Annotated in this window: 102 protein-coding genes and 4 pseudogenes (1 of these 106 cut by a window edge); 43 read left to right on the top strand and 63 right to left on the bottom strand. The window is 49.3% G+C overall.

Annotation, left to right across the window (positions count from 1 at the left end; all coding sequences use genetic code 11):
- Positions 1-7: 7 nt before the first annotated feature.
- Positions 8-292: a type II toxin-antitoxin system TacA family antitoxin gene (locus OIK42_RS11475; RefSeq protein ID WP_273640642.1), complete on the top strand. Its 285-nt coding sequence runs from the start codon at positions 8-10 to the stop codon at positions 290-292.
- Positions 289-570, top strand: a complete 282-nt coding sequence (locus OIK42_RS11480; RefSeq protein WP_273640643.1) for a type II toxin-antitoxin system RelE/ParE family toxin — start codon at positions 289-291, stop codon at positions 568-570. The genes OIK42_RS11475 and OIK42_RS11480 overlap by 4 nt, the downstream gene beginning before the upstream one ends.
- Positions 571-681: 111 nt before the next feature.
- On the opposite strand, the gene OIK42_RS11485 is transcribed toward OIK42_RS11480, so the two are convergent.
- The gene (locus OIK42_RS11485; RefSeq protein WP_273640645.1) at positions 682-963 is read right to left on the bottom strand and encodes a hypothetical protein; all 282 of its coding nucleotides are present in this window, start codon (positions 961-963) and stop codon (positions 682-684) included.
- A 69-nt stretch (positions 964-1,032) separates the two neighbouring features.
- Between OIK42_RS11485 and OIK42_RS11490 the strand changes: the two are divergent.
- A pseudogene (locus OIK42_RS11490) lies at positions 1,033-1,926 on the top strand (IS4 family transposase); the annotation flags it as partial.
- A 225-nt stretch (positions 1,927-2,151) separates the two neighbouring features.
- Here the strand turns inward: OIK42_RS11490 and OIK42_RS11495 are convergent.
- Positions 2,152-2,886 carry an SDR family oxidoreductase gene (locus tag OIK42_RS11495; RefSeq protein WP_273640646.1) on the bottom strand — a complete coding sequence of 245 codons (735 nt, stop codon included), beginning with the start codon at positions 2,884-2,886 and terminating at the stop codon, positions 2,152-2,154.
- Positions 2,887-3,085: 199 nt separating this feature from the next.
- Between OIK42_RS11495 and OIK42_RS11500 the strand changes: the two genes are divergently transcribed.
- Positions 3,086-3,994, top strand: a complete 909-nt coding sequence (locus tag OIK42_RS11500; RefSeq protein WP_273640647.1) for an AraC family transcriptional regulator — start codon at positions 3,086-3,088, stop codon at positions 3,992-3,994.
- 31 nt (positions 3,995-4,025) lie between these two features.
- On the opposite strand, the pseudogene OIK42_RS11505 reads toward OIK42_RS11500, so the two are convergent.
- The 18 genes and pseudogenes from OIK42_RS11505 to OIK42_RS11590 all read right to left on the bottom strand — a co-directional run bounded on the left by OIK42_RS11505 (position 4,026) and on the right by OIK42_RS11590 (position 15,245).
- A pseudogene (locus tag OIK42_RS11505) lies at positions 4,026-5,178 on the bottom strand (IS3 family transposase).
- Between the two features lie 65 nt (positions 5,179-5,243).
- Positions 5,244-5,639, bottom strand: coding sequence for a hypothetical protein (locus OIK42_RS11510; RefSeq protein ID WP_273640648.1), 396 nt, complete (start codon positions 5,637-5,639; stop codon positions 5,244-5,246).
- A 136-nt stretch (positions 5,640-5,775) separates the two neighbouring features.
- On the bottom strand, positions 5,776-6,231 hold the full coding sequence (locus OIK42_RS11515; RefSeq protein ID WP_273640649.1) for a hypothetical protein: 456 nt from the start codon (positions 6,229-6,231) through the stop codon (positions 5,776-5,778).
- Between the two features lie 489 nt (positions 6,232-6,720).
- Complete coding sequence (locus tag OIK42_RS11520) at positions 6,721-7,326, bottom strand: TrmH family RNA methyltransferase (protein ID WP_273640651.1); 606 nt, start codon at positions 7,324-7,326, stop codon at positions 6,721-6,723.
- A 134-nt stretch (positions 7,327-7,460) separates the two neighbouring features.
- Positions 7,461-7,778 (bottom strand): ribonuclease E inhibitor RraB, encoded by a 318-nt coding sequence (locus OIK42_RS11525; protein ID WP_273640652.1) that lies wholly within the window; start codon positions 7,776-7,778, stop codon positions 7,461-7,463.
- 524 nt (positions 7,779-8,302) lie between these two features.
- Complete coding sequence (locus OIK42_RS11530; RefSeq protein WP_273640653.1) at positions 8,303-8,542, bottom strand: hypothetical protein; 240 nt, start codon at positions 8,540-8,542, stop codon at positions 8,303-8,305.
- Positions 8,543-8,710: 168 nt separating this feature from the next.
- Complete coding sequence (locus OIK42_RS11535; protein WP_273640654.1) at positions 8,711-8,953, bottom strand: hypothetical protein; 243 nt, start codon at positions 8,951-8,953, stop codon at positions 8,711-8,713.
- A 122-nt stretch (positions 8,954-9,075) separates the two neighbouring features.
- Positions 9,076-9,519: a hypothetical protein gene (locus OIK42_RS11540; protein WP_273640656.1), complete on the bottom strand. Its 444-nt coding sequence runs from the start codon at positions 9,517-9,519 to the stop codon at positions 9,076-9,078.
- A gap of 13 nt (positions 9,520-9,532) precedes the next feature.
- Positions 9,533-10,177 carry a hypothetical protein gene (locus tag OIK42_RS11545; RefSeq protein WP_273640657.1) on the bottom strand — a complete coding sequence of 215 codons (645 nt, stop codon included), beginning with the start codon at positions 10,175-10,177 and terminating at the stop codon, positions 9,533-9,535.
- Positions 10,178-10,305: 128 nt separating this feature from the next.
- On the bottom strand, positions 10,306-10,509 hold the full coding sequence (locus tag OIK42_RS11550; RefSeq protein ID WP_273640659.1) for a hypothetical protein: 204 nt from the start codon (positions 10,507-10,509) through the stop codon (positions 10,306-10,308).
- A 139-nt stretch (positions 10,510-10,648) separates the two neighbouring features.
- Complete coding sequence (locus OIK42_RS11555) at positions 10,649-10,933, bottom strand: hypothetical protein (protein ID WP_273640661.1); 285 nt, start codon at positions 10,931-10,933, stop codon at positions 10,649-10,651.
- A 146-nt stretch (positions 10,934-11,079) separates the two neighbouring features.
- Positions 11,080-11,364: a hypothetical protein gene (locus OIK42_RS11560; protein WP_273640663.1), complete on the bottom strand. Its 285-nt coding sequence runs from the start codon at positions 11,362-11,364 to the stop codon at positions 11,080-11,082.
- A 131-nt stretch (positions 11,365-11,495) separates the two neighbouring features.
- Positions 11,496-11,930 (bottom strand): hypothetical protein, encoded by a 435-nt coding sequence (locus OIK42_RS11565; RefSeq protein WP_273640664.1) that lies wholly within the window; start codon positions 11,928-11,930, stop codon positions 11,496-11,498.
- A 581-nt stretch (positions 11,931-12,511) separates the two neighbouring features.
- Positions 12,512-12,808 carry a hypothetical protein gene (locus OIK42_RS11570; RefSeq protein ID WP_273640666.1) on the bottom strand — a complete coding sequence of 99 codons (297 nt, stop codon included), beginning with the start codon at positions 12,806-12,808 and terminating at the stop codon, positions 12,512-12,514.
- Positions 12,809-12,921: 113 nt separating this feature from the next.
- Positions 12,922-13,323: a hypothetical protein gene (locus OIK42_RS11575; protein ID WP_273640668.1), complete on the bottom strand. Its 402-nt coding sequence runs from the start codon at positions 13,321-13,323 to the stop codon at positions 12,922-12,924.
- A 129-nt stretch (positions 13,324-13,452) separates the two neighbouring features.
- Positions 13,453-14,118 carry a hypothetical protein gene (locus OIK42_RS11580; protein WP_273640670.1) on the bottom strand — a complete coding sequence of 222 codons (666 nt, stop codon included), beginning with the start codon at positions 14,116-14,118 and terminating at the stop codon, positions 13,453-13,455.
- A 123-nt stretch (positions 14,119-14,241) separates the two neighbouring features.
- Complete coding sequence (locus OIK42_RS11585) at positions 14,242-14,814, bottom strand: DUF4145 domain-containing protein (protein WP_273640672.1); 573 nt, start codon at positions 14,812-14,814, stop codon at positions 14,242-14,244.
- A 137-nt stretch (positions 14,815-14,951) separates the two neighbouring features.
- Complete coding sequence (locus OIK42_RS11590; RefSeq protein ID WP_273640673.1) at positions 14,952-15,245, bottom strand: DUF7684 family protein; 294 nt, start codon at positions 15,243-15,245, stop codon at positions 14,952-14,954.
- Between the two features lie 303 nt (positions 15,246-15,548).
- On the opposite strand from OIK42_RS11590, the gene OIK42_RS11595 reads away from it, so the two are divergent.
- Complete coding sequence (locus OIK42_RS11595; RefSeq protein WP_273640675.1) at positions 15,549-16,514, top strand: integron integrase; 966 nt, start codon at positions 15,549-15,551, stop codon at positions 16,512-16,514.
- Positions 16,515-16,532: 18 nt separating this feature from the next.
- Here the strand turns inward: OIK42_RS11595 and OIK42_RS11600 are convergent, their stop codons facing one another.
- Positions 16,533-17,099, bottom strand: a complete 567-nt coding sequence (locus tag OIK42_RS11600) for a phosphoribosyltransferase (RefSeq protein ID WP_273640677.1) — start codon at positions 17,097-17,099, stop codon at positions 16,533-16,535.
- A gap of 156 nt (positions 17,100-17,255) precedes the next feature.
- Positions 17,256-18,461: a lipoprotein-releasing ABC transporter permease subunit gene (locus tag OIK42_RS11605; RefSeq protein ID WP_273640679.1), complete on the bottom strand. Its 1,206-nt coding sequence runs from the start codon at positions 18,459-18,461 to the stop codon at positions 17,256-17,258.
- A gap of 170 nt (positions 18,462-18,631) precedes the next feature.
- On the opposite strand from OIK42_RS11605, the gene OIK42_RS11610 reads away from it, so the two are divergent.
- The 4 genes from OIK42_RS11610 (at position 18,632) to OIK42_RS11625 (ending at position 24,915) form a co-directional block, all read left to right on the top strand.
- The gene (locus OIK42_RS11610; RefSeq protein WP_273640680.1) at positions 18,632-19,225 is read left to right on the top strand and encodes a PilZ domain-containing protein; all 594 of its coding nucleotides are present in this window, start codon (positions 18,632-18,634) and stop codon (positions 19,223-19,225) included.
- Between the two features lie 63 nt (positions 19,226-19,288).
- Entirely contained in the window at positions 19,289-22,789 is a 3,501-nt protein-coding gene (gene mfd, locus OIK42_RS11615; protein WP_273640681.1) for a transcription-repair coupling factor, read from the top strand.
- The gene (locus OIK42_RS11620) at positions 22,786-24,372 is read left to right on the top strand and encodes a CsiV family protein (RefSeq protein ID WP_273640683.1); all 1,587 of its coding nucleotides are present in this window, start codon (positions 22,786-22,788) and stop codon (positions 24,370-24,372) included. Before mfd ends, OIK42_RS11620 begins: the two co-directional genes overlap by 4 nt.
- Positions 24,373-24,375: 3 nt before the next feature.
- On the top strand, positions 24,376-24,915 hold the full coding sequence (locus OIK42_RS11625; protein WP_273640684.1) for a cob(I)yrinic acid a,c-diamide adenosyltransferase: 540 nt from the start codon (positions 24,376-24,378) through the stop codon (positions 24,913-24,915).
- A gap of 47 nt (positions 24,916-24,962) precedes the next feature.
- On the opposite strand, the gene OIK42_RS11630 is transcribed toward OIK42_RS11625, so the two are convergent.
- A complete protein-coding gene (locus OIK42_RS11630) occupies positions 24,963-26,333 on the bottom strand; it encodes an SLC13 family permease (protein ID WP_273640686.1) in 1,371 nt (456 codons plus the stop codon).
- The gene (gene nagZ / locus OIK42_RS11635) at positions 26,317-27,318 is read right to left on the bottom strand and encodes a beta-N-acetylhexosaminidase (protein WP_273640689.1); all 1,002 of its coding nucleotides are present in this window, start codon (positions 27,316-27,318) and stop codon (positions 26,317-26,319) included. Before nagZ ends, OIK42_RS11630 begins: the two co-directional genes overlap by 17 nt.
- Positions 27,319-27,487: 169 nt before the next feature.
- Here nagZ and OIK42_RS11640 point away from each other — a divergent pair, with 169 nt between their 5' ends.
- A complete protein-coding gene (locus OIK42_RS11640; protein ID WP_273640691.1) occupies positions 27,488-29,800 on the top strand; it encodes a penicillin acylase family protein in 2,313 nt (770 codons plus the stop codon).
- A 19-nt stretch (positions 29,801-29,819) separates the two neighbouring features.
- Positions 29,820-30,287: a Cys-tRNA(Pro) deacylase gene (gene ybaK, locus OIK42_RS11645; protein ID WP_273640693.1), complete on the top strand. Its 468-nt coding sequence runs from the start codon at positions 29,820-29,822 to the stop codon at positions 30,285-30,287.
- Between the two features lie 2 nt (positions 30,288-30,289).
- On the opposite strand, the gene OIK42_RS11650 is transcribed toward ybaK, so the two are convergent.
- The 8 genes from OIK42_RS11650 to OIK42_RS11685 form a co-directional block, all read right to left on the bottom strand.
- Entirely contained in the window at positions 30,290-30,901 is a 612-nt protein-coding gene (locus tag OIK42_RS11650) for a hypothetical protein (RefSeq protein WP_273640694.1), read from the bottom strand.
- A gap of 183 nt (positions 30,902-31,084) precedes the next feature.
- Positions 31,085-31,384 (bottom strand): integration host factor subunit alpha, encoded by a 300-nt coding sequence (gene ihfA, locus OIK42_RS11655; protein ID WP_073324884.1) that lies wholly within the window; start codon positions 31,382-31,384, stop codon positions 31,085-31,087.
- 4 nt (positions 31,385-31,388) lie between these two features.
- The gene (pheT, locus tag OIK42_RS11660) at positions 31,389-33,776 is read right to left on the bottom strand and encodes a phenylalanine--tRNA ligase subunit beta (RefSeq protein ID WP_273640708.1); all 2,388 of its coding nucleotides are present in this window, start codon (positions 33,774-33,776) and stop codon (positions 31,389-31,391) included.
- A gap of 12 nt (positions 33,777-33,788) precedes the next feature.
- Complete coding sequence (pheS, locus tag OIK42_RS11665; protein ID WP_273640710.1) at positions 33,789-34,769, bottom strand: phenylalanine--tRNA ligase subunit alpha; 981 nt, start codon at positions 34,767-34,769, stop codon at positions 33,789-33,791.
- A 219-nt stretch (positions 34,770-34,988) separates the two neighbouring features.
- Positions 34,989-35,528 carry an isochorismatase family protein gene (locus tag OIK42_RS11670; protein WP_273640712.1) on the bottom strand — a complete coding sequence of 180 codons (540 nt, stop codon included), beginning with the start codon at positions 35,526-35,528 and terminating at the stop codon, positions 34,989-34,991.
- 249 nt (positions 35,529-35,777) lie between these two features.
- Complete coding sequence (locus OIK42_RS11675; protein WP_273640713.1) at positions 35,778-35,969, bottom strand: CsbD family protein; 192 nt, start codon at positions 35,967-35,969, stop codon at positions 35,778-35,780.
- 216 nt (positions 35,970-36,185) lie between these two features.
- Positions 36,186-39,269: an efflux RND transporter permease subunit gene (locus OIK42_RS11680; protein WP_273640716.1), complete on the bottom strand. Its 3,084-nt coding sequence runs from the start codon at positions 39,267-39,269 to the stop codon at positions 36,186-36,188.
- A 2-nt stretch (positions 39,270-39,271) separates the two neighbouring features.
- The gene (locus tag OIK42_RS11685; RefSeq protein ID WP_273640718.1) at positions 39,272-40,363 is read right to left on the bottom strand and encodes an efflux RND transporter periplasmic adaptor subunit; all 1,092 of its coding nucleotides are present in this window, start codon (positions 40,361-40,363) and stop codon (positions 39,272-39,274) included.
- A gap of 91 nt (positions 40,364-40,454) precedes the next feature.
- Here OIK42_RS11685 and OIK42_RS11690 point away from each other — a divergent pair, with 91 nt between their 5' ends.
- Positions 40,455-41,363, top strand: a complete 909-nt coding sequence (locus OIK42_RS11690; RefSeq protein ID WP_273640720.1) for a LysR family transcriptional regulator — start codon at positions 40,455-40,457, stop codon at positions 41,361-41,363.
- Positions 41,364-41,432: 69 nt separating this feature from the next.
- On the opposite strand, the gene OIK42_RS11695 is transcribed toward OIK42_RS11690, so the two are convergent.
- Both OIK42_RS11695 and OIK42_RS11700 read right to left on the bottom strand, forming a co-directional pair.
- Entirely contained in the window at positions 41,433-43,139 is a 1,707-nt protein-coding gene (locus OIK42_RS11695) for an Aq_1262 family (lipo)protein (RefSeq protein WP_273640722.1), read from the bottom strand.
- A 61-nt stretch (positions 43,140-43,200) separates the two neighbouring features.
- The gene (locus OIK42_RS11700) at positions 43,201-45,057 is read right to left on the bottom strand and encodes an alkaline phosphatase PhoX (RefSeq protein WP_273640723.1); all 1,857 of its coding nucleotides are present in this window, start codon (positions 45,055-45,057) and stop codon (positions 43,201-43,203) included.
- 222 nt (positions 45,058-45,279) lie between these two features.
- On the opposite strand from OIK42_RS11700, the gene OIK42_RS11705 reads away from it, so the two are divergent.
- Complete coding sequence (locus tag OIK42_RS11705; protein ID WP_273640725.1) at positions 45,280-45,804, top strand: hypothetical protein; 525 nt, start codon at positions 45,280-45,282, stop codon at positions 45,802-45,804.
- Between the two features lie 86 nt (positions 45,805-45,890).
- Here the strand turns inward: OIK42_RS11705 and rplT are convergent, their stop codons facing one another.
- The 5 genes from rplT to rluF form a co-directional block, all read right to left on the bottom strand.
- On the bottom strand, positions 45,891-46,247 hold the full coding sequence (gene rplT / locus OIK42_RS11710; RefSeq protein WP_070174515.1) for a 50S ribosomal protein L20: 357 nt from the start codon (positions 46,245-46,247) through the stop codon (positions 45,891-45,893).
- Positions 46,248-46,264: 17 nt separating this feature from the next.
- The gene (rpmI, locus tag OIK42_RS11715) at positions 46,265-46,462 is read right to left on the bottom strand and encodes a 50S ribosomal protein L35 (RefSeq protein ID WP_273640728.1); all 198 of its coding nucleotides are present in this window, start codon (positions 46,460-46,462) and stop codon (positions 46,265-46,267) included.
- A gap of 122 nt (positions 46,463-46,584) precedes the next feature.
- Entirely contained in the window at positions 46,585-47,124 is a 540-nt protein-coding gene (gene infC, locus OIK42_RS11720; RefSeq protein WP_273641515.1) for a translation initiation factor IF-3, read from the bottom strand.
- Positions 47,125-47,256: 132 nt separating this feature from the next.
- On the bottom strand, positions 47,257-49,173 hold the full coding sequence (gene thrS, locus OIK42_RS11725; protein WP_273640730.1) for a threonine--tRNA ligase: 1,917 nt from the start codon (positions 49,171-49,173) through the stop codon (positions 47,257-47,259).
- Positions 49,174-49,389: 216 nt separating this feature from the next.
- A complete protein-coding gene (gene rluF / locus OIK42_RS11730) occupies positions 49,390-50,130 on the bottom strand; it encodes a 23S rRNA pseudouridine(2604) synthase RluF (protein ID WP_273640732.1) in 741 nt (246 codons plus the stop codon).
- A 252-nt stretch (positions 50,131-50,382) separates the two neighbouring features.
- On the opposite strand from rluF, the gene OIK42_RS11735 reads away from it, so the two are divergent.
- Positions 50,383-52,356 (top strand): metallophosphoesterase family protein, encoded by a 1,974-nt coding sequence (locus tag OIK42_RS11735; RefSeq protein WP_273640734.1) that lies wholly within the window; start codon positions 50,383-50,385, stop codon positions 52,354-52,356.
- Between the two features lie 71 nt (positions 52,357-52,427).
- On the opposite strand, the gene OIK42_RS11740 is transcribed toward OIK42_RS11735, so the two are convergent.
- Positions 52,428-53,900, bottom strand: coding sequence for an SLC13 family permease (locus OIK42_RS11740; RefSeq protein ID WP_273640736.1), 1,473 nt, complete (start codon positions 53,898-53,900; stop codon positions 52,428-52,430).
- A 200-nt stretch (positions 53,901-54,100) separates the two neighbouring features.
- Here OIK42_RS11740 and OIK42_RS11745 point away from each other — a divergent pair, with 200 nt between their 5' ends.
- Positions 54,101-55,006, top strand: a complete 906-nt coding sequence (locus OIK42_RS11745; RefSeq protein ID WP_273640738.1) for a fructosamine kinase family protein — start codon at positions 54,101-54,103, stop codon at positions 55,004-55,006.
- Between the two features lie 13 nt (positions 55,007-55,019).
- Positions 55,020-56,090: a DUF3080 family protein gene (locus OIK42_RS11750; RefSeq protein WP_273640740.1), complete on the top strand. Its 1,071-nt coding sequence runs from the start codon at positions 55,020-55,022 to the stop codon at positions 56,088-56,090.
- Between the two features lie 5 nt (positions 56,091-56,095).
- Here the strand turns inward: OIK42_RS11750 and OIK42_RS11755 are convergent, their stop codons facing one another.
- The gene (locus OIK42_RS11755; protein WP_273640741.1) at positions 56,096-56,731 is read right to left on the bottom strand and encodes a CPBP family intramembrane glutamic endopeptidase; all 636 of its coding nucleotides are present in this window, start codon (positions 56,729-56,731) and stop codon (positions 56,096-56,098) included.
- Between the two features lie 184 nt (positions 56,732-56,915).
- Positions 56,916-57,863 (bottom strand): hydrogen peroxide-inducible genes activator, encoded by a 948-nt coding sequence (locus OIK42_RS11760; RefSeq protein WP_273640742.1) that lies wholly within the window; start codon positions 57,861-57,863, stop codon positions 56,916-56,918.
- 133 nt (positions 57,864-57,996) lie between these two features.
- On the opposite strand from OIK42_RS11760, the gene OIK42_RS11765 reads away from it, so the two are divergent.
- From OIK42_RS11765 to OIK42_RS11785, 5 genes are all read left to right on the top strand, one after another.
- Positions 57,997-58,656 carry a carbonic anhydrase gene (locus OIK42_RS11765; protein WP_273640743.1) on the top strand — a complete coding sequence of 220 codons (660 nt, stop codon included), beginning with the start codon at positions 57,997-57,999 and terminating at the stop codon, positions 58,654-58,656.
- Positions 58,657-58,670: 14 nt separating this feature from the next.
- Positions 58,671-60,203, top strand: a complete 1,533-nt coding sequence (locus OIK42_RS11770; RefSeq protein ID WP_273640745.1) for a SulP family inorganic anion transporter — start codon at positions 58,671-58,673, stop codon at positions 60,201-60,203.
- 231 nt (positions 60,204-60,434) lie between these two features.
- Complete coding sequence (locus OIK42_RS11775; protein ID WP_273640747.1) at positions 60,435-61,091, top strand: carbonic anhydrase; 657 nt, start codon at positions 60,435-60,437, stop codon at positions 61,089-61,091.
- Positions 61,092-61,116: 25 nt separating this feature from the next.
- Positions 61,117-62,763, top strand: a complete 1,647-nt coding sequence (locus OIK42_RS11780; RefSeq protein WP_273640748.1) for a SulP family inorganic anion transporter — start codon at positions 61,117-61,119, stop codon at positions 62,761-62,763.
- Positions 62,764-62,944: 181 nt separating this feature from the next.
- On the top strand, positions 62,945-63,766 hold the full coding sequence (locus tag OIK42_RS11785) for a MurR/RpiR family transcriptional regulator (protein ID WP_273640750.1): 822 nt from the start codon (positions 62,945-62,947) through the stop codon (positions 63,764-63,766).
- Positions 63,767-63,821: 55 nt separating this feature from the next.
- Here the strand turns inward: OIK42_RS11785 and OIK42_RS11790 are convergent, their stop codons facing one another.
- Positions 63,822-65,123, bottom strand: coding sequence for an MFS transporter (locus OIK42_RS11790; RefSeq protein WP_273640752.1), 1,302 nt, complete (start codon positions 65,121-65,123; stop codon positions 63,822-63,824).
- Positions 65,124-65,360: 237 nt separating this feature from the next.
- Here OIK42_RS11790 and OIK42_RS11795 point away from each other — a divergent pair, with 237 nt between their 5' ends.
- The 10 genes from OIK42_RS11795 to OIK42_RS11840 all read left to right on the top strand — a co-directional run bounded on the left by OIK42_RS11795 (position 65,361) and on the right by OIK42_RS11840 (position 78,845).
- Positions 65,361-66,575: an amidase gene (locus OIK42_RS11795; protein WP_273640753.1), complete on the top strand. Its 1,215-nt coding sequence runs from the start codon at positions 65,361-65,363 to the stop codon at positions 66,573-66,575.
- Complete coding sequence (locus tag OIK42_RS11800; RefSeq protein WP_273640754.1) at positions 66,572-68,200, top strand: gamma-glutamyltransferase family protein; 1,629 nt, start codon at positions 66,572-66,574, stop codon at positions 68,198-68,200. Before OIK42_RS11795 ends, OIK42_RS11800 begins: the two co-directional genes overlap by 4 nt.
- Positions 68,200-69,018, top strand: a complete 819-nt coding sequence (locus OIK42_RS11805) for a sulfite exporter TauE/SafE family protein (RefSeq protein ID WP_273640755.1) — start codon at positions 68,200-68,202, stop codon at positions 69,016-69,018. The genes OIK42_RS11800 and OIK42_RS11805 overlap by 1 nt, the downstream gene beginning before the upstream one ends.
- Positions 69,019-69,026: 8 nt before the next feature.
- The gene (gene pucG, locus OIK42_RS11810) at positions 69,027-70,250 is read left to right on the top strand and encodes a (S)-ureidoglycine--glyoxylate transaminase (protein WP_273640757.1); all 1,224 of its coding nucleotides are present in this window, start codon (positions 69,027-69,029) and stop codon (positions 70,248-70,250) included.
- Positions 70,247-71,482 (top strand): allantoate amidohydrolase, encoded by a 1,236-nt coding sequence (locus OIK42_RS11815; RefSeq protein WP_273640759.1) that lies wholly within the window; start codon positions 70,247-70,249, stop codon positions 71,480-71,482. The genes pucG and OIK42_RS11815 overlap by 4 nt, the downstream gene beginning before the upstream one ends.
- Positions 71,483-71,512: 30 nt before the next feature.
- The gene (locus OIK42_RS11820) at positions 71,513-71,878 is read left to right on the top strand and encodes an AraC family ligand binding domain-containing protein (RefSeq protein ID WP_273640761.1); all 366 of its coding nucleotides are present in this window, start codon (positions 71,513-71,515) and stop codon (positions 71,876-71,878) included.
- A gap of 303 nt (positions 71,879-72,181) precedes the next feature.
- Complete coding sequence (locus OIK42_RS11825; protein ID WP_273640763.1) at positions 72,182-73,582, top strand: amidohydrolase family protein; 1,401 nt, start codon at positions 72,182-72,184, stop codon at positions 73,580-73,582.
- Positions 73,583-73,585: 3 nt separating this feature from the next.
- Entirely contained in the window at positions 73,586-74,956 is a 1,371-nt protein-coding gene (locus tag OIK42_RS11830; protein WP_273640764.1) for a uracil-xanthine permease family protein, read from the top strand.
- Between the two features lie 283 nt (positions 74,957-75,239).
- Positions 75,240-77,681: a TonB-dependent siderophore receptor gene (locus OIK42_RS11835; protein ID WP_273640765.1), complete on the top strand. Its 2,442-nt coding sequence runs from the start codon at positions 75,240-75,242 to the stop codon at positions 77,679-77,681.
- 63 nt (positions 77,682-77,744) lie between these two features.
- Positions 77,745-78,845, top strand: a complete 1,101-nt coding sequence (locus tag OIK42_RS11840) for a purine nucleoside permease (protein WP_273640766.1) — start codon at positions 77,745-77,747, stop codon at positions 78,843-78,845.
- Positions 78,846-78,948: 103 nt separating this feature from the next.
- On the opposite strand, the gene OIK42_RS11845 is transcribed toward OIK42_RS11840, so the two are convergent.
- The gene (locus OIK42_RS11845) at positions 78,949-79,962 is read right to left on the bottom strand and encodes an adenosine deaminase (RefSeq protein WP_273640768.1); all 1,014 of its coding nucleotides are present in this window, start codon (positions 79,960-79,962) and stop codon (positions 78,949-78,951) included.
- 289 nt (positions 79,963-80,251) lie between these two features.
- Here OIK42_RS11845 and OIK42_RS11850 point away from each other — a divergent pair, with 289 nt between their 5' ends.
- Positions 80,252-81,580, top strand: a complete 1,329-nt coding sequence (locus OIK42_RS11850) for an NCS2 family permease (RefSeq protein ID WP_273640769.1) — start codon at positions 80,252-80,254, stop codon at positions 81,578-81,580.
- 180 nt (positions 81,581-81,760) lie between these two features.
- Here the strand turns inward: OIK42_RS11850 and puuE are convergent, their stop codons facing one another.
- Together puuE and OIK42_RS11860 are read right to left on the bottom strand one after the other, a co-directional pair.
- Complete coding sequence (gene puuE, locus OIK42_RS11855) at positions 81,761-82,666, bottom strand: allantoinase PuuE (RefSeq protein WP_273640771.1); 906 nt, start codon at positions 82,664-82,666, stop codon at positions 81,761-81,763.
- A 6-nt stretch (positions 82,667-82,672) separates the two neighbouring features.
- On the bottom strand, positions 82,673-83,317 hold the full coding sequence (locus OIK42_RS11860; RefSeq protein WP_273640772.1) for a TetR family transcriptional regulator C-terminal domain-containing protein: 645 nt from the start codon (positions 83,315-83,317) through the stop codon (positions 82,673-82,675).
- Positions 83,318-83,636: 319 nt separating this feature from the next.
- On the opposite strand from OIK42_RS11860, the gene xdhA reads away from it, so the two are divergent.
- Genes xdhA through OIK42_RS11895 form a run of 7 tightly spaced genes read left to right on the top strand, consistent with a single transcriptional unit; the run spans position 83,637 to position 91,658 of the window.
- Entirely contained in the window at positions 83,637-85,094 is a 1,458-nt protein-coding gene (gene xdhA / locus OIK42_RS11865; RefSeq protein ID WP_273640774.1) for a xanthine dehydrogenase small subunit, read from the top strand.
- The gene (xdhB, locus tag OIK42_RS11870; protein WP_273640775.1) at positions 85,087-87,426 is read left to right on the top strand and encodes a xanthine dehydrogenase molybdopterin binding subunit; all 2,340 of its coding nucleotides are present in this window, start codon (positions 85,087-85,089) and stop codon (positions 87,424-87,426) included. Before xdhA ends, xdhB begins: the two co-directional genes overlap by 8 nt.
- The gene (xdhC, locus tag OIK42_RS11875; RefSeq protein WP_273640777.1) at positions 87,416-88,273 is read left to right on the top strand and encodes a xanthine dehydrogenase accessory protein XdhC; all 858 of its coding nucleotides are present in this window, start codon (positions 87,416-87,418) and stop codon (positions 88,271-88,273) included. Before xdhB ends, xdhC begins: the two co-directional genes overlap by 11 nt.
- The gene (uraD, locus tag OIK42_RS11880; RefSeq protein WP_273640778.1) at positions 88,270-88,803 is read left to right on the top strand and encodes a 2-oxo-4-hydroxy-4-carboxy-5-ureidoimidazoline decarboxylase; all 534 of its coding nucleotides are present in this window, start codon (positions 88,270-88,272) and stop codon (positions 88,801-88,803) included. Before xdhC ends, uraD begins: the two co-directional genes overlap by 4 nt.
- Complete coding sequence (gene uraH, locus OIK42_RS11885; RefSeq protein WP_273640779.1) at positions 88,800-89,123, top strand: hydroxyisourate hydrolase; 324 nt, start codon at positions 88,800-88,802, stop codon at positions 89,121-89,123. The genes uraD and uraH overlap by 4 nt, the downstream gene beginning before the upstream one ends.
- A gap of 2 nt (positions 89,124-89,125) precedes the next feature.
- Complete coding sequence (gene guaD, locus OIK42_RS11890; RefSeq protein ID WP_273640781.1) at positions 89,126-90,439, top strand: guanine deaminase; 1,314 nt, start codon at positions 89,126-89,128, stop codon at positions 90,437-90,439.
- Positions 90,426-91,658, top strand: coding sequence for a urate hydroxylase PuuD (locus OIK42_RS11895; RefSeq protein WP_273640783.1), 1,233 nt, complete (start codon positions 90,426-90,428; stop codon positions 91,656-91,658). The genes guaD and OIK42_RS11895 overlap by 14 nt, the downstream gene beginning before the upstream one ends.
- Before the next feature lie 6 nt (positions 91,659-91,664).
- Here OIK42_RS11895 and OIK42_RS11900 read toward each other — a convergent pair whose 3' ends face one another.
- The 15 genes and pseudogenes from OIK42_RS11900 to OIK42_RS11960 all read right to left on the bottom strand — a co-directional run bounded on the left by OIK42_RS11900 (position 91,665) and on the right by OIK42_RS11960 (position 109,093).
- Positions 91,665-92,942, bottom strand: coding sequence for a diguanylate cyclase (locus OIK42_RS11900; protein ID WP_273640785.1), 1,278 nt, complete (start codon positions 92,940-92,942; stop codon positions 91,665-91,667).
- A gap of 224 nt (positions 92,943-93,166) precedes the next feature.
- Entirely contained in the window at positions 93,167-93,772 is a 606-nt protein-coding gene (gene mobA, locus OIK42_RS11905) for a molybdenum cofactor guanylyltransferase (protein ID WP_273640787.1), read from the bottom strand.
- 15 nt (positions 93,773-93,787) lie between these two features.
- Positions 93,788-95,002 (bottom strand): alginate export family protein, encoded by a 1,215-nt coding sequence (locus OIK42_RS11910; RefSeq protein WP_273640789.1) that lies wholly within the window; start codon positions 95,000-95,002, stop codon positions 93,788-93,790.
- Between the two features lie 80 nt (positions 95,003-95,082).
- The gene (locus tag OIK42_RS11915; protein ID WP_273640791.1) at positions 95,083-95,931 is read right to left on the bottom strand and encodes an ABC transporter ATP-binding protein; all 849 of its coding nucleotides are present in this window, start codon (positions 95,929-95,931) and stop codon (positions 95,083-95,085) included.
- Positions 95,932-95,958: 27 nt separating this feature from the next.
- On the bottom strand, positions 95,959-96,897 hold the full coding sequence (locus OIK42_RS11920) for an ABC transporter permease (RefSeq protein ID WP_273641517.1): 939 nt from the start codon (positions 96,895-96,897) through the stop codon (positions 95,959-95,961).
- 85 nt (positions 96,898-96,982) lie between these two features.
- On the bottom strand, positions 96,983-98,290 hold the full coding sequence (locus OIK42_RS11925) for a CmpA/NrtA family ABC transporter substrate-binding protein (protein ID WP_273641518.1): 1,308 nt from the start codon (positions 98,288-98,290) through the stop codon (positions 96,983-96,985).
- Between the two features lie 340 nt (positions 98,291-98,630).
- Positions 98,631-99,653: a glycosyl transferase family protein gene (locus OIK42_RS11930; RefSeq protein WP_273640793.1), complete on the bottom strand. Its 1,023-nt coding sequence runs from the start codon at positions 99,651-99,653 to the stop codon at positions 98,631-98,633.
- On the bottom strand, positions 99,634-100,542 hold the full coding sequence (cobA, locus tag OIK42_RS11935) for a uroporphyrinogen-III C-methyltransferase (protein WP_273640795.1): 909 nt from the start codon (positions 100,540-100,542) through the stop codon (positions 99,634-99,636). Before cobA ends, OIK42_RS11930 begins: the two co-directional genes overlap by 20 nt.
- A 2-nt stretch (positions 100,543-100,544) precedes the next feature.
- Complete coding sequence (locus tag OIK42_RS20405) at positions 100,545-101,024, bottom strand: (2Fe-2S)-binding protein (RefSeq protein ID WP_374211868.1); 480 nt, start codon at positions 101,022-101,024, stop codon at positions 100,545-100,547.
- Between the two features lie 168 nt (positions 101,025-101,192).
- Positions 101,193-101,861, bottom strand: a pseudogene (locus OIK42_RS20410) (molybdopterin oxidoreductase family protein); the annotation flags it as partial.
- A pseudogene (locus OIK42_RS20415) lies at positions 101,835-103,316 on the bottom strand (molybdopterin-dependent oxidoreductase); the annotation flags it as partial. The pseudogenes OIK42_RS20410 and OIK42_RS20415, both read right to left, overlap by 27 nt.
- A 15-nt stretch (positions 103,317-103,331) precedes the next feature.
- Positions 103,332-103,697, bottom strand: coding sequence for a nitrite reductase small subunit NirD (gene nirD, locus OIK42_RS11945; RefSeq protein WP_273640799.1), 366 nt, complete (start codon positions 103,695-103,697; stop codon positions 103,332-103,334).
- Positions 103,698-103,707: 10 nt separating this feature from the next.
- Positions 103,708-106,254, bottom strand: a complete 2,547-nt coding sequence (gene nirB, locus OIK42_RS11950; protein WP_273640800.1) for a nitrite reductase large subunit NirB — start codon at positions 106,252-106,254, stop codon at positions 103,708-103,710.
- A 262-nt stretch (positions 106,255-106,516) separates the two neighbouring features.
- Positions 106,517-108,226: a bifunctional protein-serine/threonine kinase/phosphatase gene (locus tag OIK42_RS11955; RefSeq protein ID WP_273640801.1), complete on the bottom strand. Its 1,710-nt coding sequence runs from the start codon at positions 108,224-108,226 to the stop codon at positions 106,517-106,519.
- Positions 108,227-108,229: 3 nt separating this feature from the next.
- Positions 108,230-109,093, bottom strand: a complete 864-nt coding sequence (locus OIK42_RS11960) for a formate/nitrite transporter family protein (RefSeq protein ID WP_273640803.1) — start codon at positions 109,091-109,093, stop codon at positions 108,230-108,232.
- 492 nt (positions 109,094-109,585) lie between these two features.
- On the opposite strand from OIK42_RS11960, the gene OIK42_RS11965 reads away from it, so the two are divergent.
- From OIK42_RS11965 to OIK42_RS11980, 4 genes are all read left to right on the top strand, one after another.
- Positions 109,586-110,869: a nitrate regulatory protein gene (locus tag OIK42_RS11965; protein WP_273640804.1), complete on the top strand. Its 1,284-nt coding sequence runs from the start codon at positions 109,586-109,588 to the stop codon at positions 110,867-110,869.
- A 248-nt stretch (positions 110,870-111,117) separates the two neighbouring features.
- A complete protein-coding gene (locus OIK42_RS11970) occupies positions 111,118-111,435 on the top strand; it encodes an ArsR/SmtB family transcription factor (protein ID WP_273640806.1) in 318 nt (105 codons plus the stop codon).
- Entirely contained in the window at positions 111,419-111,838 is a 420-nt protein-coding gene (locus OIK42_RS11975) for an SRPBCC domain-containing protein (protein ID WP_273640807.1), read from the top strand. Before OIK42_RS11970 ends, OIK42_RS11975 begins: the two co-directional genes overlap by 17 nt.
- 238 nt (positions 111,839-112,076) lie before the next feature.
- A complete protein-coding gene (locus tag OIK42_RS11980; RefSeq protein WP_273640809.1) occupies positions 112,077-112,994 on the top strand; it encodes a substrate-binding periplasmic protein in 918 nt (305 codons plus the stop codon).
- A gap of 87 nt (positions 112,995-113,081) precedes the next feature.
- On the opposite strand, the gene OIK42_RS11985 is transcribed toward OIK42_RS11980, so the two are convergent.
- Positions 113,082-114,191 carry a lipocalin-like domain-containing protein gene (locus OIK42_RS11985; RefSeq protein WP_273640811.1) on the bottom strand — a complete coding sequence of 370 codons (1,110 nt, stop codon included), beginning with the start codon at positions 114,189-114,191 and terminating at the stop codon, positions 113,082-113,084.
- A protein-coding gene (locus tag OIK42_RS11990; protein WP_273640813.1) for an ABC transporter permease crosses the window boundary here: on the bottom strand, positions 114,191-115,343 show its final stretch. The gene runs 1,172 nt beyond the window's last position; 1,153 of the gene's 2,325 nt are visible here — the last part of the coding sequence; the start codon falls outside the window, past its right edge — the gene reads right to left on this strand; its stop codon occupies positions 114,191-114,193. The genes OIK42_RS11985 and OIK42_RS11990 overlap by 1 nt, the downstream gene beginning before the upstream one ends.

A 115,343-nucleotide genomic window follows, 5' to 3' on the forward strand; every position in this document is an offset into this window, starting at 1 on the left:
GTTTACCATGGATACCCGTATTCAGTTTAGAGTAGATGAAGAAACTAAACGGCTAGCTCAGATAATGGCCGAAAGCCAAGGACGCACTTTAAGTGACGCTTGTAGAGAGCTTACGGAAGAACTCGCTGAACAGCAACGAAAAATAATTACTCATGATCAGTGGCTTACTGAAGAGATTAATGCTGCGTTCAGCAAATTAGAAAGTGGGCAAAGCAAGTTCGTCAGTCATGAAGAAGCGAACTTGGACATGGAAGCTCGAAAAATGAAAATTAGGAATAAAGCCAAAAAATGATCTTATGGGAAAAAAGCTCGTTGGACGATCGTGAGGCTATTTTCGAGTTTTTATACGAATTTAACCCATTAGCAGCAGAAAAAACGGATGCAATAATTGAGAAAAAAATTGAAAACTTGAACCAGCAACCTCTTATGGGAGTGGAGAGAGAGGGTATACCGGGAAGATTGTTAATAATTCCAGAGGTTTCAATGATTGTTTCATATTTCATAAAAGACGACATTATTCACATTCTTCGAGTTTTACACCAAAAGCAAAAATTTCCTGTAGGCAACTAACGCCCCAAGAAGGGGCAATAATACGTGGGCTAAAATACGGAACGAAGTGACGGGAGCCCACGTGTTATTGTCCCGCTTACTTGGTTTGTTAGGTGAAAAAGCTAACACAACCTAGGCTTGGTTTAGCAATGAATTTCTGCATTTTCTACAACGAAGCTCTACGTGCATAAAAAGCTTGGTGTAAACCCCAAAGACAGAAGCGACAATACCTGCAACAAACACATACAAGAATGAAGGCGCAAAAAGCACGAAGGCCAAAAAGGTAATGGCATAAAGCATTAGTGCAAGCGAAAGAAGCGAGTTCCGAATACTTTTTGAAAAGACATACTCCGCCTCGTTGTAACAAAGCAAACAGCAAGCGATATCTTTTTTCTTCAATCCAAAGGTAAACATTCCAGTGTCACCTAACCTTTAAGCTTTGGGGCGCAGGCACGGGGCCATAATCGCGAAGCGGCCCCGTGAATGCGTCATCAAACCTTGCGTGCATCTGTCAGTTTTGAAGGCCGTTCTGTCATTCTCTATGAGCGGGTATTTCCATTTTCTCAATACAATTCCCCGGTCAGTCACAACCCTTTTTTACGAGAATTAGCAGGCATTCTGCCTCAGCGTTGTTGCCCCCTTATCGTCACCGATGCTAGCTACCGCAACACATGGTTCCGTGAAGTGGAAAGGCTTGGTTGGTTCTGGCTTGGCCGTATACGTGGTGAAGTTGGCTTTCGTGAGCAGGGCCAATCAAAATGGCGCAGCAACAAGTCTTTTTATCCTTCAGCCAACGCCAGGGCGCGTTACCTGGGGGTTGGTTAGTTTGGGCGAAAAAGCCCGATTAATGCTTGTTTGCATTTGTTTAAAGCCAAATCCAAAGGCCGCAAAGACCAACGTTCTTCGAAAGCGGGACGTCATCACAATGCACAACAAAATTATCGGGATAGCAGTAAAGAGCCCTGGCTACTGGCAACGAATATCCCCGCAAAATCAATGCCCTCAAAGAAACTCGTCAACCTCTATGCCAAGCGAATGCAGATAGAAGAAAGCTTCCGGGACATAAAAAGCCCTCAGTACGGACTGGGGCTTCGCCACAGCAGAACACGCTGCCCTAAACGATTCGATGTGCTGTTGCTCATTGCGATGCTTGCCGAATGGCTGCTCAGGCTGATTGGGATCATAGCGTACAAGCACAATTGGCAACGTGCTTTCCAGGCTAATACCATCCGAAATCGTCCGGTACTCTCACTAATCAGGCTCGGACGGGAAGTTCAAAAACGCCGGCGGGATTACCCCGTTTCAATCTCTGAAATTAGGTGGGCTATCACTCAGTACATCCGGAAAGTTCACGTTACCGGAATACCTGAATTATGAGGGGATCCCCCAGCGCTCCAATATGGGGCGCACAAATGCATGGCTATAATTAGCGACGAAGGAGCGCAAGACATGCGTTTTGCGTCCTTGCCATAATTGGCTTGTTAGAGATACCTAGAACGGAAAAAAACTCAAACTAGTCGGCCTAATTTGAGATTTTAGGGTCAGATGAAAATTCACCCTATTTTTCATCTGACCCTAATTACTTAAAACGTAGGTTACCTGTTATTCTTCGAAACTTCCCCCATATTCTTTCGGAACAAGATCTACCTCTTCATCGCCCGTTTTTATTAGGTTGACGATCATTTGCGCGGCTAATGATGGTTGATGTGCGATTGACATAGCGCCGGCTTCTTGTTCTTTAGAAGTGTTTAAGCCGGATTTCACCGAGCCATAGAACTCGGTCGCTGTCATGAAGGGGTGTAGCAAAGAGACAGTGATACCTGCATCCGCTAGTTCAAGCCGTGCCACTTTTGAGATCATGTTCAGTGCTGACTTTGAGCTCGTATAAGCCGCTGAACCTGGGTAAGTTGCTAAGGTCGCGCCCGAGCTAACATTGATGATGCACCCGGCTTGTTGTTTGCGCATCAAGGGAATGACCGCTTGCATCATATTCAGTGGCGCAACGGTATTGAGATTTAATAGCTCCCGAAAGTCTTCAATGCTAATGTCTTCAATCGTGGCATAGAGTCCCTGTCCCGCGTTGTTGATCAATACATCGATTCGGCCGTATTTTTCTTGCGCGATCTGGACGGCTTTTTGAACCTCGATGGGGTTGGTTACGTCGCAGGGTAAGGCCAGAACATCGTTTCCCAGCGTTTTTGCTAGATCATCAAGTCGATCTTGCCGTCTTGCTAATAACACGGCTTGAGCACCTGCTTGAACGACCGCACGTGCTGTCGCTTCACCAATACCAGATGATGCGCCTGTAATGAGGACGACTGAATTTTTAATTTCCATGGCATATTTCCTATTCGAAAGACGTGGAGTGGTTAAAATAAACAAACATGTACTTCAGAGAGCCCATTAGGTATCTCTATTACACTGTTAATATTTATAACAAACCCACTAAACGCTGGCGTGTTAGTTTCTATCTATAAAATGCCTATTCCTGCTTAATTTATTGAGGCTTGATGAAAGCTATGCTAGAAAGAGTGATATGAATCATCCGCTTGAAAAACTAAGGTATCTTGTAGAAAAACGGGCTAAATCCGTACTTACCCAAACCAAAATTCCTCGTTTGGATATTCTTAGAGTTGGTCAGCCGACTGAGCTTTTTCCTGAGATCTATCAACCCCTGATTAGCCTAATCCTGCAAGGGAGTAAAAGGATTGTCATCGGGGATCAAGTCGTCGACTATCGTGCGGGACAAAGCTTTATTACATCCGTCGAGGTGCCTGTAATTGCCGAAGTGGTTGAATCGACTCCGACTTCCCCCTATCTGGCTTTGCGGCTTTCTCTCGACCGAGCGTTAGTGACAGAGATTTTATGTGAGATGGATAGCCCCTTGAGCTTGTCTGAGACGAGAGGTTTTTGCATTGATCAAGTGAGTGATGATCTTGCTGATGCATGGTATAGGATGATCCGTCTTAGCGATCATCCGGATGATATCGACTTAATCGCGCCTCTTATTGAACGCGAGATCCTGTATCGAATGCTGCGCGGCCCACAAGGTGCGGTGTTAAGACAAATAGCCGGTATTGATGATCGTTTTTTCCAAATCAGAAATGCCATTACATGGATTCGCAAACACTACGCCACGGCATTTCGGGTGGAAGAACTTGCCGCTACCGTGAACATGAGCCCGTCGGCTTTTCATCGACGTTTCAAGGCAACGGTTGGATTGTCGCCTCTTCAGTATCAAAAACAGATCAGATTATATGAAGCGCGCAGGCTACTCTTTACTGAGCTTGGCGGCGTCGCTGCCGTCGCTTTATCAGTGGGGTATGAGAGTCTGTCACAATTTAGCCGAGAATATTCTCGGCTGTTTGGCGCGCCCCCCGCACGTGACATCAGAACGCTTCGCCAAACAGCGAAAGGAGGTCTGCCATCAGAATTTTATGATTAAATGATAAAACCAGACACCCATGAATAGGGTTCTACCCCGTTTTTACGGACGGTTTAATAAAGACGTAAACTTGTTGTCTTGATTAGCAAGTCTACGTCGCATTCTCGGATTATGGAACCGCTCAACATAATCAAATATATCTGCTCTGGCTTCATCTCTTGTTCGGTACTGTCGATAGTTGATGCGTTCACGTTTCAACACGCCGAAGAACCCTTCACAGGCCGCGTTATCTGCACAATGCCCAACGGCGCTCATGCTGCTGGTTAAATTTTTCTGCTTCAGCAGCCGCTGATAATCGCCACTGGTAAATTGTGTACCGCGATCAGAGTGCAGGATCAAGTGATGTTGTTCCTGGCGTTGCCATACGGCCATCTCAACAGCCCGCATTACCATATGACGGTCCTGACGATGATGCATCGACCAGCCAACAATGAGTTTGCTGAACAGATCCAGCACGACACACAGATAGAGCTTTCCTTCCAGCGTGCCGACCTCAGTGATATCGGTCACCCATTTTGTTTCTGGTTCAAAGGCGTAAAAGTCACGTTTTAAATGGTTGGATAGTCCAGCTGGTCGCACTGATTTGCGCTTTGCACCTCAGCCCTTCTTACGCGGCCAACCATAAAGTCCATTCACAGCCATCAACCTGGCGACACGATTTAAGCTTGCCTTTATCCCTTCAGCCAGGAGGTCTTCGTGCATACGAGGCGCACCAATAATGCCGCCACTGTCGTCATGGATTTCGCGCATTCGCTTTAGCAGTTGTGCGTTTGCTCGTTCTCGCGCACTTGGCTGACGCTCCACCCAAGCGTAATAACCGCTAGGAGAGACGTTCAGACAACGGCACATGAGACGAACAGAGAAGGCATCGCGGCAACGCGATATCGCCAAATACCTTACGGTAACTCTTTGGCGAAGAACGTTGCCGCTTCGCGCAAAAAATCCCTTTCCTTTTTAACTTTGGCAAGTTCGCGTTTCAATCTTGTCATTTCCTCATCACGCGGGGAACCGCTGCCTTTAAATGCTTTATCTTTAGACTGCTCAGCTTCACTCTTCCAGCGACTCAGGAGGTTGGGATTGATACCGATATCCAATGCAATTTGACGACAACTGGCATCAGGCTGCTGTGCTAGCAACACCGCTTCGTGTTTGAACTCTGGGGAATACTTTCTTCGTTTGGTCATAGACACTCCTTTCAGGCATAGTATGCCTCTTTATGAATGTGTCCGTAAAATCTGGGTAGAACCCGTTAGGCATTGAGCTTATTAGCCCAACGATTTGTAACTAACAAGTACAAGCAGAAAAGCAGTAAGAATACATTTACTGCGACCAATAAGTAGTAAGTCTCTGGACTTTGTTGAACATAGTAGTCTGTTTTGCCTTTCCAGGATATATAACCGTCTTTAAATGCAATAAAAAGTTTATGTGTTAAGAATATGCTCAAAAGCGAAAGTATTACTTTTACAAATGCTAGTTTAGCGAAGTTATTTCTACTGTTAAGTCTTTGTGTTTCTTTGGGTTGAATAACTTTAGCGTCGATTTCTTGGCTGATTTTAAAATACCGGTGAATGTGAGTATTACGATCAATTGATTCTCGGGCTTCTAGAAGCTCCTTGAGATCATAGTTTGAGTAGTCCGGTTCCATCTGAATATACTCCTTAAATGCCTAACACCCCGCTTAGGGGCAATAACATGTGGGCTATAATATCGAGCGAAGCGAGGACAGCCCACGTGTTTTTGTCCCAGCAAGCTCCGCTTGCGTCTACAGCGGTTTGTTATACCTACTTTTTAACATGATTGACGTTGTAGGCAGTTACATTCACTTTAACTTTTTCGCATGGGTTTTCTGAGTCTTTACCAATGCAGTATCCAGTAAACCAAATATCTCCCAGACCTAAATGCATGCCATAAGAACTAGCAAATAGATCTGCGAATGTCTGCTGTTTGACCCTTTCAAGCATTTCACTTGTTACGATATCAGCATAATTCTTAACGAATTCATCTTTACTAAAATATTTTGAACCGCTATCAAAGTTGACTCTAATGGGATAGTCGTTAAGGCTGGCAACCTTTTCGATATCTTTCGCAATAAGGGCATCCTTCAACTCATAGAAAAAGTGTTCATATATCTCACTTTCTCCATATAAAGATTTAATCCTATCTCTTGATTCTTCATCTGTTGCGGCAAAAGTATTACAAGATACGATCGTGATTAATAAAACTAAAATGTTTCGCATATTCACCAGTAGGTATAACACCTAAATATGGGGCACAAACAGGCAGGCTATAATGGCGAAGCCGCCTGCATGTTTGTGTCCCAGCCCGCCCGCGGGCGACATAATTTTTTTGTTAGGTGACATTGCTTAAACATCCCCTTTGGGTAAGACAACAAGTAAAAATGTAGCCACAGGCCCTAAAAAAAGAGAGATTAGAAACCAAATTAGGCCCCTACGGCATTTGGACTGTGCTAGACCTGCATTGATCAGAGCCAGTGTTCCCCACCCGACAAAATACTGACTGCTATTTGCAATTCCTTCTGACATTACCATTTCCTTGTGAATTGAGACTGTTTGAAATTATAAAATATATAGTTAAAACTACATGACACTATGTTGAAAATCAGTGGCACATAACGCCCCACTTAGGGGCACAAATACGCAGGCTATAATCCAGAGCGAAGCGAAGGGAGCCTGCGTATTTGTGTCCCAACGAGCGCCAGCGAGTGACTAAAGTGGCTTGTTATGCCCGCCCCGATTAGCCCTTTTATATTTTTCCTGATATGCACGACGCTGTTTTGTGATTTCATACAAAACGATACCGGAGGTAGTACCAAGGTTTAAGCTTTCGATCATTCCAAACATTGGTATAGAAACACAGAAATCACTTCTTTCTACCGCTAGATCACTTATGCCACGAGACTCATTTCCGAACCACACTGCAAGTCTGGGTTGTGTGTAATCGGCTTCGTGAAGGATAAAATTATCTTTCCCTTTAACATGAGGAGAAGTGACTATTGATGTGTAACGGTTTGACTCTAAATGATCAAAGCATTCTTCGGTGCTGTTGAACCGTTTAACAAAACTCCACTTGATGGCTGAGACCGATGGCTTTGAAAGCGACTTCCTTTCTCGCATGTCTTGCCAATCATCTGGAAGCGTCCCTTTCGGATCTACAATATATGTTTTCTCGACACCTAGAGCATTAACGTTACGAATTACTGTACCGATATTTTTAATATCAGTGGGATACTCCATAACTGCTATTAGATTTTTACAACGATATGGTTTTATCGCGTCAGCTCTTTGCCTGATTTCAGATTTCATTTCATCCATAGATACTTAAATATTCCTTTGAGGGCATAACTTTTAAATATGGGGCACAAACAGGCAGGCTACAATGGCGAAGCCGCCTGCCTGTTTGTGTCCCAGCCCGCCTGCGGGCGATATAATTTTTTTGTTATGTGCCACTAGTGCAAAACACCCCAAGATTCGCAAACACCGCCATAGTCAGCCATGAGAGTGGTAAACTTTTCTTGAGTCTCTTTTACCAGCTCATAAGAGAGAACTTGATGAATATTGAATAAGATGTAACCGTTATATTCCCCGTCAGGTTCGTAAATCTGAATTGAACCAGCGAATTCTCTTAGCTTTGCAATTGCATCCGGATGAGGAGGCCAAGAGTCAAAGTCAACATTGAAATCTATCGTAGTTGGTTTAGAAAAATCGAATCCAGATTCGTCGAGTCTTTTTAACACGTCACCATCTGCATCATCAGGAAATTTCAATTTCGCCTCCTTGGCACATAACGCCTAAATATGGGGCACAAACAGGCAGGCGATAATGGCGAAGCCGCCTGCCTGTTTGTGTCCCAGCCCGCCTCGGCGGGCGACATAATTTTTTTGTTATGTGCCCTTGCTGCTAATGCGTTAAGTATATTTAAGAACATAAAATACCCTCAAACTTTGCTTTCCTTGTTTTTTGATAACCAACTTGGCTCATTTCCAGTGATACTCGCCACACTGAAAGCGTAAATGCCAACAGGCCCAGTAAATACTTGAAAATACTTCCACCACACCAAGCTACCAACATGAAGCCAACAGTACGCATTCCAAAAGGTTACCATTGTTCCTAGAATGGCTAGAAGCATAAGTAAGGCTCTAAACGGGAGACTAAACTTTCTATTACTCATGGCACATAACATTAAGCTAAGCGGCGCAGTTGCGTGGGGCATAATGGCGGAGCCGCCCCGCGTAAATGCGTCCGAGCGACCGAAGGGAGTGACTTGGGCGTTTTGTTAGGTACGTGCATATTACTTCATCGCCTTTTCTCGCGCTTTGATTCTTTGAGCCAAATGCGGTGGCAAAGAAGAGGTTACTTCTTTTTTATCATTGCTATTTTTAATACATAAAACAATGCCGGCAATGGGAGGTAAAAAGAATCCAAAGAAGAACCAAAGCCAAGTATTCCTGCCGGTCTCTTGAGCCCAGTATGCGCAAAAAATGCCAAATAAGAAACTGACCATGCCCTGAGTTGCAAAATTATGTTCCATTTAAATAGGCTTCCTTTCTTAAATAACGAAAATGATTATTTGGGTTAACCAAGAAGTACCTAACACCCCAAGAAGGGGCAATTACACGCAGGCTATAATACGGAACGAAGTGACGGGAGCCTGCGTGTTATTGTCCCGCTTACTTGGCTTGTTATGTGACATTGCCATTTACTTCCGTTTTACTTTAAGCGTATATATTGTTTTGGTAAGCATATCCCAAAGACAAATAACAATCAGCGCTAAGCCTGCTAAAAAACCAAAGCCATCTGAACGACGACCATCAAACCACGACCCAATATTTTCAAATCTAGTTACCATCCAGTAACACAGCAAAGCGCCAACAATCACTCCGCTTAAGTCCATAAGAAAATTCTTTTTCGAATACAGTTTTTTTGGGTTCTCTGAATGCATCAGTTGATCCAGTCGCTTTGGCACATAACGCCCCAAGCAGGGGCAATAACACGTAGGCTACGATACGGAACGAAGTGACGGGAGCCTACGTGTTAGTGTCCCGCTGACTTGGTTTGTTATGCCTATCCACCGTAGCGTGATACTTCAACCGATAAAAATGGTTGTGGGATATCATTGCCATATTGGTAGCTTACAGACACCTCTATATCCTGACTTAGGCCACTAATTTCTGTTACCGAATATGTTGCACTTATTTTTGAATATGAAAAAGCGTTTTGAATTAAGTTACCGTTGGATAGGCACTGTTCCAGGTTGGTAACATTTAGCCGCATGAACTCTTTTGAGCTATTTACTACTAGCCAGGAGCAAAAGCTTTTTTCAGATTCCTTTTGATTGTGAGTACATTTAATACTCATATTACTCCAGTCACTTTCTAATTTAAAACCAACAGAACTATCCACTGTCGCCGTTTCAGCGAATGTTTTGAAGCGTGCACACAGAGTTCCATCGGCAAAACTATTGCCGGTAAAACATAAAAGAACCAATAAAAGTGATTTTGTGTTCATAAGGCATAACGCCTCAATCAGCCGACGCGTCAGCGGTCGGCTGCATTGATTTGTTAGTTTCGGTTGAGTTGAATATCAAGGTTGATATAAACACCAATGAAATAATCATAATTATTGGCATTAACCAGTTTTTAGTTACTCTAAATGCTCTTTCACCGCGTTTTACTCTCTCCCACTCACTCTTCAGAATAGTTTGTGAGTATGAAGATGCACGCTCGATAGCCTCAATTGCTTTGCTATAATCTTGGCCCTTTTCGATGTTTATTTGGTTTTGGATAGTTGTAGCAGAATCCAGCAAACGATTGAGCTCCATATGCGCAGGTTCATTTTGATTTAATCTAAGCTTTATACGATACAGTGATTCGGCTCCATCAAATCGCATCTTGCCTACTTGCTCTTTACTGAACCTAAAGCCCCTTACATCTTCATCTGAGGCATGTGGGCTTCGGGCCTCTTGCATTGTTCGGCAAAGGGCACGTGCAGATGAAAAAAATGCAGCAAGATCGTTCCTTAACCCATCTATCCAAGCTTGCCTAAACTCAGAAGTCTTTTGCTCTTTACTCAAAGTGAGATTTATATATGCAATAAGCGCTGTAATTAATGCTGCGACAACGGTCGCAATAGGAGTAAGTGGTATAGTTGAAACGTCGATGTCCATTCCTCCTTAGAAACTAACGCCCGCTTAACAGGCGCACAAAAGCTTGGCTACAATTAGGAACGAAGTGACGCAAGCCAAGCTTTTTGCGTCCTTTGTTGAAGCGTTTGTTATATCTAAAGCTAGTTGACTTACCATAGACCAAGGAACTCAGCTGTATAAACGATACCTATACCAAACATGGGCAAACTGCTAAATTTCAACATACGCTTTTTACGATTTAATTCGCCTACATCCATTTTTTCCGAGTTTTTGATACTTACATAACCTAGCCCTTGGCTGAGATTATAAATACCTACCCCAAACCCGAGAGCCATCATTACCAATTGAAACAATTAGAATCTCCATTTACACATTAGATATAACGCTTACAATAACGGGAAAAACCGAGTGCTTTGGCACGAAGTGCCAGCGAGGCTTTTTCCCAATGAGCGAAGCGAATGTTGTTGATTGTTTTGTTATACGCAATTTGAATTAAACCTTAAACCACCGAAATAGTTTTTTTGCCGCAAATAGAACAATTAGTAGGGCAACAAGCATAAAAGAAGCTAATAACCCAAAAAAAGTAAGTATTTGAGTAGCAGAAAAACCTGCACTCCTAATTGGAACGTTTATATCTAGATCTAAAAGAGCTCCAAGTACATGCGAAAACGAAACTGTTAAAGCAGTGAAAATTAAAATTAGTACAAAATAAATAGATGTTCTAACTCGCTGATGTTTCTTATTGGCAGTGGCATCTATTCTGTAGTTAAAAGCCATATTCTAAGGGAAACCTTTTTGCGTATAACACCCACATAAGGGGCAGTAACACGTGGGCTAAAATCCGAGCGAAGCGACAAAGCCCACGTGTTACTGTCCCAGCGAGCCTGCGAGCGGCTTAATGTGATTGTTATACGCAATTTGAATTAAACCTTGAAACGCTGAAATAGCTTTTTTGCCACAAATAGAACAATTAGCAAAACAACAAGCATAAAAGAAGCTAACAGCCCAAAAAAAGTAAGCATCTGAGTAACAGAAAAGCCTGCGCTCCTGATTGGAACGGTTGTATCTAGTCCTAATAAGGCTCCAAGTACATGCGAAAACGAAACGGTTAAAGCAGTAAAAATTAAAATTAATACAAAATAAATAAATGTTCTTACACGTTGATGTTTCTTATTTTCAGTGGCATCTATTCTGTAATTAAAAGCCATATTCTAAGGTAACCCTTTTGCGTATAACTTCCCACTAAGGGGCGATAACGCATGGGCTAAAATTAGGAACGAAGTGACGCAGCCCATGTGTTAGCGTCCCAGCGAGCGAAGCGAGAGCCTTGAGTGGTTTGTTATATTGCATTTTTTAATACAGCCTCAGTTTTGCCAAGTGGTTCTTTTGCTATGCGCTGGAGTTGCTTACCAAAGCTGTTAATTGCTTGGGGCTCGACTTTTAAGTCGAAATTAACTTTATAATTTTCGTTTCTTACATTTGTGAAAGACTCAATGTGAGCAATAGTAATAGCAAGTAACGTGTGCCCAGAATTGTCTGTGCAGAAACCGGAAACTGAAAAGTATGAAATATCCGCTTTAGAGCGTGTCGTAAACTCAAAGGAATCAATTACTGATTTAGGAAATACCTCTAGCATTTTTCCCAATTCTTCAACTTCATTTCTATTGGTATAGCAGTCAGCTCGCCCAGCAAAAGCGCCATTGGTTCCGCTTATCCTAATCTCGAATAAACATTCATCTTCCCATATGGATGAAATTGCTAAATGACTCTCCATGTTACTCCTGCAATATAACACCCCGCTTAGGGGCAATAACACGTGGGCTAAAATTTGGAGCGAAGCGACTGAGCCCACGTGTTATTGTCCCAGGGAGCTTGCGACCGACTACAGCGGTTTGTTAGTACCCGTGAACTAAAACAACCTTGTACCTGCTTTAGTTAACGGCTTGTATTACGACTTTTGATTATTTCTTTGTAACTGATGTATGTAAAGAATGGAACCATAATATAAATAACCAAAATGACATCGAGTGCCACCAAGGCATAAACCATTTCTGCTTGCCCGATTGAGCCACAGAATTCCCAGTGAAAAACTTGAATGCATTCATATACTGATGTAGACCACACATACCCAGTACCGCCAATAACAATGCACAGCAGTACGATACTTCGTACCATTTTAAGGTATAACGTTTTAGATGGTTTTACCTTCAATTTTTCCATTCCTTTGGGTACTAACGCTTAACATATGGGGCGCAGACTTGCTGGCTAAAATTGCGAGGTACGAGCCAAGCCAGCGAGTATGCGTCCCAATGAGCGGAGCGAATGAACATAATGTGTTTGTTAGAAGTACCATGTTTACCACCCCTCCAAATGTGTACCAACCTCTTTGCCTTTTTCTAAATCATCTTTTGCTAAATAGCCAAAGCGGTTATGTTCATTTCGCATGCTCAATCTATGGAATGTGATACAACAAAGTAAATAGACTAACCAGAAAAAAAGCAATAACCCTGCAAATAACAGTGACTTTTCAGAGAAATCAAGCCCATCTCTGAAGAAGACTATCGGGATACCAATAAGCGCGACTAGCCATGAAATATGCAGAAATGACACTTTTGCAGCGGTCTTTAATATTGAGGGATTGTAGTAAGACATTTGCAGATCCTTCTGGTACTTCTAACCCCCCAAGAAGGGGCAATAACACGTGGGCTATAATACGGAACGAAGTGACGGGAGCCCACGTGTTATTGTCCCGCTTACTTGGTTTGTTATACCTGTGTTTGTACAACCTTGGAACCGCTTTTTATAAATGAGCTTAAAGTACGGTCAATACAAGAATTTGAAAAAACGTTGAAATCATATGGTGCTCTAGAAACCTCGTAGTAAGATTGTACCGATTCATTTTCAACGAATACCAATAAGGTTACTCCGTCATTTACCCACACTGACGTTAGTGATTCTAATGGCCATTCAAAGCCGAGCAAGTCAGTTGCAGCTTCATTATTGGAGTAAGGGCCGAGAAAACAAACTTTTTCCCAGTTGCCGTCAACGTACTCGACTAATTTTATAGGTTCTTCAGCGTAATCAAATTCTAAGCGCGGTGCCTCTGACTCACTGATGGAGCAACCATTCAAAACCAGAATTAAAACCGCCAAATATAAATGTTTCATAAGAAGGTATAACGCTTCACATATTGGGCGCGGGCTTGCTGGCTATAATTGCGCGAAGCGCCAGCCAGCGAGTTTGCGTCCCAATGAGCGGAGCGAATGAACATAATGTGTTTGTTAGCTCTTGTTTTTTCAACGAAAAAAATTGTTAATGGATTCAGCTTCTTTGTATAAACTCTCATAGTCAGCAAACTCTCCTCCTTCATCTTTATAAATTAACAAGCATTTCTTTCGAGCTTCAATAAAAATTCCATCTTTACTTTCAAGATACTGAATGAGTCTCTCGGGAAAAGTCTTTTTCAACGAATTTGGTTCAGAACTTCTTAGGACATACTTCTTTGAGAAGTCTGGGTATTTTTCAAAATCAATATCACTAGATCCAAAGACCTGTTTAATTTTTTCAATGATATTTTCTGGAAGTAGTTCAAAGTTAGGTAATTCTCGATCTTCAAACTTAATCAATACAGCTCTTATCGTTGCAAGCTTAGATGCTGTGCTTTTATCTGAGTTCTTAGGTGTGTATCTAAAATCGAAGATGAAAAACTCATCAGTGCCTTTTAATTTACTTAATACATTAGTGGCTTCATAGTCGCCATAATTACCACTAGCTTTATCAATTAGAGAGAAACCGTGATTACTGATCTCCGAGTAAACATAGCCATCTTCAATAAAGGAGTGTTTAGCAATAAATTGATCTCTAGTAGCAGCAAACTTTTTTTCACGCTTGGTTGCAATTCGGGTTGTTACTATCAGTGCAATTAATAGTAATCCCCAAAAAATAACATCGAATGTACTCATATTCTCCTAGAGAGCTAACACCCCGCTTAGGGGCAAAAATACGTGGGCTATAATAACGAGCGAAGCGAGGACGGCCCACGTGTTTTTGTCCCAGCAAGCTCCGCTTGCGTCTACAGCGGTTTGTTATGCGCTTGGTAGCGCGGGCACTGAAGCTGGAAACTCGAAGATAAACTTTAAAAGCATTTCAGAAAATGTAACCAATTCAGTTGCATCATCTCTATCCATAAGGCTTATTTCATGGGTTGCTTCATTTCCCTTTTTACGAATGTGGTCAACCCACCCTCTACCATTTGGCGGAACAAAACCGTTTTCAGCTAAGAAATCAACATACTCAATAAATCTTAAATTTTCCTTAGCCCCTTGAGAAACGGCGATATTCATAAGCAGCTTTCGGCTTATTAAAACAGACGCAGTGTATGCTGATATAGAAATACAGTTTCGCGCTTCCTGATACAGTGCATGAACTTCTTCCGGAACACTTTTAACATCGTTTCCAGGCGAAATATCTGGCAATTTTTTTGAGCCAAGAAAGAATGTTGGCTTACTACAATGCGGGCAAATTCTAATTCTGGCTCTCAACCCGTCTATATTGTTATTATTAAAAAAGCCTATATCAGACGCTACCTTGTTGTTGCAAAAACCGCATTCGAATGAAAGTGACTCAATTTTCGCAGTATGATTCCAACCGTTTGACATTATTTATCCTTTTTCTAGATAGCGCATAACGCTTTGCTCACGCGCACGTTTTGCGGAGCGGTTTTTGGTGTAAAATGGGAGCTTGCGACCTTACACCAAAAAGTGCGCAGCAAAACGTGTCGCTGTGGAGCAACTTGTTAGAGCTTAATTGTTTCAACTTCGTTGTTTCCGTTTTCAGTAAACCACAACTCAGCCATATTCATTACATCATCAAACGATTCATCGTTATGGGACGTAGTTGTAATGTGATGACTTTCATCATACCTCTCAGGATCAGTTACATAGAGATCCATAGCTGTTTCCCATTGACCACAGTGCTTTCCCCACGTACAAAACAATTCAATCTTCCGAAAAAATAGCTTTTCAAGAATATATTCGTAATCTTCTGAATATTCTTTATCTGTAGCAATTATAACCTTGCTCGGTTTCATATCTCAGTGAGCTCTAACAATTTATTATCTTTCAAAATGGTGTAAAACAATACACCATCTTGGTGTATATAATTCAAGCTAAACATACCGTTTTACTTTTTAAAATCATACAATTATTAAGCACCGTTTTGGTTCGTTTAATAATTTCGGTATTAAAAACACCAATTTGACCAACTATTTTTGGTTATGCAAACTGGCTGCTAATCGGCGCATTGAATTACCTTTATTAACGCAAATCACAACATATGGCCAGTTATTTTGCCGCGCTGGCCTTGTTACGTTATATGTTTTGCAGGTAATAGCATGAAATCGGCTTTTTTAAACAGCGTACGTGACTTTATGATGGTTAAACGCTATGCCAAGCGCACCATTAAGTCTTACTTACTTTGGATTGCCGACTATATTCGTTTTCACAATTACACACATCCTATAAAAATGGCCGACGCAGAAGTGCAACAGTATTTAACCCATATAGCGGTTAAGCGTAACTACTCTGCCAGCACCCAAGCCAGTGCGTTAAATGCTTTGGTATTTTTGTATAGCAAATACTTGTCTGTACCACTAAGTAATGAGTTAGAGTTTGTAAATAGTGGCCGGCAACGCAAGTTGCCGGTAGTACTTACCGTATCTGAAGTTCAGCTGTTACTGGCGAATATTCCTGAAGCTCAATCGCTGCCGGCTTCACTGTTGTATGGCAGTGGCCTCAGGCTTATGGAGTGTGTAAGGCTGCGTGTAAAAGACATCGACTTCGATTATCGCTGTAAACGGATCTGGAATAGCAAAGGCGGCAAGCATCGTGTTGTTACCCTGTCCAACACATTAGTGGCACCACTCAAAACCCAGAGTGAAAAAGTACAACATATCCTGGCAAGAGATCTGCAAAATCCCGACTACGCCGGTGTCTGGATGCCCAATCAACTTGCCAAAAAGTATAAATCTGCGGGTAAATCTATTGAGTGGCAGTATTTATTTCCGGCCAATAAATTGAGCACCGATCCTGAAAGCCAGTTAACCCGGCGCCACCATATTGACGAAAAGCAAATTCAAAGAGCAGTGCGGCACACAGCGCAACAGCTTGGATTAAAAAAGTCAGTAACCCCGCACACCTTACGACATTCGTTTGCCACGCACCTGTTATTACAGGGCGCCGACATCCGCACAGTTCAGGATCAGCTGGGTCATAGCGATGTCAGAACAACACAAATCTACACACATATTCTGCAGCGCGGCGGCAATGCGGTAGTGAGCCCATTGGAGTTATTAAAATAATCTGCCGGGCCCACGCTTTTATTCTTTGTCGTAAAGAATATCCATAACGTCGGCAAGCTCGGTTTTACCGGCGCGCACTTCTTCTTCGCTTAAGTCCGCAATTTCATGAGGAAATACCAACCACTCATTGCTTTCGTTCACGTAGTAGTCGGGCACAATCTCGGTTTTGTTATTCGCAGGTTTGTAGTATGGGCAAGCAATACGAATATCTTTAGGCATATTCAGGCGCATCAGCTTTTTAATTTGCTTTATCAGTGCGTCTACGCTGCGACCAGAGTCAAATACATCATCAACAATCAGCAAGGCATCATCGGCGTTGGCATTTTCAATAAGATAATGCAGGCCGTGCACGCGAATTTCTTTGCTTTGCTTATTAATGCCATAGTAAGAGGAAGTTCTTACCGCAATGTGGTCGGTAGGAAACTGCTTAAACTCAAAAAATTCCTGTACGGCAATACCAATGGGGGCACCGCCGCGCCATATGCCAATAATAAACTGCGGCCGAAAGCCATCTTTATATACTTGCGCCGCAAGTCGAAACGAATCTTTGAGCAGATCCTGCGAGGTAATAAATACTTTGTTCATAAAGTCGAAACCGAGCGTAAATAAAGTACGCGATTATAAGAAAATTTAGTTTACTTTGCACGGTAAAACCCAAAAACCTGACCATTCAATCAAGTTACAGGTCTGTACTCATCGCCGCCCGGCATATTGCAGTGCGCCACCGTATAGGCCTACAGGCTAAGACTCTTGTTGTAATACCGTGGCCGGTTGTACTTTCATGGCGCGCTGGGCCGGATACCAACTGGCCAGCAAGCACAGCAATAACGAAAATGCCGTTACCCAAATTACCTGTTGCCACTGCATGTCAATCGGCAGGCCATTACCATCGGCAGACAGCCCCAGGTGTATACCCAACAACTCGAGTATATCGTTAATGTACAGCACCGCTACAATGCCCAGTACCGCGCCAATAACGGCGCCTTTTAAGCCATTAAATATGCCGTTGAGCATAAAAATACTGCGCACCGACGCTACTGTCATGCCTTGTGAACGCAAAATCGCAATATCACCACTTTTTTCCGACACCACCATCACCAACGCCGACACAATATTAAATGCCGCTACCGCTATAATCAGCAGCAACATTAAAAACATCATGTTTTTTTCCATTTTTACTGCGTCAAACAGGGGCCCCTGTCGCGAACGCCAGTCACTGGTGCTATAGCCCTTGCTATCCAATGTATCCACCACGCCCTGGTAGTTAAAGGCGTTGTGCAAAAACAGCCGTACGTCGGCGGCGCTGTCAGCAGGCTTGCGTAATAATCGGGTAAGGTCGTCAAGGCGCAGGTAAATCACTTTATCGTCGAGTTGCGAGCCTAAGTTAAACAGCCCGGCAACTGTTACCAGGCGCTGGCTTGGCATTCGGCCAAACGGGGTATACACACTGGCGCCGGCCACCATTACGCGTATTTTATCGCCTACCCGCACTTCTAAATCCATGGCCAGAGAACGGCTGATAATGGCCCCGAACTTAATGTTGTTAAGCTGGTTAAAATCACCATCGAGCATGTAATTGCTCACAATGCTGTGCTCGGTCATTGCCTGTGGCTCAACGCCCTGCAATTGCACTCCGCGCAATGCCAGGCGCGACTGTACCAGCCCCTCGGCCTCCCGAAAACGGCTCACGGCACGCACTTCGTTAAGGTTCAGATCGGCTACCTGCGCAGGGTTAGCATCATGCACTACTACCTGCGGTACAATCCCCAGAATACGGTTGCGTAACTGGGCTTCAAACCCATTCATTACCGACAACACAACTATCAGCGCCATGAGTCCCAGCGCAATACCCGCTACCGAAAAGCGGTTAATAAACGCCACAAAGCTATTGTGTTTGCCCGCCGTCGAATAACGCAGGGCAATAAATGCAGACAGCGGATACGTCATAACTATTTACCTGTACTTTGTAACTCATCGCAGTGCCAATACCACTTGGTATTCCACTTCCACTGCACTACGCTTATCATCATGGTAGGTTTTAATAATAAACAAAGACTTAAGCTCGCTGCATAATACGTGTAAGCTACTCAGCGCACAAGTCGGCTTGGAGAGGTAGTGTGGAATCGTTAACCCTGGCAGAAAAACAAGCTCAGTTTAATGAGTTTTTCCTTATAAGTCATAGCATCAAGGTCAATGTTAAACCCCTTGAGGCAGGCTTTGTGTTGCCCAACGCCGAAGAGCTCGACGAACACATGCCCTATGCGTTTCGCATTGCCAGTGAAATGGCCAGTATCGAAACCCAGGCCCTGCGTCCACTGCGTAACCTCAGCGAACATGCCTCTGATCTGGTCAATTACTTAACCCATCAGTCGCGTAAAATCGATCTGATGATGTCGTATATTTTGCATCAGCAGGACGATCCGGATCATCGCTTCGAAAGTATTAAATTCGGCGGTGGCGGTGTCATTATTCTCCACCCTGCCCCCATTGATATTGGCAGGGAGGCCGAACTAAAACTGTTTGTTTCTGAGGAGGCAGCAGCCATTTTTTGTTATGGTGAAGTTATTACTTGCCAGCAGGAATCGGATGGCTACCATATATCATTTATTTTTACCCGGATCCGCGAGCAGGATCAGGAGTTGTTAGTCAGGGCCAGTTTGCATTTGCAAACGCTGCAATTACGCAAGCGCAATCAAACCAAAAAAACCTAGCACTTGGAACAATAGCAAGGCGCTGCGAATCAACCGTCACCATAGCGAGCTTTATCAGTAATCATGACAACCACGCTTTACTCTTTGCCTCTGCCCAAACCCAAATCATCATCCAATGTGCAAGACCAACAGCAATGGGGGCTGTTACACGGCAGTAGCCGGGCACTGGCTGTTGCACAGGCCAGCCAGCAAGCTGATCGGCCAGTGGTCCTGGTCACAGCCGATACACCGTCAGCGCTCAAGCTCGAAAAAGAAATTCGCTATTTTCAGGGTTCCCAGCACAGCGTGCCGGTTACATTGTTTCCCGATTGGGAAACCCTGCCCTACGACACCTTTTCGCCGCACCAGGACATTATCTCCCAGCGCATGGAAACGCTGTTCAGGCTAACACAGGAGCCGTCGGGTATTTTTATTGTGCCCATTAACACGTTAATGCAACGTTTGGCACCGGTCGACTATATTGGCCAGCATTTGTTATTGCTTAAGCGTGGCCAAACCCTCGACCGCGATCAGTTTCGTCGCCAGTTAGAACAAGCCGGTTACCTGCACGTTAGCCAGGTCATGAGTCACAGTGAATTTTCGGTCCGCGGCAGTATTATCGACCTCTATCCCATGGGCTCTAAAGATCCCTACCGTATCGATTTGTTCGACGACGAGGTCGACACCATTCGCCTGTTCGATCCCGACTCACAGCGCTCCAGCGACGCCGTAAACGAGATTCGCATGTTACCGGCGCGTGAATTCCCCACCGACAAAGACGCGCTGAATTTATTTCGCCAGCAGTTTTTAGAGCGCTTCGACGCCAGTAACAGCGAAGAGTCGGTGTTTAAGCAAATTACCCGTGGCACTATGCCAAGCGGGGTTGAGTATTACCTGCCGCTGTTTTTTGCCCAAACCGCAACGTTATTCGATTACTTTCACCCCGACACGCTGGTGATGTTGCATGGCGATATCAGCGATGCCAGTGAGTTTTTCTGGGCCGATCTTAATGAGCGCTACGAGCAATACCGCTACAACAAGCAGCGCCCGCTGCTGTCGCCGGCAGAACTGTATTTACCGGTCAACGAACTGTTTGCGGCGCTTAAACACTGGCCGCGGATCACCCTGGCCACCGAAGCCCTTGGCGAGGCGGCCGGCAAACATAACCTGCACTGCGAAAAGCTCGACGGTATCGGGTTAAATCCGCAAAAGAAAACGCCAGCGCAGGATCTTCTCAACACCTTAAAAGAGGCCCAGGGCCGCGGGGCTAAAGTCCTCTTTTGTGCCGAATCCCAGGGCCGGCGCGAAAACCTGCTGGGTATACTCAGCAAATACAGCATTAAGCCGGTCGAATATAAGTACTTCGACGAGTTCCTCGGTAGTCACGATAACATCGGCATTTCCATCGGTATGGTGGAGCACAGCTTTCGCTGGAACACTCCCGATGGCGAACTGTTATTCATTACCGAAACCCAGTTACTGGGCCATAAAATTAGTCAACGCCGCTTACGTAAAGCACAAAAAGCCACCGACGAAAACGCCATTATCCGCAATTTGGCCGAGCTGTCTGTGGGCCAGCCGGTGGTGCATCTGGATCACGGCGTAGGCCGCTACATTGGCCTGCAAACTCTCGATGCAGGCGGCGTTACTACCGAATACCTGGCTATCGAATATGCCAAACAGGCCAAACTCTATGTACCGGTGTCGTCACTGCATTTAATATCGCGTTACAGCGGCGGCGAGCAAGACTCTGCACCGCTGCACAGCCTCGGCTCCGACGCCTGGGAAAAAGCCCGCAAAAAAGCCGCTGAGCGGGTTCGCGATGTGGCTGCCGAATTGCTCGACGTGTATGCCAAACGTGCGGCTAAACCCGGCTTTGCGTACCCGATAAACTGGGAAGAATACCAAAGCTTTGCCGACAGCTTCCCGTTTGAAGAAACCGCCGATCAGCTCCAGGCTATTAATGCCGTTATTCAGGATATGGGCAGCCCCAATGCTATGGATCGGCTGGTGTGCGGCGATGTGGGCTTTGGTAAAACCGAAGTGGCCATGCGCGCAGCCTTTTTAGCGGCTAATCAGGGTAAACAGGTGGCCATTTTGGTCCCCACCACTCTGCTGGCCCAGCAACACTTTGAGAACTTTAAGGATCGCTTTGCCAACTGGCCGTTTCGTATTGAGGTGGTCTCGCGTTTTGTTAGTGGCAAAGCCACCAAATCGGTCATGGACGGTATCGAAAATGGTACCGTCGACATTGTGGTCGGCACCCACAAATTACTGGGCGATTCAATTAAGTTTAACGACTTAGGCCTGGTAATTATCGACGAAGAGCACCGCTTTGGCGTGCGCCAAAAAGAAAAGTTCAAGGCCCTGCGCGCCGATGTGGATATTTTAACGCTTACCGCAACGCCTATTCCGCGTACGCTCAATATGGCGATGTCGGGCATGCGCGACTTATCCATTATTGCTACCGCACCGGCTAAACGACTGGCCATTAAAACCTTTGTGCAGCAACGCGACAAAGCGGTTATTCGCGAGGCCATCATGCGCGAAATTCTGCGCGGGGGTCAGGTTTATCTGCTTCACAACGAGGTAGAAACCATTGCCCGCACCGCCGAGGAAATCGCCGAGATCGTTCCTGAAGCCCGCATTGCCGTGGGGCATGGCCAAATGCGCGAGCGCGAGCTGGAACAGGTCATGACCGACTTTTACCACCAGCGCTACAACGTACTGGTGTGTACTACCATTATCGAGACCGGTATCGACGTACCTACTGCTAACACCATTATTATGGATCGCGCCGATCACCTGGGTTTAGCACAGTTGCACCAGTTACGGGGCCGTGTTGGCCGTTCACACCACCAGGCCTATGCGTACTTATTAACGCCCCATCCTAAACGCATGACCCGCGACGCCGCCAAGCGTCTCGAAGCCATTGCCAGTCTCGAAGACTTAGGCGCCGGTTTTGCGCTGGCCACCCACGATTTGGAAATCCGCGGCGCCGGTGAACTGCTCGGCGAAGATCAGTCCGGGCAAATTGCCAGTGTTGGCTTTACGCTGTATATGGATATGCTTGAACAGGCGGTTGAGGCCTTAAAAGCCGGTAAAGAGCCGTCGCTCGAGGAAGCCAACCGCCAGCATACCGAAATTGAGCTGCGTATTCCGGCACTGCTGCCCGAAGACTACATTGCCGATGTTAACACCCGCTTGTCGCTCTACAAACAACTCGCCAGTTGCAAACACAGCGACGATATCGAAGCGTTCCAGATTGAATGTATCGACCGCTTTGGTTTACTGCCCGATGCTGCTAAAAACCTGGTGGCAGTGGCCGAACTCAAACTCAAAGCCAAAAAGCTCGGTATCGCCAAACTCGATATGAGCGCCACGGGCGGCACCATCGAATTTAACCAAGATACCCCGGTCGACACCGGTTTTATTATTCAACTGGTGCAAACGCGCAATAAAATGTTTAAATTCGAAGGCAGTCAAAAGTTAAGAATTATAAAGAAAACCGAGACAGCGCGGGAGCGATTAGCTATGGTGGACGCGCTTATAGAAGAATTTGCCAGGGAGATACACCAGGCATGAGGCGTATAATTAGTAGTCTGCTGACACTCAGCGTTATTACCGCCACACCGGTATTAGCCCAGGACGACACAGACAAATGGTGGTTTGATATAGAGGTAGTGCTGTTTGCCCGCGACACCTCTGTCAGCGACGTGGCGGAGTTGTTTGAGCAGCAGTCTCAGCTTACCGCCCCCGATACCGACTGGGATTTGCTCAGCGATTATTATCAGCCGGATATCACCATGGTTTATAATTCATTGCCGGTGTGTAATGCGCCGGCATCGCCACTGTGGGCCGATAAACCCACACTGGATGAAATTATTACCCGGTATACCCTCCCCGATGAGCCTGGCAGTGAGGAGCCCGTCAGTGAGGAGCTTTCAGCGACGCTAGCTGATACCACCGACGAAACCGCGACTGCAGACAGCCTCGAGGCCGGTCAAACCAGCAACAGCGCAGCTGTGGCAGCCCTGCCAGGTGACACAGCTGTTAATACAAACGCTTATTCAACTGCTTATATACCTGCGCAGACCGAATACACAGTAACAACCGATGTAACCGTGCCCGGTACCAACACCACATTGCTGACTGCGTCAGACGAAACCACACCTGTGACGCCCGCCCCAGAAGCAGAGCCGTTACCAGCACCGCCACCGTCTCCCGCAAAAATTGCCGGTTACTGGTTGTCGTATGTATTAAACGATGCGCAGTTAACGCCGTTTGCTGTGCCGGACCGGCAGCTCGACTGTGTTGAAAGCCGCCAACCGGTCTTGGTCACCAACCTTAATACCACCAGCGACTGGCACTGGCAGCAGGCAGACTTACGCATACCGGTACGTCAGCAAACGCCACTCACTATCGAAGGGGCCGACTGGCAACGCGCCAACGGGCCCCATTTGTTACCCGGCAGCGCACTCACCCAGGACGAGTTGTTTACCAGTATCCGTTGGCGCAAGGGCTTACAGCGACTGGCCCATTTCAGCTGGCGTCAGCAGGTTAAATTTGGTCAGGACAAGGCCGAAACACTGCGTGTTTTTGCCGGTCAGAACTATGCCAATCAATTTAACCAAAGCGGCGAACAGCTTGCCGCGGATACGCCTTCGGCTAGTGCGCCTGAGGTCGCGAGCGCTGCGCCAGACGCACAAGACACCCCACCGCCGGTGCCGACAGATACCTTTTTTAGTGAGCTGAACAAGCGACTGGCTAATCCCCAGCCCATCAGTTTTGCCAGCATGATGACGCCGCCTGAGCCTGACATTGCCGATATCATCGCTGGCAGCCAAAAAGAGCCGGCGCCTATCTGGGAGCTCGATGGCTTTATTCAGATCTATTTAAAATATCTCAATAACGTGCCGTATTTACACATTAACAGCGAGCTGTTTTACCGCCAGCCGCTGCTAACCGGCACCACCGTGGCCGGCGATGGCTTTGCCACTACTACGCCAACTTACGAACTGGTATCGGTGCCTTTTAAGCAGTTACGCCGGGTGATCAGTACCCAGTTACATTATTTTGATCACCCATTGTTTGGCATGGTAGTGCAAATTCGACGCTACGACCGGCCACCGGCACCACAGCCAACAGCGTCTCAGGACAAAAACTAACCCATGAAAATCTATACCAAAAGCGGCGATCAGGGTAACACCCTGCTATACGTCAACAAGCCGGTAAAAGTCAGTAAAGACGATGCCATTATTGAATGTTACGGCAGCCTCGATGAACTCAATGCCAATGTGGGGCTACTGGCGGCGCATTTGCAGGCCCAATCCTTAGGCAGTGCCAGCGATCTTGAATATCTTGCGGCCATTCAAAATGCACTGTTTAAAGTGGGTTTTGCGGTATCGGCAAGTTCCACATTATCGGCCGATGCCGTGACCACGCTGGAAGCGCATATCGACGTTATGCAGGCCCAACTCCCGGCTCAAACCAGCTTTATTTTACCCGGCGGCAGTGTAGCTGCGGCGCAGGCTCATGTGTGCCGTACTGTGTGTCGTCGTGCTGAGCGACGCCTGATCACCATGGCGCAACAGGCCGAAGTATCGCCCCTTGCCCAGCAATACCTGAACCGCCTGTCAGACTGGCTATTTGTGTTTGCCCGCTATTTAAATGCGATGGAGCAAATACCCGATGTACCGGTCAGTAATTAACCGCCAGGCCAGTCACAAGGCTCATGCTCTGGGGCAGTGGTAACTGCTTATAAGCGGGTAACCACCACCACTGCCGTAATTACAACGCCAACCAGAATGTTCAACACCGTGCCTTCGCGCACCATGGTTTGAATGGGGATACGGCCACTGCCATACACAATGGCATTTGGCGCAGTCGCCACCGGCATCATAAAGGCGCAGCTTGCGCTAATGGCAGCAGGCATCATTAACACTATGGGATCCACCCCAATCGCGGCCGACGCACTGGCCAGAATGGGCATTAACAAAGTGGCCGTGGCGGTATTAGAGGTAATTTCGGTAACAAAACTTACTGTCAGACACAATATCAGCAGCGTCGCCACAATCGGCAACGCCGATAACCCGGTCAGAGCATCCCCTAATAACTGACTGAGCCCGGACGCAGTAAACGCTTTGGCCATACAAATACCGCCTGCAAACAGCAGCAACATACCCCATGGGATGGCTTCGGCGGTTTTCCAGTCAAGCAGTTGACCCGGTTTGGCTTTATTGCCATTAGGCACCAAGAACATCAGTACCACACCGGCAACGGCAATGGTGCTGTCACTGACCAGCGTCATACCTGTCCACTGCGACCAATAGGGTCTGAATATCCACGCTAACGCAATCACACCAAACACTACCAGTACCCGTTTTTCCGCCGCCTGCCAGGCCCCGGATTGAGGTAAGTCACATGGCGGCATCGCCGTTAAGTGTCGTGTTAGCCACCATGCCATGATTGGAATCGAAATCAGTACTATCGGCACACCGGTTACCATCCAGTTTAAGAAGCTCAGTTCAGTGCCGGTGGTTTGCTCATAGACGCTCATAAAAATGATATTCGGAGGAGTACCAATAGGCGTACCAACGCCGCCTAGGCTGGCCGCATAGGCAATACCAAGCAGCAGTGCGGTTGCCAGTTTTGGCGAGTCCATCGAGGTAATGATCGCCAGCGCAATGGGCAGTAACATCAGCGTAGTAGCAGTGTTAGAAATCCACATACTGAGCACCGCTGAGGTCAGCATAAAGCCCAGCACCAGCCGTTTGGCACTGGATGCGCCGCACAAATGTAACATGTACACCGCAATACGCCGGTGCACGCCTGATTTTTCCAGCGCTTTAGACAACATAAAGGCGCCCATAAGCAATAAAATCACATGGCTACCCAGTGCCGATGACGCTTCTTTATAGTCAATAATTCCGGCCATCGGAAACGCCACAAACGGGATCAACGAGGTTACCGGGATGGGCAGCGCTTCGGTCACCCATAAAACGGCAACTAACAGGGTTAAAGCGGCGGTAATACTCAAGGCATAGTTTAACCCGTTCGCCTGCATCACCAGCCATAAGAGCGTGCTGGCAATAGCGCTGATTGCAATATAGTTATATTTTACTGTCATAGTGTTGCCATATCGCACAGGCTTGTGCGTATTCCTTTACTGAATGAGGATTAAGCGGACGCCCGGACAATCCGGCCAGGCGATGAGAAACTACCGTCGTCGCCGGTAAGCCATCGAGGATCTGCGCCGCCCCCGCGGTGTTATTACAGGCCAGTACCATATCGCAGCCAGCCGCCAGAGCTTTGGCTGCACGCTGCGCATAACTGCCGGCCACGGCGGCCCCTTCCATCGACAAATCGTCAGAAAAAATCACCCCGTCAAAGCCCAACTGCCCGCGCAATACCGTTTGTAACCAAAACGGTGAGAAACCCGCAGGGTTATCGTCAATGTTCGAAAAACGCACATGGGCAGGCATCATAGCGTCAATTAAGCCGTCTTTAATCAACTGCTTAAAGGGAATTAAGTCACACTGCTCCAGGGTTTGCCAGTCGCGTTCATCAACCGGCGTATCGATATGCGAATCAGCCACCACGCTGCCATGGCCAGGAAAATGTTTACCTGTTGAGGGCATCCCCACCGCATGCATGCCTTTAATTAAACTGCCCGCCAGTTCAGTTACTGTGAGTGGATCCGGTGCAAAGCCCCGATTGCCAATCACATTTGATACGCCATTGATATCTAATACCGGCGCAAAGCTTATATCGATATCCAGTTGCTTGAGTTCGTACGCCATAATGACGCCGCAGGCGTAACTTAATTCGCCGGCATCGTGACGATTGCGCGTGTAAGTTAAGATATCGCCCATCGCCGGTAAATGCGTAAACCCCTCACGAAAGCGCTGTACCCGCCCTCCCTCATGATCAACGGCAATCAGCAGCGGCTTTTGAGCTGCGTCACGAATTTCACTTATTAAAGTGCTAAGTTGTGCGGTAGACTCATAGTTACGCGAAAACAAAATCACCCCGCCGGTAAGCGGGTGCGCTAACATGTCGCGTTCATCTTCCAGTAAACTGGTGGTGCGACAATCAATCATAACGGGTCCCATGACAACTCCTGGAATCTATAGCGTTTACATATTATGTTCAGCGGCCAAATAAAAAAATGCACTAGCTTGGCCATCATTGCCGCGATAATGTAAGGTTTATTAATTCGCTCATTACACAAAAATAACATCTAAGTATGCTAAGCATAAGAAAAAAAAGGGAGTATTACACGTGTTAAATTGGTTTAAACGGATTAGTCTTATCGTACTTAGCCTCGTTATTATTGCCGTCATGGCGGTTTATTTAACCCTGCGCCAGAGTTTACCGGCGCTGGACGGTGAACGCACCGTGAGCCAGGTTTCCCAGCCGGCAACATTATCGCGGGATTCCCTTGGCCAGGCCATTATTCATGCGTCAACGCGTAAAGACGCTATGTATTTACTTGGCTATGCGCATGGTCAGGACCGCTTTTTTCAAATGGACTTACAGCGACGCGCTGCCGCCGGCGAACTGGCCGAGTGGTTAGGAGACATGGCCGCAGAATACGATAAAGCCAATCGTTTTCATCAGTTTCGCCGCCGCGCAGAACATATCGTGACTGCCATGCCAGCGCAGCAACGGGCCCTGCTCGTGGCATACAGCGATGGCGTTAATGAGGCGCTTAATGAAATGGGCGCACGGCCCTTCGAATATATCGTGACTAACTTTGAACCCGCTCCCTGGACACCTGCTGACAGCGTACTGGTTATCTTTAGCATGTACCTGGATTTACAGGGTTCCAGCATGAAGCGCGATCTGGCGCTCACCAGCATCGCCCATGTATTTGGTCAGCCGATGGTCGATTTTTTAACCCAGTCAAGCCAGTACCAGGCGGCACTGGATGGCTCTTTGGTGACTGAACAGGCCGACATTCCGGCGCTACCCGGCGCAACCGCGAGTGCTGACAGCGCGCCCGCGTACACCTCTGCAATACTGGATGCTGCTGCAAATTTTGTGGCCGATATTGGCAGCAACAATTGGGTGGTTGACGGCACACTGACCGACACGGGCGATGCCTTGCTGGCCAGTGATATGCACTTAGGCATGAGAGTTCCCACTACCTGGTACCGGGCCCAGCTTAATTACCCTGGCCCTGCTAGCGAGGTCAGCGTGACCGGTGTATCGCTGCCCGGTGTGCCCGGTATTGTGGCAGGTACCAATGGCCATATTGCCTGGGGGTTTACTAACAGTTACATCGACACGGCCGATTGGATCCAGGTCGATAAACAAGACGTTACCTCCGTGAAAGAAACGCTTAACGTGGGCGGCGATATTCAGTCATATAACCGGTTAGTGAGCGAATACGGGCCGGTCAAACAGGTCGGTACGCGTTTTTATGCCTTATCCTGGGTGGCGCACCAGCCTTACGCGGTAAATATGCTGCTGGTTGAGCTGGCAAACGCGCGCTCAGTGGCCGAAGCACTACCAGTGGTTAGCAAGCTCGGCATACCGGTACAGAACATTGCCATTGGCGATACCGACGGCAATATCGCCTGGATGCTGGCTGGTGCGGTGCCGGCCCGTGAAACGCCCCACGACATGGCCATTACCCCCGAGCAGTTCGACGCTGGCTGGCAAACCGACGAAACAGAATTACCGGTTGTAATGAATCCTGATACGCATCGGATCTGGAGCGCGAATTCACGGGTGATGAGCAGCACAGCCTTATCGCGGTTTGGTGATGGTGGCTACGCGCTGGGCGCCCGGGCATCACAGGTTCGCGACCGGTTATTTGAGCATGAGCAATTCGATGAAGCGCGTTTTTATGCCATTCAGCTCGACAACGAAGCCCGTTTTTTACAACCCTGGCATTCATTGTTACGCGCGCTGCTGAGTCAAAACGCCGACAGCTATCAGGCCGATATCGCGGCACTCGACAACTGGGGAAAGTGCGCCTGCTCTGATTCGGTAGGTTATACGCTGGTCAAACACTTCCGCGGGCAGCTGTTAACAACAGTATTTGCCCCGGTAAACAACGCGCTTAACAATTACGGACAATCCCTGTGGTCGGCTACCAATGCGCTGGAACCCGCAATTTGGCAACTTATTAACGCACAATCAGCCAGCTGGTTACCCGCCGGGCAAAACAACTGGCAGGATTTTATGCGCGCCGAATATGACTCGGCTAAAAGCCGCTTACTCAGCCAACACAGTGAGACCGGCGAGCTGGCCGATTTAGCCTGGGGTAAAGTCAATGTGATGGCCCTCACCCACCCCTTTGCAGGGCAAATCCCCGTGCTTGGCAGCGCACTGAATATGCCGCGAATTCCCGGCTTTGGTGATACCTTTATGCCAGCCGTTCAGGGCCGTGACTTTGGCGCATCGCAACGGCTCTTTGTACGCCCCGGCCAGTTAGATAAAGCGGTACTGACTGTCCCTGGCGGACAGTCCGGTCATCCGTTGTCAGCCTTTTACCAGGCAGGCTTTAGTGACTACGCCAATCAGCGTAATACGCCGCTTATGCCATCGGCACCGCTGCACACGCTGACATTTATACCAGAATAATTAACAGGGAAAGGATATTGTGACACCCGCCATTACACTCTTAGAGCAGGGCAAACACCCGCACACAATTCATAAATATGAGCACGATAAGCAAGCAGAATCTTATGGTCTGGAAGCCGCTGATAAGTTAGGTCTCCCCCCGCCACGGGTCTTTAAAACACTGGTGGCAGAGCTGGACAATGGCAAAATGGTGGTGGCCCTGGTGCCTGTCACGCATCAGTTAAACTTAAAGCAGCTGGCAAAAGCCGCTAAGGCCAAGAAAGCACAAATGGGGCAGCCTGCAAAAGTAGAAAACAGCACCGGCTACGTGCTGGGAGGCGTTAGTCCCCTCGGCCAAAAAAGAAAGCTCGCCACCTTTATCGATACCAGCGCCGCGCAATTTGACACTATTTATGTCAGCGCCGGTAAACGTGGCTTAGAGATTGAGCTTGCCCCCGATTTGCTGGCCAGTGTTACCGGCGCAACATTTACCCCGCTTGCTGGCTGAGGTTACTCGGGTAGTGGCCCCACTGTATCCTGAGGTGCTGTCCCGATCTGTTTAAAACGTTCCTGCCAGAGCGCTTTAGCCTTGTCGATAGCTGCGGCATCGGGGGGGGGCTGGCTGCTTAGCTCCGCCGCAATATCCATTATAATGGCATCTCTGGCAGCAATGAGTTGTTCGGCTTCAGCAAACAGATCCTGGGCTTCCGGGTAGTCCTGCTTTAAGGTTTCGATGCCCTGCAAGGCATAATAACGTTGCTCAAACTGCTGGTTAAATAAGTTACGCTTGGCATGAAACACCAGATATTCACGGCCCTTTTCTGAACTGATAAATTCAATATCACTGGCACTGAGATTGGCGGCCCGGGCGACTTCTACGGCTTGTTGCTGCCATTGCTCAACCGCTTGTTGGTCTTTCATGCGTACCGCTTCGGCCATACCCGCTACCAGATCACTGGCATGCAAAATTTGCTGTCGAAAGGCTACCGAGCGTAATTTTGCTTCATTGGCCTGCGGCTCCTCGCCTGGTGAGCCGTCCTGTACCTGCTCGCCAAACTGAACATAGCCGAACCAAACGACCGCGATAATGACGGCCCCCACAACAATCGGTCTTAAAGACATAAACACCTTAAACAGTAAAAATTAAACTTCAGCACGGGATTGTACTACGAATGGAATACCGGCGCACGGCAGCGCAGATATCGTGATATCAACGAAGGAAGGAGACAAACAAATGTGTTGAGCAATGTTATAAAGCAGGGGCCGGTTAAAACCGGCCCCTGCAATACTGCATCTGGCGATACGTTACTCTGTGGGCGGCTTGGAGTTTTCCACCCGGCTTTTGAGTTTTTGCCCCGGGCGAAATGTCACTACCCGGCGCGCCTTGATCGGAATGTCTTCGCCCGTTTTGGGGTTTCGGCCCGGTCGTTCGTTTTTATCACGCAGATCAAAATTACCAAAGCCTGACAGTTTCACTTGCTCACCGGATTCCAGTGCGCCTTTGATTTCTTCAAAAAACGCTTCGACCAAATCTTTCGCGTCCTTTTTATTTATACCCAGTTTTTCGAATAAGTGTTCAGCCATCTCGGCCTTGGTTAGTGCCATAAGTTTACTCTCTTAACGCTGCCCCGAATTCTGATTCAAGCCCTTGAACCACCGAATCTACTGCTGATTGTATCTCTGCATCTTCCAGTGTTTTACCTGGATCCTGGAGAATTAAAGACAATGCCAGGCTCTTATAACCATCAGCAATGCCCTGACCAGTATATACATCGAACAAGTTTAGGCCAACTAATTGATTTACGCTAATTTTCTCGATGAATTTTATTACATCACCCACTTTAACCTGATCTTTAACAATAATCGCAATATCACGGCGGTTTGCCGGGTATTTAGATATCGCCTGCGCCTGAGGAAGAGCACGTTTTGTCAGGGCTGACAGCTCTATTTCAAACACAAAAACCCGGCCACTTGTACCTAGTTGCTTACTGAACTGCGGATGCACCGCGCCCAGCCAACCAACACATTTATCATCCAGATATATCGCTGCAGACATACCAGGGTGTAATACTGAATGCGTTGCTGTTTTAAAAATGAACGCTTTTTCCTTTCCCGTCAATGCTAAAAGTGCTTCAACATCCGCTTTTGCATCAAAAAAGTCTACTGCGGTGTCGGTACTGTCCCAATGTTCTTCCTTGCGGCGTCCGGCTAATACACCCGCCAGCATGGGTTGCTGATTAATGCCGTTAGGCGCTTCGGCGTCGGGGATAAAACGTAATCCGGTCTCAAACAGGCGAATGCGCTGTTGCTGACGTTTTTGGTTATAGGCCGTTGACTGAAGCAGGCCTGGCCACAGGCTAACCCGCATAATCGACATATCCGAAGAGATCGGATGCGGCAGCACCAAACCGTTACTGTCGGGGAATAACGCATTTTGTATTTTCGGATCAACAAACGAATACGTAATCGCTTCGTTGTAGCCACGGTTTAATAATACTGATTTAACCGTATTAACCGGTATATCTGTTTCGCTGGCCGGGATCATCGACAACGTCGCCGCTGGCGCCACGTTGGGAATGTTGTTATAGCCATATACCCGGGCGATTTCTTCAATCAGATCTTCTTCGATGGCAATATCAAAGCGATAGCTAGGCGCCGAGGCTACCCAACCGTCTTCTGTTTCGGTGGCGTTCATGCCCAGACGAGCCAGAATATCGCTAACCGTAGCTGCCGGGATTTCAATACCCAATACACGCGCCAAACGCGCTTTACGCAAGGTCACCTGTGCCCGCGAAGGTACGTCAGACTCGCTTACCGCTTCCACTACCGGGCCCGCCTGTCCGCCACAGATTTCAACAATCAATTGCGTAGCGCGTTCCATAGCGGTGGCCTGCAACTGGGGATCAACACCGCGCTCATAGCGATGTGATGCATCGGTATGCAAACCATACTGACGCGCTTTACCCATAATCGCATCCGGATTAAAAAAGGCACTTTCCAGTAAAATGTCGGTGGTGTTTTCGTCGGTACCAGAATGCAACCCACCAAAAATACCGGCCATAGCCAGCGCTTTGCTATCGTCTGCGATGACCAGTGTATTGTCTTTTAACTCGACTTCGGTTTCATCCAGCAGCGTCAGCTTTTCGCCTGCTTTGGCCATACGCACATCAATACCACCGTCTATCGAAGCCAGGTTAAATGCGTGCATAGGGTGGCCCAGCTCCAACAGCACAAAGTTGGTCACATCAACAATCGGGTCGATGCTGCGAATGCCGCTACGACGCAGCTTTTCGGTTAACCACAGTGGCGAGTTAGCTTTCACATTAACGCCTTTTACCACCCGGCCTAAATAGCGTGGGCAGGCTTGGGGCGCACTCAGGGTAATTGCCAGTTGACTGTCTATGCTAGCGGCGACCGGCGTTATGGCAGGTTCAGTGACATCAGTTTTATTTAACACGCCCACTTCCCGGGCAATACCGCGCATGCCTAAGCAATCGGCACGGTTAGGGGTTAAGTCAACTTCGATTGTCACATCATCAAGACCGAGGTAGTCACGAATATCAGCGCCAACCGGCGCATCAAGTGGCAATTCAATGATGCCACTGTGATCGTCACTGACACCCAGTTCAGAATAGCTGCATAACATGCCAAATGAGGGCTCGCCGCGCAGTTTGGCTTTCTTAATTTTAAAGTCGCCCGGCAGCACCGCGCCTACTTTGGCAACCGCTACTTTTAAGCCCAGACGACAGTTAGGTGCGCCGCATACAATGTCCAGCAGCTCATCTTCACCCACATTGATTTTGGTTACCCGCAGTTTGTCGGCATTCGGATGCTGACCGCATTCGACGACTTCACCCACAACCACGCCGCTGAAATCACCCGCCACCGGTTCAACGCCATCCACTTCCAGGCCAGCCATACTCAGCTGCTCGCACAGTTCATGCTGTGATACACCCGGGTTAACCCATTCTCTTAACCATTTTTCACTGAATTTCATATCACTTATGCCTTAACTGAACTGCTTGAGGAACCGAAGATCGTTTTCAAAGAATGCGCGTAAATCGTTAACGCCATAACGCAGCATGGTTAAACGCTCTACGCCCATACCAAAGGCAAAACCAGTGTAAATTTCCGGGTCGATATTCACCGCCCGTAATACATTCGGATGCACCATACCGCACCCCAGTACTTCGAGCCATTGGCCATCTTTACCCATGACATCCACTTCTGCTGATGGTTCAGTAAACGGGAAGTATGACGGTCTGAAACGTACCTGTAACGACTCTTCAAAGAAGTTCTGTAAAAAGTCATGCAATATGCCTTTCAGTTCAGTAAAACTGACATTTTTATCAACCATTAACCCTTCTACCTGATGGAACATCGGCGTATGGGTCTGGTCGTAATCGTTACGGTAGACACGACCCGGGGAAATAATCCGCAGCGGAGGTTGCTCGGCTTCCATGGTGCGAATTTGCACCCCGGAAGTTTGCGTGCGCAGCATAATATTGGGATTAAAGTAAAAGGTATCATGATCGGCCCGGGCCGGGTGATTGGCCGGGATATTCAGCGCGTCGAAGTTGTGAAAGCTGTCTTCCACTTCGGGGCCGGTTTTAACGGCAAAACCCAGCTCGCCAAAAAACTGCTCGATGCGGGCGATAGTCCGGGATACCGGGTGCAGGTTACCATTTGGTTCCGTGCGACCGGGTAAGGTAACATCAACCGCTTCTTCGCTCAGTTTTTTATTCAGCTCAGCGCTACGTAAAGCGTCACCTTTAGCGGTAATGGCCTGTTGAATTTCTTGCTTAGCCTGGTTGATTTTTTGCCCGGCAAGTGGACGCTCTTCGGCGGAAAGTTTGCCTAACCCTTTTAACTGGTCGGTCAACTTGCCTTTTTTGCCCATAAACTCAACTCTTACCAGGTCGAGCGTTGCTGCGTCGCTGGCAGCGTCAATCTGTGCCTTGGCCTGACTGACTATCGCTTCAAGCTCCATGATTTCCCCAATTTGGTACTAAAAATTACTGCAGGAACCTGCTGTTTCACCGCGACTCAAATGATGAGGCAAACAGCGGGTGTACAAAAGGGGGCTATTTTACACAAAGGTTAAAAGCCGCGGCTACCCTAACAGGCTGATTTGGGCAAATAAATTAAAAAAAGAGCAAAAAGCAGCGTTAAACTGACCGTTTTTGCTCTCAACAGGTGGTGAGCAGCCTTACTTAATGAGCGGTAAGATTGCTTTGAACTCGTCAGTGCCAGCACGTTCGAGCAATTCAAACAACGCCATTTCCAGGCAGGTAAGGTGAGCACCGGCCGCCTGCAGTTTGTTCAGCGCCAGGGTTTTGTGGTCCGGATTGCGAGCGGAGACGGCATCGGTGACAATATGAACCTCGCTGCCGTAGGCCAGTAAATCGATAGCACTTTGATACACACAAATATGCGCCTCAATACCGCAGATAAGCCACTGGGTGCGGCCGGTTGCATGCAGCTGCTGTTCAACCCGCTCATTGCGCAGTGCACTGAACGTTGATTTTTCAAGCGCGGTACCCGGCGGCAGCAACAACTGCAGTTCGGGCACGGTTGCGCCCAGTTTGTCGGGAAGCTGTTCTACCTGAATAATGGGTAATCCCAGCTGCTGCGCTCCCTTAATAAGACTCGCGAGGTGATTGATCATGCGCTCGCTGTCGGCGACACTGCGGGCTAATTTACCCTGTACATCGACAACCAGCACTCCCGCTTTTTGACGTTCTAACATAGTTTTTACCCGCTCAAAGCTGCATTTACCCGCTCAGGGCTGTTCACCCGCTCAGGGCTGCTGCCCAAAAAAACACATTACCGAGTATAGTCACCCGCAGTTGCCATTGCGACAGTTCCCGTGACCGTTACGCCAGTAAAGCCATACTTCAGCGGCTGCCAAGCCCATGTGTGCACTTGCTGCATCCCAACAAAAAACGCCCCCGGTGCTAATACACCGAGGGCGTTAGTTATTTATTTACTGGCTAATTTACTGGCTAAGAGACTCAAACTCTTCTCGTGCCTTGTCACGGCTCATGCCGTACTTTTCTTGCATTTTGCCGTAAAACTCTTCGAAATTGCCTTCCATTTGTTCAACTTCGTCGTCAGTGAGTTTACCCCACTTTTGCTTTACTACGCCGGTCAGTTGGTTCCACTTACCTTTTGCAATATCAGAATTCATATTTTGCTCCCTGTTTATGAGAATAGGGTGTCATAAAGCATGACACCGATAAACGTCACTTACAGTGATGCGAAAGGCATACCAATAAAAATATCAATTACAATCATAGAGTTAAAAACCGGCTCTGTGATTAAAACCCGTTAATGCAAAATCCTTACAATGTCATATTGCAAGAGTTACAGGGGAAAACGCGCAACAGGTCAGCAATACTTAGCACTACGCTTTGTTGTGCACTTTAAACACCAGACTGTACAGCACAGGCACAAACACCAGTGTTAACAGAGTGGCAAAGCCTAGCCCAAACATGATCACCACCGCCATGCTGGCAAAAAAATCATCAAATAATAACGGAATCATACCCAGTATCGTGGTGATAGCAGCCATACACACCGGCCTGACCCGGCTTAAGGTAGCGTGAAACAGGGCCGGATAAGGCGCTTTGCCCTCGCTGAGTTCAAGTTTTACCTGCTCAACCAACACAATGCCGTTTTTAATGATCATGCCGGATAAACTTAAAAAGCCCAGTAGTGCCATAAAACCAAAGGGCGCGCCGGTTAACAACAGACCATAACTGACGCCTATCAACGCCAGCGGAATACACGCCCAGATAATCGCGGCAATGCGCGCCGAGGCAAACAGCAGCACCGTGGTAATAAACATGATCAGATAACCTAACGGCAGCGAACCAAAAATCGCTTTTTGCGCTTTGCTTGATGCCTCAAACTCACCGCCCCACTCCAGTTCATAGCCATCCGGTAATTCAATCGCTTCAATCTGACTGCGCACCCGGCTAAAGAGTTTCGCCGCGGTTTCATCGCCGAGGATGTCATGATCGGCCATCACAGTGAGCGTACGTTTACGGTCACGACGCATGATGATGGGATCTTCCCAATTCACATCAAAACGGCTGACCACCTGCGTAACAGGAATGTACTGCTGCGCGGTAGCCGAATAAATCTGCAGGTTTTCAAGGTTATCTGCCGTTAGTCTTTCTTCCGGCGGCGGGCGGCTAATAATGGGCAATAAGTCAGTTCCATCACGGTACACGCCAATTTTTGCGCCACTGAAGCTGGTTAGCAGCAACTGATCTAAGTCGGCTTTACTCACCCCTACCCTGCGCGCGGCCGCCTCATTAAAAATAGGCCGAATCACTTTGGTTTGCTGACGCCAATTGTCCCGCACATTGCGCGCACCGGCATCCGCCGTCAGTATTGCTTTAGCTTCGTCAGCAAGACGGCGCAGTTCCTGCGGCTCCGGTCCACTGAAACGCGCTTCAATTTTAGCATCTGTTGACGGGCCAATTTCGAGCCGTTTAATCTTATAAAACAGCTCGCCAAACTCACGGTCCATATAGCTTCGCAATGCCGGTAACTGGGCGTTAAGCGCCTCACCGTCACTCATGCGAATAACCAGCTGTGCATAGGTGGGGTATGACTTTTCAGTTTGGTAAGTCAACATAAAACGGGTCAGCCCCTGGCCGACGGTTGAGGTAATCTCTTCTACCCCTTCCTGAGCCAGTAAATGTGTTTCTATCTGGTTTACTTTGTCGGCATTCACACGAATATCGGTGCCGGCTTTATGCCAGATATCGACCAGAAACATGGGTGTGGTGGAGGGCGGGAAAAACGCTTGTTTAACGTTCCCAAAGGCCACCACCGCGCTCACCAGGAGCCCGAGCATCAGCACAACGGTTAATACCCGAAACCGCAATGCGACACTTAATATGGTGCTGAACACCGTGAATATAATACCGGTATAGAGCTCTTCACTGTCTTTAATCTGACTGTTCGGTCCGGCGCTCTGCTCACTGTCGGCTTGCGGATCGGTGAATAACAACGAGGCAAAAAATGGCGTCAGCGTAATTGCTGTCACCCAGCTCAGTAACAGGCTTACCAGCAATACCCAAAACAAACTGCCGGCAAACTCACCGGTGGCGTCACTCGATAAACCAATTGGCGCAAACGCAATAATCGCAATCACGGTTGCCCCTAACAGCGGCCACATATTTTGCTTCACAACAAAGGAGGCTGCCTCAACCTTACTCAGGCCCCGTTTCATGGCAATGAGTATGCCCTCGGTCACGACAATTGCGTTGTCAACCAGCATACCCAGCGCAATAATCAGCGCCCCGAGTGAAATACGCTGCAGGTTGACCTCCATTTGTTGCATAAAAATAAAGCTACCGAGTACCGTGAGCAACAGCACCAAACCAATAAGGATACCGGACTTTATGCCCATAAAGATCAGCAGCACCACAATGACGATACCTACCGCTTCAGCGAGATTCAGAATGAACCCCTGGACCGACTTATCTACCTCAACAGGCTGGTTATAAATAAAGTCGGTTTGCATCCCCACCGGGCGCATATATTCGAGCTCATCAAGGCGCTGCATAATACGCTCGCCAACCTCCACCACGTTGACGCCGTCGGCAAAGGAGATCCCCAGTAATAACGACTGCTCGCCGTTGTAATGGATAAGATTGGTCGGCACTTCCTGGTAACCACGGTAAATGCGCGCTACATCGCCCAAATAGATGCGTTCGGATGCACCCGCCTGGCTAATGAGCAGATTTTCAAGCTCCTGGACAGTTTCAAACTCACCGGTGGGGTTAATCCGGATATACTCATCACCGACCTTGACGCTGCCCGCGTTAGACACCTGATTCTGACTGACCAGCAAGGCGCTGATACGACTCGGGCTGATGCCCAGCGAGCTTACCTGCGCGCGGGAAATTTCAACGAACACTTGTTCTTTTTGTTTGCCCTGTACGGTGACCTTGCCCACGCCGTCGACCAAAACCAGCTCACGCTTGAGATAATCAACGTAGTCGCTGATATCTTTGTACTGGTAACCTTCACCATTCACCGCAATGAGCATGCCATACACATCAGCAAAGTCGTCCATAACTTTAGGTGGCTGAACGCCGGCGGACAGCGATGGCGTGAGATCGTTAATTTTACGCCGCATTTCTTCCCAAATACCGCGCAATGCCTCTTTACGATAAATACTTTTCATTTCCACCGTAATCTGCGATTTTCCCGCGGTAGAAATAGACGTAATGTTATCGACGTAGGGCAGCTCCTGAATGGCATTCTCGATAGGATAAGTGACTTCTTCTTCGACCTGTGTCGGCGACGCGCCCGGGTAAAGCGTGATCACCATGGCCTTTTTAATGGTAAATTGCGGATCTTCCAGGCGCCCGAGCCCCAAAAACGCTATCGTGCCGCCAATCAGCAGTATCAGTGTTACTAACCAACTGGTTGTGCGGTTTTTAACAAAGTAACCGGCAATATTCACCCTTACAGCCCCCGTTCTTTATGCCAAACGCGAACCCGCTCTCCCGCTGTCAAACGATGTACACCGGCGGCGACGATCTCGTCTCCGGCGTTTAATCCGGCGGTGACCCTGAAACCGTCATCGGTAATACTGCCAAGCGTCACAGCGCGCTGCTCGAGCAAATTGTCGGCCCCAACCACAAACACATAACTTTGTTCATTGTCGGTGGCACCGTTGGTAAAAATAGCCGCCGCCGGCACATGCCAGCTCGCCGGGTTCATTTTCATAACCTGATCAAGCTGCGCCCGGACGGTGGCTGACATACCAGGAAACACATTGAATGACGCCGGTCGGTTCATCTCAAAAACCACTTTGTAGGTGTTGGTGGCCGCGTCAGCGTCGGTGTCATACTCTTTCAGCCTGGCGCGAAACACTTGCTCAGGGTGTGTATCAAGACGCACTTCGGGTTGGTACTGGGTATCTTTGTCGATATTCGATAACAAGTCTTCCGGGATTTGAATGGCAACTTCAACGACGGTATTTTTTTGCAGTGACAACACCGGTTGCTGGGCGGTAATACTCTCAAAGTTTTCGACGAATCGTTGCGCTACCTGGCCGCTGAAAGGCGCATGCAGTTCGGTGTAAGCAAGATTTGTTTTGGCTGATTTTAATGCCGATGCCGCGACCTGTAGTTCGGCCCTGGCCTGATCGTAACCGGCCTGGGAGGTGAGTTGCTTATCTAACAGCGTTTGAGTACGGTCAAACTGTACTTTCGCCAAATCATAATTGGCCTGGGCCTGATCAACGGCAATCTGATAATCAGTCGGGTCCAGTGAGGCCAGGACATCACCGCTTTCAACCATTTGTCCGGCGCTGACATGCAAATGGTTTAATTCCCCCGAGACGCGAAACGCCAGGGTTGCTTCTTCGCTGGCCTCAACAACCGCCGGAAACTCACGGTAACCGTTGTTATCCCCCGGCGACAGAATAACCGTTTTTACCAGTTTGGCAGGCACTGGCTGAGGTGTCTGTTGCTCGGCTTCGCCACTGCAACCACCAATGGCGAATATTAGGCCAAGTATTGCGCCTGTACGCGCGGTAATGAGTCGGTTCACTGATTTTCTCCTGAAACTTTGACTGGCAATATACGCCAACATCAACCAAAATAATATTTAATCTATTTTACTCATTTAATAAATTTTATTTATGACGCTCGAACAATTACGCATGTTTGTCACCGTGGCAGAACTTGGCAGCATTGCTAACGCCGCCGAGGTTCTGCATAAAACGCAACCTGCGCTATCCATAGCGATCAAACGTTTTCAGCAAGAGTTACAGCTCACTCTGCTGCAAAAAACAGCGAACCGACTACAACTGACTGACGATGGCCATCGTCTGTTACCTCACTGCCGGTACCTGCTCAGGCAAGCAAAGGATATCACGGCGCTGGCAGCACATTTACGTGATGGCCACGAAAGCACTATTGAATTCGCTTTTGACACTATATGCCAGCAATCGACTTTTTTCGACGCTATTACGACAACTCAGCAACATTTTCCGCAAACCGAATTGTACTTAACATCAGTGCAACGCCTTGGCGCACTGCAGCGTCTGATTGATGGCAAGGCGTCGATAGCACTGACCCCCTGGACACATACCTTTCATGAACTGGCCAGCTTCGAAACGCTGCCCTTTGATCGTTTTGAAGTCATTGCGGTGATTCATCACCAGTTAGTTAGCAGTTTTGCCAGCCGGCCTCATTCATCCAGCCAGCTGCGGGATATTCCCCTACTGATGCCACAGGCGTTTGATATTGATTTAGACATTCAAAAAGTCATGGGGGTTGTGCCGCATTCAACAATCAGAAGCAACGACACGGTGTCACAAAAGGAGTTGCTGATGCGTGGTGCCGGTTGGGGCTACATTCCTAAAAAAAGCGTTACCGATGAACTTACAGACGGCACGCTGATCCCCTTGCAACTCGACGATGTGACGTCAGTCATCGAAGGAGAAATTCGCCTGGTGCGCGACAAAAAACAGCGTAAAGGGCCGGTGGCCAGCTTTTTATGGCAAACCCTCGTTAACTCGAAAAATCAGATGGTACTGCCTGATTAAGACAGGGTCTGTTGCCATGGGGTACAGCGCTCTGCCCCCCGACACGTTACAGACCCTTGTACTTAACGCTTAGTTTGGCGCAGCATTGCTCGCTACGTTATGCTCAGAGTTTGCAAACCAGTCGAGGCGCATATCCCAGGCATGCCGGTGCTCTGGCAGCAACGGTGGCTGCTCAGCGTCAATAACCTCAAGCACATTACGTGCTTCGGTAATCGTGGCATCCCGCCCAAACAGGTAGCTTTGCTCTTTAACGATGGTCTGATACGCCTTATTGAGCGCCAGCGCACGCTGCGGACTGGGCGTAATCAGCTCATACACAGAATCCGCTTGTTTAACCTTTTCGTCGTTTACACTACCGTCATCATTAAACCAGCGCGCCAGCATCTCAGCATTCTGACGAAATTCGTCGCCGCCGCCAACACGTTGCATGTAAGTCAGAAACTCACCGTCCTGCTCGTTAATGTTCGGCACATCGGCTATTTCACGCAGGTTAATGTACCCCCATCCTTTGGTTCCCGGCACTTTACGGGCAAAGGAAAAGGTTTGATCAAAGGTTGAGCCGACGGTTTTGTGACAACCATTGCAGTAGGCTAGCTCCTGGGGGTGCTGAGGCCGTAAATCACCGTTGGCATCTTCGATAAAGGCATTGAGCGTCCAGCCAAAGCCATTGTCTATACCGGTTTCCTGGTTCAGATAGCGTGTTTGCGGGAGCTTTTCAAAGGCTTTGTCTTTCGCTTCAGCATAATAGGCTGAGGCGAGGCTTTCTTTACTGCGAAATAACGCCTTTTGCATGTAACGCACTTCTTTCATGCGCGGCGCATTGTAAATCTGGCCGTTGTCGTCAACCCCGATGTAGCGCACAGTATGCAAAAGCTCAGTCCCCTCGGGGTACAGCAAAAAACTGAGTTCGGTAGCGCTGGCATCACCTAAATAATTATCACGCCGTTGCATGACTTTTACGGCGGTCGTTAACTCACCGTCACCGTTAATATCGAGGCCAATAGCCTGTTCATTCAGATTTGGTACAGCAAGTTGATTGACATCTTTCAACGCCATCTCAACTAAGGTGAGGTTAGCTAAATACACATCTTCAACATATTTGCCATTGCGCTGCTGAAACACGGACGGCAAGCGGATCATGGCATCACCCGTAGAGCCATTAGTCGGCCAGAAGGTACTGGGGAAAGGTTTGTAATTATACGCCACCCAGCCACTGCCGTCTTTGGCAATGCCGTGCTCACCAAAGGCTTGCTGCGGATAGCTAAGCTGCTCAAGGTGCATCGCATCGGGAAGCCGGTGCTCACTGCCCGGCTTGCCGCTCAATGCGGCTGAGTAATTATCCTGCTCAATGTAGGCAAGGATTTCATCGTCACTGATGTCTTTTATTAGCTGCCGGCGATCGACAAACAGGTTTTTCCAGCTGTTGGTTAATCCCACATCGGAGAATTCGTAATTTCCCTGCAAGGTGCCATCGCCCATCTGATTTGGCCGGTTTTCACTGCGGTCGTAACTTTGATGACAGGCATAGCATGGATTGTTCTTGCCATTCGTTTTGGTATAGCACTGCGGAGGAATGACCGACTCGGGATTATAGATCTCATCATGGGCCATGTACGCTAATGCCGGAATATCGTCACCCTCGCTATAAGGGTAAACCGTTGACTGACCTGATATATCAGGTGCAACTGCAACCGTTACGCTTTCGTCACTGCACGCCATTAACTGTGCACCAAGCACAATGGTAATAAGGGGTAAAACAGGTAATGATATTTTCATAGTTTCTACAATGCAAAAATCCGGGCGCCATCGCGCCCGGATAGAGTGTTACAAAAATGACTTATTTTTTAGCTGGCTCGTACATCCACAGCGTGTTGTTCTGTTGGAAGCCGTCTTCACCAATTAAAATGCGACCGTCATTCATGACAATCACGTTGTCAGGCTGCGACAGCTGGTCGACGTCACAACGTTCAGCGCCGGTCAGGCTTGAGCGGTACGTTGACCCCATCACAACCGGCTCAATGCGTGAAATGTCATAGTTTTCACCCAGACGCGCACGGTATACACCACCACAGTCTTTTACCCGGGCAGACAGTTGCATATCGCCCTCGCCATCGGTCATGGTGTTATCAATATCGGCAATACCAATATACAGATACGCATCGGTAACCACCTCGCCAGGAATAGTGTCAACGCCTTCAACCGCTTCCTGTGCGCGCTTCTGGTTAATTGAGATACCTTCCAGCTTGCGCCATTCAGCCGTTGCACCTTTCATTTTAGCCGCCGCACGTGACTCTAAAAATGCTACGCGGTTATCCATCGCCTGACCGGCAGTCACTTTGCCACCGCCATTCGCTAATGTTGGATACGTGGCATCACCATTGGCCCAGGCTTCTACGTCTGCCAATGTAATATAGGCGCTTTCGCCTTCGACATAGTCGTCGGTACCAATACCATTGTATTCGTCAATCCAGGCACGGATAGTCAGGTTGTCGCCGCTGGCAAGCTCTACCCATTCCACGTCAAAACCGGTAGTAGCCGGATCGTTCTGTCCCGAGTCCTGCGTGAGTTTTGCGCCATATAAGGTACCGGCAGATAAATCTTCTGCTACGTCAGCCACAAACTTAAACAGTACACCGCCGGTATCATCCTGTGACAGGTAAACCGTGCGGCCATCAGGCATTACCGTGGAGTTTTCGTGCTCGTAGCGGCCCATAGCTAAATGCTTAACGATGACGGGTTCATCGGCCGTCGGCTCAGTTACCTCGGCGATATAACCGTAGTTATACGGGTTGGGCACGTCTGGTGCCGTCATCTCCCACATTCGACCCAAACGCGCATCGGTGGCCACAGCCGCAGGATTGTTCCAGCTGGCGTCGGTAGTGCTGTTTACCGATGAATTAACCACCCACTCTTCTGATGTTAATGGCGTCCCCCACGGCGACATAGAGCCAAAACAGTTGGCAGCGGTGCCCCACACAGGCGAGAAGTCCAGCATCATCACATCATTAACGGTCCACATGCCCTGTTCGTCACGGGTAATTTGCATACGGCTCATACCACCTGGCAGCTCTTCCCAGTTCGAAAACAGATAGCCTTCGCCATCACCGGTTGGCAGGAAGCCGTTAAAGTCCGGCATGTCGTTTTCGAGGATTAGCGTGCCGCCATCGAGGGTATAAATGTGGCCAAGGCCTTTCTCAAGCTCGCCATCGTAAGTATCACCGGTTTGACCCAGTACCTGATACTGGCCGATGGCCGTCATGACTAATTGCTTTTCTTCGTCTGACGCCGGAACCGGAGAGTCTGGTAAAGTAGCTGGCAGATTATTAAAATTAACCCCGGCTAACACGCCGACGGTTCCGGTATTAATAGGCATGCTGTTAATGCTGGTGGTTGCCGTATTGGTCCCGGATGGATGCTGAACGTTGAAGAATAAATCCCCCTCGTCCGTTAAGAAAATGCCTGTGACTTCGGCACCCAGTGGCACAGTCGCGATACGGGTAAGCTTGCCTACTGAATCACCGCTTTCACCCTGTGGCCCCTGATCGCCCTGGGGACCTTGTTCGCCCTGTGGGCCTGCGGCGCCTGTCGCACCGTCATCGCCATCATCACCGTCCAGTGAACAGGCTGATAATCCCAGAGCCACCGCAAGTGCCAGCGCTGAATAACGAATACCGCGAAATAGTTCTTTTTCCATTGTAGTTCCTTGTGAAGTGTACGTAGTGTGGCTTGTTGTCAGCCAATCTGCGCATAGCCTGACAAACGCCTGTTAAAATGCGGTGACATCTGCGTGACACATCCATGACGTTTCTGTGACTACCTCTGTTTTATCAATTATTTACAGTAATCAGCTCAGTACAATTGAAATTTCTTCGAGCGCGGTTGGGTCTGTTAAAGGTTAGTTTCAGGAGCGTTTACTTTGCAAAAAAAATGGTATTTACAGTCAGATATGCTGATCGCTTTTTCGGCATTAATCACCAGTACCGTCGCTGTGATAGTGGCAATCTACTCCGCACATATTGACCGCGAGTATGCCAGAGCATCAGTTTGGCCAAGTGTGCTGTTCACCCGCAGTTATAACGAGGGCGAATATAGTTTTGTGGCGATGAACCAGGGAAACGGACCTGCAATTATTCACTATGTGAAACTAGCGGTGAATGACACCTTAGTGTACGAATGGCAGGATGTATTCGAATTAGCCGGACTCCCCTCTGCTCGCTTCACCCAATCGCATTTAGGCTCAGGTATTATCAGACCGGGACAGCAAATCAACGCCATCACCATTCACGACGCAACATTATTGCCTAAATTTTTAAAACTGAAACTTGGCGCACAGATGTGCTTTTGCTCGTTGTACGGTGACTGCTGGGTAAGTGACGGCTTTAGGGTGCCTCAGGAAGTCGCAGCGTGCATCATTGAAGATGAAGAACGGTTTTTACAATAATCAGATATATTTTTGTGCAGAAACGAAAAACGGCGAGCATCCCGCTCGCCGTTTTCCGAAAGAACTTAAACTTAATTAAATAATAATTAAGCTAATGCGCCTTTAGCCGCGTCGACTAATGCGCTGAAAGCCGCTTTGTCATGTACAGCGATGTCGGCAAGGATCTTACGATCGATTTCAACAGACGCTTTTTTCAGACCGTTAATGAAACGGCTGTATGACATACCATTTTGACGTGCCGCAGCATTGATACGTGCAATCCACAGTTGGCGGAATTGACGCTTACGCTGACGACGGTCGCGATAGGCATATTGACCAGCTTTAGTTACAGCTTGTACCGCTACGCGATAAACGCGTGAACGTGCACCGTAATAACCTTTAGCTTGTTTTAATACTTTTTTGTGACGAGCACGTGCAATAGTGCCGCGTTTTACTCTAGCCATTATTCAGTCTCCTCGTCTTAAACGTATGGCAGCATGCGCTGTACTAATTTAGTATCGGCGTCATGAACCAGTTTTTTGCCACGTAATTGGCGTTTACGCTTAGTACTCTTCTTGGTCAGAATGTGACGCAAGTGAGACTGTTTGCTTTTAAAGCGGCCAGAGCCCGTTTTCTTAAAACGTTTGGCTGCACCACTAACAGATTTCATTTTAGGCATTGCTAAAACTCCGCATTGTTTAAGGTTGGCTTATTCGGGTGTGCAGTCACCTTATTAGCCCGTTAATATTTGCAGCAGGGTGTTTTGGGGTGCAGAATCCCAAAAACTTTGACAGACCACTACTACTTCTTGTGTGGGGCGAGCACCATGATCATCTGACGGCCTTCCACACGACGTGGGAAAGACTCGCAGTTAGCAATGTCTTCTAAATCGCCTTTAACGCGGTTTAACAGTTCAATGCCAATCTCTTGGTGAGCCATTTCACGTCCGCGAAAACGGATCGTGACTTTGGCTTTATCGCCACCTTCCAGAAAGCGACGCAGGTTGCGCAGTTTTACCTGGTAATCGCCTTCATCAGTGCCAGGGCGAAATTTAATCTCCTTGACCTGAATTTGCTTCTGTTTTTTCTTTTGCTCTTTTTGAGCTTTCGATTTCTCGAAGAGGAACTTGCCATAGTCCATAATTTTACAGACTGGCGGCTCAGCGTTCGGACTAATCTCAACAAGATCTAAACTTGCCGCTTCAGCAGAGCTGACTGCTTCGCTAATCGAAACAACGCCTAATTGGCTTCCGTCTGCGCTAATTAAGCGCACTTCTCTTGCAGTAATTTCATCGTTAATCCGGGCTTTGTCACCCTGAGCCTTATTGTTAGCGCCTTTAATGTGCTATTCCTCCAACTACTTTAATCATTACCTGATTTTCTTATTTCAACTTTTTAAATGAAAATCAGACACTTACTTATTTACTTTTCGCAACGACAGCCACGCCGCATAATTAGATGCGGGAGTATACCGTTATTTGATGATTTTTCCAGCGATTTCTTCGTTTGCCAGCGCAATAAACTCTGCAACTGGCATACTGCCTAAATCTTCACCGCGACGTGAACGCACGGCTACTTTTCCGGCTTCCATCTCTTTATCACCTACGACCAGCATATAAGGTACACGTTTTAACGTATGTTCTCGAATTTTAAAGCCAATCTTTTCATTTCTCAAGTCGGTCTTGGCTCTGAAGCCTTGTTGCTGTAAAGATTCGACGACCTGATTGGCATATTCGGCCTGGCTATCGGTAATATTGAGAACCACCATTTGCTTGGGAGCCAGCCACAATGGGAAGAACCCGGCGTACTCCTCGGTCAGAATACCAATGAAGCGTTCTAACGATCCCAGCACCGCCCGGTGAATCATTACCGGTACTTTGCGCTCGCCGTCTTCGGCAACATAAGTTGATCCCAGACGACCAGGCATCGAGAAATCAGCCTGCACAGTACCACATTGCCACGCACGATCTAAACAATCGTACAGGGTAAATTCAATTTTGGGTCCATAAAACGCGCCTTCGCCCGGCAGGTATTTGAATTCTATACCTTTAGTGTTAAGTGCTTCGGCCAGTGCACTTTCTGCTTTATCCCAGATTTCATCGCTACCAACGCGCTTTTCAGGGCGGGTCGATAGTTTCACTTCGATTTTTTCAAAACCGAAGCTGCGATAGGCGTCGTAAATCATATCAATACAGCTGCCTACTTCGTCGAGCATCTGCTCTTCGGTACAGAAAATATGCGCGTCATCCTGGGTAAACCCACGTACCCGCATTAGTCCGTGTAATGCACCTGATGGTTCGTTGCGGTGACAGCAACCAAACTCGGCCATACGCAGTGGCAAGTCACGGTAAGACTTAAGCCCCTGATTAAAGATTTGCACGTGGCCCGGGCAGTTCATGGGCTTAATGGCATATTCACGCTTTTCAGATTCCGTGGTGAACATGTTTTCGGCGTACTTGTCCCAGTGACCTGAACGCTCCCACAGTACACGGTCCATCATTAACGGGCCTTTCACCTCGTCGTACTGATATTTGCGCAGCATATTACGCACAAACTGTTCCAGTTCGGTGTAAATCGACCAGCCGTCGTTATGCCAGAACACCATACCCGGTGCTTCTTCCTGCCAGTGGAATAAATCCAGTGTTTTACCTATTTTACGGTGGTCACGCTTTTCGGCTTCTTCGAGACGCTGCAAGTAGGCTTTGAGCTGTTTCTTGTCAGCCCAGGCTGTGCCGTAAATACGCTGCAACATTTTGTTGTCGCTGTTGCCACGCCAGTAGGCGCCGGCCACTTTCATCAGTTTAAAGTGATGGCAGAACTTCATGTTAGGCACGTGAGGACCACGGCACATATCCACATATTCTTCGTGATGATATAAGCCCGGCTTGTCATCCTGACTGATGTTCTCATCCAGAATTTCAATCTTATAAGGCTCGTGGCGGGTCACAAACGCATCGCGCGCTTCTTGCCAGCTCACGGTCTTTTTCACCACATCGTAGTTGGTTTTGGCCAACTCAAGCATGCGCTTTTCGAGCTTTTGTAAATCGTCTTCGGTGAGCGAGTGCTCCATGTCTACATCGTAGTAGAAACCGTTATCAATCACCGGCCCGATGGCCATTTTGACGTCCGGATACAATTGCTTTATGGCATGGCCTAACAAGTGCGCACAGCTGTGACGGACTACTTCCAGCCCTTCATCGTCTTTGACGGTAAGTATTTGTAAGTCGGCGTCGTGGCTAATGATATCAACCGCGTCGACCAGCTCGCCGTTGACCTTTCCGGCAACGGTGGCTTTGGCCAACCCGGGGCCGATATCACCGGCAACATCTAAAACTGAAACTGGGTTATCAAAGCTACGCTGACTACCGTCGGGAAGAGTAATTACTGGCATGGAATGTCCTTAACAGTGGTGACACCTACTCTGTGCCACTTGTAGTTGCTAATCATAAAAAAACACCCTAAAGGGTGCGTGATTGAGCCTACAGGCTAATGAATAAGCCGGATTATAACCTGTGATTTGGTACATGCAATCACTGATTTGTGGGATTGTTTATGAAACATCCAATCGGCTGTCGTTTTAAGCAAAGTGATTGAATTATACCACAAACTAGCTGGCTGTTTTGCGCGATCCCTGGACCGCGTTATGCAGTGTGGCTAATTCTTTGCTGGTAAGTTCACGCCACTGACCCGGTTTAAGTTGCGCCAATTCAATGTGCATGATGCGTGTCCGTTTTAATTTGGTGACTTCATACCCTAAAAACTCACACATGCGACGAATTTGCCGGTTAAGACCCTGGGTGAGGATAATATTAAATTTAAATTTACCCCGCGGCGATACCTTACAGGGTTTGGTAACCGTGCCTAAAATCGGTACGCCCCTGGCCATTTTCTGCAGAAACCGGTCACTAATGGGCTGGTTCACCGTCACCTCATATTCTTTATCGTGGGCATTTTCGGCACGCAGAATCTTATTCACAATATCACCGTCGCTGGTGAGTAAAATTAACCCCTCGGAGGGTTTATCAAGCCGGCCAATGGGAAAAATACGCTCTTTATGCCGAATCGCATCAATAATATTGCCTTTAACATGCCGCTCAGTGGTACAGGTAATACCGATGGGCTTGTTGTACGCAATATAGACTCTGTCGGACTTATCTTTTGCCACCGCTCCTATGCGCTTGCCATCCACTTTTACGGTGTCCTGCGGGCCTACTTTGGTGCCTAATTCAGGCACTTTATCGTTAATGGTAACGCGCTGTTGCTCGATCAGTTTATCGGCTTCACGACGTGAGCAAAAACCGGTATCACTTATATATTTATTGAGACGTTTGGTCATCTCTGAACTCATACTGCATCCTTGATATCGCGCGCGGATTCATAAAAACCCTGATTGTACCGTCTACACCAGTAATAAGAAAATGCTAATCGGTTGCAACGAACTGCTGGTCTGCTTAACCCGGCCATCCCCCTGGCAAGTTAATAAATACTCACTTTTAAATACATAAAACCTTCATAAATTATTCTTAATATTGCCATTAAAAATAACCAGAGCATCCCTACCATGATGGCCTCTCATTCACCTCAACGAAGAAGTCATTTTATGAACCTGAAAGATTTTAAAATTCTTGTCCCCTCCCTGCTCACAGCAGCAATACTTACCGGCTGTGGCAGCGACTCGGAGTTTGCAGCTCCCCCACCATCCAATCCACCATCAACGCCGCCAGAAACTGAAGCCCCTGCCGCCACCCCGTTTACGATTGGTTTACTGCCCGATACTCAGGGCGGCTCTGACAGCGAAGGCCAGGCGCATGTTTCAATGTATCCGATGCGCGAAGTACTTGCTCATCAGGCCGCTGCGGGTGTCGACATGGTCATTGCCGTGGGCGATTTAACCGACAACGGCAGCGATATTGAATTTGCCGAGTGGCGTTCTATTGCAGACGCTTACGCTGAGCAGGGTATAGAATTTTTACCCGTTATGGGCAATCACGAAACCAGTTATGCTTACACGTACAACTGGATAGAAAATATGCGCAATTTTATTCCTGAAGATGCCGTGCACATGCCCGACTACGAGTGGATTAATTATTATGTTGTGCGCGACAACGTACTGATTTTTGGCCTCGCTTATTACAACTTGCCCATCGCTTACAGCTGGCTCAAAGAAACCGTTGAGTCAATGGAAGGCATCGACCACATTGTTGTCGCCAGCCACGACGGCCTGATCGGCGCTAAATACGGCCAAACCCGCGAACAAATAGTGGATGGCACCAAAGGCGATGACTGGGTATTTTCTGTACAACCGCAAATTCGCGAGTTTTTCGCCGATCACGATGTCATTTATGTGCAGGGTCACGAACATCAGTATCAACGCTCGCTGATCAGCGCCAAAACCGCACTGACCACTACCCCGTCAAGTTCGACGCCTACCGGGGGTAATTATCGCATGGATACTTACACGCAAATTATGGCTGGTAATGCATCGTACAAAGGCTATGAATTTCGCTATGGTGAGCGAGAGTTAGTGCAAATGATAGTCGCTCAGAAAAACGCCACCATGTCGAAGGGTTCCAGCCATTTTGATGTAAACTCGTCGCTGCTGACTTTTACCGATCAACGCATAGACTATGCATCATATTTTGCGCCACACACCGCCACATCCAATGATGCGGATCAGGACTTTACCGCGCAGTGGCACCTGATGGATAAATTTTCCCGCACCAAGAATCGCTGTGAGTCGGTTATTTACCCTAATTCTATTCCTGCCGATACCCGTCCGGTGCTGGTCCTGCAAACCCAGTATATGACCAATGACTGTTACGGCGATGACGGCAGCTACGTGAACTTAGTAGGCGGCCAGAACAATACTTTTAATCGCACTGATACCCGTACCCGGGATATGAGCTTTACGCCTGGCTTTACCCGCGCTGAGACGATGAACGATCTGATCCGTCTTAACTATCAGTGGTTATATCAGGTCCATGAAAGCTGGACGCCGAACCTTAACAGCCCGGTTCGGGTAATTCCTGACTATGATGCCAATGAGCTGATTATTCCCGAAACCACCATTGATTTAAAAGAACACGTCACGCTCAGTTGGCTCCCCGCCAACGAAACCGCTTCCGACATTCTTATCATCAGTGGTACGCAAAACCAAACCGGTGTTTATCAGGATGATTATGGCGTGCTCAAGAACATTGAAGCTGACACTGGCTTAAGCAATTCACAACCCGATGGCTCGGCAAAATCAGCCATCACCCTGCCGCCAACAGCGACTCAGGACTGGGATATCAGCAGCGCCGTCAGCGATACTTTTGCTGTGCAATTTACAGCGCCTGAGGCCCTTGATAGCGCAGCGCTTACGCTGGGTATACTCCGTGACGGTGAATGGCAAGCCATCACGCCAGACAACTGCATTATTGATTCGGCCTGGAGTACCAGTTACCTGTCAGATACGCCAGCACGCAACCAGGACTGTGCCGGTACACCGCTTGTTGGGTATGACAGTAGTTTTGGTAACCGCTGGTGGGTGGTATTAAACGCCGATGCCGAGATTGCCCTGATCGCGCAATAAGCACCGTAACCACACCTGTCCAAACGAAAAGCTCTGGGGGCTGTAGTCAGTACAGCCCCTCTTATAACTGCCTAATTACCCAGGAAAGCGTCAGGAAACCGGTTTAACTCAAACCCCCACAGCGCGGGTAATACCCAGTAGACAGCCAGTGTCAGCAGGATAATCGAAATAAAGTTCATCCAGATCCCGGTGCGAAACATATCAGCAATCTTCAGGTATCCCGAGCCAAACACAATGGCATTAGGCGGCGTTGCCACCGGCAGCATGTAAGCACAGGATGCGGCGACTGTTACCGCCACCATTAACGTGTAAGGATGTACATCCAGTGCCAGCGCCATGGGCGCCAGTATGGGTAACAACACGGTTGTCGTTGCCAGGTTAGAGGTGATTTCAGTTAAGAAATTCACCGCGGCAATCAAAACCGCGATCAGCAGGAATAACGGCAATGCGTCGAGCAGTACCAGGTGTTGCCCAATCCAGCTGGCCAGCCCGGATGATTGGAAGCCGCCGGCAATGGCGATACCACCGCCAAACAACACGATGGTACCCCAGGGCATTTTCACTGCCTCTTCCCAGGTCATAATGGGATGTTGTTTGTCTTTAGAGGAAAACAAAAACAACGTAGTGGCCGCAATGATTGCGATAATAGTGTCGTCGAGTTGTGGCACAAAATATTGCAGGTATGAGCGCGATACCCACATTAACGCCGTGCCCACAAACACGGTTAACACCAGTTTTTCTTCGTAACTCATTGGCCCCAGTTCGTTACGTAACTGGGCAATTTCGTTGCGACCACCAGGAAAGGTTACAGCCTGGCAGGCAAAGGCAACGCGGGTCAGATAAAACCAGCATATTGTCAGTAACACCACGGTAATCGGAAAGCCAAACATAAACCAGGTGGCAAAACTGATATCGATACCATAGATTTGTTGCAGGATACCGGCTAACACCAGGTTCGGCGGCGTCCCTATCAGTGTTGCCATACCGCCAATGGAGGCCGAATAGGCAATCGCCAGCATCAGCGCTTTACTGAACTTTTCGCCTTCGTCGGCCTTTAACTCAGCATGGCCCAGAAACTGTTTGGCCACCGCCACACCTATCGGCAGCATCATTACTGTGGTGGCCGTGTTTGAGATCCACATCGACAAAAACGCCGTCGACAACATAAAGCCCAAAATGATCCGCGGTACATTGCTGCCGACAATATAAATAATGTTCAGGGCAATCCGCCGGTGCAGATTCCAGCGTTCAATCGCTATCGCCAGTACAAAACCGCCCATATACAAAAAAATGTATTTATGCCCATAGGCGGCGGTTACATCGCTGATGTCAGCGCCACCAAACAAAGGCAACAGCACGATTGGTAACAACGCAGTCACACTGATCGGTATGGCTTCGGTGATCCACCAGATAGCTACCCAGAGTGTCACTGCCATCACCGCTAAACCTTGCTGACTGAGTCCCGCTGGCGATAAAAACAGCAATACCATGATAAAAACCGCTGGACCAAGGCCTAAACCCACTTGTTTTGTAGAAAGTGACATATTAACGCTGTCTTTTATAATAATGAGTGTGACACCATTAAAGAGTAAAAAACCACCAATAATCAAGCACACTCGTATTTTAACAAGGGTATTTCGTCTGATCAGCCAGTCCGGTAAGCGCAAAACGCTAACAGAAAGGGCATAACTTACCGCCGTTGGCACTGGCAAAGGCGCAAATATCTTCCATAATCAGGAAAAGCATGACGATTCAAAATACAATGTGGCAATTTATCAGCGAACAAATTAGCCAAAGCTCCGGACACCTGTTTGTTTGCCAGAATTATCAACCTGTAGCCGGAGGCGATACCCATCAGTGCGCTGTGCTGCGCGATGATAGTCGGCGCTACTTTGTCAAATATCGTCAGTTGCCTTCGCCCGATAACACCGAACTCGATGCCGAAGCAGACGGACTCAGCGCTTTAGCGGCAACCGGTGCCATTCACACACCATCGGTCATTTGTTTTGGCACGCTTCAAGAGCAGCAACAACAGTTTGAATACCTGGTGTTGCAATACCTCAAACTGTCGCAACGCAAAAATGAAGACTGGTTTACCTTTGGTCAACAGCTAGCGAACCTGCATAAACAACCGGCAGGCAGTCATTACGGCTGGTCCCGTGACAACTTTATTGGCCGCTCAGTCCAGGTGAATAGCCCTTGCGACAACTGGGCCAGTTTTTTTGCTGAAAGTCGTATTGGCGTGATGTTAGAGCTACTCGCCAGACAGGGGCATATCTGGTGTAATATTGATGTGTGTACCACCCGAATATTTCAGTTTCTTAGCGACCATCAACCGCAGGTCTCCTTGCTGCACGGCGACCTTTGGAGCGGCAACGTGGGCTTTCATCATACTATGCCGGTGGTTTTTGATCCGGCGGTTTACCGGGGCGACCGCGAGACCGACATTGCGATGACAGAACTATTTGGCAAACTGCCACGTACCTTTTACGAAGGGTACGAGGACACCTGGCCGCTCGATAAACAGTACCCCCAGCGACGTTCACTGTATCAGCTTTACCATATCCTCAACCATGCGGTACTATTTGGCGGCCATTACCTGCAAACGGCCCGGGAAAACATCACCCAACTAAATCAACAACTCTGTTGAGTCAGGAGGACATTTGAGGTATTTCAGCAAGCATTGCTGCGCGGTGTGTCGGCTCGTCCTGAGTACACTGTTTATCGTCTTTCTTAGTGCCTGTTCATCGCCTTACATCGCTGATGACATCAATGAATACCAACAACGCTTAAGCCGGGTGCTCGACACCGAGTTAGTCAGCCCTGCCAGCCAGGCCGGGCTTGCCAGCAGCCTGGCCTACCCGACGCGCAATGACTTGCTTAAACAACCCACCTCAATTGGCATCAACCTGACTCAGTTTCACCAGTTACAGCAATGCGAACTGGGCAATTTAGTGGCCGAACACAATACTGCGCTGGGTAAAATACAACATTTCTCGCAGCGCCTGCATTACGAACAACAGTTCATCGCCGCCTTAAATGATTGTATGACACTCGCCAACGCTGCGCAGAGCGCCACCAACGAGTGGGGAAAGCTGACCGCGACCATGTCACAATGGCAACGCATAAAGCAGGCTGAGTACCCGCTGCACTGGAGTAATATGCTGGTTCTTAGTGACGAAACCAAAGCGGCGTTCAGCCGCGCAAGGCCGGCCCTGTTGTATCAGGATACGATTGATATTGCCGGTCAGGTATCGCTGTTTAAACAAGTGACCGCGTTAGCCGAACCTCAGTATCAGCCCGGGCAGTCGATAGAAGCCAGCCTGCAAGCCATCAGCGCCAGTCGATTACCCGCGAGCATCTGGCTGGCCCAGCAACATATTGCGACACAGCTGCCGCCCATTACTGCGGCGTTGAAAACACAGTTAACCGCGCTGGATTGCACCGCTACCACCCCGGAAAAGGCTAACGTATTGCGCAATGTATTTTATTTATTTTTTATCGACAAAATTCAACCTGCAGGCGCGCGCATAAACGCTTTTACCTATCAGTTTGCCCCTGTAATGAACACCTGGCTGGCCTCGCCCGCGCTGCCTGACAGCTTTAAACAGTACCTGCGCTCGCAGCAGCGTCATTTTGCCGCGTATCAACAGGCGATGGACGACCATGTTACCTTATGGCAGGGGTTTCTTAGTCGCTGTAACTTATCACCTGTGGCACCATCTTCGGCGTGAATCGCTTAGGTGGTATGTTGCAACGACAAATAAGAACCCAGACCAATCGTAAACAAAAAACAGCCCCACAAGGAATGTTCAATAACCACTACCGCGGTAGAGCGGCTTTGCAGGTAACGCACACCAAAAATAGCGCCACCCACTGCCGACAACGCAACAGCCAGCCAGTTACCGTAAATGGCATGAGCAAAACCAAACAGCATAGTACTGGCGCCAAGGCGCTGCGTGTGGGTAGGTAAAATTGACTTATAGCGGTGGAAAAAGAAGGTTCTGTAGATAATTTCCTGTGGGATCACCGACAACAGCGGATACAAGAGCAGTGTTAGCAGCCATAACGAGGTATGTTCAACAGGCCACTGCAAAAAGGACTCTGGCAGCCACCAATACACCACCGCCGCTGTGATCAGGGCCCAGGGCAAAAACAATTTAAGCGAAGCCAGTAAATGCGGTTTTCCGGCCTGCCAGTTCCACAAACGTACACGTCTGAAGCTCTGATCAGCAACTAATAGCCATAAACAAATGCCACTCACACAGGCCAGTACAATTAGCAGATAAGGGCCAAACTGGTGCAGGCCAGCCCAAAAACAAAGGGGTAATAAAATAAACAGGCCGAGTAATTCCAGCCAACGTTTTGCGTGCATTCCATCCTACTTAAAATCAAATATGACGTTTTTATGATGTTAAGGTGAATTTTACACCAAGCTTGTATAATAAACGACCTGCCCCCCGCAATTTTTGTACGTCTTTAAGCAGCCAGTGACTAATCCTTACTACCCGGTTTGCACTGATTAACAGGCACGAAGTGTCAGTAGCTGGCGAACCCGGCTAAGCGCTATGCTCGACACGCACTGCATGGCTCAGGGTTTCAGACAGGATCTGGCGAATTTCATTGCCTAATTCACGAAAAAACACCCGTCCCGGCGCGGTATTGCGCCACACCAGATTATGCTGACGCTCAATCGGCGTATCTTTTAACTCACAAACATGCAACTCGTCGGGCTGATGCAATTCAGAATGTACATACAAGCCCGGTAAAAACGCCACGCCCATTCCCATCACAACCATTTGCCTGAGCGTATCGAGGCTGGTTCCTTCATAATCCCGGGTTACCTGGGCACCAATTTTCATGCATATTTCGTGTACCTGATGATGAAAATGATGGGCTTCTTCGAGTGTAAGTACGGTTTCGCCGTGAATTTGCTCGGGTTCAATAAATTGCAGTCCCGACAACGCGTGATCACTGGGCACTACAAATTTGAGCGGCTCAATAAACAGTTTGCTGGACACCAGTTGCGATGACTCTTGTAAACCCGGTGAAATAATAATATCAAAGTGGCCGTCAAACAGGCCCTTAATAAGCTGGGTTGGCGCGGCTTCACGCACATAAAACTTAAGCTTGGAATGACGTTTGTGGAGTTGCGGCAGAATATACGGCAGCAAGTAAGGGCCAAGCGTAGGCGGCACACCAAGACGGTAGGTGGTTTGATTGCCGCCAGCAATATCGCGGGCTTTTTCCTCAAAACGAATAGAGGATTGCAGTACATCTTCAGCAAATGGCAATAAAGAACGCCCCTCGGGCGACAACAAAGTGCCACTTCGTGAACGCTCAAAGAGAGGAATACCCAGGTTTTTCTCCAGTACATTGATTTGGGATGTCAGCGTTGGCTGGCTGATGCCCAGAATTTGCGCGGCACGGCGGTAACTGAGTTCACGAGCCAGCGCCACAAAATAGCGAAATTGGGTATATGTAATCGATTTGGTCGATGCAACCATACACTTAGTCCTATAAAAATAGTACAACATATAGGTAAAGACTATCACCACATAAGCTATTTTTCTATATGGCTATCAGGTAAAAATCATTTCGTAGTGTATTTATTCATTTTCATTTTTTAGGAGTTCTTCAATGGACCACGTAATCTCTGGGGTTGCTAAGTTTCAAAAAGACGTTTTTCCAGCTAAAGAAGCGGCGTTTAAAAAACTGGCCAACGGCCAAAGCCCCGAAGTATTGTTTATTACCTGCTCGGATTCCCGTATCGACCCCAGCCTTGTTACACAAACAGAGCCGGGCGATCTGTTTATTTGCCGCAACGCCGGTAACGTTGTTCCGCCACACAGCAATCAAACCGGCGGCATGACAGCGTCAATCGAATTTGCCGTTGCTGCTTTAGGTGTTACCCATATTGTTGTTTGTGGTCACTCAGACTGCGGTGCTATGAAAGGCGCACTCAATCCTGAAGGCCTGACCAGCCTGCCTCACGTAAAAGAATGGCTCGGTCACTGCCGTGTTGCCTCTGAAGTGGTTAAAGAACGTTGTGGCTGTGACGAACTCAACGCCGGCGATCATTTACAACTGGTAACCGAAGAAAACGTGGTACAACAACTTCAGCATCTTAGAACACACCCTTCTGTGGCTGCAAAAATAGCCACCGGACAGGTTAAATTACACGGCTGGTTTTATAACATTGAAACTGCCGAAGTACTGACCTATGACGAAGCGTCCGGAAAATTTGAGCCAATGGATACGCCTTCAACAAACAAAGAGCAGCTTGTTGCCAACAAATAACAAGGAGTTTTCTGATGAAGTTGGATTTATCCTTTAGTGAATTAAAAAATGACTTACCAGCCAGTATTGTTGTTTTTTTTGTTGCCCTTCCACTTTGTTTAGGTATTGCACTGGCTTCAGGCGCACCACTTTTCTCGGGTATTATCGCCGGTATCGTGGGCGGTATTGTAGTGGGTTTGTGCAGCGGCTCTCGCCTTGGTGTGAGCGGCCCTGCTGCCGGCTTAGCGGTCATTGTATTTGACGCTATTGCCACCCTGGGAAGCTGGGAACTGTTCTTATGTGCCGTCGTATTAGCCGGTGTCATTCAGCTGGTGATGGGTTTTGCCCGCGCCGGTTTCATTGCGTACTTTATCCCGACCTCAGTCATCACTGGTATGCTGGCCGGCATTGGTTTGCTAATCATATTAAAGCAGATTCCCTATCTGTTTGGCTGGCACGCCGACTTTTTAGGTGAAGAAGCGTTTATACATGCCAACGGGGAAAACACCTTTTCGGCCATCGAACACGCGCTTAATCTAATGTCACCGGCGGCAGTCCTGATTTCCGGGTTATCCCTTGCATTGCTGGTAATCTGGGACAGATATTTAGTGCCCAGACACAAAATATTCCAGTTGATTCAAGGCCCCATTGTAGTGGTACTGCTGGGTATTCTGGCGTCTGTTATGATGGCTCAGGCGGGCAATCCGATGGCAAGCAGCATGCTGGTATCATTGCCGGTCATTGACAGCTTTAGCGACTTTACTAACGAACTGGCGTTTCCTGACTTTTCGCAAATGCTCAGTCTGGACGTGTTGACCATTGCCGTGGTTATGGCCGCCGTGGCCAGTATTGAGACGCTACTGTGTGTTGAGGCAACTGATAAACTCGATCCGCAAAAACACACGACCCCGACAAACCGCGAGCTTAAAGCGCAAGGTCTGGGTAACATTGTATCCGGATTGATTGGTGGCCTGCCAATTACTCAGGTTATCGTCCGTAGCTCAGCGAACATTGCATTTGGTGGTAAAACCAAGTTATCTGCAATTATGCACGGTATGTTTTTGTTGGTCGCTGTACTGGCGATCTCATCGATGCTGAACCTCATTCCGCTGGCATCACTGGCGGCAATATTAATTGTGGTAGGTTACAAACTCACCAAGCCTGTCATGTTTAAAATAATGTATCAAAACGGAATGGAGCAATTTTTACCGTTTATTACAACGATTACGGTGATGATCTTTACTGACCTGCTGACCGGTGTGTTTGCCGGACTTGGCGTGAGTATTTTCTTTACCCTTAAAAGCAGCTTCAGAAACTCGTATCAGTTTAAGGAAACCGTTAACGAGGAGCACGGTGAAAAGGTCCACCACATCGTGTTAGCCGAAGAGGTATCATTCTTTAATAAGCCAAGCATTTTGAAAAAGCTGAACTCCATACCAGGCAACTCTAAGGTTGTGTTAGATTTTTCAAACAGCAAGTCTGTAGCCTTTGATGTAAAAGAGATGATTAAGGATTATATCGATCAGGCTCAAACCAAAAACATACAGGTTGAAACCATCAAGTTTTAGCCTCTGCACAACTATCTTGCAACGCCATAAACCCAAATAGCCTGCAAGTACGTTTAAATAAAAATGGTAGTCATATGACTACCATTTTTGTTTTGTACTGGCGTAAGCGCACTACAATGGGGTAATCTTATAGCTAATAACTATCACGAGCATAGCTATTTTTCTATAGTGCTATAAGATAACAATATCTTTACATTTTAACTCACTAAAACAAATCTGGAGTATGTGTGTATGGATCATGTAATTTCTGGTGTTGCCAAATTCCAAAAAGATGTCTTTCCTGGCAAAAAAGCGGCGTTCCAAAAATTAGCCAATGGTCAAAACCCTGAGGTTTTGTTCATTACCTGTTCGGATTCCCGCATTGACCCCAACCTGGTGACGCAAACCCAACCAGGCGATTTATTTATCTGCCGCAACGCAGGCAATATCGTCCCGCCCCATAGCAACCAAACCGGTGGTATGACAGCGTCGATTGAATTTGCGGTTGCCGCTTTAGGCGTCACTCATGTCGTTATCTGTGGTCACTCCGATTGTGGTGCGATGAAAGGCGCAATCAACCCTGAAGCACTGTCTTCATTACCCCATGTAAAAGAATGGCTTGGCCACTGCCGGGTTGCCAGCGAAGTGGTTAAGGAAAAATGTGGTTGTGATGAGCTCAATACAGAGGATCACCTGCAGTTAGTGACCGAAGAAAATGTCGTACAACAACTGCAGCATATAAGAACCCATCCAACGGTTGCCGCGAAACTGGCTACCGGTCAGGTTAAGTTACACGGCTGGTTTTACAATATCGAAACCGCAGAAGTGCTTTGTTATCAAGAGGAAACCGGCGAATTCGGTCCTATGGACGAGAAGTACGCTAAAGAACTCACCCATAAAAGCGAATAGCTCCGCCTGAAGTTAAGGATTAAGAATGCAAAATTTATTTAAAAATGTGCGTGGTGACATCACCGGTGGTATTACCGCCGGTGTCGTTGCCTTGCCGCTGGCTCTGGCGTTGGGTGTTGCCTCGGGCGTCGGCCCGATGGCAGGCATGTACGGCGCCATAGCAGTAGGCTTTTTTGCTGCACTTTTCGGTGGTACGCCGTCACAAATATCAGGCCCAACAGGCCCGATGGTGGTTGTTTTAGCTGGCCTTTTTGCCAGTTTGTCCGGCGACGTAGAGTTAATCTTCACCGCCGTGGTGTTAGCCGGTTTATTCCAGATTTTATTTGGTTTTCTGGGCATAGGTAATTATATACGGTTGGTGCCCTACCCGGTTATTTCCGGTTTTATGTCGGGCATTGGTGCCATCATTATCATCTTGCAAATTGGCCGCTTACTCGGGCATGAACCGCCGGGTGGCACCATCGGTGCATTGAGTTATATCCCCACTGCCCTGGCAGATATCAATTTTGCCACCCTGGCGCTGGGCTTCGGTACCCTGGTGATTGCTTACAAGTGGCCACCCAGTTTAGGCAAATACGTACCTGGTGCGTTAGCGGCGCTGATCATTGGTACGATTGTTAGCCTGTTCATTGCAAATGTGCCTATCCTGGGTGATATACCTACCGGTCTGCCCAGCCTGCATTTGCCTACCTTTGAGTCATCCACGCTGTTACTGGTGCTTGAAGCGGCGTTTATTCTGGCGATTTTAGGTGCTATCGATAGCCTGCTCACCTCACTGGTGGCTGACAACATGACCCGTACCCGTCACGACAGCAGCAGAGAGCTGATTGGTCAGGGTATTGGTAATACCGTTGCCGGTTTAATTGGTGGTATCGCCGGTGCAGGCGCAACCATGCGCACGGTAGTTAATATTCGCAGTGGTGGTAAAGAACGCCTGTCGGGTATGATCCATGCGCTGGTGTTACTGGCCGTTGTATTAGGGCTAAGTCCTTTAGCCAGTGCTATTCCACACGCCGTATTGGCGGGTATCCTGGTGAAAGTTGGCCTGGATATTATCGACTGGAGCTACTTAAAACGCGCTCATAGCGGTCCGCGCTGGGACTTCGCATTAATGCTGTTGGTGCTGGGTTTAACCGTATTCGTTGATCTCATCACCGCCGTTGGTGTAGGTGTTGTATTGGCGGCGCTGGCCTATGTTCGTCAGATTGCCCAACTGCAAATTGAAGAACTCAAGAAGATCCCTGATACCCTTAACGATCCGCAGGAAAATGCCCTGTTGGAAAGAGCCAAAGGCAAAGTCAGTATCTTTAGTTTTGGCGGACCACTAAGCTTTGGTGCAGCGGCAGATTTAGGTCACCACGTACGCGAATGGGTAAAACCCGGCTCGCGGGTGCTGATCCTGGACTTTACCCGGGTACCTACCATGGATGTTTCCGCGTCGATGGCAGTAGAAACGGTTACCTCTGACGCCAAGCGCTCGGGGCGTCAGCTAATTGTATGCGGCGCCTCTGACGACATCAAACAGGTACTGAATAACGTTAACGCGTCGGCAGGAGAGATCCTGACCTACCCAACGTTACTGGAAGCGCTCGAATCAGCGGTGTCGATTATCGATGACTCTGATAAGAAATCCGGTAAAGGGGGTAAAAGCGAGACACTCTCGCCCGCCTGATAGCTTAACCATTTAACGATAAAAGAGCGCATCATGCGCTCTTTTTTTGTGTTGGGGTTTGCCCACTTTGCACCATCATCGCAGACCGGACAATTTCGCAATGTGAGATGACAAAAGCATACAATTTTGTCAGATTGTCGGCTACACTGTAATCTGAAACGGATTAACACTGGATTTTGAAGTGTCTGAAAGTAATGGTGTTTTAGCAAGAATCAAACAGAAGTACACTGAGCTTTCACCGTCTGCGCGCGCTATCGCAAACTATCTGCAGCAATTTCCGCTTACCGTTATCAGCGATTCAACCGCCGAGATTGCCGCCAAGACCAATACATCCAAGGCAACCGTCAGCCGCCTGTTTCGCCAGCTCGGTTATGCCTCCCATCAGGACGCCAAACAAGACGTAGTGCTGCAACGCGATGCGGGGATACCAGTTAAACAAGCCCTCAGCCAACACGATTATATTGCCGCAGAGCTGGGTAATTTACAGCGCACACTGGAGGCTATTCCGGCCTCGCAAATTAATCACATTGCCTCCATACTCGCCAGGGCTCCTAAAATTACCCTAATCGGTTATCGCAATAGTTATCCGGTGGCGCTGCACTGCCGCCAGCAACTTAAGCAAATTCGCCCTAATGTTCGTCTGTTACCCCAGCCGGGACAAAGTTTAAGCGAAGATCTCATGGATTTGGCCGACGACGAGATCATTGTGGTGTTTGGTTTTCGCCGCCGTCCGCGCATTTTTGCCCGCATGATTGACGCTCTGCCATCAGCGCGTACCATTTTGCTCACAGATCCCACCGGTCAGGTATATCAGGACCGGGTAGGACACACCCTGGTTTGCCAGCTAGGCAATCAGTTTGCTTTTGACAGTTACGCTGCCCCCATGAGCCTGGTGTCCGTGATTTGTAACCAGGCGTTCACCCTGCTCGGCGCCGAGGGAGACAACCGGGTAGCGACCATCTCAGCCTTATACGCCGAGATGGGTGAGCTTGACCCGGATTAACTCAGGCAACAAATATCACGCTGAAGTCAGCAACATGAGGTGCCTTACCCGCTGATTATTGCAGCTTAACCTCAGGTGCCGGCGACTCAGCGGCGGATGGCTGTGGGTTATCCTGCAGATGTTCGGTGCGTGGATCAATTTCCAGCGCCATAGGCGTGGTGATACCCGCAGAAGGCTGAAATGTTTGGTGGTCGTCAGCGGTATCAGGCAGCACGTGGGTACGGCGGCGAAATAAAACAATCACCGCAAACAGGGCCAGAAAAAAGGTCATATAGGCATACAAGCCTTGTGCGCCCATTATACTCATCAACCCGGCCGCCAGCGGCCCGCCTACCGCTGAGCTGATCCCATAGGTAATGAGCATACCACTGCCGATGGGTAAGAAATCCTTTGGCGTGGCATTGTCGTTCACATGGGCAAGGCATATAGCATAGGACGTCATACAGGCACCGCCCCACAAAAACGCCAGTAAAGCCGCCGGCCAACCGGCAAAGCCCGACCAATGGGAGGCTACCACCATTGCCAGCGAGATCAACGCGCCTGACAGCGCGTTATACATCAGAATAATACGCCGGTCATAGCGGTCAGAAAATCGCCCTACCGGTAACTGAAAGCAAGCACCGCCAAGCACTGTTGCCGACATAAACAGCGCCAGCTGGGTATTGGTAAAGCCGCTGTCAGCCGCGTAAACCGGTCCCAAAGACCAAAACGCGCCAGTCACTAACCCCAAAATAACCGCACCAATCATGGCGATATGTGAGTGCTGCCAGACTTTGCGAAAACTGATCCTGACGTTTTTTACCGCTGCGGGCGCTAGTGACAATGTCAGTGATACCGGTATTATCGACAGTGCAATCAGGACCGCTGCAATGCTGAAGAGAAGCTGATAACTGATGTCACCAAGGGTCAGTAATTGCTGGGCCACCGTGATCATCAGTAAATTAAGCATCGAGTAAAACGAAAAGATAGTACCGCGATTGGTTGCATCAGCCCGTTCGTTAAGCCAACTCTCAATGATCATATACAGGCCGGATACCGCCGCCCCTAGAGCAAAACGCAGCACCAACCACAACGTAAACGATTGCAGCCAGGCAAACAGCAGGGTGAAAATAAGATACGCGCAGGCCAGCACCGCAAAACCCCGAATATGCCCTACCCGTTTTAGCACATGGGGGGTAGCCAGACAGCCGGCAATAATCCCCAAAAAGTAAGCAGAACCGGTCAAAGCCACCTGCACCGAGGAAAAGCCTAACTGGTTGGCTGCCACAGGCAACAGGGTTAACAGCAAACCATGGCCAAGTAATAACAGCGCATCAGACAGCAACAGCGCTGATATTGGGATCAGAGAGCGTACCATAACAGAAGAATCACGCAGAAGAAGTGGATAGGTTTACGATACAGACTCTGCCCATCATTGCCAAGCCAGCACTCAGAATTAGCCATGCACTGATGATTAACCGCAGTGGATGAGCCTCCATGACTAATTTTAATGCCCCGCCATTAACATAAAACACATCTTTTTAACAAACGTTTCACTTGACTTGATGCTGAAACAATTGTTTCATAAGGGTACCATCTTGTAACACTAAACCGTATGAAACATTTTACCGTTAGTTCGCCATTTGTATGGCAAGCAGCGCCTGCTGAGGTGCCTGCAAATCAATCATATACTGATGCCTCATCTGCGCTGGCAAAACAAGCGCCATTGCCTTTGGCTGGCCGGCGTCTGGCGGTAAAAGATTTATTCGATATTAAAGGTATTCCAACGACAGCCGGAAACCCCGCCTGGCCAAACAGTCATGCGCTTCCCGACACCACGGCCAGTGCAGTGCGTAAATTATTACAGGGCGGCGCGGCGCTTAGCGGTAAAACTATTACCGACGAATTAGCCTACAGCCTTAACGGCCAGAATATGCACTACGGCACACCGCAAAACCCGGTCACCCCCGAGCGGTTGCCCGGAGGCTCTTCCAGTGGTTCAGCCACGGCCGTCGCGGCAGGGTTGGCTGATATAGGTTTGGGAACTGATACCGGTGGTTCGATTCGGGTACCAGCAAGCTATAACAACTTATATGGCATGCGCCCCACCCACGGACGCATTAGCACTGATGGTCTGGTAGCGCTGGCGCCGGGCTTTGACACCGTTGGTGTCATGAGTAAAACGCTGGATATTCTTGAAGCCAGTATGAATTGCCTGTTTGATGAACCACTCAGCAACGCCGCTGCGCTAACCTCGCTGACCGTTTTTCAAAGTGCCATTGACAAGTGTGAACATGCGCAGTTGGCCAATGACTTTCTCAGCGGGCTTGATATTGCTGTGGCGCCGGGCGACTTTTCACAGCTGGCAAGTCTGCCACTGGCAGAAAGCTTCCGGGTGTTACAAGGCCAGCAGATCTGGCACACCCACGGTGACTGGATCACAGCAGAACAACCCACGTTTGCCGCAGATATCGACGCCCGTTTTAAACAATGTGCTGACATCTCGCCGGCACAAGTCAATAATGCCAAACAGATACAACAACAGGTTTGCGACATTGTCACGGCATTACTCAGCAACAACACAGCCATAGTGCTGCCTACCACGCCAGGCACTGCGCCGTTGTTATCTGCTAAGCCTGACACGCTGGTAGCGTATCGCAATCAATTATTAACACTTACTGCCCTGGCCGGACTGGCTGGTTTACCACAATTGCATTTGCCGTTATTTTGCCTGAATAACGCGCCCTGCGGGCTCTCTTTAATTGGTCCTGCAGGCAGTGAAACCAGCCTGTTTGCGCTGGCACGTACCCTTACGGAAACAAAAGTATGACAACGATAACACCAACACATACTGCCTTTACCGCACCGCACTATGCGGCATCAACCGTCGGCAACGAAATTTTGCAACGTGGCGGCACAGCCATCGAAGCCATGGTTGCCGCAGCCGCCTCCATTGCGGTGGAATACCCACATATGAATGGTCTTGGTGGTGATGGCTTTTGGCTCATCAGTGAACCCGGCAAAAAACCGGTCGCCATCGACGCCTGTGGCACTGCTGCACAAGGTGCCACTACTGACTTTTATAACGGTCACAAGGCCATCCCCTCGCGCGGCGGCAAAGCCGCACTTACCATGGCAGGGGCTGTTGCCGGATGGCAAAAAGCGCTTCAAATCAGTGCCGACTGGCAGACCCCTATGCCGGTATCCGCGCTGTTAGAGCGTGCTATCAGTCAGGCAAACTGGGGGATTGAGGTGACGCAAAGCTTGTCGGATGCCAGCTTTAAAACTTTTGACGATCTCGCCCAGGACAGCAATTTTGCGCCCTTCTTAATTAAAGGCAAAGCCCTTAAAAAAGGCAAAATAGTTAAACTGACGAAGCTTGCCACGACCCTGCAACAGCTTGCGGATAATGGCCTGGATGATTTTTACCGTGGCGATATCGCCAAACAATTAGCCACAGATTTAGCAGCAGCTGGCTCGCCCATTCGCCTGGCTGACTTTAATGCCTTTGAAGCCAGGGTCGTTGAACCGCTGAGTGTTACCACCAGCAAGGGCACGCTGTATAACCTGCCGGCGCCTACCCAGGGTATTGCATCGCTGATCATTCTGGCCTTGTACGACCGAGTGGTTGCCAGCGCCAACAGTGACGCTGACATGGTGCATTTGTTAATTGAATGCACCAAACAAGCCTTTATCAAACGTAATTTGTACGTGACCGATCCGGGCCGCCTTGACGTTGACTTACAGGATATCCTCAGCGACGCACAGCTCGATAAAATGGCCAGTGAAATTAGTCTCAAAACAGCTCAACCCTGGCCACACGAGGCCAAAACCGGCGATACCATATGGATGGGCGCGTGTGATAATCAGGGCCGCATGGTGAGCTATATTCAAAGTTTATACTGGGAGTTTGGCAGCGGTATTGTTAGCCCCCAAACCGGTATTGTATGGAACAATCGCGGCACCTCTTTTAGTCTTGATGAGGGTCACTTACAGCAGCTTAAGCCCGGCCTTAAGCCTTTTCACACCCTTAATCCCGCCTTTGCGACGCTCAATGACGGCCGCCGCATGAGCTATGGCACCATGGGCGGTGAAGGCCAGCCACAAACACAGGCGGCGCTGTTCAGCCGCTATGTTTATCATCAGCAGCCGCTGGCTAAGTCTATTGCACTGGGACGCTGGTTACTGGGGCGAACCTGGGGCGATCAGTCGCATAATCTCAAAGTAGAGCGTGATGTAGCAGAATACGTCGGCGACGAATTGCTGGCCCGCGGTCACGATATGGTGATTGTCGACGCCTGTAATGAATTAATGGGCCATGCCGGTGCCGTGGTATTGCACCCTAACCAACAAACCGAGGCCGCCACCGATCCACGCAGCGATGGCAAAGCCTTCGCCACCGCGTTTACGCCAGTGTTTGAACACATCAATCCCACCGACGGAGCAGTACAGTAATGGATGCAATCATGGACTTATTGCCAACCCTGCTGGCGTTGATGGCAACCGGTGTGTTTGCCGGCATTCTGGCAGGCTTGCTGGGGGTCGGTGGCGGTATTGTGATTGTACCGGTGCTGTACTTTTTGTTTCAGGCGCTGGGCGTATCGGCCGACTCAGCCATGCTCATAGCCACCGCCACGTCACTGGCGACAATTATACCAACGTCGGTCAGTTCTATCCGCGCGCACCGTGAAAAAGGCAATGTCGATACCCTGTTACTCAAACGCTGGGGGCCGTTTATTTTGCTCGGCGTACTGCTTGGCAGCTACGCTGTTACGCAGGTTAATGGTGAAGTACTCACCTTGCTGTTTGGCATCATTGCCAGCTTATCAGCGGTGAATATGTTTATTGGCAGTAAAGAGGCGTGGTTTAGCGATCTGCCCGGCGCCATAGGCCAGCGTATCATTGCCGCCTGCATAGGCCTGTTTAGTGCCATGGTCGGTATCGGCGGTGGCACGCTGACGGTACCGACCCTGACCTTTTGTAATTACCCGGCACACCGCGCCGTCGGCACAGCTGCCGCCGTTGGGCTGATTATTTCACTGCCCGCCGCCATCACAATGCTGATATTAGGCCAGGCACCTGCCGATGCCCCTACCGGTACCATTGGTCTGGTTAATCTGATTGGCTTTGCGGCCATCGTTCCCCTAACTGTGTTTTTTGCACCGGTTGGTGCTGGCCTTGCCAGCCGACTGGATGCCGTCAAGCTCAAGAAAGTGTTTGCCGTGGTGTTACTCATCACCGGCGTGCGAATGCTTGCTCAGAGCCTGCTATAGGAGCAACAATGAAACCTTTATCTTTGCCGCCACGACTGCTCATGGGCCCCGGCCCGATAAACTGTTATCCACGGGTACTTACGGCAATGTCGCAGCAACTGGTTGGCCAGTACGATCCATCCATGACCGGTTGCATGAACGAAGTCATGGCACTCTATCGCCAGGTGTTCAAAACCGATAATCACCACACCATATTGGTTGATGGTACCTCCCGCGCAGGCATTGAAGCCGTGCTGGTGTCATGCCTTGAGCCCGGTGATAAGGTGTTGGTGCCCATATTTGGCCGCTTTGGCCACCTGTTGTGTGAAATTGCCGAACGTGCCGGCGCCGAGGTACACAGCATCGAAGTGCCCTGGGGCGAGGTCTTTGAGCCCGAGCAAATTGAGCAGGCCATTCGTGAAGTGCGCCCTAAAGTACTGGCTGTAGTGCAAGGTGATACATCCACTACTATGCTGCAACCGCTGGAGCATCTGGGTGAAATTTGCCGCCGTTATGATGTTTTATTTTACTCTGATGCGACTGCTTCCATTGGTGGCAACCCGTTTGAAACCGACGCCTGGCAGCTTGATGCCGTGTCGGTTGGCTTACAAAAGTGTTTAGGCGGCCCCTCCGGCAGCGCACCCATTACCTTAAGCGAACGCTATGTCGAGGTGGTCCGCAAACGTCATCACGTTGAAGCCGGCATTCGCGAAAACAGCCATCGCTCCGGCGCAGGTTCACGCATTCGCTCTAACTATTTCGATATCCCTATGCTGCTCGATTACTGGGGTGAAGAGCGCCTTAACCATCATACCGAAGCCGCCTCGATGTTATTTTGTGCCCGCGAGTGTGCCATTAACTTAATTGAAGAAGGTATTGAGCCCAGTATTGCCCGCCATAAGCTGGCTGGCGACGCCATGCTTGCAGGTGTACAGGCACTGGATCTCACGCCCTTTGGTAATCTCAAGCATAAAATGCACAACGTGGTCGGAGTGGAGATCCCCGATGGGGTGGATGGCGAGCACATACGCCAGCAACTATTGCTCGACTTTAACATTGAAATCGGCACCAGTTTTGGTCCGCTTAAAGGCCGGATCTGGCGCATTGGCACCATGGGGTATAACGCCCGACAGGACGCGGTGCTGCACACCCTGCAGTCACTCGAAACCGTGCTGCGCCGCGCCGGCCACAAACTCAGCGCCGGTGCGGGTGTGGATGCCGCACTCGATACCTATGCAGGTAAAACAGTATGATAGATTTTACCCGCCTGGCCGAACAGGTGATGTTACGCTGCGAGCAGTTAGGGGCGATTACCCAAACGCCGGGAATTGTTGACCGCCGCTACCTGACCGCACAACACCGACAGGCCAATAACCTCGTTGCCAAATGGATGCAGCAAGCCGATATGGCAGTATGGCAGGACGCGGCCGGTAACCAGTGGGGCCGCTATTACAGCAGCGATCCCCATGCCAGGTCCCTGATACTGGGTAGTCATCTGGATACCGTGCCGAATGGCGGTAAATACGATGGTATGCTGGGCGTGATTGCGCCACTGGCGGTGGTTCAATACTGCGCCGATAATGGTATCCGCTTTCCGTTTCATATCGACATTGTTGGTTTTGGTGACGAAGAAGGCACCCGTTTTGGCTCAACCTTATTGGGTAGCCGGGCGCTTACCGGACGCTGGAACGAAGACTGGCGATTGTTGCGCGACGAAAATAACCTGTCCCTGCCAGAAGCACTCAGCGAGTTTGGCTTATCATTTGATCGCATTCAAGATGCAGCGCTTAATCCTGATAATGTGGCCGGCTATCTCGAAGTGCATATTGAGCAAGGCCCCGTGCTGGAAGACGAAAATCTGCCCGTTGGTCTGGTTACCGCCATTGCCGGCGCTAAGCGGCTCAACGTTCAGGTAAATGGGATGGCAGGCCACGCCGGAACGGTGCCTATGACCATGCGCCAGGACGCGGTGGCGGCCAGCAGTGAAATGGTGTTAGCGGTAGAATCGGTTGCTACCCAGTTTGGTATTGTGGCAACCGTCGGACGCTTTGATGTACGCCCTAACGCCGTGAATGTGATTGGCGGTAAAGTGGAGTTTTCGCTGGATATCCGCAGTGAGCACGACCATAAACGGGACGCCGCATTACAACTTATCGAAGAAGTGTTTCGCGATATTGCCGAGCGTCGCCATGTGGATGTTAACTGGCAAATGACCCACCACGCTAACGCCGTACAGTGCGATCACTATTTATCACATACTCTGGGTCAAGCCATCGAATTAAGCGGCTTCAGAAAAGTAAGTCTGCCATCAGGCGCCGGCCATGATGCCATGGCGATGGATGCCATTTGTCCGGTCAGTATGTTATTTGTGCGTTGCAAAGGTGGCATCAGCCATCATCCCGGCGAGTCGGTTACGCCCGCCGACGTGCAGGCCGGCCTGCAGGTTATTCATCAGTTTCTACAATCATTCTCGCCCGATAAATAAGGCGATTCGTTAACTAAAAGGATTACGCGTATGAAAATACCTCGAATATACAATGATGCCGATGGAAAAAGTCATTTTGGTGAAGCGGACATTCCTTTACAGGATGGCGGCCCTATCGGCCTGTTATCAGAGAAAATCCCCGCCGGCTCTATCATATTTCGTGAAACCCCTGCCGACTACGACTTTAAGTGGCACCCCGCACCTGCCCGGCAACTGCTGTTTATTTTAAAAGGTCGCGCAGAGTTTACTGTATCAAATGGCGAACGACACGTATTTGGCGCCGGAGACGTTCTGCTGCTGGAAGATACCGAAGGCGAAGGCCATTGCAGCCGGGCCATGTATAACGAAGTAAGACATTCTATTTTTGTGACCCTGCCGGATGGTTTCCCCTACTAGATTCAGAGCCTGACATGTCGTTGCCAGCCTCACTGGCGGCAACGACACCCAACCCTTTGTCTGATAACTTTGTTTCACCACCTTGAATAAAAAACTCTCTCTGCTTGCATCAGGCTGGTGCAGACATCAGGAAAAATGCCATTCCAGACCCCTACTGAACAAATAATACTGTTAATTTTCATAATGTTAAGCATAGTCGCCAAACTCTGACCATTTGGTCAGAAAATTGCTTGTTAAGCATAATATTTTGCTTACAACAGGAACAATATGAAACGGTTATTAAGTTGGGTCGCAGCAGGCGTCATGAGTTTAGGAGTCCAGGTCGCCAAGGCTGATGAAATGGATAAGTGGTTTCGCGACTTTAAACAAACCGCTTCTCCAACCCAACTGTATGCTTTTTTGTGGGCACTACCGAAAGGCGGTGATCTGCATAATCACTTGTCCGGTGCCGGTTACAGTGAATGGTGGTATGACATTGCAACCGATCAAACCCGTAACGGTGGCTATCAGTATTATACCAAGGTAAAAATCAATCAGTGTCTTGGCTACGGTGCCAACGAATATGGCGCTGGCCGACAACTGTTGCTATTTAAAACCATTCAGGCATCAACGTACCGCGGCCTGACCAGGTGCCAGCAACAGGAATACAAAAAAATGGAAGCCCTGTCGGAGGACGAAAAACAAGGCTTTCTGAACAGTATTCGTCTCGATAAAGACTACGAGGGGCGCAATGAGTTTTTTGAAGCGCACTGGAGCCGGCTCAACGAATTGCCGGCTAACCCTCATGTCATTGCTTATATTTTATTAAAAAATATGCAGGCATTCGGCAACGAAGGCCTTCAGTATCTGGAAACCCAGGTCGGTGTGCGAGGAAAACTAAAAGCCGATGGCAGCCGCTATACACCGGAAGAAGCGTTAGCGATTCTGACCACCATGCTTGACTCTGAAGAAGCACAGGCCACCGGCGTAACGGTAAAATTTCAATACACCGTACTGCGCTTTGCACCCTCTGCAGAAGATGATCTGCGTTGGGTTTACGGCTTTATCGATCGGCACCGCGATAGTTATGTTGGTATTAACTTTGCGGGCCGCGAAGACAATGACAAAGGTTATCCGCTGCGCTTTTTACCGGTTTTACGGGAGTTACGTAATCAATACCCGGCGATTCCTCTGGCAATTCATGCCGGCGAAGTGGATGAACCGAACCGGCATGTGCGTGATACCTTGTTACTGGGTGCGCAGCGCATCGGTCATGGCCTGAACACTATCACGGATCCTGACACCTTGTTACTCATGCGCCATGGCCCCTATCTGATAGAGATTAATCTGATCAGCAATCACTTGCTTGAATACACCGAAGACTACAGTAACCACCCTTTTGGTGAATACCTGAGAACCGATATACCGGTGGCGCTGTCAACCGATGATCGGGGAATGTGGGACAGCACAATGACCGACGAATACTATATTGCTGTTAACGAGTTTAACCTGTCATGGCAGGAATTAATCAGCCTTGGCGAAAACTCTCTTAAACACAGTTTCCTGCCAGAAACCGACAAGCAGCAAGCATTAGCAACCTATCGGCAACGCTTGGCTGAATTTACCCGGGCCATCATTAATAACCACACTGATATGGCAACTGACATGCCTGCCAAGCGTCAGTTTATTTGTCGTTATCAACCTGACTTGTGTCATCAAGGATAGTCCATGTCACAGCACCACATACTTTATGCATTGGATGATAAACCCGGCTTTATGGTTAGCCTTACTGCGGCAGTACAACACATGCTGGCCAGCTTTGTAGGTGTTGTGACCCCAACCCTGATTATTGCGTCAGCACTGGGTTTGCAGGCCGAAATACCTTATCTGATTAGCATGGCACTGCTGGTGACTGGTATTGGTACCTTTATTCAAACCAAAGGTTTCGGACCGGTGGGCAGTGGTCTGGTGGCCATTCAGGGCACCAGTTTTGCCTTTATCAGCGCGTTATTACTGGTAGGCACCACCATTAAATCCAGGGGCGGCAGCAACGATGAGATCCTGGCCATGATGTTTGGCGTGTGTTTTTGGGGTGCGTTTGTCGAAATCATTCTCAGTCAGTTTATCCAGCAGATAAAACGCGTCATCACCCCCATTACTACCGGCGTCGTGATTATCGCCATCGGTATTTCCCTAATTAAAGTTGGTATGACTGACCTGGCCGGTGGTTTTAACAGTGACAGTTTTGGCGATGTCGCGAATTTGAATCTAGGCCTGGGTGTATTGCTAATCATCATAATTTTTAACTCACACCGTAACCGCTGGTTGCGGCTTTCGGCGATTTTTATTGGCATGACCGTGGGTACCCTTGTGGCTTATGCCGCTGGCATGACCGACTTTTCAGCGCTATCGTCGTTACCTTACTTTAGTTTTCCGCAACCCTTTAAATACGGTTTTGATTTTGACTGGTCGCTGTTTTTACCTGTCGCCCTTATTTATTTTTTTACCGCCATCGAAACCGCCGGCGATCTCACCGCCAACAGTTTGTTTTGCCAGTTGCCGATTAAAGGCGATAAATACCTTAAGCGTATTCGAGCCGGCATACTCGGAGATGGGCTGAATTCTTTAATCGCCGCCGTGCTGTGTACCTTTCCAAATACCACCTTTGGGCAGAATAACGGGGTCATTCAAATGACCGGCATCGCAAGTCGTAAAGTGGGCTATTTTGTGGCCGCTGTGTTTGTAGTCCTGGGCACTTTTCCCTTTATTGGTGCACTGTTACAAGCGATCCCTAAACCCGTCTTAGGCGGTGCCACGCTGGTCATGTTTGCGATGGTTGCGGTCGGCGGGGTAAAAATTCTTACCACTGAACCACTCAATCAGCGCAACAGCCTGATCACTGCGTGTTCCCTGGGGATGGGGCTCGGCGTAATGCTGGTTGCAGATGTACTTGCTCAATTACCTGCCTGGCTGGGTAACATCTTTTTGTCACCGGTAACGACCGCCGGGATGACCGCTATCGTGTTAACGCTGGTATTACCCAACCCCGCAGTATCTCAGCAGGTACCAGCGGATCAGCCAAAGCCAGATGAACAATGAGCCGCGCATTCTATGCCGGCGTGCCGCTGGCGTTTACTCTCTTGGTGCAAGGTGTCAGCGAATGTCACTGCGATGGTGCAAAGCACGAATCAGGCCGGTTGAATTAACATTTTGATAACGTAGCGACGATTTGAGCGATTATTTTTGTTTATATTTTTCAATAAGTTAAATTTCAAACTAATCCTGTCCATGTGGTCAGGATTTTGGCATTAAACCTGCAAAGCAAGTGTCTGCATAGCAAGAATTCATATAATACTTACAAATCCAGAATATGAGGAAAACCATGAAAACAACTAAGTTTAGTGTGACGCCACTAGCATTGGCGGTCACCACCGGATTAATGATGCTGGCCCCCGGCGCGTCACTGGCTCAGGAAGAACCTACCGATGCAGAAATTGAGAAAATTGAAGTTAAAGGTTCACTGGGTAGCTTACCCGGCCAGGATGTAGAAGCCGTATTTGGTTTTGGTAAATCTATTCTGGAAACACCGCGTTCAGCATCGACGATCAGTTCTGAACAAATGGAGCGTTTTAACGTTTCTGATATCGACGAACTGGTTGCTTTCGCTCCCGGTACGTTTACCCAGTCATTTTTCGGCGTAGCCGGTTCGCTTGATATTCGGGGGAATCCTGGTGAGGCCTATTTCCGTGGCATGAAGCGTTTGGACAACCCGGGGAACTACCCTACGCCTATCGGCGCTTCAAGTCGTATCGATATCGTCCGTGGTCCGGCATCGCCGATATATGGCCCGTCTAAAATTGGTGGTTACCTCAACTTTAATCCTAAATCTGCCCGTGCTTCCTCTGGTCAGTACCTTGACACACCAACAGGCGCTATGTCGTATACTCACGGCACCTGGGATAAAAGCATTATCACTGCCGAAGTCGGCGGCCCTGCTAAAGTTGCGGGCAAGGAAATGGGTTACTACGTTTACGGTGAGATTGAAAACTCAGGCAGTTATTACGATAACACCGACACTGACCAGTCTATCATCCAGGCTTCATTTAACATTGATTTAAGCGATAACCTGCGCGTTGAATTTGGCGGTATGTATCACAACTATCAGGGTAATCAGGTTGCCGGTTGGAACCGCTTAACCCAGGACTTGGTTGATGATGGCACTTATGTAACTGGTACTGCACAAAATATCGATACCGATAACAGCGGTGACATCTCACACGAGGAGTATACTGCTGTACAGGGGCAGTTAAACCCGTTTATTTTTACCCCTGCAGTTCCTTTAGACAGCGTCACTGGTGATTTTTTCTCTCCCTTGATGGCACTGGAAAATGTTGGTTCCACCACTCTCAACGGCAACCAGACACTGGTTGCGCCGGATGATCAACTGGGCAACAAAGCGACTACCCTGTACTTTGATGTTATTTACTATGCTGGTGACTGGGAAATCAAAAACCAGTTATTTTATGATGCCTACGATAACATCAACGAAAATGCTTACGGTTTCTCACAGTTCCACGATAGCTGGGTTGTAGAAGACAAGGTGGTATTTTCAACCGAAGTCGAAATGGATTCATTGTTTGCCCAGTTCCAGGTATCACCCTCTATTCGTTACACCGACTTTCTGCACGGCGATGACTTTACCCATGAGTATTTTAACCGCCGTGATCTGACCATGCCTTCAGGCCCTTTGGATCGTCGCTTGTTAGCTACCCGCTCAGGCATGAACTACGATAATTATGACGTAGGTAACTATCTGGATCTTGGTTTTGCAGCCATGACAGACTTAACCTGGGATTGGGGTCTGAACATTGTCCTGGGTGCCCGTTACGATACCATTGATATCGAAACCACGTCACGTCAGGATCTGTTGTTACCTCAAGCCCGTGAAGACGCGAACGTATTAACACCGATTGAGCGCGAGGAAACCGTAGACGGCGTATCGTGGAACACCAGTATTTCTTATACTACGCCAATTGGTCTGATCCCTTACATCACCATCGCCGAACAGGCAACACTGGTAGCTGGTCAGGGGGCTGAAATTAACTATGGTCAGTTAGATAACCCTGATGGCAGCGGTGCATTCGATACGTCAGAACTGATGGAATATGGTGTGAAAGGTTCATTCCTCGATGAATCACTGTATTTCGCGCTGTCTATCTTCGAACAGGAACGTACTGACTACAACACACAAAATACCGTTACCAACAACACCACTAACAACGAAGGTCTGGAATTTGAACTGCGTTGGGTAGTTAACGAAAACCTCGTATTATCAGCGGGCTATTCAAACGTTGAAGTAGTTAACCTGACAGCGCTTGAGAACGGTAACCAGTTTGGTTTCCTTGGCGCGGATGATTTGGTTGCTTTGGACGATCCGTCACTGGTGTTTGGTGGTAACGTGATTGGCTTAAACCTGGTTGGACCGGGTACCAAGAACCCGAAAGCATTGAAAGCCGGTATGCCGGAAAACATTTATACCCTGACCGGTACTTATGATTTCCAGAACGGTTATGCGGCCAGCATGAGTATCATCGATGTCGATTCGGTATCGTCAGGCTTCTCCGGCGCGGTAACCTTACCAGCCTACACACTGGTTAATGCCGGTCTGTCGTATCAGGATGAAAACTTTGGTGTTAACCTGACCATTAAAAACCTGACCGACGAGCGTTACTTCCGTGCTAACTTCCCGGACTTGTTTGGTAGCCAGATTGTGTTACCTGAATTACCACGTCACTTTAACGTGAAGTTCTCTTACAAGTTCTAAACACCGCACAACAGATTAAAACGGCATGCTCTGGCATGCCGTTTTTATATTGAGGACAAACAAATGAAAACATTCATCGCTTTACTTGGCTTGCTGGTGCTGACAGGATGCCAGCCCGCCGGAGAAGCTCCCACTACTCAACACGCCGCGCCAAAGGGCACCACAACACAAGCGCTGCCGATTAAAGCGGTTGTAGTCGCCATGTTTGAAATCGGCGAGGACACCGGCGACAAACCCGGTGAATTCCAGTTCTGGCGTGAGCGCTACGGCCTGACTGAAAAATTTGAATTTCCCCACGGCTTTCATGACATCTACTACAACCCCGAAAAAGGCGTATTGGGCATGGTTACCGGTATGGGGATTGCCCGCGCGTCATCGGCTTTTATGGCACTGGGACTGGATCCGCGCTTCGATTTAACCAAAGCCTACTGGCTGGTCGCAGGGATTGCCGGAATAGACCCACAAGACGGTTCCATTGGCTCAGCGATTTGGGCTGATTATCTGGTCGATGGCGATCTTGCCCATCAAATTGATGCACGCGAAATCCCCGACGATTGGAAAACAGGCTATTTCCCGTTATTTGCCCACGCGCCTTATCCAGAATCAGAAAGTGATGTGGTCGCCACTAATGGCGAAGTGTTCCAGCTCAATACGCAGCTGGTTGACTGGGCATTCGCGCTGACCAAAGACATGTCGTTAATGGATACCGATGCGATGCTGGCACTACGCAGTAAATATACTGAAATGCCCGCTGCACAGCAGCCGCCAAAGGTATTACGCGGCGATCACCTCTCAGCCTCGACCTTTTGGCACGGTAAGTTGTTAAATGACTGGGCCAATGACTGGACATCCTACTGGACAAACGGGAAAGGTAACTTTATGACCTCGGGTATGGAAGATACCGGCAGCTACCAGTCGATGGTATTTCTGGACAATGCCGGCCTGGTGGATAAAGAGCGCTTTTTAGTCTTGCGCACCGCCAGCAACTTTACCATGCAACCGTCAAGTCTGACCGCGGCGGAAAACCTCGAGGCCGAAAGCTCTGGCGCCGGTTACGCCGGTATGCGCCCGGCCCTTGAGGCCGCGTATAAGGTTGGCAGTAAAGTGGTCGATGAAATCGTGCTTAACTGGCCGGAATATAAAGAGAATCTGCCCCAGCGTTAAATGGTATAAATAAATAGTCACAAAAAAGCCCCGGCATATTTGCAATGCCGGGGCTTTTTTTAACTGCGTTGTTGCTTGTATTACGTGGTGTTAAACAGCTTACTCAGGCGGCGTTGCTGAGCAGGCTATCAATACAGCGCAGCCATTTGTTTTTCTCTTCAGCGGGCAAAAAAGACCCCATAAAGCTGTTTTTCACCAATTGCACCAATGCGCTTTCATCCATCCCTAAATGGGTCATCAATGCGCGATAATTATCGTTCAGATAGCCACCGAAATAGCTGGGATCATCTGAGTTCACTGTCACACACAGGCCATCTTCGAGTAACTGCAGAATATTGTGGTGCTGCATATTGTCAAACACACACAGCTTGATGTTACTTTGCGGGCAAACCGTTAATGCCATGTTCTCATCACGCAGCCGCGCCATCAAAGCCTGATCGTCGCTGGCGCGCACACCGTGATCAAGTCGGTCTATTTTAAGCAAATCCAGCGCCTGCCAGATATAGTCAGCGGGGCCCTCTTCGCCGGCATGAGCAACACACTTAAAACCCAACGCCCGGGCGGCTGCGAATACCTTGATAAATTTCTCCGGTGGATTGCCTTTTTCACTGCTGTCGAGGCCCACTGCGGTAATGAGCGGATAATAGGCACGAGCCTGATTGAGTGTTTCAATCGCCTCTGGCTCTGAAAGGTGGCGTAAAAATGACATGATCAGATAAACACTGATGCCCCACTCACGTCTGGCTTCTTCTATCGCCCGTTGAAAGCCCGGCATAAAGATATCAAAACCAACGCCTCTGGCGGTATGGGTCTGCGGATCAAACATGATCTCGGTATGCACGATATTATCGGCTTTACAGTGTTGCAAATACTGACGCATCAACTGATAAAAATCGTCTTCATCGCGCAGTACATCGGCGCCCTGATAATACAGATCTAAAAAGCTCTGTAACGAGTCAAACTGATAGGCTTCTTTTATGGCCTCTACCGATTCATAAGGTAAGCTGACCTTATGTTTTTCTGCCAGCGCCCACATGAGTTCAGGCTCTAGCGTACCTTCGATATGTAAATGCAATTCTGATTTAGGTAATTGCTCAATTAAATGAATAAGTTTCATCGCGTTATCACGCTCCCTCGCGCACTGTTGGCAGGCAAATTCACCAAAACGGTGCAATTATAAGTGGCTCCATGCCAAAATAGCCTGCATTTATCTGATTATAAGTAAGGTTAGCCTAATCAAAACCAACCCGTTTATTGTTATTGGCAAACATTTTAAACATACTTGCAGATACCAGACCAACTTATTGACTACATGGTCAGTTTTTTGCTTACCATTTGGTACTCAACATTGCTGAACGATACACATTCATCAGGCAGCAGCTTTAATTCTAATAAAGAGAACAACTATGTCATCGACGCTGATAGAGCGATTGTTTAAACTGCAGGCGCACGGCACAACCATTAAAACCGAGGTGATCGCCGGTCTCACTACCTTCGCCGCCATGTCATATATTCTGGTGGTTAACCCCGGCATTCTGGGCCTTAGCGGTATGCCCCCTGAGGGCCTGATTACGGTTACAGCCCTGGCGGCCTGTCTGGGTACCGTGCTCATGGCGCTTATGACCAACTACCCCATAGCGCTGGCTCCAGGCATGGGGCTCAATGCGTTTTTCGCCTTTACCATCTGTATGACCCGCGAGATCCCCTGGGAAGCCGCACTGGGGATTGTGTTTTGGAATGGTATTCTGTTTTTAGCCTTAACCCTGACCGGAGTACGCACCCTTATAGCAGAGGCGATTCCGGCCTCGCTCAAAATTGGTGTGCAATGCGGCATTGGTTTGTTCATTGCCTTCATTGGTTTAAAGAACGCCGGTTTAGTGGTGGCCAGCGACGCGACCTTTGTAACCATTGGCGACCTGTCTGATCCGGCTGTTTTACTGGCATTGGCCGGTATATTATTAACCGTCATTCTGGTGAAGAAACGTGTTACCGGCGGCATATTAATATCGATTATTTTGTTGACGGTGGTCGGCACCATTATTCCCAACGGAGACGGCATGCTCACCCCCACACCCGATGGTGTTGTGGGTATGCCTGAGCCTATCAGCGATACCTGGCTGGCCATGGATATCTGGTACCCGATTGAACACTTTGCCGCAACCTGGGATCTCATTTTTGCCCTGATGTTCGTGAATATGTTCGATACCATCGGTACGCTTATTGGCGTGTCACGGCGTGCTAACTTACTGGATAAAAACGACAAACTGCCGAAAATTGGCGCGGCAATGACTGCCGACGCGTCGGCCAGCGTGGTCGGCGCAGCACTGGGCACCTCGCCGGTCACCAGCTATGTTGAGTCTGCAGCAGGCGCCTCGGCGGGCGGTCGTACTGGCCTCACTGCAATTGTGGTGGGCCTGTGCTTTTTACTGGCGCTGTTTTTAACGCCGCTTATGAAAGTTATCCCTATCATGGCCACTACCCCGGCACTGGTTATGGTGGGAATACTCATGATGGATTCTATCCGTCATTTGGACTTTGATGATGTAGGCGCGGCGGCAACAGCCGTGGTTGCCCTAATGGCCATGCCACTGACCTTCAGTATCAGTGAAGGTATCGCCCTGGGGTTTATTACCTATGTAGGCGTTAAATTAGGCACCGGTAAATACAAGGACATCAGCGTTATCACTTACCTGCTGGCCGGCGTATTTGTGTTACGTTATGTCTTTGGTCTTTAGCGCTTAGCGCTAATATAGCTTGCCACGCCAGGCAACAAACAAACAAACCGATAAGCACAAAAAAGGGGAGTCATATTGGACTCCCCTTTTTGATTGCCTGAATGTGCCACCACAATGGATTTTTGCGCTCAATACGGCAGATTGTGCCGCCGGTTTATGCCGGAGGCTCATTCCTACGGTTTATTCCGCAGGAAAGTGTTGCTGCCAGTGGCGAGCAATTTGTTCCCGGCTACACAGCCATACCTGGTTGTGACGCTGCACGTATTCAACAAATCGCTTTAACGCGGCGAACCTGCCGGGCCGACCAACAATGCGGTTATGCAGTCCAATGGATAACATTTTGGGTTGCTGTTCACCTTCAGCATAGAGCACGTCGAAGGCATCTTTTAAATAGCTAAAAAACTGCTCGCCGCTGTTAAACCCCTGCGGAGTGGCAAAGCGCATATCGTTGGTGTCCAGCGTATAAGGCACCATGAGCAAGGGCTTACTGTAGTGGCGGTCATAATAGGGTAAATCATCGGCGTAGGAGTCAGCGCAATAGAGAATATCATCACGCTCAGCAATAAGCGCCAGTGTATTGGGGCTGGTGCGCCCGGTATACCAGCCCGCCGGAGCTTTGCCGGTCAGCGCTTTGTGACGCTGCACAGCATCTTCAATTTGCGCCCGCTCCTGCTCTATGGGCATATCCTGATAGTGAATCCAGCGTAGCGCATGACTGGCAATTTCCCAGTCAGCATCGAGCATCGCTTGAACGACCTCAGGGTGGCGCTCCAGTGCCATGGTTACACCAAATACAGTGACCGGAATACCGGCTTCTGTGAACAAGCGGTAAAGCCGCCAAAAACCGGCTCTGGAACCGTATTCATAAATCGACTCCATGCTTAAGTGCCGATCCGGATAGGGCTGAGCGCCGATTATTTCGGATAAAAATATTTCCGAGTGGCTGTCACCATGCAAAACACAGTTTTCACCGCCCTCTTCATAATTAATCACAAATTGCACCGCAATACGGGCATTGTCAGGCCAGTTAGGGTGTGGTGGTGTGGCGCCATAGCCAACCAAATCACGGGGATACTGATTACTCATGTTACATCACTCCTGGTACTTCCCGGGTATCGCCAACTCACAGCCAGATAACACCAGTTTTATCACTTGCCGCGTGGCTTCATCAAAATCTGCCCGTTTCATAGTTTTGCCCAGCAAACTGGTGATCTGTGCCGAAAAGTCAGCATAGTGCTGGGTGCACGCCCAAATATGAAACAACAAATAAGTGGGGTCAACGCGGGCCATTTTACCCTGCTCTATCCAACTTTGAATAATCGCCACCCGACCATTCATCCAGGCCACATGTTCGGTATTAAAAAACTTATTTAAATAAGGCGCACCGTTGAGGACTTCCATGGCAAAAATTTTCGATGCCTGGGGATGGGTGCGCGACATGGTCATTTTTTCGGCTATATAATCGGCCAGTGACAGCGCGGGATCGTCGTTGGCAGTAACCTGATCAAACCGCGAGTTCCACAACGACATAATGTCTTGTAACAACGCCACATACAGGCCCTGCTTGGATTTAAAATAATACAGAATGTTGGTTTTGGGTAATTCTGCTTCGTCGGCTATTTGCTGTACCGAGGTACCTTTGAACCCATAAGACGCAAATGCTTTTTCTGCCGCAGCCAGAATTTTTTGTTTATTTTTGGCCCCAATACTGCCGTCCATTTTTGATTTATTCACCATTGATACTGATTTGTCCTTGTTATGTCGCTCTTCACTCAGGTAGCGTCACGTTTTACTTGTGCGCCTGACAATGTCCGTTACCGCATTCTGCAGCAATTTCCTGACCAAGTAGTCATTTTTTTACGTTTTTCTGGTCTGTCCTGTCACACTTGAGGCGGGAAGGTCAAAGCTGGGTTTTGGACACGCCGGTAAAATGCCCTCATAGTGAAGGAATACGTCAACTTTTCCAATAAAAACTGACCATATGGTCTACTTTTTGAATAGATATTCCGGTAAGGTAGGCACTTAATCGCCTGCCAGTCAGGGCCCGGAGCACGGAATGATAAAATTTTTACTTAACAATGAATTGGTTACGCTCGACAATAAGGTCGCCGAAGTCACCGTTCAACAATATCTGCGCGATAATAAAGCGTTGAAAGGCAGCAAAGAAGGCTGTGCATCGGGCGATTGTGGTGCATGCACGGTCGTTCTTGGTGAAATTGCCCCCGATCAGCAACGCATCCATTACCGTAGTATCAACAGTTGTATCACACTGCTGGCCTCCTTACACGGCAAGCAACTCATTAGCGTCGAACATCTCAGCCATAACGGCGCGTTGCATCCGGTTCAGCAATCGCTGGTTGATCACCATGGCAGCCAGTGCGGATTTTGTACCCCTGGTATTGTGATGTCGATGTTTGCCCTGTATCACACCGATACCGCCGTTAACCGTGACACCATTAATACCGCCCTGTCAGGCAATCTGTGTCGTTGCACCGGTTACCGGCCAATTATTGATGCCACCCGGGAAAGCTGTGGCAAGCCTGCCGGCGAACGCCAGCCCGATCAATTTACCCGGCGCGAAGCACAAACGCTGGCAACACTGCAAGCGCTGCAGGCAGAGTCGTCTGAGCCCGCGACAATGAACAACGTGTTTCTGCCCCAGAGTCGCACTGAGGTGGCCGAACTACTGGCCCGCTACCCGGATGCGCGTTTTGTGGCTGGCAGTACGGATTTAGCCCTGGAATACACCCAGCAGCTTAAATCACTGCCAACGCTGATAAGTACCACACGGGTTAAAGAGTGCCGTGATGTAACCGTTACCGACGACCATATCAGTGTTGGCGCGGCGCTGCCGCTTAACGATATTACCGCTCTGCTGACACAGTACTTTCCGGCGTTGCACGAACTCATTGACCGCTTCGCCTCAATACCGGTTCGTAACCAGGCTACGCTGGGGGGCAACATTGCCAACGCCTCGCCAATAGGTGATATGCCGCCTGTGTTACTGGCGCTTAATGGTGCAGTAGAGACAGACAATGGCAGTGAGTACCGAACGGTTGCCGCCAGAGAATTTTTTACCGGTTATCGCCAAACCGTACTGAACGACAAAGAATGGATTAGCGCCATTCGTTTACCAAGACTCAGCGCCGCCGCGCAGCTCAAAGCGTATAAAGTGTCAAAGCGTCACGAAGATGATATTTCAGCGGTTTGCGCGGTGTTTAATATTGAGCTGGATGGCAGCACCGTGAAGTCACTGCACACCGGTTTTGGTGGCGTTGCCGCCACGCCGGTTTGCTGCCACGCACTGGAACAACATGTTGTGGGCAAAGACTGGCGCAATGCACAATTGCGCAGCGAGGGCATGCAAATCCTCAGTGAGGCCTTTTCACCCATTGATGATGTCCGGGCCAGTGCGGCTTATCGAAAACAATTACTGGCAAACTTATGGCAACGTTTTTGGTTTGAAACCCAATCTGAACTGTTAGTCTCAACCCGGGTGGCCCATTATGCGTAAACTCGTTAAACAACCGGCGGCGCATGCTGAGCACACGCCTCTGCTAAAACCAGCTCGTCACGAGAGCGCGGTGCGCCAGGTATCGGGCACTGCCCGCTATGTCGATGATATCCCGGCCCCCGACTCACTTTGCTATGTCAGTGTGGGCACCACAAACGTCGCCAGTGGCACCTTGCAGGCGCTGGAGCTGGCAGCAGTGTGGCAATCACCCGGTGTAATTGATGTCATCACCATCGCCGATATTCCCGGGCATACCGATATAGGGCCGGTATTTGGCGGCGATCCGATATTGTTAGACACCGAGGTGAAATTTCACGGCCAGCCGGTCTTTGCCGTGCTCGCCGAAACCGAAGAACAGGCGCGCGTAGCGGCCACCAAAGCCGAAATGAGCTTTACCGGGGCGCCCGCAATTTTAACTACCGACGCGGCCCTCGTAGCCGACAGCAAGGTGCGCCCTACCCATGAGTTTGGCCGTGGTGATATTGACGCCGCGCTAGCATCTGCGCCGATGACGGCCAGCGGTCACCTATCGGTGGGTGGTCAGGAGCATCTGTATCTGGAGGGTCAGGTGAGCCTGGCCATTCCGGAAGAAGAAGATCGCCTGAGTATTTACACCTCCAGTCAGCACCCCAGTGAAGTGCAAAAACTGGTGGCCGAAGTACTGGGCGTAAAACTGCACCGCGTCGCGGTTGATATGCGCCGCATGGGCGGCGGTTTTGGTGGTAAGGAGTCACAAGCCGCGCAATGGGCATGTCTGGCGGCGGTGTTTGCCTGGCGTACACAGCGCGCGGTTAAAATGCGCCTGCCGCGTATGCTTGATATGCAGGCCACGGGTAAGCGTCACCCCTTTGAAAACGATTACCACATCGGCTTTGATGCCAGTGGCAAAATGCACGGCGCCAGAATTACCGTGGCGGGTAACTGTGGACATTCGCCGGACTTGTCCGATGCAATTGTCGACCGCGCCATGTTCCACACGGATAACGCCTATCAGCTCGGGGCCAGTAAAATTACCGGCCACCGCCTGAAAACCCATATTGTATCGCACACCGCGTTTCGCGGGTTTGGCGGCCCGCAGGGGCTGATTATGGCCGAACTTATGATGGACGTCGTGGCGCGTAAAACAGGGCTCGATCCGCTAACCGTGCGCAAACGTAACCTGTACAGTCCACAAAATGGCATGATAACCCCCTACGGTATGGAGCTTGAGCAGGATATTTTACCGTCGCTGATTGAACGGCTGGAGAACGATGCCCACTACTGGCAACGCCGTGAAGCACTCACCCGGTTTAATCAACAAAGTCCGATCATCAAAAAAGGCCTGTCCCTGACGCCGGTAAAATTTGGTATTTCGTTTACTGCCAAGCACCTTAATCAGGCCGGCGCACTTATTCATATTTACACCGATGGCAGTGTTCAGGTTAACCACGGCGGTACCGAGATGGGCCAGGGCCTGCATACTAAGGTCGGGCAGATTGTCGCCCACGAATTTGGTATTTCACTGGATAACATTGAAGTCACCGCAACCCGTACCGACAAAGTCCCCAATACGTCGCCGACCGCGGCATCAAGTGGTACCGACTTAAACGGCAAAGCGGCCCAGAATGCCTGTATTACCCTTAAACAGCGTCTCGCTGAACTGTTCGCTGAGGAGTTTGGTGTTGCACCGGATTCGGTGACATTTGCGGATGGCAAGGTATCATCGGGCGATCACGCCCTGCCCTTTACCCAATTAGTGCAAAACGCCTATATGGCGCGTATTTCCTTATCATCCACCGGCTATTACCGCACGCCCAAAATTTATTATGATCGCGATACCGGCTCCGGCCGGCCGTTTTTCTACTTTGCCAATGGTGCTGCGGTATCAGAAGTCCGCGTTGATACCCTTACCGGCGAATACACCGTGGATAAAGTGGATATCCTGCATGATGTGGGTACCAGCCTGAACCCGGCCATCGATCGCGGTCAAATCGAAGGCGGCTTTATACAGGGGATGGGCTGGCTCACAACCGAAGACTTACGGTGGGATGATAGCGGTAAGCTTATCAGCAACAATCTGGCGACTTATAAAATTCCCGCCATCGGCGATACGCCGGCGCACTTTAACGTAGAGCTGTTCGACCGCCCCAATGCCGAAGACAGCATTTACCACTCCAAAGCCGTCGGTGAGCCGCCGCTGATGCTGGCTATGTCGGTGTGGTGTGCCATTAAGGATGCCGTCTCAAGCCTGGCGGATTATCGCATTGATCCGGCCATTCCTGCGCCAGCAACACCGGAAAAGGTACTTACTGCAATTACCGCACTGCAGGAGGGCAAAAACCATGCAAACTGAAAACTGGCAGGTCAGGCGCTGGTATGAGGCCATCAATCACTGTGAACGTCAGGCCGATGGCTACGCGTTAATTACGGTTGTCACCACGGCTGGTTCTACGCCGCGCGAACAAGGCACCAAAATGGTCGTCACCGCTGACCGTCAGTACGATACGATCGGCGGTGGTCACTTAGAATATAAAGCCATTGAACTGGCCCGCGAAGCCCTGGCACAGAGCATACACAGCAACCAGAATCAGCAGGCGCTGCATCATTTTCCGCTGGCCAGCAAGCTGGGCCAGTGCTGTGGCGGCGCCATGAAAATACTGATTGAAACCCATGTCAGTCATCGTCAGGTAGTTGCCCTGTTTGGCGCCGGACACGTTGCCCGGGCACTAGTGCCAATCCTGGCCCAGTTACCGCTTTGTATTCGCTGGATAGATAATCGTGCGGCTCTTGCCCCTGCCCTGCCGCTGCCGGCCAACGTTGAATTTATCACCGATGATACGCCAACCGGTGAAATCCCCCTGCTGCCTGCGGGCAGTTGGGTGATCATTATGACCCACGACCACCAGCTCGATTTTGCACTGGTCGAGAAAGCGCTTAAACAACCCCATCTGCCCTATGTGGGCATGATTGGTTCTCACACTAAAGCCAAACGCTTTGTTCATCGCCTTGGGGCAAAGGGGATCAGCAATAACCGGTTACGGGATTTTTATAGTCCCATCGGGGTCACCGACATTCCCGGTAAACAACCCATTGAGGTGGCCGTCTCGGTAAGTGCGCAAATTATCCAGCGCCTGCACGGCGTAAACGATGAACCGCAACAGGCCACGCCCGTTGCCCCCACACAGGCAGACATCACATGACACTGGATGAACTCAATCAGCTACAGGAGAAGCAGGCTGGTGCCTTCTTTGAACAAACCTGCGCGGCATCGCGCTGGGTGGGTGCAATGGTGGCAAAGCGGCCTTACCGTAGTGAAGAATCACTGTACAAAGCCGCCAGAGAAGTCTGGGAAACCATGGGCGAAGCCGACTTTCGCGAGGCCTTTGAAGCTCATCCCATGATTGGCGACGTTAACAGTTTGCGGGCCAAATTTGCCAACACCAAAGCCACCGCATCGGCTGAGCAACAAGGCACCAGCGAGGCCAGTGAATCAACCTTACGGGCTTTGCATGAGCTTAACCACCGCTATGTGGACAGGCATGGTTTTATTTTTATTATTTGTGCCACCGGCCTAAGTGCCGACATTATGCTCGATGAACTGCGCCAGCGCTTACCCAATGATACGGCCACTGAGCTGGCAAACGCTGCCGAGCAACAAATTCAAATTACCTTACTGCGTTTAGGCAAAGCACTTAACGACACGCCGTCACAAGGAGATTTTACATCATGATCAGTTTATCCAGTCATGTGCTAGATACCACATCAGGAAAACCGGTTGCCGACCTGCCGATTACGCTGACTTGCCCGGATGGCAGCGCGGTTTCGGCCGTCACCAACAGCGACGGACGCTGTAAAGATTGGCCCGGTGTTAGCTTTACCGGCGGTATTTACCAGTTACGTTTTGAATGTGACCGTTACTTGCGCAGCACACACGGGGAGTCGTTTTATCCCTTTGTCGACATTCATTTTGAAATGACGGACGCTGGCGGCCATTATCATGTACCGCTGCTCATTTCGCCGTTTGGTTTTAGCAGTTACCGGGGCAGCTAGTAGTGAAACAGCAACTAATTCGCGGGGCGATTCACCATTACCCTCATGCAACGGCTGACTACGCCGCCGATCTGCAAAGTTTTACCGACGGCGCCATGCTCATTGAAAGCGGTAAAATTATTGCCTTAGGTGAATACAATGAGCTGCGCGGCCAGTATCCGGCGGCGGCGCTCACCGATTATCGCGATTACCTGATTATACCCGGGCTCATCGATACCCATCTGCACTTTCCGCAGACCGAAATTATCGCCAAATACGGTGAACAACTGCTTACCTGGCTGGATAACTTTACCTTTCCTGCCGAGGGTCAGTTTGCCGATCCGGCACTGTCGGCGCGCATGGCAGACTTCTTTTTAAATGAATGCCTTAAAAACGGCACCACGACCGGGTTGGTGTATAGCAGCGTGCACAAAACCAGTACCGAAGCACTCTTTGAAGCCGCCTCAGCGCGAAATATGCTGACTGTGGCCGGCAAAGTATGTATGGACAGACACTGTCCCGACTGGCTGCAGGACACGCCGGCTTCAGCCCAGCGTGACAGTGCCGAATTGATAGAACGCTATCACGGCAAAGGACGCAATTATTATGCACTGACGCCGCGGTTTGCCCCTACCAGCAGTAGCGCACAGATGGCGGCGCTTGGTGAACTAGCCCAGCAATATGACGATGTTTTTATCCAGACTCACCTGTCGGAAAACCATGACGAAATAGCCTGGGTTAAAACGCTCTATCCCGATTGCGAGGACTATCTCGCGGTGTATGAGAAATACCATATGGTGCGACCGCGTGCGGTTTACGGCCACTGTATTCATTTATCTGACAGTGAATGGCAACGTATGGCCGCCAGCGGCGCAGTCGCCGCTTTTTGTCCTACCTCTAACCTGTTTTTGGGTAGCGGCCTGTTTGAAATGGGCAAAGCTGAACAATTTAACGTGCCGGTGACCCTGGCTACCGATGTGGGCGGCGGCACCAGTTTTAATTTACTCAGAACCTTGGGTGAAGCCTACAAAATCTGCCAGTTACGCCAATTCAAATTATCGGCGCTACAGGGCTTTTATATGCTCACTCAGGGCGCCGCCCATAGTCTGGGTTTAAGCGATAAAATCGGCAACTTCAATGTGGGTAGCGACGCTGACTTTGTGGTGCTGAATCCACGTTTTGATCCCTTAACCACACTGCGGGTTAAAAATGACAGCAGTTGTGAAGACGCTCTGTTTGCCCTCACCATGCTAGGCGACGACCGTGCGACCGTGGCGACCTGGGTGGCCGGACAACCTCAATATATTCAACAGGAGCATGCTGATGCCTTGGCTTGATTGGCTTTCATTATTTGTAAGATGGTTTCATGTCATCGCCGGTGTCGCCTGGATCGGGGCCTCGTTTTACTTTATATGGCTGGACAATAGCCTGGAAACGCCGCCTGACTGGAAAAAACAAAAAGGCATTAAGGGCGACTTATGGGCCGTCCATGGCGGGGGCTTTTATGAGGTGGGTAAATACGCCTATGGCCCTGAATCCATGCCTGAAAACCTCCATTGGTTTAAGTGGGAGGCCTACTCTACCTGGCTCAGCGGTTTTGCCCTGCTGGTCATTGTGTATTATTTTGCCGCGGCGGCGTATCTGATTGATCCCTCAGTAATGGCCATGAGCGAAACCGAAGCCATTATCCGTGGCCTGTCTTTGCTGGCCGGTGGGGTACTTGTGTACGAACTGGCATGCCGCTCGCCACTGGCAAATTATCCAAAGGTGTTTGCCCTGGCGTTAACCGCGCTGTTGGTGGTGGCCAGCTACCTGGCCACTCAATGGTTCAGCGGGCGCGGCGCGTATATTCATGTCGGTGCCTTGATTGGCTCGATTATGGTGGCCAACGTGCTGTTAAATATTATGCCGGCTCAGCGTAAAATGGTTGCCGCCGTTGCCGCGAAACAGCCAGTGGATCCGGCCTGGGGGGCCGGCGCTAAATTACGCTCAGTGCATAACAATTACCTGACCCTGCCCATACTATTCATCATGATCAGCAATCATTATCCCATGACCTATCAGCACCCGCAGAACTGGCTGGTTCTCGTCGCCATTATGGCGCTGTCGGCCTGGATAAGACACTTCTTTAATCTGCGTCATCTGGGCCGTAGCAGCCCCGGCGTGCTGATAAGCGGTGCCCTTGGCTTGTTGCTGGTTGCCTTATGGGTGTCCTGGCCGCAGGTGCAACCAGCAGCACAACCCACAATCAGCGCGGAGAACACCGGCAATACCGCCACTGCCAGTCATCCTGAGCCAGCGATGACAGCACTGGATAAACAGGTATATGCGCTTATCACCAGACATTGTCAGGGCTGTCATGCAGCAAACCCTACCGATGAGATTTTCAAGGTTGCGCCACTGGGTGTTAAGTTTGACAGTTGGGAGCAGATCACCCGCCAGGCACCACAATTAGTGCATCGCACCACGGTTACACGGGATATGCCGTTTTTAAATAAAACCAACATGACCGACGCCGAACGGGACATCATTGCCAAATGGGGCCAGCAACAATAGTGAAAATCAGGGCTGCTTTTTACTTTTCTTAGTTTTATACATCTGACGGTCGGCGTGCTCTATCCAGTCTTGCACGCCGTCCATTTCAGGCTGCCATTGCGCCAACCCTACTGAGCAATAGACCGGTACAATGTCACCTTCTTCGCTGGTCACTGTCAGCGGTTGAGCAAAAATACGCTGTATTACATTTTCGGCATCTTCTGTTGTCGTATCTCTGAGCAGTAACAAAAACTCATCCCCACCATAGCGCCCAACAACATCATTCTCTCGCATCGTCGACTTTATCCGGTCAGTGAATGATATTAACGCTTTATCGCCAATATGATGGCCGTAATGATCGTTAATGAACTTAAACTTATCCAAATCCAGAAATGCCAGGGTCGACGTCGTAATATCACTGATCCTGTCTAACCGTTTGCATTCAACCTCGAGTGCCAGCATACACTCCCGGCGATTATCAATGCCGGTAAGAGCGTCAATGCGCGACAATGACGCAAGCTTGTGATTTGCCGACTTCAGAGCTTCGTTTAATTGCTTGTCATGGGTAATATCATCGGCCGTAATAACCAGACTGATTATTTCACCACAATGGTCGTGGATGACTTCGCCTCGCTCGCGTATGTAGCGTAGTTCTCCATCATCACGCATAACACGGTACTCAAACTGCCAGGGGGCGGTTATGCGCTGGCGATAAAAGCTCAGCACCCGCTGTCGGTCGGCAACATGAATGTGGTCAATAAAGCTGCACGGGTTATCGTACAACTCTTTGCCACTGCGCCCCCATATACGCTGATAACCTTCATTAACAAATATGAGCGAGGACAGATCCGGCGTTGCCACCCAAACCGCCATGCGATCAGACAAAGAACTGATAATCGAACGCAGGGTTTCCTGAGCGGCAAAATAATTCTGCTCTATGCGCTTTTTTTCATCGATATCTTCAACCACAGAAATGAAAAACGCCGGCGAGTTATCGGCATTACGCACCAGGGTGACAGTAAGATTGCCCCACACCAGATGACCTTGCTTGTGGATATAGAGCTTTTCCATTTGATAGGAATCATAAATGCCGTCAAGCACATCCGCGACATGAATCAAATCTTTGTCCAGATGATCGGGGTGAGTAATTTGTTGAAAGTCCAGTGCCACAAGCTCGGCTGGAGAATAGCCCAAAAAATCACTGAGAGTTTTATTAACCCTGATGAAAGCACCATCTGTTCGAACATGGGCTAATCCGACACCACAATATTCAAACGTTGACGCAAAAATTGATTCAGTTGTCATTCCGTTCACCTGATTATCCACAAAAATATGGCAACTACCATCCTGTAGTACTGATTAACATAGCAGGGTCTGCCTGTGGCAAAATGCCTCGTCACACAAGTTTTAACGGCAAATAAACGTGTCGAAAAAGTACCGCTACCCTGTGCAGCAGCCTACAGTAATAGTAGCTTGTACACGCAATGGTTTGCAAAGAATTTGCAACAGAACAGCGTAATTATTATGGCTTAATAACTCACTGACAGTGCCGTCAAATCGGCGGGACTGTTAATATTGGCAAGTTCGGCGGTAGCGCCGGTAAAATTAGCCGGATAAGCACCCAGGGTATTGAGGACCCGACGCACAGACGGCGACGGCTGAGATTTGGTCAGTGATTTCAGCGGGTTGATAGTGACCTCATTAAGCGGAATGACCAGTGGTAAGTAATGTGCGTCGAAATATACCGCACGCTGCTTTTCTTTAGCCAGGTCAATTAACTTGCGCAGCGTCTGCGCTGTCAGTAACGGCATATCAACCGGTAAAAACAACACATAGTCAGGCGCAAAACTATCCGCTATCGCTGTGCTCATCATGACTTCACAAATAGCTCTGCCAGGCCCATGGCCATAGCATTCTTCAGACCAGTCGGCAAATTCGCCGCCTACCACGATATGATTATTGAGGGGTGCAGCATCCAGTAACGAACGGGTAATATCCAGCATAGTACGTTGTCCAATCCGCACCGTCGCTTTGTCTTTACCCATTCGTGATGAACGTCCTCCAGCCAAAATGACACCCAGGCAATGGTGTGGAGATTGTTCGATAAGGTCCTGAATACCAGATACTGCACACATGACTCGTGAACTGCCTTAAAATTTAGTTGAAATCCATACCCACAGTTTGTCGGTATCGACTTTTATATCACCGGCTGAGTAATTAGCATATTTGGCACCAAAGCTAAATTTTTCAGCAATTTTGGTGGTGTACTGGATATTGATCTCACTACCGAGATCGTCAACCGTGCTGCTCGCTTCATCTGCACTGAAGTCATGATATACAAACAACCAGTTCCCACCGGCAAACTTGGTTGCCGCACTCACGTAGACATCCTGTAAACCCTGTGCTGGTGTACCTAACCATTGATCAGACCAACCGTTAAATTTATGCAGGGTCGCCAGTGGTGTGGCAAAACCGTACATACCCTCATCAGAGCCCAACAGTTCGTAGCCTAGTTTAGCGGTAACTCCCGAGACCACTGCGCCCGCTTCTAACATTGCGTAACTGACAGAATAATCCGTCGCTGCCGCCTCGCTTGACTGGCTCGCAAACTCAGCGCTGTAAAGCCATTTAACCGAATCCGTTGTATAGGCGCCGGCATAGCTTACGCCGTAGGTATCCAGACTGTTATCGATGTTGTTATCTACTTCAAGCAGGTACGCATAAGCGGTTAACTTACCAAAATCGTCTTTGTAACTCACATTAAGTAAATGATCTTTTGAGTCGATATCCGCCGCTTCAGCAAAAATGCGGTTGCGCTTGTTCAGGTAGGCGTAAAACGCGCTTAGTTTATCGCTTGCCTTATAGTTTACCGACACCGCATCATAAGTTTGCCAGTCCTGACGCCAGCCCACGTGGCCAACAAAGCGGTGGCCGTCCAGTGCAATAATCTGACGTCCGGCTTTTACAGTCAGACCGTCATTTTTAAACTGCAAATAGCCCTGATTCAATTCGGTGGTTTCCGGGTCGGCAATCACCGAATATTCGCCAGGATTGTAGCCAGCCGGCCCGACGGTGTAATCGCCCTGCCCCATTACGATGGTGACATCTTCTAAGTCGGCTTTGAATGAAAACCCTTTATACTCACCGGACTCAAAACTCAGCAACGTACGCAGCGTCAGCGCGCTGGCATCTTTCAACGCGTTATCCTGATTAGCACCTTCGTAGCGCAGGTTAAAACTGGCTGATGCCTTGGAGTCTGACAGCGCGTCATGCCATTCGGTGGCTGCTTGTGCAGCAGGCAGTAAAGCCGCAGAAACAACGGTAGCTAACAAGCCTCGTTTGAAAAAAGAACATTGTGTTTTCATGATAAGTTCCTAAATTGAGCGTGAGAGATCCTGGCCCAGCCTCAAAAGGCCGAGCTAACTATATGTTTATTAATACTTAATTAAGCAACGTCAGACTTTTTTGACGCTTTGCTTTGTTGTGCTTTTTTATAGCTTGAAACCGGTTCAATTTTTTTCTGTTTTTCGTACAGAAAGGTCAACACTTCATGCCGGTAGTGGTTATATTCCGGGTTATCGGCCAGCACCAACCGGTCACGGGGACGGTCGAGTTTTACATCAAGAATTTCACCGATAGTGGCCGCAGGCCCGTTGGTCATCATTACAATGCGATCGGACAACAATACCGCTTCGTCCACATCGTGGGTGATCATAATCACGGTGTTGCCCAGCTCGGCGTGGATTTCCATCAGCGAGTCCTGCAGGTGCGCGCGGGTTAACGCGTCAAGAGCACCAAATGGTTCGTCCATCAGTAACACCTTTGGCTCCATCGCCAGCGCCCGGGCAATACCAACTCGCTGCTTCATACCGCCGGAAATTTCTGATGGCAGCTTGTCCAGTGCGTGGGTCATATGAACCAGCTCCAGGTTGTGTAAAATCCACTCGCGCATTTCTTTTTTGGATTTACTTTTCTGGGTCTGTTTAACGGCCAGTTCTACGTTTTTGTACACCGATAGCCAGGGTAACAGCGAGTGATTCTGAAACACCACCGCCCGCTCCGGGCCCGGCTCTCTGACTTCACTACCATCAAGTATCACACCGCCTGATGTCGCTTCATATAAGCCTGCCACAATATTCAGCACGGTAGATTTACCACAGCCGGAGTGGCCTATCAGGGAGATAAACTCGCCTTTTCTAATTTTCAGATTCACATCGGTTAATGCAGTGAACGGGCCCTTGGGAGTAGGGAAATCAATCCCTACCTGGGATAGTTCTAAATGTTTATTTTGCATAATAGATTCCTCTTTTCAGTAGCGCTGCTAGCGCAACACCGAATTTTTGTCCCAACTTGCCAGGCGCTGCACCGCAAGCATCAGCCGATCGAGCATAAACCCGATAATACCGATGGTAATGACCGCCACCATGATTCTGGCCAGCGACTCAGAGCTGCCGTTTTGAAATTCATCCCACACAAACTTGCCTAAGCCAGGGTTTTGCGCCAGCATTTCAGCGGCTATGAGTACCATCCAGCCAATGCCCAAAGAAAGTCGCAACCCGGTGAAAATCATCGGAATTGACGCCGGTAAAACAATTTTTTGCACATGACTCAACGGCTTTAAGCGCAATACTTTACTGACGTTGACCAGATCAGAATCAATGTTGGAAACACCCACTGCCGTATTGATCAATGTCGGCCATAAACAGCACAGTGAGACGGTCACCGCCGAGGTAATGAATGATTTAGAAAACATCGGATCATCACTCACATAAAGGGCGCTGACGACCATTGTCACCAATGGCAGCCAGGCCAACGGAGAAACCGGTTTAAAAATCTGGATCAGGGGGTTCATGGCCGCGTAGGCCGACTTACTCAGGCCACATAAAATCCCCATTGGCACCGCGATGACACTGGCAATTAAAAACCCCACCATAACGGTGTACAGGCTGGTCCATATTTGGTCGAAAAAGGTTGGTGCGCCAGTGAATTCACGAATCTTGGGGTCATAATCAGGATCCTGAGCCACGCGTTCGGCGTTGCGCACTTCCTGACGCTCATAAAAGGCGTCGGCTTTTTCACGTTGCTGATTATGTTCCTTGATCAGGGTAACGCTTTGTTCCCATACCTGGGCCGGTCCTGGAAATTGCCCTAACGAGGTATCAATGGATTTTGCTACGCCATTCCAGACAGCCAAAAATAACAGGATCCCAACCAACGGCATGAGCAATTTTGGTAATATTGATAAAGCGCTTGAAAACATGTTTTTTCCGCGTAGCTGGCCAATCTGGCTGACAACTTGTACCGTTTTACTCATCGTCTTTACTCTCAGTGTTGTCGCGACACGGTTAAAGTACCGTGTCACCTTTTAGTCCAATGGAAAATTTATCGAGATAAGCATTAGGCTTAGTGCCATCAAATGTCACGTTATCGATAAACTCAGTCTGTGGTGGTTTAAAGCCGCTCTCCGTGTCAAAGTCAGGAAAGTCTTTCGGATCAGCTAACCCTTCGGCAATCAACGCTTTAGCCGCCTGGGTATAAATATCGGGACGATAGACACTTTTCGCGGTTGTTATAAACCAGTCATCAGATTTAGGTTCGGATATTTGCCCCCAGCGGCGCATTTGAGTGAGGTACCAGATGGCATCGCTGTAGTACGGATAGGTGGCGTTATGACGGAAGAATACGTTAAAGTCCGGTACTTCACGCTTATCGCCTTTTTCATATTCGAAGGTGCCGGTCATACTGTTAGCAATAACATCCTCGTCTGCGCCCACGTAGCTGCTTTTCGCCAGAATTTTTACCGCTTCCGGACGGTTAGCGTTATTGTTGGCATCCAGCCACATAGCGGCACGGATCATTGCTTTCACCACGCGAATATGGGTATTGGGGTTTTCTTCGGCCCAGCTCTTGCTTACGCCAAAGACTTTTTCCGGGTTATTTTTCCAAATTTCGTAATCGGTAATCACCGGCACACCAATACCTTTAAACACAGCTTGCTGATTCCATGGCTCACCAACACAGTAGCCATAGATAGTGCCGGCTTCCATGGTTGCAGGCATTTGCGGTGGCGGGGTCACCGATAACAAGGCCTGGGCATCGATTTGTCCCGAAGTATCGCCTTTATGCGGTGCATAGTAACCAGGGTGGATACCGCCGGCAGCTAACCAGTAACGCAATTCATAGTTATGGGTAGAGACCGGAAACACCATGCCCATTTTAAAGGGCTTACCGGCATTTTTATAACTGTCGACTACTGGCTTTAAGTAGTCCGCTTTAATCGGATGAACCGGCTTGCCATTTTCATGGGGAATGTTTTTCTTCATTTCCGCCCAGACATCATTGGAAACAGTAATACCATTACCGTTAAGGTCCATGCTAAAAGCGGTAACGATATGCGATTCGGTACCAAAACCAATGGTTGCGCCCAGTGGTTGGCCGGCCAACATATGTGCGCCATCCAACTGACCGTCAATCACCCGGTCCAGCAGTACTTTCCAGTTTGCCTGGGCCTCCAGTGTCACATACAGCCCTTCATCTTCGAAGTAACCTTTTTCGTAGGCAACCGCCAGGGGCGCCATGTCGGTGAGTTTAATGAAGCCGAACTTAAGCTCTTCTTTTTCCGGCCAGCCAACATCCTGTGCGTTGGCCGTCATTACTGAAGCGGTCAGCAAAGTGACAACAAAGGTAAGTGAACCGGCCGCCTGTTTGAGTTTCTTGTTTAATATCGTAGATAACATTTACTTTCCTTAAGCCAAAAAAAAACCCACCAACTGGTGATGACGATGTCATCAATAGCTGGTGGGCTTCGTTGCCGTATATGTTTTGCCAGACCTGTTATGAAAAGGGCAAAACACTGAATTTTTTTGAAAGCAGGTCAGGATCGCTGACTTACTTTACACTATTATTGTTATACATTTTTAATGCCAAAAATAAATAACTATATTTTTCAACACGTTAATTTTTTACGCACAGTGATTGATGCGTTTCAGTGACTCACTTTAGTGCGTTTCCTGCACAATTGGAGCGCTTTGGTTCAAAAGGTAACACCTGTTTGTCGCGCGCCTGCCACCACTGCCCGGCCTGTTCTAAGGCCTGTGCCTGGGGCAATTCCTCGAGCAACATCAGGTAACCGGCCAGTGACGCAACGACTGCCTGATCGGCGTAGCCATGGTCTTGCTGCCCCCGCCACACTGCCAGCATCGTCGTGGTGCTAAATTGCCGCTCTTTCATGGCCCAGCCTTGTGCTTCTGGCATTACTGCATGCTCGGTTTCACCGTTGCGGGTAAGGTAGAGAGCGGTATCACGGTCGCGATTAATTTCCGGATCGCCACCATCGCCGCGAAACACCAGTGACTGCTGAGCAAAGGTTTGATTGACCTGGGCATGGCGTTCATCAAGGTGAGTATGATAGACCCCTTGTACGGCATAGGGCGCGCCACTGGGGTTAAGCAAGCGGGCTAACGTGTTGGCACAGGAGCGCAGCCCGAATAACTCACGTAGCTTTATGATGCGATCAAGTGGCGCCAGAGCGATTCCCAAATCCAGGTAGCAAGCACCGTAGGCGTCCATGTGTGAGGCCGCCTCAGCAGTTGACTGGGATAAGGGCAGACCTAAATCCGTTAAAGCGTGGCTGGCATAAAAGCGCTGCGAACCGGGTTCAGAGGCGCCGTGTAAAAAGACCCGATAACCATGACTGACCAACACCGACACACTTAGCAAATACCAGGGTAGCTGGCGGCGTTTACCGGCGTAGCAGCCAATGTCGAGTGTGGCATTGAGTTGCTTTAATGCGTCGGGCAAGCGCTGGCGACAGGCCTTAATAAAACCGCAGAGTTCATCAACCGACTCTTCCTGCATCCGCAGGAGCATTAAAAACGCCCCGGCTTGTTCTGGTGCAATGTCTTGATCAAGTAGCTGAGACATTGCATCGAATGCCTCATCAAAGGTTAAGTGGCGGGCGCCACGCTGGCCTTTACCAATGGCATTTATATAGTGACTAAAGGGCGCTTTTTGCATAGGAGTGATGTAACAAATCGACCGATATGGGCTGACGCGCTGTGACAACCTGGCCAATAATGACTAAAGCAGGACCGGCGATCGCAGCGTCTGCCACGTGTTGATAAATGTTGCTGACCGTGCCAGCAACCACCTTTTGTTGATTACAACACGCGTTTTCAATCACTGCAACGGGTAACTGACTGTCCCCCCCTTCGGCTAACAACCGCTTGGAAAGCTGCTGCAAGCGTTTAAGGCCCATGTATACCACGGTGGTTTCACGCGCGGCAGTCCTGGCAATTGCCGCCCAGTCTGCTTCTTTTTCTGGGTTTTGAAACTGGGCTGTCATAAATTTCACGGCCTGGGCAAAACGCCGGTCGGTGAGCGGTATACCGGTGTAGGCAGAGGCCCCCGATGCGGCGGTGATCCCCGGCACGATAGCAAACGGAATACCGGCTTTATGCAGTGCGTCAGTTTCTTCGCTGGTGCGGGCAAAAATGGCCGGGTCGCCACCTTTTAAGCGCACCACCCGCTTACCACTTAACCCAAGCTCAACCAGACGCTGGCAAATCATATCCTGTGGCATGCTGTGTTTACCGCAGCGCTTACCAACAAACTCTTTGCTTACATGCCGCGGTATGCAATCGAGTACCGATTGGTCAACCAACCAGTCAAACAATACCACATCGGCCGTTTGCAGCAACCGGTAGGCTTTCATGGTGAGCAGCTCCGCGTCGCCCGGCCCTGCGCCTACAATAAAGACTTCGCCAGTACGTTGGGAGCTATCTGCCTCAGCAGAAGCCTGGTCGAATCCAATACTGGTGCGCTTATTGCGACCGGTAAAGGCGCTTTGAAAGCGCAACAGGCCGTGTAATAAAGCGCTGGATACCGCATGTAAACGTACGTTCATGATCAATTTTCCTCTGTCACCGGTTTCGTGTCGGCGATGTTGACGACCTGCGGCGCTGATGCCTCCGCCTGGTCACAGGCAGCAATTAATGACGCCAGCTCCGTTTTACAGGAGCCACAATTGGTGCCGCATTGTAATTTTTTACCCAGTGCGTTAACGCTATTGGTGCCCTCGGCAATGGCGTGTTTAATGGTATTTTCACGTACCTCAAAGCAGCTGCAGACTATTTTGCCCAGCATGTAAGCATCATCAGGCTGCTGATTGAGTAAGCCGTTCATTTGCGCTTCAGTGAGCGCCGAATCACTGCTGTAAAGACTTTCTAACCAATCAACCGGTAGCGCCACAGGCGTTGCCGAGAGCATGATGGTTAATACCAGTCGTTCTTTACGGGTGGCCACCAGCGTGCACTGCCCGCCACTTTGCAACGTACTCCACTGGCTATCCTGAGGCAGTTGCGCTAACAACTTATTGAGCAACGCCATCGGGGTAAGCGTGTCGGCGACCTGCGTACAAAGTGCCTCGTCAGTCGGTGTATCAAGCCAGTATAAACAGGCTGTTTTTAAACGGTCCACATCATTTGTATGACCATAAATAAGGCCATAGGCCGCGGCGTTAAATACCTCAGCACTCACCGCACCGTGTTTTAATTCGGGCTGGCCGGATAACGCATCGTTGGCACCGTTGAGCAAGGCGCCCACTTTACAATGAGAGCCCCAGGTAGCAGACCAGTGAAACGGCGCAAATAATTCACCGCAGCGCTGTTTACTGTCAGGGCGCGCCGGCAATATCACGTCAATGTTGTCACTGCAGGCCGCCTTAAGCGTAACCAACGCGCCATCGGTAATGCCGAGGCGCTGCGCATCGCGCGGATGGATGCTTAACCAGGGCCGGTCAGTATGTTTGAGTAAACGCGGCGCGTTGCCAGTGCGGGTCATGGTATGCCACTGATCACGCAGGCGGCCGGTATTGAGCACAAACGGATATTGGCTGCTGGTTTGCTGCTCGGGCGCACGGGGCGTAATGGCAATGAAGCGGGCCTTGCCATTTGGCGTATAAAATCTACCGTCGGCAAACAGTCGCTCACTGCCTGAACGATGAGCTTCGGCTAATGGCCATTGTTGCGGTCGCAGGTTATCGTACTGGGTTAGTGACAGCCCTGCCAGTGCGCCTAAATCCAGTGCCCGGCTACCGTTGTTGTCGGCCGCGGTTAACGCGCAGTGCTCGCTGAATATCTGCTGCGGATGCTGGTACGCAAACGCCTTTTCAAAGCCCATCGCGCAGGCGACCATGCTGATAATTTGCCAGTCATGCCTGGCCATGCCATGCGGATCCAGTAATCCGCGCTGGCGCGAAATGCGCCGCTCTGAGTTGGTTACCGTGCCGTTTTTTTCCGACCAGCCGGTCGCAGGCAGCACAATATCAGCAAATTTAAGGGTATCGTTGGTGGCAGCGGTTTCTGACACAATCACCAGCTCACAGTTACTCAGTGCTTTTTCGATAAGCGCCCGGTTTGGCATACTGGCCACCGGGTTAGTCGCCATGATCCACAGGCATTTGAGCTTGCCATCGGCAGCGGCCTGGAACATCTCCACCGCTTTTAACCCCGGTTGAGACGCCAGGTTAGGCGCCTGCCAAAAAGCGCTGACGGTTTCACGATGCTGAGGGTTATCGATATCCATGTGCGCGGCCAGCATGTTCGATAAGCCTCCGACTTCACGGCCACCCATGGCATTGGGCTGTCCGGTAATAGAGAACGGGCCGCAGCCTTCGCGGCCAATTTTACCACTGGCAAGGTGACAGTTGATAATGGCGTTGCCTTTATCTACACCGGTGGTGGACTGATTAATTCCCATCGAGAAAAAGCTGATCACGCGGGGCAACTGCGCAAACCAGCTATACAACGTGCGCAACTGTTTTTCAGGGACATCACAGGCCTCGGCGACGGTCGCCAGTGTCCAGTCTTTTGCCGCATCCAGCGCGCGGTCAAAACCCTCGGTAGATGCCTCAATAAAGGCGTTATCCAGGCCGTTATTGACGGCCAGGTAATGCAGCAAACCGCAATATAGGGCGCTGTCGGAACCAGCACGCAGCGCGATATGTAAATCTGCAATGGTACTGCTGTCGGTATGACGCGGGTCGATCACCACCACTTTCATGGCCGGATTACGCAGCTTTGCCCGCTCTATGCGCTGGTACAGCACCGGATGGGTCCAGGCGGCGTTACTGCCAACCAAAATGAGTAAGTCGGTATGCTCTAAGTCCTCGTAATCGCACGGCACAATGTCTTCGCCGAATGCACGCTTGTGGGCCACCACTGCTGACGACATACATAATCTTGAATTAGTGTCGATATTAGCGGTGCCAATAAAGCCTTTCATCAGCTTATTGGCAACATAGTAATCTTCTGTGAGCAACTGACCCGAGCCATACAACCCAATTGCATCCGGACCGTGCTGCTCAATGATACTGCTTAACCTTGCCGCCACGATATCCGTTGCCGACTCCCAACTAGCGGGTTGACCGAATACCACCGGTGTTGTCAGTCGTTTGGCAGGATCCAGCGTTTCCAGCAAATGGGTACCTTTAATACACAGGCGACCGAAATTCGCCGGGTGCTCAGGACTGCCCTTTAGGTCACTCAGCCGGCCCTTCATGCTACCGGTCTGCAGTACGTCCACCCCACAACCTACCCCGCAATAAGGACAAGTAGTTTGCACCAGTTGCTCGGTAGCAGACTGGGATTTGGCAGGCGTCATTGGCGGTATTGAAGTCATAGTCGGCCCTGTTACTTACAGTTCAATGAAGACACGGTGCTGGTCAACGCGCACTGCAAAGCTTTGCACACTGACATCGTCCCGTTCCAGACATTCGCCTGTTGCCAGGTTGTAGTGTTCCTTATACAACGGTGATGCCACCACTACCTTGTCCTGCAAGGTACCCACAATGCCGCGGTACAACACATTTGCCTGACCAATCGGGTCCCAGTTGCTGATTGCGAAATACTGCGTCTCGTCGCCCAGCACAATTCTGAAAATCGCAATTTGCTGACCATCAACCAACGCGCAAACACCACTGTTGGTAACCAGATCATCGGTATGACACACATCGTGCCACTGGGGGGAAGGCGCAGTTTGCGCCTGCATTTGAACCTGCATAAGTGTTCTCCTAAACAATCTCTACTGGAATCGCCTTTTCAGCGGCGTATTTTTCGGCATTCGTGGCCGGACGAATTTGCTCACGCTCGGCAACAAACTGAATGTTTGAATCAATCTCGTCGCTGTTAACAAACTGACGGAAGCGTTTGAGCGCTTCAGGCGACTCGATCGTGGTTTTCCATTCGCACTGATAGCTATCGGCAATGCGCTGCATTTGCGCCTCAAGCTCCTCACAGATGCCCAGCGAATCATCAATAACCACCGATTTGAGGTAATCCAGACCGCCTTCGAGGTTTTCCATCCACACAGAGGTACGCTGCAGACGATCGGCCGTTTTTGCATAAAACATCAGTACCCGGTCGATGTACTTCACCAGGGTCGCATCATCCAGATCGGTGGCGAATAAATCCGCGTGCCGGGGTTTCATACCACCATTACCGCAGACATACAGGTTCCAGCCATTTTCAGTGGCAATCACGCCAATATCCTTGCCCTGGGCTTCAGCACACTCGCGGGTACAGCCGGAGACGGCAAATTTGATTTTGTGCGGCGCGCGCAGGCCCTTGTAACGGTTTTCCAGATCAATTGCCTGGGTAACAGAATCCTGCACGCCATAACGACACCAGGTACTGCCCACACAGGATTTTACGGTACGCAATGACTTGGCATAGGCATGACCGGTTTCAAACCCACCGTCAACCAGCTTTTGCCAGATAGCAGGCAACTGGTCTACCCGGGCGCCAAACAGATCAATGCGCTGTCCACCGGTAATTTTGGTGTACAGGTTGTAGTCTTTGGCGATTTGCCCTAACAGTATCAGTTTGTCCGGCGTGATCTCACCGCCTGCAACCCGTGGCACAATGGAATAAGTACCGTCTTTTTGCATGTTACCCAAATAGGTGTCGTTGGTATCCTGCAGGGGTTGGTGCGGTTTATTGAGCACGTAGTCATTCCACACCGACGCAAAAATAGAGGCCGCCGCTGGCTTACAAATGTCGCAGCCCAGACCTTTACCATGTTTAGTCAGCAGCTCGTCAAAGGTTGCTATCTTCTCTACCTGAATGAGGTGATAAAGCTCCTGGCGGGTATAATTGAAGTGCTCACAAATGGCTTTGGATACTTCCACGCCACGCTTTTCTAATTCGCTATCGACCACTGTCTTAAGTAATGCGGTACAACCGCCACAGCCGGTACTGGCTTTGGTAGACGATTTAACATCGCCCAGCGAGCAACAACCACCGTCTATCGCTCCTACAATGTCGCCTTTAGAAACATTATGACAAGAGCAGATAGTCGCGCTGTCACCCAGCGCGTCAGCACCCAGCAACGGTTTGTCACCGGATGACGGTAAAATGAGCGCTTCCGGAGTATCAGGCAGGGCAATACCATTTAAGGCATATTGCAGTAAGGTATCGTAGTCGCTGGTATCACCAATCAGCACAGCACCCAGCACCAGTGATTTGTTGGCATCTACCACAAGCTTTTTGTACACCCCTTCAGGCTGGTTATGGTAGGTGTAGACCAGCGCTCCCGGCGTGCGGCCGTGCGCATCACCGATAGAGCCTACCTCAACGCCCATAAGCTTAAGCTTAGTGCTCATGTCGGCACCGGCAAACTCGCCTTCCCCGCCGGTCAGGTCAGCTACAGCAGCTCGTGCCATGGCATAGCCCGGCGCCACCAAACCGTAGATACGTTTATCCCACAGCGCACACTCACCAATGGCGTACACGTCCGGATCAGAGGTTTTACACTGATTATCGATAACAATACCGCCACGCTCCCCGACAACAAGACCAAACTCACGTGCTAACTGGTCGCTGGGCCGGATACCGGCAGAGAACAACACTAAATCTGTCTCCAGTACCGAGCCGTCGCCAAACTTCATACGGTAGCGACAATTCTCGCCCGCCTCTATCACTTCCGTGGCTTTTTGGGTATGCACTTTAACGCCAAGGGCTTCAATTTTATCTTTGAGCAGTTCCCCCCCCATAGGGTCAAGCTGCACTGCCATCAGTTGCGGGGCAAATTCCACTACGTGGGTTTCCAGACCGGCCTGCTTGAGGGCGTTAGCCGCCTCAAGCCCCAGTAAGCCGCCTCCAACCACCACACCCACTTTGCTTTGCGCCGCCGACGCACTGATCGACTCCAGATCCTCAATGGTACGATAGACCAGACAGTGCTCCTGATCATTACCCGGAATAGGCGGAACAAACGGATAGGAGCCGGTAGCGAGTACCAGTTTATCGTAGGGATAGTGAACGCCGTCTTTGGTGGTAACCACCTTTTTAGCGCGATCAATATTGGTCACCCAGGCATTTGTCACCGCTTTTACGCCCCATTCCTGATAGGTTTTCTCATCAGTGAGGGCCAAATCTGCGGCAGTTTTGCCGGCGAAATACGACGATAAATACACCCGGTCGTAGGCCAGCCGACTCTCACCACTTAAAACGGTGATATCGCAATCAGCCTGACTGTTGATCAGTTGCTCAACAAAGTGGTGACCTACCATACCGTTACCAATAATAACGACGCGTTGTTGCTGTGAGGAAAGATTCATTTCATTCACCTGTATTTGAGGCAAAAAAAAACCCACAACCATTTCTGGTTGCGGGCTTCGTTGCCTGTTTAAGCATAGTGCTAATTAAGTTGTTACCCGAGCAATACATTCATGGTACTCATCGGGACTATGACAATACTAATACAATTATAATGCCAAAATTGGAGCCCAATAAATACAAGGAGTTAGCTTTGACTTTTGGCAGCAACACGGATCACAACGCACCAAAAATAAGCAAAACGAATGCTTTTGGTGCATTGATTTACCCGTAATGCAAAACGACGACGACCATCAACAATACCATCAACACCGCCGAGATCCCCTGCCACACGCGCACCGGATTGCGTTCAATCAACGGCACACCGCCCCGGTAGGCCGGATTCGGGTGGTGCAAATCGTAAAGAAACTCCGATAAACTCGGATAGCGCTTCGCTGCCTGAGGATGACAGGCGCGTTTCAGCGCAGCATCCACCCACAACGGCACATTGACGTTTCGCTGGAGCAAACTGGTATAACGTAATTTAAGTAAACCGGCATAATTGGATTGCCTGGCCACATTGGTGTTGTAGGGGTATTCACCGCTGAGCAGGTGGTAAACAAGCACGGCCAGTGAAAACTGATCGGCACGTTCATCTGGCCACAGCCCGGCAAAATACTCCGGTGCACTAAACAGTAAATCGCCGGGAATAAACAGCTCGGCATCACTTTGCAAAAAGTTATGCCCGGCGATGCTGGCCGCCCCCAGATCAATAATTGTCAGCACACCTGAGTCATTAACAATGATATTTTCAGGGCGAATGTCCTGGTGCAGTATGCCCTGGCGGTGCATAGCCGTTAAACCGTTAATCACCTGGGTAGTCCAGTCACGCACCTGCGCCAGTGTGGCAGGGCCGTTATCATCATACCACTGGCGCAGACTACTGCCGGGAAAATGCGCCATCACCGTGTAAAAGCCACTGCGGGTAAAAGTGTGCTGGTAGCTGTTTAACACATTGGTATGGGTTACCCGGTTGCCGATCCATTCTTCTTTGACCATTTCATCGAGGAAACCGGTATTAGCCTGCATCGATGTGGCCGGCATTTTTAACACCCCGGTATGCTGACTCTCACGGTGCACAGCCATGAAAACCAAACTTCTTTCACTGCTGTATAGCGGCCGCTGAATTTGCCATTCATCGACATCATCACCAGGCTTTGGCAGCGCAATAAAAGGTAAAAAACCCGCTTCTGTATAGTTTGTTGTCGATGCCCCAACGGTTGACGTCACTTCCAGCAACACCACGGTAAGGTTATCATCACAGCCGCCGTCTAGCGCCGCTCTGGCGATGTGTTCAGCGCAGTCATCCAGGTCAGCATGATAGTCGTTGAGCAAAGCCTGCCAGGCCTTGGGAGCAAGTGTCTCGGCGATGCCGTCGGTCATCAACACAAAGGTATCGCCCGCCTTAAGATCAAGGGTACTGATATCAACATCAAGGTTTGGCCGAATGCCCAATGCATTGCTTAAATATGAGCGCCCTCCCTCGCCCGATTGCCGATGATCACGGGTACACAAGGTGACCTCGCCATGACGGATACGATAAATCCGGCTGTCACCGCAATGTAACAACACCGCTTGCTGTTGGTGCAAAATCAGCGCGCTGAACGTGCATACGTAGCCTTTGTCGGGATTTTCATAGTGGGGACTTTCCTGTGTTTTAACATACAGCTCTGTATTCACGGTGCGCAGCACCAGTTCAGCCGCCCGGGCCGGCGACCATACGTCACAGGTTTTCAGGTAATCGCGCACAAAGTGGTTTACCGCCAGCTCGCTGGCGTACTGACTGACCTGACTGCTACTAATACCGTCTGCTACTGCCGCGACAATTCCCCGCGTGCCCAAACGCGAAAAATCAGGCACTGCCACGTTGTGGCAGTCCTGATTTATCGACTTGATTCCCTTGCCGGAGAACTCTCCCCGGCGCACTTTTAACATAAATTACACTTTGTCATGTACTTTTGCCGCAGCCACTGTTTTGTTGCTGCCGCCGGTTGGAATTACACGCTTAGGCGCCGTGCGGGCATGGGTTGAATAAATGGTTAAACCGGTAAATGCCAGACCACCCACTAAATTACCCAGCGCAGTCGGGATTTCGTTCCAGATGAAATAATCCATGATAGAAAACTCACCGCCCATGATTAAGCCAAACGGGAACAGGAACATATTAACCACCGAGTGCTCAAAACCCATAAAGAAGAAGAGCATGATTGGCATCCACATGGCCAGCACCTTGCCACTGACGTGGGTCGAGATCATTGCACCAACAACCCCCAGCGACACCATCCAGTTACACAGCATACCGCGAACAAATATAGTAAACCAACCGGCCACGCCATGTTCGGCATAGCCTAAGGTACGCGCTTCACCAATACCGGCAACCTTGGTCGCGATGGCACCGCCATCGATGTTGTAGCCCATGGTAAAAACGAATGACATCATAAACGCCACGGTCAGTGCACCACCAAAATTACCCAGAAACACCAGTCCCCAGTTACGCAGTATCTGCGGCCAGGTTACTCCGGGACGTTTAGCCAGCCATGCCAACGGGGTTAGCACGAATACACCGGTGAGCAAATCAAAGCCCATCAGGTATAACATACAAAAACCCACCGGGAATAAAATTGCCCCTATCAGGAACACCCCGGTTTGCACTGCAATGGTAATTGCAAAGACTGCTGCCAATGCCAGGATTGCACCCGCCATAAAAGCACGGATTAATGTATCGCGGGTAGACATGTAAATTTTGGATTCGCCCGCATCAACCATCTTGGTTGCAAATTCAGAAGGAAGTAAATACGCCATATTTAATCACCTAATTGTATTTTCAAAAAATTACCCACAAACACTTTGCAAACTTTATTTCAGGCAAAAAAAAACGTCCGCACTCACTCCCGGGGGAATGAGTTGCGGACGCCTTTATCCGAATATCGTTTGTAAAAACCAGTCAAGGTTTGCTGTAATAACTTATACAAGACCAGTGCCAAAATAACAAAATAAAATAAAATACATATTTTACAACAACTTAAAATCAAACCTTGGTATCTCTGAACCGTTTGTGAACAACACCCGACAAAAACAACGAACCAAAATGGCGCAAAATCCCCATTAAAGGGCAAATGAAATTCTTTAGATCAGTCAGTTCAGCTTAAAAAATGGGCGATTAAACGCATCACCTAACCCCAAAACGCGTATAAAACCGCCAAACTATCCGCCAAAACAGGAATTATGCCTTTTTTCACCTTGTAAGGAATGGCTCTTGCTTAGCTTTATATAACGCTATCAACGAGCAATAACATGGCCAAACACAGCGATATAACCAAACGCTTCTTATTGTCTGCAAAGCAACAGGAAATTCAGGCTCTCCATCACCTGTCGTCGAACTGCAGAACCGTGCGAGCCGTCAAAGACATGATTCATCAGTTGCAACGTGAACGGGGAATGAGCAATGTGTTTCTTGGCTCAAAAGGTGAACGTTTTGCCAACAACCTGGCCAGTCAAGTCACCGCCAGCGAAGAAAGCGAACAGGATCTGCGTAGCCTGCTGAAGTCGCTGTATCTTGGTAAGCATGACAATGGTCAGTCGATGCGTTTACTCAGTTGCATTACTTTTGCCCTGCAAGGTATGGATCATCTGCCCAATCTGCGCAGCAAAATTGCCGACCACCAGCTTACGCCCCTTGAGTCGACCAAAGCCTATTGCCGCTTGGTAGCTGGCCTGCTGGATGTGGTGTTTGAAGCGGCCGATGTTGCCAGCGACCCGGCGATGACGCGCCTTTTGGTAGCGCTGTTCAATTTTATGCAGGGAAAAGAATATGCCGGACAGGAGCGGGCTTGGGGAGCGATTGGCTTTTCCGAAAGTCAGTTTGATCACTCACTCTGCGATCGTATTTCTGCCCTTACCGATTCACAAAACCAGTGCTTTGAAACATTCAGCAATTTCGCCGACGCCGAAGAGCTACAAATGTGGCAGGCGCTGCAAAACAGTGAACAAACCGTCCATATTGAGCGACTGCGCAAGATGATTTGCAGCCTGGCTGAAGGCGATCAGTGCGCTACCGAGCTCAGTGAGATTTGGTACGACATTGCCACTCTGCGTATTGATGCCATGCAGGATATCGAGGAGCACCTGACTCAGCGTTTAACCGAGCAGGCAACCTTGCGCATTAATCAGGCCGAGGAGGAACATCGTAACCATGAGCAGTTAGTCGCCTCATTGAATAACAGCCCGCCGCATGCGGATGCCCCCATTACTATGCTCTATGATTCAACGGTACAGGGGCTTCGCGGCGCAGACCACCAGGAGGAAGAATTAATAGAAACCTCGGCGTTAACGGCGCATAAATCCTTTTATGACCTCATCCGTGGCCAGGCAAAAAACATTCAGGATATGGCCAGCGAGTTGAATGCCGCCAAACAAGCCCTGAATGAACAAAAAGTCATCGACCGTGCTAAGCTACTGCTCATGCAACAAGGCAAACTCAACGAGCAACAGGCCTATAAAAAACTACAGTCTGCCGCCATGGAACAAAATATTCGAATTGCCGAATTAGCCCAACGCGTTGTTAATAAAGTAGGCTGATACCAGCCGGTTTTACCTGCCAGTGACACCTGCCGATATTATTACCTACTGGACTACCTGCCAGCGCCTGATCTCTGTCACACAGCGTACGGGCTGCCCAAAAGTAAAATAAGCGCCGCTGCTTACCCGCTCCCTTTTACAGATAGAGACACCATCTTCGATCCACGGCACCGGGGCCGCAACTATCGCCCGCAATAAGATATTGTCAGGCCTTGACATGCAACCTAATGGTTGCTCATTATTATCGAATGGATATTTTTAAAGCACTTTCAGACCCGACTCGCCGAACCATTATTGAGCGGCTGCATCGTGATGGCCCGCAATCTATAAAGCAACTGGGTGTAGGCTTAGCTATCAGCAGGCAAGCGTTAACCAAGCACCTAAATCGCTTGATCAGTGCCAAAATCGTGCGTGCCGATTTTATTGGTAAAGAGAAAATTCATCAGCTTGAACCCAAGCCGGTAGATAAGTTAATGCAGTGGCTGACCCCTTTCGCCGAGCGTTGGGAGCAACGACTACAACACCTCGATGATTACCTTGGAGAGACTAATGAAAAAGACGATTGATGCGATCACCCGAACACTGGAGTTCCCCCTACCTGTAGAGCGAGTGTGGCACGCTGTTACCGAGCCCGCTGAAGTTGTTAAATGGTTCGGCTCCCACGCTACCTATGAGCTTAAAGAAGGTGCCGCAGGCTTTTTTGAGTGGGAAAATGAATGCGCAGGTAAAATAGCCATGAAAATCGAAACTATCAGGCCCTTTTCTTACTTTGCCTGGCGCTGGATGCAAGAGCCAGAGCAAGCCTTCAACCATGCCACATCGACACTGGTCGAATGGCAACTGACTAAAACCACCACCGGCACTCGTCTCACTATGACCGAATCTGGCTTTGCGGCGCTAAAACAGCAGCAACTCAACACTCAGGGCTGGCAAATAGAATTGTCGGATTTGCAGCAATATCTGAGATAAATTAATGGTTGCAGGCTAAGCACCCAGCTCAATCACCTACCAATAGCTTGCAGTAAATGCTGACGATAACCCTTGCAGGCATGACACCGAGAGGCCCACATGCAAGGGGCCGCATCGCTGATGCCAAAGATGAAACGATCGGCGCGTTAAAAAAAACTGCTCACACACTAGCATGCTTTGTTGCACAATTTTTATGCTATGGTTAATATGATATAAACAGATAATTATAAAAATACAGATGACATTTTGGTTCAAAGTCGCAGTAGTATCTATCGTTTTTGGGATGTCTATTTCCAAAGCCGAAAGCTCGGGTACAGCGGAAAGCCACGAAGAAGAAAAGGCGGTTATCCGTATTCCGATGCCAATCACCGGCACGTTAAGCCAACATGATTACTTTCTATGGCTACTTCAATCAGCAGTGGATTTAACGGCAGATAAATTCGGTCCAATTGAACTAGTGAGCAGCGAAACGCCAACCAATCAGGCCAGGCAAATGCGCTTACTCGATGCCAATATCGTCGATGTTATGTGGTCTGTTTCCACCCCTGAGCGAGAAGAGCGCTACCTAAGTGTAGATTTTCCGCTTTATGGCGACCTGTTCAGCTACCGTGTGTTAGTCGTCCGTAAGGATGATAAGCGCTTTAATCAGTCACTCACGCTGGATGAAATAAAAAGTATGGTTGCGGTCCAGGGCAACGATTGGCCAGATCTGTATATTTTACGGGATAATGGTTTTAAGGTTGAACCCGGCGATTACCCCTATGCGTTTAAACTGTTAAGTTCCGGGTTTGTCGATTACTTTCCCAGAGCAGCGGTAGAAGTCTGTGAAGAACTCAAAATAAGGCCCGACTTAACCATATTTCCCGGCCATTTGCTCACCTACCCCAACACCATGAAGTTTCTGCTCAATAAGGGCAACAGTCAGCTTGCAAAGCGCATAGAAACCGGCCTGGGGAAATTATACGACTCGGGTAAATGGACCCAAAAAATCGCCACACAACCCGCCTTTACTAATGCGATCCCGATTATTCGGCACAACAATACCCATGTGCACCGCTTGAAAAGCGTCAACCCAACTTATTATGAGCACCCCTTTGTGAAAGACGTCAAAGCCATGGCCGACGACTTTCCGACCACTAACATAGTTTGTCAGTAACGGCATCGACGGGATAACTGGCAGTATTACAAGGCTTAATACAAAGATTGCACCGGCGTTTCATGTCAACACACCGGATATTGTCGTTTAGTAACCGGTGAGCTCCATAAACCCTTTGCCAGTATGTGAGCCACTAAAACGTATGGCACCTTCATAATAGGGAAAGCGACTGTGGTTATATTGCTTTGTCTTGTAAGGCGTAGTGGTGATATCAATATCTGCGTTGGCCACCTGTATTTGCCATTGTAGCGGTAATACCCGCCCCGCCACCTGCTCATTTTTGAGCGGTGTTAAGGTAATATCGTTATTGCTCAGTGTTGACGACTGACCCTTTGCACCGATGAGCGTACCTGTACTGTATGCAGCACGGTTATTCGCATGCATAGTAAATACCATTAGCTTGCGACCATCATCAAAGTGCAGTGAAAACCAGTCCCAGCCTAATGCATCTTCATCAGTTAATTGAGATGTCCATTCATGATCAAACCAGCCAACACCGCTGACCTTAACAGGCTTACCATCGATGTTAATGGTGCCTGTGGCATCAATAAATGGCTGGCTGTAATAATACGAACGATAATGACCATCCGCGGTTTTAACACTCACGCCCTGATCACCGTGCCTTATAAAGGGTTTGGTAGCGTGTAACTGTAAATTCACCCGCGCGTTTTGTGCACTGCTTTGTAAGTGTGCTAGAAAAAATCGCTCCGTGGTGTCGCTCTGCCAGCGCCAGTTATCCATAAAAAGCGCAAAGGGAGTACTGCTGTACCCGGCTCTGCCGGTGCCCTGCTGAGCAAACTTTTCGCTAAACCAATGTTGCGTTTCGGTATGTAATGAAGAATGCCCCATCCAGATTTGCCCGGCCCCCCAGTTGGATGCCATCTCAGGCCGGGCTAATCTGAATAAGGTAAACTGGTAGTTAAAGGGGGCGCCATTAGCATCTTCCAACAAAAACGTAAGATACCACCACTCCAGTTGATATGCCGGATGTGGGGCATGGTCGCGGGGCAAGGATACCGGGTTGTCGATGGTGACTCTGGCGCTCTTATCAGCCCGCATGCCGCTAAATAACGACCTATGCGGAACAACAACCTGCTGCTCGGCCTCTGTGGGCGGAGCATAAGCAAACCCTTGCTGCCCCGTGACAATCAGTAGTCCGGACACCAGTGATATCAGCAGCCATTTCATTGCACGCATTAAAAACCCCACTGCTGTGACGAAAACTTCGCTTTTAAGCGGCCCAGAGGCAATAACAACAACACCAACAAAATACCCATCCCCACCAACAGCGTTTGCGCTATCACCACAGGTTCCAGCATTAACGGATAAGTCCAGTGAAAAGCAAAACGGTTAACTTTAGCCACCAGTAACCAGGCTAACAACAATGCGAAGGGGATAGCTATTAACGCGCAACTCAGGGCAATAAAACAATACTGGGCAAACAGCGATAGTTTAATACTCAATTGCCCCACACCTGCAGTGCGCAGCAGCAATAGTTGTGGAGTAATATCCAGCATAAGCAAACTTATCGACACAAAAAATGACAGCGCCGCCACCAACATGGTCACGATGTTAAGCGTATCAGTGGTGGCAAAAGTCCGGGAAAACACCACCATCGACTGCTCAATGAGACGCTCGCGAGCAACGACTCGCGCATCCGGCGCCACCTCCTCTAACCATTGTTTAAGACTATCGAGCTCAGCACTTGCGGCCATTACGGCGTATGCCCCCACCCCATCGTAGTTTTGCTTTAAGGTTATATCTGGCACCAGTATTTGTGCATAGGGGTTACCATAATCGGGGTAAATGCCCACCACTGTCGCGCTGGTCAGGGTGTCATTAAGGGGCAACTCAAGCCTGTCGCCGAGTCCGATGGCTTGGCGGTATGCCAGTTGCTGATTAATAAACACGCCGTCACCGGCGTAAAACAACGACCAGGCATCCGGGGAATGCTTATCTGACATCAGATGGCGCTGGAATCGCGACGCTTTTGGAAAACTGCGCAGCTCAACAGTCTGGTTAGCAAAGCGCACATCCTTCGCGTAGCGGGCTAGTAATACAACGGGCGCATCATCGCGCCCGGATAAGTCGCCAGCCTCATTTGTATTGACATAAAACGGCGCAAATAAACGCTGTTCAAGCCAACTTTGCGTCGCAGTACGAAAACTGTCAACCATGACATTCATACCAATATTGGCTGCCAACGCAATAAAAAATGCACAGGCCGCCAGTTTGGTTCGCCGTGACAGTGCAATGGCATTATGTGCGCTCCAATGCAGTACTGCCCGTTTGCCGGGTACAATACTGGCCAACCAACGCAGCATAACCGGCATCAGCATAATCACGCTG

This window comes from Alteromonas gilva, assembly GCF_028595265.1.
GTDB lineage: Bacteria > Pseudomonadota > Gammaproteobacteria > Enterobacterales > Alteromonadaceae > Alteromonas > Alteromonas gilva.

Bases quoted from the DNA above. Each gene is read 5' to 3' on its own strand.
- OIK42_RS11775 (WP_273640747.1), top strand. From the start codon at position 60,435: ATGGATCATGTAATTTCTGGTGTTGCCAAATTCCAAAAAGATGTCTTT.
- OIK42_RS11520 (WP_273640651.1), bottom strand. From the start codon at position 7,326: ATGGATGAAATGAAATCTGAAATCAGGCAAAGAGCTGACGCGATAAAA.
- OIK42_RS11780 (WP_273640748.1), top strand. From the start codon at position 61,117: ATGCAAAATTTATTTAAAAATGTGCGTGGTGACATCACCGGTGGTATT.
- puuE (WP_273640771.1), bottom strand. From the start codon at position 82,666: ATGAGTAATCAGTATCCCCGTGATTTGGTTGGCTATGGCGCCACACCA.
- OIK42_RS11515 (WP_273640649.1), bottom strand. From the start codon at position 6,231: ATGCGAAACATTTTAGTTTTATTAATCACGATCGTATCTTGTAATACT.
- OIK42_RS11925 (WP_273641518.1), bottom strand. From the start codon at position 98,290: ATGACGGCCAACGCACAGGATGTTGGCTGGCCGGAAAAAGAAGAGCTT.
- OIK42_RS11480 (WP_273640643.1), top strand. From the start codon at position 289: ATGATCTTATGGGAAAAAAGCTCGTTGGACGATCGTGAGGCTATTTTC.
- OIK42_RS11975 (WP_273640807.1), top strand. From the start codon at position 111,419: ATGAAAAAGACGATTGATGCGATCACCCGAACACTGGAGTTCCCCCTA.
- OIK42_RS11590 (WP_273640673.1), bottom strand. From the start codon at position 15,245: ATGAAACCGAGCAAGGTTATAATTGCTACAGATAAAGAATATTCAGAA.
- nagZ (WP_273640689.1), bottom strand. From the start codon at position 27,318: ATGGGACCCGTTATGATTGATTGTCGCACCACCAGTTTACTGGAAGAT.
- xdhA (WP_273640774.1), top strand. From the start codon at position 83,637: ATGATAAAATTTTTACTTAACAATGAATTGGTTACGCTCGACAATAAG.
- OIK42_RS11675 (WP_273640713.1), bottom strand. From the start codon at position 35,969: ATGAATTCTGATATTGCAAAAGGTAAGTGGAACCAACTGACCGGCGTA.
- uraD (WP_273640778.1), top strand. From the start codon at position 88,270: ATGACACTGGATGAACTCAATCAGCTACAGGAGAAGCAGGCTGGTGCC.
- OIK42_RS11815 (WP_273640759.1), top strand. From the start codon at position 70,247: ATGATAGATTTTACCCGCCTGGCCGAACAGGTGATGTTACGCTGCGAG.
- OIK42_RS11835 (WP_273640765.1), top strand. From the start codon at position 75,240: ATGAAAACAACTAAGTTTAGTGTGACGCCACTAGCATTGGCGGTCACC.
- thrS (WP_273640730.1), bottom strand. From the start codon at position 49,173: ATGCCAGTAATTACTCTTCCCGACGGTAGTCAGCGTAGCTTTGATAAC.
- OIK42_RS11530 (WP_273640653.1), bottom strand. From the start codon at position 8,542: ATGGAACATAATTTTGCAACTCAGGGCATGGTCAGTTTCTTATTTGGC.
- OIK42_RS11605 (WP_273640679.1), bottom strand. From the start codon at position 18,461: ATGACGTATCCGCTGTCTGCATTTATTGCCCTGCGTTATTCGACGGCG.
- rluF (WP_273640732.1), bottom strand. From the start codon at position 50,130: ATGAGTTCAGAGATGACCAAACGTCTCAATAAATATATAAGTGATACC.
- OIK42_RS11980 (WP_273640809.1), top strand. From the start codon at position 112,077: ATGACATTTTGGTTCAAAGTCGCAGTAGTATCTATCGTTTTTGGGATG.
- OIK42_RS11895 (WP_273640783.1), top strand. From the start codon at position 90,426: ATGCCTTGGCTTGATTGGCTTTCATTATTTGTAAGATGGTTTCATGTC.
- rplT (WP_070174515.1), bottom strand. From the start codon at position 46,247: ATGGCTAGAGTAAAACGCGGCACTATTGCACGTGCTCGTCACAAAAAA.
- OIK42_RS11825 (WP_273640763.1), top strand. From the start codon at position 72,182: ATGAGTTTAGGAGTCCAGGTCGCCAAGGCTGATGAAATGGATAAGTGG.
- xdhB (WP_273640775.1), top strand. From the start codon at position 85,087: ATGCGTAAACTCGTTAAACAACCGGCGGCGCATGCTGAGCACACGCCT.
- OIK42_RS11625 (WP_273640684.1), top strand. From the start codon at position 24,376: ATGAAAATCTATACCAAAAGCGGCGATCAGGGTAACACCCTGCTATAC.
- pheT (WP_273640708.1), bottom strand. From the start codon at position 33,776: ATGAAATTCAGTGAAAAATGGTTAAGAGAATGGGTTAACCCGGGTGTA.
- OIK42_RS20405 (WP_374211868.1), bottom strand. From the start codon at position 101,024: ATGGCGTTGCTCAATAAGTTGTTAGCGCAACTGCCTCAGGATAGCCAG.
- OIK42_RS11740 (WP_273640736.1), bottom strand. From the start codon at position 53,900: ATGTCACTTTCTACAAAACAAGTGGGTTTAGGCCTTGGTCCAGCGGTT.
- nirB (WP_273640800.1), bottom strand. From the start codon at position 106,254: ATGAATCTTTCCTCACAGCAACAACGCGTCGTTATTATTGGTAACGGT.
- OIK42_RS11560 (WP_273640663.1), bottom strand. From the start codon at position 11,364: ATGGCTTTTAATTACAGAATAGATGCCACTGAAAATAAGAAACATCAA.
- OIK42_RS11845 (WP_273640768.1), bottom strand. From the start codon at position 79,962: ATGAAACTTATTCATTTAATTGAGCAATTACCTAAATCAGAATTGCAT.
- OIK42_RS11545 (WP_273640657.1), bottom strand. From the start codon at position 10,177: ATGGACATCGACGTTTCAACTATACCACTTACTCCTATTGCGACCGTT.
- OIK42_RS11760 (WP_273640742.1), bottom strand. From the start codon at position 57,863: ATGGTTGCATCGACCAAATCGATTACATATACCCAATTTCGCTATTTT.
- OIK42_RS11745 (WP_273640738.1), top strand. From the start codon at position 54,101: ATGACGATTCAAAATACAATGTGGCAATTTATCAGCGAACAAATTAGC.
- OIK42_RS11840 (WP_273640766.1), top strand. From the start codon at position 77,745: ATGAAAACATTCATCGCTTTACTTGGCTTGCTGGTGCTGACAGGATGC.
- xdhC (WP_273640777.1), top strand. From the start codon at position 87,416: ATGCAAACTGAAAACTGGCAGGTCAGGCGCTGGTATGAGGCCATCAAT.
- OIK42_RS11970 (WP_273640806.1), top strand. From the start codon at position 111,118: ATGGATATTTTTAAAGCACTTTCAGACCCGACTCGCCGAACCATTATT.
- OIK42_RS11795 (WP_273640753.1), top strand. From the start codon at position 65,361: ATGAAACATTTTACCGTTAGTTCGCCATTTGTATGGCAAGCAGCGCCT.
- OIK42_RS11670 (WP_273640712.1), bottom strand. From the start codon at position 35,528: ATGTTAGAACGTCAAAAAGCGGGAGTGCTGGTTGTCGATGTACAGGGT.
- OIK42_RS11690 (WP_273640720.1), top strand. From the start codon at position 40,455: ATGACGCTCGAACAATTACGCATGTTTGTCACCGTGGCAGAACTTGGC.
- uraH (WP_273640779.1), top strand. From the start codon at position 88,800: ATGATCAGTTTATCCAGTCATGTGCTAGATACCACATCAGGAAAACCG.
- OIK42_RS11485 (WP_273640645.1), bottom strand. From the start codon at position 963: ATGTTTACCTTTGGATTGAAGAAAAAAGATATCGCTTGCTGTTTGCTT.
- OIK42_RS11770 (WP_273640745.1), top strand. From the start codon at position 58,671: ATGAAGTTGGATTTATCCTTTAGTGAATTAAAAAATGACTTACCAGCC.
- cobA (WP_273640795.1), bottom strand. From the start codon at position 100,542: ATGAACGTACGTTTACATGCGGTATCCAGCGCTTTATTACACGGCCTG.
- OIK42_RS11900 (WP_273640785.1), bottom strand. From the start codon at position 92,942: ATGACAACTGAATCAATTTTTGCGTCAACGTTTGAATATTGTGGTGTC.
- OIK42_RS11570 (WP_273640666.1), bottom strand. From the start codon at position 12,808: ATGTCTTACTACAATCCCTCAATATTAAAGACCGCTGCAAAAGTGTCA.
- OIK42_RS11475 (WP_273640642.1), top strand. From the start codon at position 8: ATGGATACCCGTATTCAGTTTAGAGTAGATGAAGAAACTAAACGGCTA.
- OIK42_RS11540 (WP_273640656.1), bottom strand. From the start codon at position 9,519: ATGAACACAAAATCACTTTTATTGGTTCTTTTATGTTTTACCGGCAAT.
- OIK42_RS11620 (WP_273640683.1), top strand. From the start codon at position 22,786: ATGAGGCGTATAATTAGTAGTCTGCTGACACTCAGCGTTATTACCGCC.
- OIK42_RS11820 (WP_273640761.1), top strand. From the start codon at position 71,513: ATGAAAATACCTCGAATATACAATGATGCCGATGGAAAAAGTCATTTT.
- OIK42_RS11650 (WP_273640694.1), bottom strand. From the start codon at position 30,901: ATGTCTTTAAGACCGATTGTTGTGGGGGCCGTCATTATCGCGGTCGTT.
- OIK42_RS11915 (WP_273640791.1), bottom strand. From the start codon at position 95,931: ATGCAAAATAAACATTTAGAACTATCCCAGGTAGGGATTGATTTCCCT.
- pucG (WP_273640757.1), top strand. From the start codon at position 69,027: ATGAAACCTTTATCTTTGCCGCCACGACTGCTCATGGGCCCCGGCCCG.
- mfd (WP_273640681.1), top strand. From the start codon at position 19,289: ATGACAACCACGCTTTACTCTTTGCCTCTGCCCAAACCCAAATCATCA.
- pheS (WP_273640710.1), bottom strand. From the start codon at position 34,769: ATGGAGCTTGAAGCGATAGTCAGTCAGGCCAAGGCACAGATTGACGCT.
- OIK42_RS11555 (WP_273640661.1), bottom strand. From the start codon at position 10,933: ATGGCTTTTAACTACAGAATAGATGCCACTGCCAATAAGAAACATCAG.
- OIK42_RS11735 (WP_273640734.1), top strand. From the start codon at position 50,383: ATGAACCTGAAAGATTTTAAAATTCTTGTCCCCTCCCTGCTCACAGCA.
- OIK42_RS11920 (WP_273641517.1), bottom strand. From the start codon at position 96,897: ATGTTTTCAAGCGCTTTATCAATATTACCAAAATTGCTCATGCCGTTG.
- OIK42_RS11580 (WP_273640670.1), bottom strand. From the start codon at position 14,118: ATGAGTACATTCGATGTTATTTTTTGGGGATTACTATTAATTGCACTG.
- OIK42_RS11765 (WP_273640743.1), top strand. From the start codon at position 57,997: ATGGACCACGTAATCTCTGGGGTTGCTAAGTTTCAAAAAGACGTTTTT.
- OIK42_RS11700 (WP_273640723.1), bottom strand. From the start codon at position 45,057: ATGGAAAAAGAACTATTTCGCGGTATTCGTTATTCAGCGCTGGCACTT.
- OIK42_RS11960 (WP_273640803.1), bottom strand. From the start codon at position 109,093: ATGGCGTATTTACTTCCTTCTGAATTTGCAACCAAGATGGTTGATGCG.
- OIK42_RS11860 (WP_273640772.1), bottom strand. From the start codon at position 83,317: ATGGTGAATAAATCAAAAATGGACGGCAGTATTGGGGCCAAAAATAAA.
- OIK42_RS11510 (WP_273640648.1), bottom strand. From the start codon at position 5,639: ATGGAACCGGACTACTCAAACTATGATCTCAAGGAGCTTCTAGAAGCC.
- OIK42_RS11600 (WP_273640677.1), bottom strand. From the start codon at position 17,099: ATGAACAAAGTATTTATTACCTCGCAGGATCTGCTCAAAGATTCGTTT.
- OIK42_RS11805 (WP_273640755.1), top strand. From the start codon at position 68,200: ATGGATGCAATCATGGACTTATTGCCAACCCTGCTGGCGTTGATGGCA.
- OIK42_RS11850 (WP_273640769.1), top strand. From the start codon at position 80,252: ATGTCATCGACGCTGATAGAGCGATTGTTTAAACTGCAGGCGCACGGC.
- OIK42_RS11965 (WP_273640804.1), top strand. From the start codon at position 109,586: ATGGCCAAACACAGCGATATAACCAAACGCTTCTTATTGTCTGCAAAG.
- mobA (WP_273640787.1), bottom strand. From the start codon at position 93,772: ATGTGTGCAGTATCTGGTATTCAGGACCTTATCGAACAATCTCCACAC.
- OIK42_RS11930 (WP_273640793.1), bottom strand. From the start codon at position 99,653: ATGCAAAAAGCGCCCTTTAGTCACTATATAAATGCCATTGGTAAAGGC.
- OIK42_RS11575 (WP_273640668.1), bottom strand. From the start codon at position 13,323: ATGAAACATTTATATTTGGCGGTTTTAATTCTGGTTTTGAATGGTTGC.
- OIK42_RS11755 (WP_273640741.1), bottom strand. From the start codon at position 56,731: ATGCACGCAAAACGTTGGCTGGAATTACTCGGCCTGTTTATTTTATTA.
- OIK42_RS11830 (WP_273640764.1), top strand. From the start codon at position 73,586: ATGTCACAGCACCACATACTTTATGCATTGGATGATAAACCCGGCTTT.
- OIK42_RS11595 (WP_273640675.1), top strand. From the start codon at position 15,549: ATGAAATCGGCTTTTTTAAACAGCGTACGTGACTTTATGATGGTTAAA.
- OIK42_RS11800 (WP_273640754.1), top strand. From the start codon at position 66,572: ATGACAACGATAACACCAACACATACTGCCTTTACCGCACCGCACTAT.
- ihfA (WP_073324884.1), bottom strand. From the start codon at position 31,384: ATGGCACTAACCAAGGCCGAGATGGCTGAACACTTATTCGAAAAACTG.
- OIK42_RS11495 (WP_273640646.1), bottom strand. From the start codon at position 2,886: ATGGAAATTAAAAATTCAGTCGTCCTCATTACAGGCGCATCATCTGGT.
- OIK42_RS11955 (WP_273640801.1), bottom strand. From the start codon at position 108,226: ATGTTAAAAGTGCGCCGGGGAGAGTTCTCCGGCAAGGGAATCAAGTCG.
- OIK42_RS11790 (WP_273640752.1), bottom strand. From the start codon at position 65,123: ATGGTACGCTCTCTGATCCCAATATCAGCGCTGTTGCTGTCTGATGCG.
- OIK42_RS11585 (WP_273640672.1), bottom strand. From the start codon at position 14,814: ATGTCAAACGGTTGGAATCATACTGCGAAAATTGAGTCACTTTCATTC.
- OIK42_RS11910 (WP_273640789.1), bottom strand. From the start codon at position 95,002: ATGAAAACACAATGTTCTTTTTTCAAACGAGGCTTGTTAGCTACCGTT.
- OIK42_RS11630 (WP_273640686.1), bottom strand. From the start codon at position 26,333: ATGACAGTAAAATATAACTATATTGCAATCAGCGCTATTGCCAGCACG.
- OIK42_RS11565 (WP_273640664.1), bottom strand. From the start codon at position 11,930: ATGGAGAGTCATTTAGCAATTTCATCCATATGGGAAGATGAATGTTTA.
- OIK42_RS11695 (WP_273640722.1), bottom strand. From the start codon at position 43,139: ATGAAAATATCATTACCTGTTTTACCCCTTATTACCATTGTGCTTGGT.
- OIK42_RS11985 (WP_273640811.1), bottom strand. From the start codon at position 114,191: ATGCGTGCAATGAAATGGCTGCTGATATCACTGGTGTCCGGACTACTG.
- OIK42_RS11535 (WP_273640654.1), bottom strand. From the start codon at position 8,953: ATGCATTCAGAGAACCCAAAAAAACTGTATTCGAAAAAGAATTTTCTT.
- OIK42_RS11500 (WP_273640647.1), top strand. From the start codon at position 3,086: ATGAATCATCCGCTTGAAAAACTAAGGTATCTTGTAGAAAAACGGGCT.
- nirD (WP_273640799.1), bottom strand. From the start codon at position 103,697: ATGCAGGTTCAAATGCAGGCGCAAACTGCGCCTTCCCCCCAGTGGCAC.
- rpmI (WP_273640728.1), bottom strand. From the start codon at position 46,462: ATGCCTAAAATGAAATCTGTTAGTGGTGCAGCCAAACGTTTTAAGAAA.